General features: G+C 49.2%; 131 protein-coding genes, 5 tRNA genes, 1 other RNA gene, 5 pseudogenes and 1 other annotated feature (1 of these 143 only partly in view). Of the genes and pseudogenes, 94 read left to right on the forward strand and 48 right to left on the reverse strand.

The annotated features are described in order from the left end of the window. Nucleotides 1–31: 31 nt before the first annotated feature. From QUE34_RS07700 to QUE34_RS07720, 5 genes are all read right to left on the reverse strand, one after another. Nucleotides 32–162, reverse strand: a non-coding RNA gene (locus QUE34_RS07700) — RtT sRNA. Between the two features lie 46 nt (nt 163–208). Next, nucleotides 209–293: transfer RNA gene (locus tag QUE34_RS07705), tRNA-Tyr, on the reverse strand. 34 nt (nt 294–327) lie between these two features. Continuing rightward, nucleotides 328–412: transfer RNA gene (locus tag QUE34_RS07710), tRNA-Tyr, on the reverse strand. A gap of 160 nt (nt 413–572) precedes the next feature. Continuing rightward, nucleotides 573–1,415, reverse strand: a complete 843-nt coding sequence (gene purU, locus QUE34_RS07715; protein WP_103253932.1) for a formyltetrahydrofolate deformylase — start codon at nt 1,413–1,415, stop codon at nt 573–575. A gap of 49 nt (nt 1,416–1,464) precedes the next feature. Then, entirely contained in the window at nt 1,465–1,923 is a 459-nt protein-coding gene (locus tag QUE34_RS07720) for a YchJ family protein (RefSeq protein WP_001602321.1), read from the reverse strand. Between the two features lie 112 nt (nt 1,924–2,035). On the opposite strand from QUE34_RS07720, the gene rssA reads away from it, so the two are divergent. From rssA to galU, 3 genes are all read left to right on the forward strand, one after another. Then, the gene (gene rssA / locus QUE34_RS07725) at nt 2,036–2,941 is read left to right on the forward strand and encodes a patatin-like phospholipase RssA (protein ID WP_001226476.1); all 906 of its coding nucleotides are present in this window, start codon (nt 2,036–2,038) and stop codon (nt 2,939–2,941) included. A 91-nt stretch (nt 2,942–3,032) separates the two neighbouring features. After that, complete coding sequence (gene rssB / locus QUE34_RS07730; RefSeq protein ID WP_000193447.1) at nt 3,033–4,046, forward strand: two-component system response regulator RssB; 1,014 nt, start codon at nt 3,033–3,035, stop codon at nt 4,044–4,046. Between the two features lie 201 nt (nt 4,047–4,247). Continuing rightward, a complete protein-coding gene (galU, locus tag QUE34_RS07735) occupies nt 4,248–5,156 on the forward strand; it encodes a UTP--glucose-1-phosphate uridylyltransferase GalU (protein ID WP_000718995.1) in 909 nt (302 codons plus the stop codon). Nucleotides 5,157–5,299: 143 nt separating this feature from the next. Here the strand turns inward: galU and hns are convergent, their stop codons facing one another. Further along, the gene (gene hns, locus QUE34_RS07740) at nt 5,300–5,713 is read right to left on the reverse strand and encodes a histone-like nucleoid-structuring protein H-NS (RefSeq protein ID WP_001287378.1); all 414 of its coding nucleotides are present in this window, start codon (nt 5,711–5,713) and stop codon (nt 5,300–5,302) included. Between the two features lie 603 nt (nt 5,714–6,316). On the opposite strand from hns, the gene tdk reads away from it, so the two are divergent. Beyond that, a complete protein-coding gene (tdk, locus tag QUE34_RS07745) occupies nt 6,317–6,934 on the forward strand; it encodes a thymidine kinase (RefSeq protein WP_103254010.1) in 618 nt (205 codons plus the stop codon). Nucleotides 6,935–7,236: 302 nt separating this feature from the next. Here the strand turns inward: tdk and adhE are convergent, their stop codons facing one another. Beyond that, a complete protein-coding gene (gene adhE / locus QUE34_RS07750) occupies nt 7,237–9,912 on the reverse strand; it encodes a bifunctional acetaldehyde-CoA/alcohol dehydrogenase (RefSeq protein ID WP_103254009.1) in 2,676 nt (891 codons plus the stop codon). Between the two features lie 476 nt (nt 9,913–10,388). Between adhE and ychE the strand changes: the two genes are divergently transcribed. The 6 genes from ychE to oppF all read left to right on the forward strand — a co-directional run bounded on the left by ychE (nt 10,389) and on the right by oppF (nt 17,358). Continuing rightward, entirely contained in the window at nt 10,389–11,036 is a 648-nt protein-coding gene (gene ychE, locus QUE34_RS07755) for an NAAT family transporter YchE (protein WP_000616773.1), read from the forward strand. Nucleotides 11,037–11,771: 735 nt separating this feature from the next. Continuing rightward, the gene (oppA, locus tag QUE34_RS07760; RefSeq protein ID WP_001317786.1) at nt 11,772–13,403 is read left to right on the forward strand and encodes an oligopeptide ABC transporter substrate-binding protein OppA; all 1,632 of its coding nucleotides are present in this window, start codon (nt 11,772–11,774) and stop codon (nt 13,401–13,403) included. Nucleotides 13,404–13,488: 85 nt separating this feature from the next. Further along, nucleotides 13,489–14,409 (forward strand): oligopeptide ABC transporter permease OppB, encoded by a 921-nt coding sequence (oppB, locus tag QUE34_RS07765; RefSeq protein ID WP_000911112.1) that lies wholly within the window; start codon nt 13,489–13,491, stop codon nt 14,407–14,409. A gap of 14 nt (nt 14,410–14,423) precedes the next feature. Beyond that, nucleotides 14,424–15,332: an oligopeptide ABC transporter permease OppC gene (gene oppC / locus QUE34_RS07770; RefSeq protein WP_000979659.1), complete on the forward strand. Its 909-nt coding sequence runs from the start codon at nt 14,424–14,426 to the stop codon at nt 15,330–15,332. Nucleotides 15,333–15,343: 11 nt separating this feature from the next. Further along, nucleotides 15,344–16,357, forward strand: a complete 1,014-nt coding sequence (gene oppD / locus QUE34_RS07775) for a murein tripeptide/oligopeptide ABC transporter ATP-binding protein OppD (protein WP_103254008.1) — start codon at nt 15,344–15,346, stop codon at nt 16,355–16,357. Next, nucleotides 16,354–17,358: a murein tripeptide/oligopeptide ABC transporter ATP-binding protein OppF gene (gene oppF / locus QUE34_RS07780; RefSeq protein ID WP_000994905.1), complete on the forward strand. Its 1,005-nt coding sequence runs from the start codon at nt 16,354–16,356 to the stop codon at nt 17,356–17,358. The genes oppD and oppF overlap by 4 nt, the downstream gene beginning before the upstream one ends. Before the next feature lie 52 nt (nt 17,359–17,410). Here the strand turns inward: oppF and QUE34_RS07785 are convergent, their stop codons facing one another. Further along, nucleotides 17,411–17,740 carry an HI1450 family dsDNA-mimic protein gene (locus QUE34_RS07785; RefSeq protein ID WP_000366959.1) on the reverse strand — a complete coding sequence of 110 codons (330 nt, stop codon included), beginning with the start codon at nt 17,738–17,740 and terminating at the stop codon, nt 17,411–17,413. A gap of 34 nt (nt 17,741–17,774) precedes the next feature. Next, a complete protein-coding gene (gene cls, locus QUE34_RS07790) occupies nt 17,775–19,235 on the reverse strand; it encodes a cardiolipin synthase (RefSeq protein WP_000214516.1) in 1,461 nt (486 codons plus the stop codon). Nucleotides 19,236–19,377: 142 nt separating this feature from the next. Here cls and QUE34_RS07795 point away from each other — a divergent pair, with 142 nt between their 5' ends. Then, entirely contained in the window at nt 19,378–19,551 is a 174-nt protein-coding gene (locus QUE34_RS07795; RefSeq protein WP_001309467.1) for a YciY family protein, read from the forward strand. 54 nt (nt 19,552–19,605) lie between these two features. Here QUE34_RS07795 and kch read toward each other — a convergent pair whose 3' ends face one another. Both kch and QUE34_RS07805 read right to left on the reverse strand, forming a co-directional pair. Beyond that, nucleotides 19,606–20,859, reverse strand: coding sequence for a voltage-gated potassium channel protein (kch, locus tag QUE34_RS07800; protein ID WP_103254007.1), 1,254 nt, complete (start codon nt 20,857–20,859; stop codon nt 19,606–19,608). 300 nt (nt 20,860–21,159) lie between these two features. Beyond that, nucleotides 21,160–21,456 carry a YciI family protein gene (locus QUE34_RS07805; protein ID WP_000967595.1) on the reverse strand — a complete coding sequence of 99 codons (297 nt, stop codon included), beginning with the start codon at nt 21,454–21,456 and terminating at the stop codon, nt 21,160–21,162. A 223-nt stretch (nt 21,457–21,679) separates the two neighbouring features. Between QUE34_RS07805 and tonB the strand changes: the two genes are divergently transcribed. Beyond that, entirely contained in the window at nt 21,680–22,399 is a 720-nt protein-coding gene (gene tonB, locus QUE34_RS07810) for a TonB system transport protein TonB (protein WP_000171276.1), read from the forward strand. Nucleotides 22,400–22,438: 39 nt separating this feature from the next. Here the strand turns inward: tonB and yciA are convergent, their stop codons facing one another. The 4 genes and pseudogenes from yciA to QUE34_RS07830 all read right to left on the reverse strand — a co-directional run. Continuing rightward, nucleotides 22,439–22,837, reverse strand: a complete 399-nt coding sequence (gene yciA, locus QUE34_RS07815; protein WP_000108160.1) for an acyl-CoA thioester hydrolase YciA — start codon at nt 22,835–22,837, stop codon at nt 22,439–22,441. A 104-nt stretch (nt 22,838–22,941) separates the two neighbouring features. Continuing rightward, nucleotides 22,942–23,481: a septation protein A gene (locus tag QUE34_RS07820; RefSeq protein WP_000808667.1), complete on the reverse strand. Its 540-nt coding sequence runs from the start codon at nt 23,479–23,481 to the stop codon at nt 22,942–22,944. Between the two features lie 29 nt (nt 23,482–23,510). Beyond that, nucleotides 23,511–24,254 (reverse strand): YciC family protein, encoded by a 744-nt coding sequence (locus QUE34_RS07825; protein ID WP_000028541.1) that lies wholly within the window; start codon nt 24,252–24,254, stop codon nt 23,511–23,513. A 27-nt stretch (nt 24,255–24,281) separates the two neighbouring features. Beyond that, nucleotides 24,282–24,371: pseudogene (locus tag QUE34_RS07830) on the reverse strand (YkgJ family cysteine cluster protein); the annotation flags it as partial. Nucleotides 24,372–24,610: 239 nt separating this feature from the next. On the opposite strand from QUE34_RS07830, the gene ompW reads away from it, so the two are divergent. Next, entirely contained in the window at nt 24,611–25,249 is a 639-nt protein-coding gene (gene ompW, locus QUE34_RS07835; RefSeq protein WP_000737224.1) for an outer membrane protein OmpW, read from the forward strand. A 45-nt stretch (nt 25,250–25,294) separates the two neighbouring features. Here the strand turns inward: ompW and QUE34_RS07840 are convergent, their stop codons facing one another. From QUE34_RS07840 to dicB, 5 genes are all read right to left on the reverse strand, one after another. After that, a complete protein-coding gene (locus QUE34_RS07840) occupies nt 25,295–26,425 on the reverse strand; it encodes a phage integrase Arm DNA-binding domain-containing protein (RefSeq protein WP_042970836.1) in 1,131 nt (376 codons plus the stop codon). Next, the gene (locus QUE34_RS07845; protein ID WP_000113182.1) at nt 26,403–26,651 is read right to left on the reverse strand and encodes an excisionase; all 249 of its coding nucleotides are present in this window, start codon (nt 26,649–26,651) and stop codon (nt 26,403–26,405) included. The genes QUE34_RS07840 and QUE34_RS07845 overlap by 23 nt, the downstream gene beginning before the upstream one ends. Nucleotides 26,652–26,715: 64 nt before the next feature. After that, nucleotides 26,716–29,187: a 3'-5' exonuclease gene (locus QUE34_RS07850; protein WP_042970837.1), complete on the reverse strand. Its 2,472-nt coding sequence runs from the start codon at nt 29,185–29,187 to the stop codon at nt 26,716–26,718. Between the two features lie 80 nt (nt 29,188–29,267). Continuing rightward, on the reverse strand, nt 29,268–29,471 hold the full coding sequence (locus QUE34_RS07855) for a DUF1482 family protein (protein ID WP_001098749.1): 204 nt from the start codon (nt 29,469–29,471) through the stop codon (nt 29,268–29,270). Between the two features lie 2 nt (nt 29,472–29,473). Continuing rightward, entirely contained in the window at nt 29,474–29,656 is a 183-nt protein-coding gene (dicB, locus tag QUE34_RS07860; protein ID WP_000449182.1) for a cell division inhibition protein DicB, read from the reverse strand. Nucleotides 29,657–30,201: 545 nt separating this feature from the next. Here dicB and QUE34_RS07865 point away from each other — a divergent pair. Together QUE34_RS07865 and QUE34_RS07870 are read left to right on the forward strand one after the other, a co-directional pair. Continuing rightward, the gene (locus QUE34_RS07865) at nt 30,202–30,714 is read left to right on the forward strand and encodes a hypothetical protein (protein WP_042970839.1); all 513 of its coding nucleotides are present in this window, start codon (nt 30,202–30,204) and stop codon (nt 30,712–30,714) included. A gap of 126 nt (nt 30,715–30,840) precedes the next feature. Next, the gene (locus QUE34_RS07870; protein WP_157839757.1) at nt 30,841–31,014 is read left to right on the forward strand and encodes a hypothetical protein; all 174 of its coding nucleotides are present in this window, start codon (nt 30,841–30,843) and stop codon (nt 31,012–31,014) included. Here the strand turns inward: QUE34_RS07870 and QUE34_RS07875 are convergent. From QUE34_RS07875 to QUE34_RS07895, 5 genes are all read right to left on the reverse strand, one after another. Then, nucleotides 30,999–31,157 carry a hypothetical protein gene (locus tag QUE34_RS07875; RefSeq protein WP_021562152.1) on the reverse strand — a complete coding sequence of 53 codons (159 nt, stop codon included), beginning with the start codon at nt 31,155–31,157 and terminating at the stop codon, nt 30,999–31,001. The genes QUE34_RS07870 and QUE34_RS07875 overlap by 16 nt on opposite strands. A gap of 11 nt (nt 31,158–31,168) precedes the next feature. Continuing rightward, nucleotides 31,169–31,321, reverse strand: coding sequence for a DUF1391 family protein (locus tag QUE34_RS07880; RefSeq protein WP_042970855.1), 153 nt, complete (start codon nt 31,319–31,321; stop codon nt 31,169–31,171). Between the two features lie 266 nt (nt 31,322–31,587). Beyond that, nucleotides 31,588–31,878 (reverse strand): type II toxin-antitoxin system RelE/ParE family toxin, encoded by a 291-nt coding sequence (locus QUE34_RS07885; protein ID WP_042966241.1) that lies wholly within the window; start codon nt 31,876–31,878, stop codon nt 31,588–31,590. After that, nucleotides 31,878–32,069, reverse strand: a complete 192-nt coding sequence (gene relB / locus QUE34_RS07890) for a type II toxin-antitoxin system RelB family antitoxin (protein WP_042966240.1) — start codon at nt 32,067–32,069, stop codon at nt 31,878–31,880. The genes QUE34_RS07885 and relB overlap by 1 nt, the downstream gene beginning before the upstream one ends. 17 nt (nt 32,070–32,086) lie before the next feature. Further along, nucleotides 32,087–32,587 carry a helix-turn-helix domain-containing protein gene (locus tag QUE34_RS07895; RefSeq protein WP_033812093.1) on the reverse strand — a complete coding sequence of 167 codons (501 nt, stop codon included), beginning with the start codon at nt 32,585–32,587 and terminating at the stop codon, nt 32,087–32,089. Between the two features lie 107 nt (nt 32,588–32,694). Between QUE34_RS07895 and QUE34_RS07900 the strand changes: the two genes are divergently transcribed. The 11 genes from QUE34_RS07900 to QUE34_RS07950 all read left to right on the forward strand — a co-directional run bounded on the left by QUE34_RS07900 (nt 32,695) and on the right by QUE34_RS07950 (nt 37,608). Continuing rightward, complete coding sequence (locus QUE34_RS07900; protein WP_042966239.1) at nt 32,695–32,970, forward strand: helix-turn-helix domain-containing protein; 276 nt, start codon at nt 32,695–32,697, stop codon at nt 32,968–32,970. Then, the gene (locus tag QUE34_RS07905) at nt 32,954–33,379 is read left to right on the forward strand and encodes a toxin YdaT family protein (RefSeq protein WP_042970841.1); all 426 of its coding nucleotides are present in this window, start codon (nt 32,954–32,956) and stop codon (nt 33,377–33,379) included. Before QUE34_RS07900 ends, QUE34_RS07905 begins: the two co-directional genes overlap by 17 nt. A gap of 24 nt (nt 33,380–33,403) precedes the next feature. Beyond that, complete coding sequence (locus tag QUE34_RS07910; protein ID WP_064753740.1) at nt 33,404–34,351, forward strand: helix-turn-helix domain-containing protein; 948 nt, start codon at nt 33,404–33,406, stop codon at nt 34,349–34,351. Between the two features lie 42 nt (nt 34,352–34,393). After that, entirely contained in the window at nt 34,394–34,795 is a 402-nt protein-coding gene (locus QUE34_RS07915) for a DUF977 family protein (RefSeq protein ID WP_042970844.1), read from the forward strand. Continuing rightward, nucleotides 34,792–35,097, forward strand: a complete 306-nt coding sequence (locus QUE34_RS07920) for a DUF4406 domain-containing protein (protein ID WP_042970846.1) — start codon at nt 34,792–34,794, stop codon at nt 35,095–35,097. The genes QUE34_RS07915 and QUE34_RS07920 overlap by 4 nt, the downstream gene beginning before the upstream one ends. Beyond that, entirely contained in the window at nt 35,084–35,647 is a 564-nt protein-coding gene (locus tag QUE34_RS07925) for an ead/Ea22-like family protein (protein ID WP_042970847.1), read from the forward strand. The genes QUE34_RS07920 and QUE34_RS07925 overlap by 14 nt, the downstream gene beginning before the upstream one ends. Next, nucleotides 35,644–35,901: a hypothetical protein gene (locus QUE34_RS07930; RefSeq protein WP_286338947.1), complete on the forward strand. Its 258-nt coding sequence runs from the start codon at nt 35,644–35,646 to the stop codon at nt 35,899–35,901. The genes QUE34_RS07925 and QUE34_RS07930 overlap by 4 nt, the downstream gene beginning before the upstream one ends. Nucleotides 35,902–36,022: 121 nt before the next feature. Continuing rightward, the gene (locus QUE34_RS07935) at nt 36,023–36,334 is read left to right on the forward strand and encodes a hypothetical protein (protein WP_042970849.1); all 312 of its coding nucleotides are present in this window, start codon (nt 36,023–36,025) and stop codon (nt 36,332–36,334) included. A gap of 128 nt (nt 36,335–36,462) precedes the next feature. Then, entirely contained in the window at nt 36,463–36,681 is a 219-nt protein-coding gene (locus QUE34_RS07940; protein ID WP_042970850.1) for a DUF4014 family protein, read from the forward strand. A 1-nt stretch (nt 36,682) separates the two neighbouring features. Continuing rightward, the gene (locus QUE34_RS07945; RefSeq protein WP_042970851.1) at nt 36,683–37,213 is read left to right on the forward strand and encodes a DUF551 domain-containing protein; all 531 of its coding nucleotides are present in this window, start codon (nt 36,683–36,685) and stop codon (nt 37,211–37,213) included. Further along, nucleotides 37,213–37,608, forward strand: a complete 396-nt coding sequence (locus QUE34_RS07950) for a hypothetical protein (RefSeq protein WP_000787530.1) — start codon at nt 37,213–37,215, stop codon at nt 37,606–37,608. Before QUE34_RS07945 ends, QUE34_RS07950 begins: the two co-directional genes overlap by 1 nt. Nucleotides 37,609–37,812: 204 nt before the next feature. Here the strand turns inward: QUE34_RS07950 and QUE34_RS07955 are convergent, their stop codons facing one another. Next, entirely contained in the window at nt 37,813–38,112 is a 300-nt protein-coding gene (locus QUE34_RS07955; protein WP_000220601.1) for a type II toxin-antitoxin system RelE/ParE family toxin, read from the reverse strand. A gap of 5 nt (nt 38,113–38,117) precedes the next feature. Further along, nucleotides 38,118–38,375, reverse strand: a complete 258-nt coding sequence (locus tag QUE34_RS07960; RefSeq protein WP_001260977.1) for a type II toxin-antitoxin system ParD family antitoxin — start codon at nt 38,373–38,375, stop codon at nt 38,118–38,120. A gap of 135 nt (nt 38,376–38,510) precedes the next feature. Between QUE34_RS07960 and QUE34_RS07965 the strand changes: the two genes are divergently transcribed. From QUE34_RS07965 to QUE34_RS08190, 47 genes are all read left to right on the forward strand, one after another. Then, nucleotides 38,511–38,783 carry a hypothetical protein gene (locus tag QUE34_RS07965; protein WP_042966805.1) on the forward strand — a complete coding sequence of 91 codons (273 nt, stop codon included), beginning with the start codon at nt 38,511–38,513 and terminating at the stop codon, nt 38,781–38,783. A gap of 1 nt (nt 38,784) precedes the next feature. Then, on the forward strand, nt 38,785–39,834 hold the full coding sequence (locus QUE34_RS07970) for a DUF968 domain-containing protein (protein WP_042970853.1): 1,050 nt from the start codon (nt 38,785–38,787) through the stop codon (nt 39,832–39,834). 12 nt (nt 39,835–39,846) lie between these two features. After that, the gene (locus tag QUE34_RS07975; protein WP_042966802.1) at nt 39,847–40,206 is read left to right on the forward strand and encodes a RusA family crossover junction endodeoxyribonuclease; all 360 of its coding nucleotides are present in this window, start codon (nt 39,847–39,849) and stop codon (nt 40,204–40,206) included. 8 nt (nt 40,207–40,214) lie between these two features. After that, on the forward strand, nt 40,215–40,757 hold the full coding sequence (locus QUE34_RS07980) for a DUF1133 family protein (protein WP_042966801.1): 543 nt from the start codon (nt 40,215–40,217) through the stop codon (nt 40,755–40,757). 314 nt (nt 40,758–41,071) lie between these two features. After that, a complete protein-coding gene (locus QUE34_RS07985; protein WP_000917767.1) occupies nt 41,072–41,269 on the forward strand; it encodes a hypothetical protein in 198 nt (65 codons plus the stop codon). A 124-nt stretch (nt 41,270–41,393) separates the two neighbouring features. After that, complete coding sequence (locus tag QUE34_RS07990; protein ID WP_105268780.1) at nt 41,394–42,107, forward strand: helix-turn-helix domain-containing protein; 714 nt, start codon at nt 41,394–41,396, stop codon at nt 42,105–42,107. Between the two features lie 26 nt (nt 42,108–42,133). Continuing rightward, nucleotides 42,134–42,209: transfer RNA gene (locus QUE34_RS07995), tRNA-Ile, on the forward strand. 7 nt (nt 42,210–42,216) lie between these two features. Then, nucleotides 42,217–42,293 (forward strand) — tRNA-Arg (locus QUE34_RS08000). A gap of 13 nt (nt 42,294–42,306) precedes the next feature. Next, a tRNA-Arg gene (locus QUE34_RS08005) sits at nt 42,307–42,380 on the forward strand. A 396-nt stretch (nt 42,381–42,776) separates the two neighbouring features. After that, entirely contained in the window at nt 42,777–43,190 is a 414-nt protein-coding gene (locus QUE34_RS08010; RefSeq protein WP_042966800.1) for a subtilase family AB5 toxin binding subunit, read from the forward strand. A 51-nt stretch (nt 43,191–43,241) separates the two neighbouring features. Further along, nucleotides 43,242–44,273, forward strand: a complete 1,032-nt coding sequence (locus QUE34_RS08015; protein WP_214677083.1) for a S8 family peptidase — start codon at nt 43,242–43,244, stop codon at nt 44,271–44,273. Between the two features lie 20 nt (nt 44,274–44,293). Further along, nucleotides 44,294–44,704, forward strand: coding sequence for a subtilase family AB5 toxin binding subunit (locus QUE34_RS08020; protein WP_072034662.1), 411 nt, complete (start codon nt 44,294–44,296; stop codon nt 44,702–44,704). A 335-nt stretch (nt 44,705–45,039) separates the two neighbouring features. Then, a complete protein-coding gene (locus tag QUE34_RS08025; RefSeq protein WP_042966797.1) occupies nt 45,040–45,432 on the forward strand; it encodes a putative holin in 393 nt (130 codons plus the stop codon). Continuing rightward, the gene (locus tag QUE34_RS08030) at nt 45,422–45,697 is read left to right on the forward strand and encodes a phage holin family protein (protein ID WP_042966796.1); all 276 of its coding nucleotides are present in this window, start codon (nt 45,422–45,424) and stop codon (nt 45,695–45,697) included. The genes QUE34_RS08025 and QUE34_RS08030 overlap by 11 nt, the downstream gene beginning before the upstream one ends. A 2-nt stretch (nt 45,698–45,699) precedes the next feature. Then, the gene (locus QUE34_RS08035) at nt 45,700–46,077 is read left to right on the forward strand and encodes a M15 family metallopeptidase (protein WP_042966794.1); all 378 of its coding nucleotides are present in this window, start codon (nt 45,700–45,702) and stop codon (nt 46,075–46,077) included. A 70-nt stretch (nt 46,078–46,147) separates the two neighbouring features. Next, complete coding sequence (locus QUE34_RS08040) at nt 46,148–46,429, forward strand: hypothetical protein (protein ID WP_000271099.1); 282 nt, start codon at nt 46,148–46,150, stop codon at nt 46,427–46,429. A 220-nt stretch (nt 46,430–46,649) separates the two neighbouring features. Then, complete coding sequence (locus QUE34_RS28565) at nt 46,650–47,009, forward strand: DUF2570 family protein (RefSeq protein ID WP_157839756.1); 360 nt, start codon at nt 46,650–46,652, stop codon at nt 47,007–47,009. Beyond that, nucleotides 46,897–47,169, forward strand: a complete 273-nt coding sequence (lysC, locus tag QUE34_RS08045) for an Rz1-like lysis system protein LysC (RefSeq protein WP_502877177.1) — start codon at nt 46,897–46,899, stop codon at nt 47,167–47,169. The genes QUE34_RS28565 and lysC overlap by 113 nt, the downstream gene beginning before the upstream one ends. A 138-nt stretch (nt 47,170–47,307) precedes the next feature. Further along, nucleotides 47,308–47,604, forward strand: a complete 297-nt coding sequence (locus QUE34_RS08050) for a hypothetical protein (protein ID WP_042966177.1) — start codon at nt 47,308–47,310, stop codon at nt 47,602–47,604. A 156-nt stretch (nt 47,605–47,760) separates the two neighbouring features. Further along, nucleotides 47,761–48,234, forward strand: coding sequence for a hypothetical protein (locus QUE34_RS08055; RefSeq protein WP_042966178.1), 474 nt, complete (start codon nt 47,761–47,763; stop codon nt 48,232–48,234). 695 nt (nt 48,235–48,929) lie between these two features. Continuing rightward, entirely contained in the window at nt 48,930–49,436 is a 507-nt protein-coding gene (locus QUE34_RS08060) for a terminase small subunit (protein ID WP_042970785.1), read from the forward strand. Further along, entirely contained in the window at nt 49,408–51,324 is a 1,917-nt protein-coding gene (locus QUE34_RS08065) for a phage terminase large subunit family protein (RefSeq protein ID WP_040091467.1), read from the forward strand. Before QUE34_RS08060 ends, QUE34_RS08065 begins: the two co-directional genes overlap by 29 nt. Nucleotides 51,325–51,327: 3 nt before the next feature. After that, nucleotides 51,328–51,537, forward strand: a complete 210-nt coding sequence (locus tag QUE34_RS08070) for a phage head-tail joining protein (protein ID WP_040091466.1) — start codon at nt 51,328–51,330, stop codon at nt 51,535–51,537. 44 nt (nt 51,538–51,581) lie between these two features. Then, on the forward strand, nt 51,582–53,105 hold the full coding sequence (locus tag QUE34_RS08075) for a phage portal protein (protein ID WP_052319583.1): 1,524 nt from the start codon (nt 51,582–51,584) through the stop codon (nt 53,103–53,105). After that, nucleotides 53,095–54,702: a S49 family peptidase gene (locus tag QUE34_RS08080; RefSeq protein ID WP_040091464.1), complete on the forward strand. Its 1,608-nt coding sequence runs from the start codon at nt 53,095–53,097 to the stop codon at nt 54,700–54,702. The genes QUE34_RS08075 and QUE34_RS08080 overlap by 11 nt, the downstream gene beginning before the upstream one ends. Nucleotides 54,703–54,740: 38 nt before the next feature. Continuing rightward, nucleotides 54,741–55,076: a head decoration protein gene (locus QUE34_RS08085; protein WP_040091463.1), complete on the forward strand. Its 336-nt coding sequence runs from the start codon at nt 54,741–54,743 to the stop codon at nt 55,074–55,076. Nucleotides 55,077–55,144: 68 nt separating this feature from the next. Further along, a complete protein-coding gene (locus QUE34_RS08090; RefSeq protein ID WP_040091462.1) occupies nt 55,145–56,173 on the forward strand; it encodes a major capsid protein in 1,029 nt (342 codons plus the stop codon). A 51-nt stretch (nt 56,174–56,224) separates the two neighbouring features. Next, entirely contained in the window at nt 56,225–56,590 is a 366-nt protein-coding gene (gene gpFI, locus QUE34_RS08095) for a DNA-packaging protein FI (RefSeq protein ID WP_040091460.1), read from the forward strand. After that, nucleotides 56,590–56,994: a head-tail joining protein gene (locus QUE34_RS08100; protein ID WP_236927362.1), complete on the forward strand. Its 405-nt coding sequence runs from the start codon at nt 56,590–56,592 to the stop codon at nt 56,992–56,994. Before gpFI ends, QUE34_RS08100 begins: the two co-directional genes overlap by 1 nt. Next, entirely contained in the window at nt 56,975–57,697 is a 723-nt protein-coding gene (locus tag QUE34_RS08105; RefSeq protein ID WP_040091458.1) for a hypothetical protein, read from the forward strand. The genes QUE34_RS08100 and QUE34_RS08105 overlap by 20 nt, the downstream gene beginning before the upstream one ends. Nucleotides 57,698–57,708: 11 nt before the next feature. Continuing rightward, the gene (locus QUE34_RS08110; protein ID WP_042970786.1) at nt 57,709–58,260 is read left to right on the forward strand and encodes a hypothetical protein; all 552 of its coding nucleotides are present in this window, start codon (nt 57,709–57,711) and stop codon (nt 58,258–58,260) included. Then, nucleotides 58,244–58,867 carry a phage baseplate assembly protein V gene (locus QUE34_RS08115; RefSeq protein WP_042970780.1) on the forward strand — a complete coding sequence of 208 codons (624 nt, stop codon included), beginning with the start codon at nt 58,244–58,246 and terminating at the stop codon, nt 58,865–58,867. Before QUE34_RS08110 ends, QUE34_RS08115 begins: the two co-directional genes overlap by 17 nt. 31 nt (nt 58,868–58,898) lie before the next feature. Continuing rightward, nucleotides 58,899–59,255 carry a GPW/gp25 family protein gene (locus QUE34_RS08120; protein ID WP_021562190.1) on the forward strand — a complete coding sequence of 119 codons (357 nt, stop codon included), beginning with the start codon at nt 58,899–58,901 and terminating at the stop codon, nt 59,253–59,255. After that, nucleotides 59,230–60,144 (forward strand): baseplate assembly protein, encoded by a 915-nt coding sequence (locus tag QUE34_RS08125; RefSeq protein ID WP_042970779.1) that lies wholly within the window; start codon nt 59,230–59,232, stop codon nt 60,142–60,144. Before QUE34_RS08120 ends, QUE34_RS08125 begins: the two co-directional genes overlap by 26 nt. Further along, nucleotides 60,137–60,727 (forward strand): phage tail protein I, encoded by a 591-nt coding sequence (locus tag QUE34_RS08130; RefSeq protein WP_042970777.1) that lies wholly within the window; start codon nt 60,137–60,139, stop codon nt 60,725–60,727. The genes QUE34_RS08125 and QUE34_RS08130 overlap by 8 nt, the downstream gene beginning before the upstream one ends. Then, entirely contained in the window at nt 60,724–61,983 is a 1,260-nt protein-coding gene (locus QUE34_RS08135) for a phage tail-collar fiber domain-containing protein (RefSeq protein ID WP_047087332.1), read from the forward strand. The genes QUE34_RS08130 and QUE34_RS08135 overlap by 4 nt, the downstream gene beginning before the upstream one ends. Before the next feature lie 26 nt (nt 61,984–62,009). Beyond that, nucleotides 62,010–62,537 carry a tail fiber assembly protein gene (locus QUE34_RS08140; protein ID WP_135564919.1) on the forward strand — a complete coding sequence of 176 codons (528 nt, stop codon included), beginning with the start codon at nt 62,010–62,012 and terminating at the stop codon, nt 62,535–62,537. 54 nt (nt 62,538–62,591) lie between these two features. Then, complete coding sequence (locus tag QUE34_RS08145) at nt 62,592–64,067, forward strand: phage tail sheath C-terminal domain-containing protein (protein WP_042970833.1); 1,476 nt, start codon at nt 62,592–62,594, stop codon at nt 64,065–64,067. Beyond that, a complete protein-coding gene (locus tag QUE34_RS08150) occupies nt 64,064–64,582 on the forward strand; it encodes a phage major tail tube protein (protein WP_042970832.1) in 519 nt (172 codons plus the stop codon). The genes QUE34_RS08145 and QUE34_RS08150 overlap by 4 nt, the downstream gene beginning before the upstream one ends. A gap of 76 nt (nt 64,583–64,658) precedes the next feature. Next, entirely contained in the window at nt 64,659–64,961 is a 303-nt protein-coding gene (locus tag QUE34_RS08155) for a phage tail assembly protein (protein ID WP_001291419.1), read from the forward strand. After that, nucleotides 64,961–65,098, forward strand: coding sequence for a hypothetical protein (locus QUE34_RS08160; RefSeq protein ID WP_156841731.1), 138 nt, complete (start codon nt 64,961–64,963; stop codon nt 65,096–65,098). The genes QUE34_RS08155 and QUE34_RS08160 overlap by 1 nt, the downstream gene beginning before the upstream one ends. Continuing rightward, nucleotides 65,079–66,731: a hypothetical protein gene (locus QUE34_RS08165; protein ID WP_042966834.1), complete on the forward strand. Its 1,653-nt coding sequence runs from the start codon at nt 65,079–65,081 to the stop codon at nt 66,729–66,731. The genes QUE34_RS08160 and QUE34_RS08165 overlap by 20 nt, the downstream gene beginning before the upstream one ends. A 2-nt stretch (nt 66,732–66,733) precedes the next feature. Continuing rightward, a complete protein-coding gene (locus QUE34_RS08170) occupies nt 66,734–67,222 on the forward strand; it encodes a phage tail protein (RefSeq protein ID WP_040091450.1) in 489 nt (162 codons plus the stop codon). Then, nucleotides 67,197–67,415, forward strand: a complete 219-nt coding sequence (locus QUE34_RS08175) for a tail protein X (protein ID WP_040091449.1) — start codon at nt 67,197–67,199, stop codon at nt 67,413–67,415. The genes QUE34_RS08170 and QUE34_RS08175 overlap by 26 nt, the downstream gene beginning before the upstream one ends. Further along, nucleotides 67,406–68,494 carry a phage late control protein gene (locus tag QUE34_RS08180; RefSeq protein WP_042966830.1) on the forward strand — a complete coding sequence of 363 codons (1,089 nt, stop codon included), beginning with the start codon at nt 67,406–67,408 and terminating at the stop codon, nt 68,492–68,494. The genes QUE34_RS08175 and QUE34_RS08180 overlap by 10 nt, the downstream gene beginning before the upstream one ends. Before the next feature lie 24 nt (nt 68,495–68,518). Next, nucleotides 68,519–70,792 (forward strand): prophage tail fiber N-terminal domain-containing protein, encoded by a 2,274-nt coding sequence (locus tag QUE34_RS08185; protein WP_286338948.1) that lies wholly within the window; start codon nt 68,519–68,521, stop codon nt 70,790–70,792. A 14-nt stretch (nt 70,793–70,806) separates the two neighbouring features. Further along, nucleotides 70,807–71,394, forward strand: a complete 588-nt coding sequence (locus tag QUE34_RS08190) for a DUF4376 domain-containing protein (RefSeq protein WP_042970650.1) — start codon at nt 70,807–70,809, stop codon at nt 71,392–71,394. A gap of 36 nt (nt 71,395–71,430) precedes the next feature. Here QUE34_RS08190 and QUE34_RS08195 read toward each other — a convergent pair whose 3' ends face one another. After that, a complete protein-coding gene (locus tag QUE34_RS08195; protein ID WP_042970649.1) occupies nt 71,431–71,994 on the reverse strand; it encodes an ORF6N domain-containing protein in 564 nt (187 codons plus the stop codon). Nucleotides 71,995–72,452: 458 nt separating this feature from the next. Between QUE34_RS08195 and QUE34_RS08200 the strand changes: the two are divergent. After that, nucleotides 72,453–72,581 (forward strand): annotated as a pseudogene (locus tag QUE34_RS08200) (OmpW family outer membrane protein); the annotation flags it as partial. Nucleotides 72,582–72,639: 58 nt separating this feature from the next. Here the strand turns inward: QUE34_RS08200 and QUE34_RS08205 are convergent. The 9 genes from QUE34_RS08205 to trpL all read right to left on the reverse strand — a co-directional run bounded on the left by QUE34_RS08205 (nt 72,640) and on the right by trpL (nt 81,010). Next, nucleotides 72,640–73,146 (reverse strand): ferritin-like domain-containing protein, encoded by a 507-nt coding sequence (locus tag QUE34_RS08205; protein WP_001079499.1) that lies wholly within the window; start codon nt 73,144–73,146, stop codon nt 72,640–72,642. A gap of 45 nt (nt 73,147–73,191) precedes the next feature. After that, the gene (locus QUE34_RS08210; protein WP_032302926.1) at nt 73,192–73,692 is read right to left on the reverse strand and encodes a YciE/YciF ferroxidase family protein; all 501 of its coding nucleotides are present in this window, start codon (nt 73,690–73,692) and stop codon (nt 73,192–73,194) included. Nucleotides 73,693–73,783: 91 nt separating this feature from the next. Next, on the reverse strand, nt 73,784–73,963 hold the full coding sequence (locus QUE34_RS08215) for a con-10 family general stress protein (RefSeq protein WP_000807647.1): 180 nt from the start codon (nt 73,961–73,963) through the stop codon (nt 73,784–73,786). A gap of 380 nt (nt 73,964–74,343) precedes the next feature. Then, a complete protein-coding gene (trpA, locus tag QUE34_RS08220) occupies nt 74,344–75,150 on the reverse strand; it encodes a tryptophan synthase subunit alpha (RefSeq protein ID WP_103253883.1) in 807 nt (268 codons plus the stop codon). Next, nucleotides 75,150–76,343 carry a tryptophan synthase subunit beta gene (gene trpB / locus QUE34_RS08225; RefSeq protein ID WP_000209509.1) on the reverse strand — a complete coding sequence of 398 codons (1,194 nt, stop codon included), beginning with the start codon at nt 76,341–76,343 and terminating at the stop codon, nt 75,150–75,152. The genes trpA and trpB overlap by 1 nt, the downstream gene beginning before the upstream one ends. 11 nt (nt 76,344–76,354) lie before the next feature. Continuing rightward, entirely contained in the window at nt 76,355–77,716 is a 1,362-nt protein-coding gene (gene trpCF / locus QUE34_RS08230; RefSeq protein WP_077756954.1) for a bifunctional indole-3-glycerol-phosphate synthase TrpC/phosphoribosylanthranilate isomerase TrpF, read from the reverse strand. Further along, complete coding sequence (gene trpD / locus QUE34_RS08235; RefSeq protein WP_000763525.1) at nt 77,717–79,312, reverse strand: bifunctional anthranilate synthase glutamate amidotransferase component TrpG/anthranilate phosphoribosyltransferase TrpD; 1,596 nt, start codon at nt 79,310–79,312, stop codon at nt 77,717–77,719. After that, on the reverse strand, nt 79,312–80,874 hold the full coding sequence (gene trpE / locus QUE34_RS08240; protein WP_103253884.1) for an anthranilate synthase component I: 1,563 nt from the start codon (nt 80,872–80,874) through the stop codon (nt 79,312–79,314). The genes trpD and trpE overlap by 1 nt, the downstream gene beginning before the upstream one ends. A gap of 21 nt (nt 80,875–80,895) precedes the next feature. Then, nucleotides 80,896–80,989, reverse strand: a sequence feature (Trp leader region). Then, nucleotides 80,966–81,010: a trp operon leader peptide gene (gene trpL / locus QUE34_RS08245; RefSeq protein WP_001700591.1), complete on the reverse strand. Its 45-nt coding sequence runs from the start codon at nt 81,008–81,010 to the stop codon at nt 80,966–80,968. It overlaps the preceding feature by 24 nt. Before the next feature lie 136 nt (nt 81,011–81,146). On the opposite strand from trpL, the gene rnm reads away from it, so the two are divergent. The 6 genes and pseudogenes from rnm to QUE34_RS08275 all read left to right on the forward strand — a co-directional run bounded on the left by rnm (nt 81,147) and on the right by QUE34_RS08275 (nt 87,164). Further along, nucleotides 81,147–82,028, forward strand: a complete 882-nt coding sequence (rnm, locus tag QUE34_RS08250) for an RNase RNM (RefSeq protein ID WP_032184177.1) — start codon at nt 81,147–81,149, stop codon at nt 82,026–82,028. Then, on the forward strand, nt 82,025–82,645 hold the full coding sequence (locus QUE34_RS08255) for an L-threonylcarbamoyladenylate synthase (protein ID WP_086259649.1): 621 nt from the start codon (nt 82,025–82,027) through the stop codon (nt 82,643–82,645). Before rnm ends, QUE34_RS08255 begins: the two co-directional genes overlap by 4 nt. A gap of 27 nt (nt 82,646–82,672) precedes the next feature. After that, nucleotides 82,673–84,567 (forward strand): annotated as a pseudogene (locus QUE34_RS08260) (DUF2207 domain-containing protein). Between the two features lie 212 nt (nt 84,568–84,779). Further along, entirely contained in the window at nt 84,780–85,655 is an 876-nt protein-coding gene (gene rluB, locus QUE34_RS08265; RefSeq protein WP_001291206.1) for a 23S rRNA pseudouridine(2605) synthase RluB, read from the forward strand. 169 nt (nt 85,656–85,824) lie between these two features. Then, nucleotides 85,825–86,846: pseudogene (locus QUE34_RS08270) on the forward strand (hypothetical protein). A 9-nt stretch (nt 86,847–86,855) separates the two neighbouring features. Beyond that, the gene (locus QUE34_RS08275; protein WP_001000715.1) at nt 86,856–87,164 is read left to right on the forward strand and encodes a hypothetical protein; all 309 of its coding nucleotides are present in this window, start codon (nt 86,856–86,858) and stop codon (nt 87,162–87,164) included. Nucleotides 87,165–87,220: 56 nt separating this feature from the next. Here QUE34_RS08275 and cobO read toward each other — a convergent pair whose 3' ends face one another. Together cobO and QUE34_RS08285 are read right to left on the reverse strand one after the other, a co-directional pair. Further along, complete coding sequence (gene cobO, locus QUE34_RS08280; RefSeq protein WP_001278877.1) at nt 87,221–87,811, reverse strand: cob(I)yrinic acid a,c-diamide adenosyltransferase; 591 nt, start codon at nt 87,809–87,811, stop codon at nt 87,221–87,223. Further along, on the reverse strand, nt 87,808–88,566 hold the full coding sequence (locus tag QUE34_RS08285; protein ID WP_000559303.1) for a YciK family oxidoreductase: 759 nt from the start codon (nt 88,564–88,566) through the stop codon (nt 87,808–87,810). Before QUE34_RS08285 ends, cobO begins: the two co-directional genes overlap by 4 nt. 219 nt (nt 88,567–88,785) lie before the next feature. Here QUE34_RS08285 and sohB point away from each other — a divergent pair, with 219 nt between their 5' ends. Then, nucleotides 88,786–89,835, forward strand: coding sequence for a protease SohB (sohB, locus tag QUE34_RS08290; RefSeq protein WP_000422059.1), 1,050 nt, complete (start codon nt 88,786–88,788; stop codon nt 89,833–89,835). A 35-nt stretch (nt 89,836–89,870) separates the two neighbouring features. On the opposite strand, the gene QUE34_RS08295 is transcribed toward sohB, so the two are convergent. Continuing rightward, on the reverse strand, nt 89,871–90,122 hold the full coding sequence (locus tag QUE34_RS08295) for a YciN family protein (RefSeq protein ID WP_001031527.1): 252 nt from the start codon (nt 90,120–90,122) through the stop codon (nt 89,871–89,873). 379 nt (nt 90,123–90,501) lie between these two features. Between QUE34_RS08295 and topA the strand changes: the two genes are divergently transcribed. The 6 genes from topA (at nt 90,502) to acnA (ending at nt 97,960) form a co-directional block, all read left to right on the forward strand. Continuing rightward, entirely contained in the window at nt 90,502–93,099 is a 2,598-nt protein-coding gene (topA, locus tag QUE34_RS08300) for a type I DNA topoisomerase (protein ID WP_001309471.1), read from the forward strand. Between the two features lie 209 nt (nt 93,100–93,308). Beyond that, the gene (gene cysB, locus QUE34_RS08305) at nt 93,309–94,283 is read left to right on the forward strand and encodes an HTH-type transcriptional regulator CysB (RefSeq protein ID WP_000776253.1); all 975 of its coding nucleotides are present in this window, start codon (nt 93,309–93,311) and stop codon (nt 94,281–94,283) included. A 318-nt stretch (nt 94,284–94,601) separates the two neighbouring features. Then, the gene (locus QUE34_RS08310) at nt 94,602–94,742 is read left to right on the forward strand and encodes a YmiA family putative membrane protein (RefSeq protein ID WP_001300896.1); all 141 of its coding nucleotides are present in this window, start codon (nt 94,602–94,604) and stop codon (nt 94,740–94,742) included. Between the two features lie 2 nt (nt 94,743–94,744). After that, nucleotides 94,745–94,912, forward strand: a complete 168-nt coding sequence (locus tag QUE34_RS08315; protein ID WP_032302929.1) for a YciX family protein — start codon at nt 94,745–94,747, stop codon at nt 94,910–94,912. Between the two features lie 113 nt (nt 94,913–95,025). After that, the gene (gene ymiC, locus QUE34_RS08320) at nt 95,026–95,121 is read left to right on the forward strand and encodes a small membrane protein YmiC (protein WP_001310756.1); all 96 of its coding nucleotides are present in this window, start codon (nt 95,026–95,028) and stop codon (nt 95,119–95,121) included. Between the two features lie 163 nt (nt 95,122–95,284). After that, nucleotides 95,285–97,960, forward strand: a complete 2,676-nt coding sequence (acnA, locus tag QUE34_RS08325) for an aconitate hydratase AcnA (protein WP_032302931.1) — start codon at nt 95,285–95,287, stop codon at nt 97,958–97,960. Between the two features lie 63 nt (nt 97,961–98,023). Here acnA and ribA read toward each other — a convergent pair whose 3' ends face one another. Beyond that, nucleotides 98,024–98,614: a GTP cyclohydrolase II gene (gene ribA, locus QUE34_RS08330; RefSeq protein ID WP_001176293.1), complete on the reverse strand. Its 591-nt coding sequence runs from the start codon at nt 98,612–98,614 to the stop codon at nt 98,024–98,026. A 169-nt stretch (nt 98,615–98,783) separates the two neighbouring features. Between ribA and pgpB the strand changes: the two genes are divergently transcribed. The 5 genes from pgpB (at nt 98,784) to yciH (ending at nt 102,436) form a co-directional block, all read left to right on the forward strand. After that, on the forward strand, nt 98,784–99,548 hold the full coding sequence (pgpB, locus tag QUE34_RS08335; RefSeq protein WP_001256551.1) for a phosphatidylglycerophosphatase B: 765 nt from the start codon (nt 98,784–98,786) through the stop codon (nt 99,546–99,548). A 148-nt stretch (nt 99,549–99,696) separates the two neighbouring features. Further along, the gene (lapA, locus tag QUE34_RS08340; protein ID WP_000876284.1) at nt 99,697–100,005 is read left to right on the forward strand and encodes a lipopolysaccharide assembly protein LapA; all 309 of its coding nucleotides are present in this window, start codon (nt 99,697–99,699) and stop codon (nt 100,003–100,005) included. Between the two features lie 6 nt (nt 100,006–100,011). Next, a complete protein-coding gene (gene lapB / locus QUE34_RS08345; protein ID WP_000891338.1) occupies nt 100,012–101,181 on the forward strand; it encodes a lipopolysaccharide assembly protein LapB in 1,170 nt (389 codons plus the stop codon). A gap of 191 nt (nt 101,182–101,372) precedes the next feature. Next, entirely contained in the window at nt 101,373–102,110 is a 738-nt protein-coding gene (gene pyrF / locus QUE34_RS08350) for an orotidine-5'-phosphate decarboxylase (protein ID WP_024218644.1), read from the forward strand. Then, nucleotides 102,110–102,436 carry a stress response translation initiation inhibitor YciH gene (gene yciH / locus QUE34_RS08355; protein WP_001353236.1) on the forward strand — a complete coding sequence of 109 codons (327 nt, stop codon included), beginning with the start codon at nt 102,110–102,112 and terminating at the stop codon, nt 102,434–102,436. The genes pyrF and yciH overlap by 1 nt, the downstream gene beginning before the upstream one ends. 125 nt (nt 102,437–102,561) lie before the next feature. On the opposite strand, the gene osmB is transcribed toward yciH, so the two are convergent. The 3 genes from osmB to QUE34_RS08370 form a co-directional block, all read right to left on the reverse strand. Then, a complete protein-coding gene (gene osmB, locus QUE34_RS08360; RefSeq protein WP_000498253.1) occupies nt 102,562–102,780 on the reverse strand; it encodes an osmotically-inducible lipoprotein OsmB in 219 nt (72 codons plus the stop codon). 268 nt (nt 102,781–103,048) lie between these two features. Further along, nucleotides 103,049–103,798, reverse strand: coding sequence for a DNA-binding transcriptional regulator YciT (gene yciT, locus QUE34_RS08365; RefSeq protein WP_001088604.1), 750 nt, complete (start codon nt 103,796–103,798; stop codon nt 103,049–103,051). Nucleotides 103,799–103,887: 89 nt separating this feature from the next. Further along, nucleotides 103,888–104,061, reverse strand: a complete 174-nt coding sequence (locus QUE34_RS08370; protein ID WP_001288368.1) for a YciZ family protein — start codon at nt 104,059–104,061, stop codon at nt 103,888–103,890. A gap of 37 nt (nt 104,062–104,098) precedes the next feature. On the opposite strand from QUE34_RS08370, the gene ymiD reads away from it, so the two are divergent. Next, entirely contained in the window at nt 104,099–104,227 is a 129-nt protein-coding gene (gene ymiD / locus QUE34_RS08375) for a protein YmiD (protein ID WP_213054491.1), read from the forward strand. Here ymiD and pdeR read toward each other — a convergent pair. After that, nucleotides 104,209–106,194, reverse strand: a complete 1,986-nt coding sequence (gene pdeR / locus QUE34_RS08380) for a cyclic di-GMP phosphodiesterase (RefSeq protein WP_000859969.1) — start codon at nt 106,192–106,194, stop codon at nt 104,209–104,211. The genes ymiD and pdeR overlap by 19 nt on opposite strands. A gap of 53 nt (nt 106,195–106,247) precedes the next feature. On the opposite strand from pdeR, the pseudogene QUE34_RS08385 reads away from it, so the two are divergent. Further along, nucleotides 106,248–106,351, forward strand: a pseudogene (locus QUE34_RS08385) (hypothetical protein). A gap of 76 nt (nt 106,352–106,427) precedes the next feature. Here QUE34_RS08385 and rnb read toward each other — a convergent pair. From rnb to fabI, 3 genes are all read right to left on the reverse strand, one after another. Beyond that, complete coding sequence (gene rnb, locus QUE34_RS08390) at nt 106,428–108,362, reverse strand: exoribonuclease II (RefSeq protein WP_000484993.1); 1,935 nt, start codon at nt 108,360–108,362, stop codon at nt 106,428–106,430. Nucleotides 108,363–108,429: 67 nt separating this feature from the next. Continuing rightward, nucleotides 108,430–109,557, reverse strand: a complete 1,128-nt coding sequence (locus QUE34_RS08395) for a carboxymuconolactone decarboxylase family protein (RefSeq protein WP_032302932.1) — start codon at nt 109,555–109,557, stop codon at nt 108,430–108,432. 143 nt (nt 109,558–109,700) lie between these two features. Next, nucleotides 109,701–110,439, reverse strand: partial view of an enoyl-ACP reductase FabI gene (fabI, locus tag QUE34_RS08400; RefSeq protein WP_000506490.1) — the 3' portion only. Its footprint extends 50 nt past the window's final position; only the last 739 of its 789 coding nucleotides appear in the window; its start codon lies off the right edge, out of view; its stop codon occupies nt 109,701–109,703.

A 110,439-nucleotide genomic window follows, 5' to 3' on the forward strand; every position in this document is an offset into this window, starting at 1 on the left:
AGTAACAGGTTTTGAGTATTTAAGGGTGTGATGGTGGTGGGGAAGGATTACTCAGCGCTGCGCGCTTCGCCCTACGGGTCGTTGCCTGCGGCAATGCTCTCTCGCTGGCGCTCGAGTCGAACCTTAGTCGAAGCTTCTCATCCTTCCCCGCATGGGCAGAATATTCAGTTACGGATTCGTTGGAGAATACAGGGGTTTTTGAAAGTGATGGTGGTGGGGGAAGGATTCGAACCTTCGAAGTCGATGACGGCAGATTTACAGTCTGCTCCCTTTGGCCGCTCGGGAACCCCACCAGGGATAATTCAAATTTTGATGTAATGCTTGAGATGGTGGTGGGGGAAGGATTCGAACCTTCGAAGTCGATGACGGCAGATTTACAGTCTGCTCCCTTTGGCCGCTCGGGAACCCCACCACGGGGTAATGCTTTTTACTGGCCTGCTCCCTTGTGGGGAAGCGGGGCGCATCATATCAAATGACACGCTGCTGTAAAGGGTTACGTTGAGAAAAATGAACTGGTTGCGTAATTTTCATCCGTAACGGATTAAAGGCAACCAGTTCTATTTTGCTGGCGATTAAAGAATAATCGTCCGGTTACCGTAAACAAATACACGCTGCGCCAGCACTTTGTAAAGCGCGCGGCTTAAGACGTTTTTCTCGACATCACGACCTGCACGCATCATATCTTCAGCCGTGTATGTATGATCGACATGAATAACGTCCTGCATGATGATTGGGCCTTCATCCAGATTGTCATTCACATAGTGAGCGGTTGCACCAATAATCTTCACGCCACGCTCATAGGCCTGGTGATAGGGACGTGCACCGATAAACGCTGGCAGGAATGAATGGTGAATATTGATAATTTTATTCGGGAAGCGTGCTACGAACTCTGGCGTTAATACGCGCATATACTTCGCCAGCACCACGTAGTCAGTCTGATAAGCGTCAATGGCATCCGCCATTTTTTGATCGTGCTCGTTGCGACTTAATCCTTCATGACTTACCAGCTCAAACGGAATATCAAAACGCTCAACCAGAGAACGTAAAGTATCGTGGTTACCAATAACTGCCGCGATTTCGACATCCAGGCCGCCGTAATTGGCTTTCATCAACAAATCGCCAAGGCAATGCGCCTCTTTAGTGACCAGAATCACTATCCGGCGACGACCGGCAGGATTCAGCTCACGTACGGAGCCTTCTGGCAATGCGCTGTCGAGATCCGCCAGCAGGGTGGAATCATTAAAAATGCCTTCCAGTTCCGTGCGCATAAAAAAGCGCCCGGTACGGTGATCAACAAATTCATTGTTCTGCACGATATTTAACTCGTGCTTGTAGCAAATATTGGTAATACGGGCGATCAGACCTTTTTGGTCCGGACAAATAGTACGCAGAACTTTACGTTGGAGTGAATGCATTGCTGGAAAAACCTTGTTGAGAGTGTTTGCTAAACCGTACCGTCAACCATTATTGGCCGCAGCACTTTTTAAATTTTTTACCTGAACCACAAGGGCAGGGATCGTTGCGGCCAAACTGCGGACGTGTACCGTCAATATAGTACCATTGACCGTTTTCTTTCAAAAATCGCGAACGTTCAATTATTGCACCTGTTTTGCCACCTTCGGTAAATCGAGCAACAAAACTGACAAATCCGATATTGTCGCCGTCCTGCCAACAATGTTCAAATACGGTCAATCCCAACCATTCAGTATGCGCAAACCCGGCAATCAATTCGGCACGTAACGCCGCCGCACCACAAGACGGATGCCAAGTCTTTATTAAATAATCTGCGTCTTGCATCACAAAAGCGCAGTAACGCGAACGCATGAGATGTTCTGGATCAGGTGCAACCTTTTCACCAGACACATAAGGGTGGCAACATAGGCTATACTCGACAGCACTACCACAGGGACAAAGCTGAGACACAAATAATCTCCCTGGAAACAATAACGGCGTATTAACCGCCTGAGTAGCACTATGTTAACCGAGCAGTAGCGATGTTGCTACGATTGCATTCCAGGGGAATCTTGCGGGAATAATGAGAAAGATAAAAATAGGGCTGGCGCTGGGATCTGGCGCGGCGAGAGGTTGGTCGCATATTGGCGTTATTAATGCGCTAAAAAAAGTGGGTATTGAAATTGATATCGTTGCAGGATGCTCAATTGGTTCGCTGGTGGGCGCGGCCTATGCATGCGATCGATTATCTGCGCTGGAAGATTGGGTAACCTCTTTCAGTTATTGGGATGTTTTACGCCTGATGGATCTCTCCTGGCAGCGCGGTGGGTTACTGCGCGGCGAGCGTGTCTTCAATCAATATCGCGAAATAATGCCGGAAACAGAGATCGAAAATTGTTCCCGTCGCTTCGCGGCTGTTGCCACCAATTTAAGTACTGGGCGCGAATTATGGTTTACTGAAGGCGATCTCCATCTTGCTATTCGTGCATCATGCAGTATTCCAGGACTAATGGCACCCGTTGCGCATAACGGCTACTGGCTGGTTGATGGGGCAGTAGTTAACCCAATTCCTATTTCGCTCACGCGTGCATTGGGTGCTGATATTGTGATAGCGGTCGACCTGCAGCACGATGCTCATTTGATGCAACAAGATCTGCTCTCCTTTAATGTCAGTGAAGAAAATAGCGAGAATGGTGATTCTCTGCCGTGGCATGCGCGTCTGAAAGAAAGGTTGGGCAGCATAACGACACGTCGGGCGGTGACAGCGCCAACGGCAACAGAGATTATGACCACTTCTATCCAGGTGCTGGAGAACCGCCTTAAAAGGAACCGCATGGCAGGTGATCCGCCCGATATTCTGATTCAACCTGTTTGCCCGCAAATATCTACGCTTGATTTCCATCGCGCGCACGCTGCCATTGCGGCTGGGCAGCTGGCAGTGGAAAAGAAAATGGACGAACTTTTGCCGTTGGTACGCACCAACATTTGACCAGAATTTTTATCTACACTTAAGTTAATTCTGACAGGCGCAGGTGGCAATAGCATGCCACTATTGAGTAAAGCCAGTCAGGGGAGAGAACATGACGCAGCCATTGGTCGGAAAACAGATTCTCATTGTTGAAGATGAGCAGGTATTTCGCTCGCTTCTGGATTCGTGGTTTTCCTCATTGGGAGCGACAACGGTACTGGCGGCTGATGGGGTGGATGCCCTTGAGTTGCTGGGAGGTTTCACTCCAGACCTGATGATATGTGATATCGCGATGCCACGAATGAACGGGCTTAAACTGCTGGAACATATACGCAACAGAGGTGACCAGACACCGGTTCTGGTGATATCTGCCACTGAAAATATGGCAGATATTGCCAAAGCGTTACGTCTGGGCGTTGAAGATGTTTTGCTGAAACCAGTTAAAGATCTGAATCGCTTGCGCGAGATGGTTTTTGCCTGTCTCTATCCCAGCATGTTTAATTCCCGCGTTGAGGAAGAGGAGAGGCTTTTTCGCGACTGGGATGCAATGGTTGATAACCCTGCCGCAGCGGCGAAATTATTACAGGAATTGCAACCGCCGGTTCAGCAGGTGATTTCCCATTGCCGGGTTAATTATCGTCAATTGGTTGCCGCGGACAAACCCGGCCTGGTGCTTGATATTGCCGCACTTTCGGAAAACGATCTTGCATTTTATTGCCTTGATGTCACCAGAGCTGGACATAATGGCGTACTTGCTGCCTTGTTATTACGCGCATTGTTTAACGGATTATTACAGGAACAGCTTGCACATCAAAATCAACGGTTGCCAGAGTTGGGCGCGTTATTGAAGCAGGTAAACCATTTACTCCGTCAGGCCAATCTGCCGGGGCAGTTTCCGCTATTAGTTGGCTATTATCATCGCGAACTGAAAAATCTCATTCTGGTTTCTGCGGGTCTGAATGCGACGTTAAATACTGGCGAACACCAGGTGCAAATCAGTAATGGTGTTCCGTTAGGCACTTTAGGTAACGCTTATTTGAATCAATTGAGCCAGCGATGCGATGCCTGGCAATGCCAAATATGGGGAACCGGTGGTCGGCTTCGCTTGATGTTGTCTGCAGAATGAGCAAACGATAACGCGGGCTAAATTTGCATTACCTGCTAATGTCGGCTGGTGGTACTATCGTCGCCATTCGTATAAGTAATTGTCTTAATTATGCTAACTCGCCTCCTTTTCAGAACTTAGCCCCTTCGGGGTGCTGATATACTGGGATGCGATACAGAAATATGAACACGTTCAAAACACGAACAGTCCAGGAGAATTTAAATGGCTGCCATTAATACGAAAGTCAAAAAAGCCGTTATCCCCGTTGCGGGATTAGGAACCAGGATGTTGCCGGCGACGAAAGCCATCCCGAAAGAGATGCTGCCACTTGTCGATAAGCCATTAATTCAATACGTCGTGAATGAATGTATTGCGGCTGGCATTACTGAAATTGTGCTGGTTACTCACTCATCTAAAAACTCTATTGAAAACCACTTTGATACCAGTTTTGAACTGGAAGCAATGCTGGAAAAACGTGTAAAACGTCAACTGCTTGATGAAGTGCAGTCTATTTGTCCGCCGCACGTGACTATTATGCAAGTTCGTCAGGGGCTGGCGAAAGGCCTGGGACACGCGGTATTGTGTGCTCACCCGGTAGTGGGTGATGAACCTGTGGCTGTTATTTTGCCTGACGTTATTCTGGATGAATATGAATCCGATTTGTCACAGGATAACCTGGCAGAGATGATCCGCCGCTTTGATGAAACGGGTCATAGCCAGATCATGGTTGAACCGGTTGCTGATGTGACCGCATATGGCGTTGTGGATTGCAAAGGCGTTGAATTAGCGCCGGGTGAAAGCGTACCGATGGTTGGCGTGGTTGAAAAACCAAAAGCGGATGTTGCGCCGTCTAATCTCGCTATTGTGGGTCGTTACGTTCTTAGCGCGGATATTTGGCCGTTGCTGGCAAAAACCCCTCCGGGTGCTGGTGATGAAATTCAGCTCACCGACGCAATTGATATGCTGATCGAAAAAGAAACGGTGGAAGCCTATCATATGAAAGGGAAGAGCCATGACTGCGGTAATAAATTAGGTTACATGCAGGCCTTCGTTGAATACGGTATTCGTCATAACACCCTTGGCACGGAATTTAAAGCCTGGCTTGAAGAAGAGATGGGCATTAAGAAGTAACTTCCGTATCGGTGTTATCCACGAAACGGTGTTGAGCAATCGACGCCGTTTTTTTATAGCTTATTCTTATTAAATTGTCTTAAACCGGACAATAAAAAATCCCGCCAATGGCGGGATTTTAAGCAAGTGTCATCTACAAAAGATTATTGCTTGATCAGGAAATCGTCGAGGGATTTACCTTGCTCATCCATTGCTTTTTTGATTACAGCTGGAGTACGACCCTGGCCAGTCCAGGTTTTAGTTTCGCCGTTTTCGTCAACGTAGCTGTATTTTGCCGGACGCTGAGCGCGTTTAGCTTTGGTGCCAGATTTAACGGCAGCAAGGCTATTCAGCAGTTCGTTCGGGTCAATACCGTCAGCGATCAGCATTTCGCGATATTGCTGCAGTTTACGAGTGCGCTCTTCAACTTCAGCAGCAGCCGCGCTTTCTTCTTCGCGACGTTCGTTAACAACAACTTCTAATTTTTCCAGCATTTCTTCCAGCGTTTCAAGTGTACATTCTCTTGCCTGCGCACGAAGAGTACGGATGTTGTTCAGAATTTTAAGTGCTTCGCTCATTGTAGTAATCTCAAACTTATATTGGGGTGGTTTGTTGAGGTAATAATAGAGCCTTAAATTCAGTTGTGCAATAGCCAGGAATGTAAGGAATTCAAAATTGTTCTTTATTTTGTGCCGCCAATAAATATCTTTTCATAAAATTAGCCAGAAAAGACGCGGCATATAGCCCTATTTGCGCCGATGATTTCGCAGCACGTGAGGTTAAAACTTCCTGATTCATGTCACATTTTATGGGGAGATTATCGTAGGCTGACGACCTTTCAGTCTTCTGTATTAGTCGTGTTTACGAGAATTCCCTATTAAGCGAATGATGAAAAGTAGAACAGTCGCAATAAGAGCAGGGACTTAGTATTGCACTATCTCCAGGAGGTCAACAGAGGGCTATTACTTGCGCAACAGGTTAAAGATTGTGAATAGTTACCAGCAGTCATTTACCCGCTTATAACAAGCGAGGCAGTTGTAATGATAGCTCAGAAGGATTATGGAAGGCTTCGTAAGGGAGAACGCATATACCACTTCTATGCATACTGTTGAGCTGAAAAACTGACGAATTATGATAAACTCCAGCCAACTTTAATTCATATCATTGAGGGCCTGTGGCTGATGGCACAGCTATATTTCTACTATTCCGCAATGAATGCGGGTAAGTCTACAGCATTGTTGCAATCTTCATACAATTACCAGGAACGCGGCATGCGCACTGTCGTATATACGGCAGAAATTGATGATCGCTTTGGTGCCGGGAAAGTCAGCTCGCGTATAGGTTTGTCATCGCCTGCAAAATTATTTAACCAAAATTCATCATTATTTGATGAGATTCGTGCGGAACATGAACAGCAGGCAATTCATTGCGTACTGGTTGATGAATGCCAGTTTTTAACCAGACAACAAGTATATGAATTATCGGAGGTTGTAGATCAACTCGATATACCCGTACTTTGTTATGGTTTACGTACCGATTTTCGAGGTGAATTATTTGTTGGCAGCCAATACTTACTGGCATGGTCCGACAAACTGGTTGAATTAAAAACCATCTGTTTTTGTGGCCGTAAAGCAAGCATGGTGCTGCGTCTTGATCAAGCAGGCAGACCTTATAACGAAGGTGAGCAGGTGGTTATTGGTGGTAATGAACGCTACGTTTCTGTATGCCGCAAACACTATAAAGAGGCGTTAGAAGTCGGCTCATTAACGGCTATTCAGGAAAGGCATCGCCACGATTAATAAGAATTTCTTTACTGACAGGGTGAGCAGAGCGCTTTTATCCTGTCAGTTCATTTTACGCACTTCATCCGGTGTATATACCCTTCTCGACAGTTCTTTAACGCCACTATACCCCTCACAGATCGCTTTTACAGTGACGTTGACTTGTGACCCGTAAAGTACAATATCGCTGTGTGTAGGCGTTATACATCGCCGTAAATATGATGAAGGCAAATGCTGTCGGTTTATGGGAAAGTTGCTTTGGGTAAAACAAAAAAACGGCCCCAGAAGGGACCGTTTATGTTGCCAGACAGTGCTACTTATTAAGCGGATTTCTTCGCTTTTTTCTCAGCTTTAGCCGGAGCGGCTTCTTTTTTCGCTACAGTTTCACCTTCTACATAATCACGACCGTAGTAGGTATCCAGCAGAATCTGTTTCAGCTCGGAGATCAGTGGGTAACGCGGGTTAGCGCCGGTGCACTGGTCATCGAATGCATCTTCAGACAGTTTATCCACATTCGCCAGGAAGTCTGCTTCCTGAACGCCAGCTTCACGGATAGATTTCGGAATACCCAGTTCAGCTTTCAGCGTTTCCAGCCATGCCAGCAGTTTCTCGATCTTAGCAGCAGTACGGTCGCCCGGTGCGCTCAGACCCAGGTGGTCAGCAATTTCAGCATAACGACGGCGAGCCTGCGGACGGTCATACTGGCTGAATGCAGTCTGCTTGGTCGGGTTGTCATTCGCGTTGTAGCGAATAACGTTACAAATCAGCAGGGCGTTTGCCAGACCGTGCGGAATATGGAACTGGGAACCCAGTTTGTGCGCCATTGAGTGACATACACCCAGGAAGGCGTTCGCAAACGCGATACCAGCGATAGTTGCTGCACTGTGAACACGTTCACGCGCTACCGGATTTTTAGATCCTTCGTGGTAGGACGCTGGCAGATATTCTTTCAGCAGTTTCAGTGCCTGCAGTGCCTGACCATCAGAGAACTCAGATGCCAGTACAGAAACATAAGCTTCCATGGCGTGAGTTACTGCGTCCAGACCACCGAAAGCACACAGGGACTTCGGCATGTCCATAACCAGGTTGGCATCGACAATCGCCATATCCGGGGTCAGCGCATAGTCTGCCAGCGGATATTTCTGACCAGTAGCGTCGTCAGTTACAACCGCAAACGGAGTGACTTCAGAACCTGTACCAGAAGTGGTGGTGACAGCGATCATTTTCGCTTTCACGCCCATTTTCGGGAACTTGTAGATACGTTTACGGATATCCATAAAGCGCAGCGCCAGTTCTTCGAAGTGAGTTTCTGGATGCTCGTACATGACCCACATGATCTTCGCGGCATCCATCGGGGAACCACCACCCAGCGCGATAATCACGTCTGGTTTGAAGGAGTTTGCCAGTTCTGCACCTTTACGAACGATGCTCAGGGTCGGGTCAGCTTCTACTTCGAAGAAGACTTCAGTTTCAACGCCTGCTGCTTTCAGTACGGAAGTGATCTGATCAGCATAACCATTGTTGAACAGGAAGCGGTCAGTCACGATGAGCGCACGTTTGTGGCCATCAGTAATCACTTCATCCAGCGCGATTGGCAGAGAGCCACGGCGGAAGTAGATAGATTTCGGAAGTTTGTGCCACAACATGTTTTCAGCTCGCTTAGCAACGGTTTTCTTGTTGATCAGGTGTTTCGGACCAACGTTTTCAGAGATGGAGTTACCACCCCAGGAACCACAACCCAGAGTCAGGGAAGGTGCGAGTTTGAAGTTATACAGGTCACCGATACCACCCTGAGACGCCGGGGTGTTGATCAGAATACGGGCCGTTTTCATTTTCTGACCGAAGTAGGCAACGCGAGCCGGTTGGTTATCCTGGTCAGTGTACAGGCAAGAGGTATGACCGATGCCGCCCATAGCAACCAGTTTCTCTGCTTTTTCTACCGCGTCTTCGAAATCTTTAGCACGGTACATTGCCAGAGTCGGGGACAGTTTTTCATGTGCGAACGGTTCGCTTTCATCAACAACGGTCACTTCACCGATCAGAATCTTGGTATTTTCTGGTACAGAGAAGCCTGCCAGTTCAGCAATTTTATAGGCTGGCTGACCAACGATAGCTGCGTTCAGTGCGCCGTTTTTCAGGATAACGTCCTGAACTGCTTTCAGCTCTTTGCCCTGCAGTATGTAACCGCCGTGGGTAGCGAAACGCTCACGTACCGCGTCATAAACAGAGTCAACTACAACAACAGATTGTTCAGAAGCACAGATTACGCCGTTGTCGAAGGTTTTAGACATCAGTACAGATGCAACTGCACGTTTGATATCAGCAGTTTCATCGATAACGACTGGAGTGTTACCCGCGCCTACGCCGATAGCTGGTTTACCGGAGCTGTATGCGGCTTTAACCATACCCGGACCACCGGTCGCGAGGATCAGGTTGATGTCTGGGTGGTGCATCAGCGCGTTAGACAGTTCAACAGAAGGTTGATCGATCCAGCCAATCAGGTCTTTCGGCGCACCAGCAGCGATAGCAGCCTGCAGAACAATATCTGCAGCTTTGTTGGTTGCATCTTTTGCACGCGGGTGCGGGGAGAAGATAATGGCGTTACGGGTCTTCAGGCTGATCAGCGATTTGAAGATAGCCGTTGAAGTCGGGTTAGTAGTCGGAACGATACCGCAAATAATACCGATTGGTTCAGCGATAGTGATGGTACCAAAAGTGTCGTCTTCAGACAGAACACCACAGGTTTTTTCATCTTTATAGGCGTTGTAGATATATTCAGAAGCAAAGTGGTTTTTGATTACTTTATCTTCGACGATACCCATGCCGGATTCGGCAACGGCCATTTTCGCGAGTGGGATTCGAGCATCTGCAGCTGCCAGGGCGGCGGCGCGGAAGATTTTGTCTACTTGCTCTTGAGTGAAACTGGCATATTCACGCTGGGCTTTTTTTACACGCTCTACGAGTGCGTTAAGTTCAGCGACATTAGTAACAGCCATAATGCTCTCCTGATAATGTTAAACTTTTTTAGTAAATCATCTGCTCGAATACGAGAGTATAGTCAGTGCGGTGATGATTTGCTTAACCGATGAAAATCAAAAGCTTACTCGCGCTCACACTCACTGTGATTTACTAAAAGAGTTTAAACATTAGAGCTATTTATCTCTAATGCGTCACTTCCAGGTGGCGTAAGCAAGATTACTCACTTCTGGGTACTGATTACGTGATCCAAATCAAATTTTTGCGAAGCTGACACCTTTCAGCATCGCTTTTCGCCATTATAGCTAACAGTTAATAAATTGTAGTATGGTTTGTTGGTTACATTAGCATGTTTTGTACAACTAGATAACAATAACGAATGATAGCAATTTTAAGTAGTTAGGAGGTGAAAAATGCGGTTAAAAGGCGTATTGTCAGCGCGTCTTTTTAACCTTTTTATGGCTAACATTATCCGGCTTTTGCTTCGGAGCTAACCGTGATTCAGACCCTTTTTGATTTTCCCGTTTACTTCAAATTTTTCATCGGGTTATTTGCGCTGGTCAACCCGGTTGGGATTATTCCCGTCTTTATCAGCATGACCAGTTATCAGACAGCGGCAGCGCGAAACAAAACGAACCTTACAGCCAACCTGTCTGTGGCCATTATCTTGTGGATCTCGCTTTTTCTCGGCGACACGATTCTACAGCTTTTTGGTATATCAATTGATTCGTTCCGTATCGCCGGTGGCATCCTGGTGGTGACGATTGCGATGTCGATGATCAGCGGCAAGCTCGGCGAGGATAAACAGAACAAGCAAGAAAAATCAGAAACCGCGGTACGTGAAAGCATTGGTGTAGTGCCATTGGCGTTGCCGTTGATGGCGGGGCCAGGGGCGATTAGTTCCACCATCGTCTGGGGTACGCGTTATCACAGTATTAGCTATCTGTTTGGTTTCTTTGTGGCTATTGCATTGTTTGCTTTATGCTGCTGGGGATTGTTCCGCATGGCACCGTGGCTGGTACGGGTTTTACGCCAGACCGGCATCAACGTGATTACGCGTATTATGGGGCTATTGCTGATGGCGTTGGGGATTGAATTTATCGTTACTGGTATTAAGGGGATTTTCCCCGGCCTGCTTAATTAATTCCTTTCAAATGAAACGGAGCTGACATGCTCCGTTTTATCGTCATTATTTTTACTTTGTTCCCGCGCAGTTATCAAAAGCAAAAGGAATAGGTCAGAATATTCCTCTGAAATTACAGTTATTTATAAGGATTTCCTTAACTGCTTCGCCTCACCATCATGTTATTTTCGCCACATCATAATCCTGGGCTTGCTGAAGAATAATTGAAATGATATTAGTAATTCCACTGCCTTTGGTAGAGGAAAGTGCTAAATAACAATCAATTGTTAAATTATTGTGCATTTCACTACTGGAACTGTAATCAGAAAAGATAGACATGCTTAACCAATCTCTATTTGATTGAATTGAAAGATGTTTGTTAAGACATGGATACAAGCTATAGATTCTGATACGGTCAATAAAAGAGAATTGCTTAACAATTTTGCAAAATGTATTGGCGAGTAAGAAGCGCATTTGGTACTTTCCGACCAACCGCCAGGCGATTTTTATTGGTAATGAGAATAATTAACAATTAAAGAGCGTCGCAAAAGAATAATGTGTCTCGACAGGGGAGACACAGTACGAATCGACATAAGGTGATCGTCTGAATCACCAGAATAAATAAAGTCGGTGATAGCAATCCGTAACGATAAAGTAACCTGACAGCAGAAAGTCTCCGAGCCTGTGCAGGGTCCCAATCCGGGATTACACATGCTGGTTAATACCAGTAATTATAATGAGGGAGTCCAAAAAACAATGACCAACATCACCAAGAGAAGTTTAGTAGCAGCTGGCGTTCTGGCTGCGCTTATGGCAGGGAATGTCGCGCTGGCAGCTGATGTACCCGCAGGCGTCACACTGGCGGAAAAACAAACGCTGGTACGTAACAATGGTTCAGAAGTTCAGTCATTAGATCCGCATAAAATTGAAGGTGTTCCGGAGTCTAATATCAGCCGAGACCTGTTTGAAGGCTTACTGGTCAGCGATCTTGACGGTCATCCGGCACCTGGCGTCGCTGAATCCTGGGATAATAAAGACGCGAAAGTCTGGACCTTCCATTTGCGTAAAGATGCGAAATGGTCTGATGGCACGCCAGTCACAGCACAAGACTTTGTGTATAGCTGGCAACGTTCTGTTGATCCAAACACCGCTTCTCCGTATGCCAGTTATCTGCAATATGGGCATATCGCCGGTATTGATGAAATTCTTGAAGGGAAAAAACCGATTACCGATCTCGGCGTGAAAGCTATTGATGATCACACATTAGAAGTCACCTTAAGTGAACCTGTTCCGTACTTCTATAAATTACTTGTTCACCCATCAACTTCACCGGTGCCAAAAGCCGCTATCGAGAAATTCGGCGAAAAATGGACCCAGCCTGGTAATATCATCACCAACGGTGCCTATACCTTAAAAGATTGGGTCGTAAACGAACGAATCGTTCTTGAACGCAGCCCAACCTACTGGAACAACGCGAAAACCGTTATTAACCAGGTAACCTATTTGCCTATTGCTTCTGAAGTTACCGATGTCAACCGCTACCGTAGTGGTGAAATCGACATGACTTATAACAACATGCCGATCGAATTGTTCCAGAAGCTGAAAAAAGAGATCCCGGACGAAGTTCACGTTGATCCATACCTGTGCACTTATTATTACGAAATTAACAACCAGAAACCGCCATTCAACGATGTACGTGTGCGTACCGCACTGAAACTGGGTATGGACCGCGATATCATTGTTAATAAAGTGAAAGCGCAGGGCGACATGCCCGCCTATGGTTACACTCCACCGTATACTGATGGCGCAAAATTGACTCAGCCGGAATGGTTTGGCTGGAGCCAGGAAAAACGTAACGAAGAAGCGAAAAAACTGCTGGCTGAAGCGGGTTATACCGCAGACAAACCGTTGACCATCAACCTGTTGTATAACACCTCCGATCTGCATAAAAAGCTGGCGATTGCTGCCTCTTCATTGTGGAAGAAAAACATTGGTGTAAACGTCAAACTGGTTAACCAGGAGTGGAAAACGTTCCTCGACACCCGTCACCAGGGCACTTTTGATGTGGCCCGTGCAGGCTGGTGCGCAGACTACAACGAACCAACTTCCTTCCTGAACACCATGCTGTCGAACAGCTCGATGAATACCGCGCATTATAAGAGCCCGGCCTTTGACAGCATTATGGCGGAAACGCTGAAAGCGACTGACGAGGCGCAGCGCACAGCTCTGTACACTAAAGCAGAACAACAGCTGGATAAGGATTCGGCCATTGTTCCTGTTTATTACTACGTGAATGCGCGTCTGGTGAAACCGTGGGTTGGTGGCTATACCGGCAAAGATCCGCTGGATAATACCTACACCCGGAATATGTACATTGTGAAGCACTAATGGCAATACGTGGGGCAGGAGTGTCCTGCTCCACGGTGTCTGATTTTTATCGCATTACAGAAGGCACAGGCCAGAAGGTAGGGCAATGTTAAAATTTATTCTACGTCGCTGTCTGGAAGCGATTCCGACGCTATTTATTCTTATTACTATTTCGTTCTTCATGATGCGCCTCGCGCCGGGAAGCCCTTTTACCGGCGAACGTACTTTACCGCCAGAAGTGATGGCCAATATCGAAGCGAAATATCATCTTAATGATCCGATCATGACACAGTATTTCAGCTACCTGAAACAACTGGCGCATGGCGATTTCGGTCCATCGTTTAAATATAAAGATTATTCGGTCAACGACCTGGTTGCATCCAGTTTTCCCGTTTCTGCCAAACTGGGAGCCGCAGCATTTTTCCTTGCGGTAATACTGGGTGTTAGTGCTGGCGTTATTGCCGCATTAAAACAAAACACCAAATGGGACTATACCGTGATGGGGCTGGCAATGACCGGGGTTGTTATCCCCAGTTTTGTGGTTGCGCCATTATTAGTCATGATATTTGCGATCATTTTGCATTGGCTGCCGGGCGGTGGCTGGAATGGTGGTGCGCTTAAATTCATGATACTGCCAATGGTGGCGTTGTCACTCGCCTATATCGCCAGTATTGCGCGTATTACCCGTGGCTCTATGATTGAAGTATTACACTCCAACTTTATTCGTACTGCCCGGGCGAAAGGGTTACCTATGCGGCGGATCATTTTACGCCACGCATTAAAACCTGCTCTGTTACCCGTGCTCTCCTATATGGGCCCTGCATTTGTCGGCATTATTACCGGTTCTATGGTCATCGAAACCATTTATGGTTTACCGGGGATTGGGCAATTGTTCGTTAATGGCGCATTGAATCGTGACTATTCCTTAGTGTTAAGTCTGACCATTCTGGTTGGCGCGTTAACCATTTTGTTTAATGCCATTGTCGATGTGCTATATGCGGTTATCGACCCGAAAATCCGTTACTGATACTGGAGCTCGCGATGATGTTAAGTAAGAAAAACAGCGAGACGCTGGAAAATTTCAGTGAAAAGCTGGAGGTCGAAGGGCGCAGCTTGTGGCAGGACGCACGTCGACGTTTTATGCATAACCGTGCGGCGGTTGCCAGTCTGATAGTGCTGGTGCTAATCGCGTTATTTGTAATCCTGGCACCGATGCTTTCGCAGTTTGCCTATGACGATACTGACTGGGCGATGATGTCCAGCGCCCCAGATATGGAGTCCGGTCACTACTTTGGTACTGACTCATCCGGTCGCGACCTGCTTGTGCGTGTTGCGATTGGCGGGCGTATCTCACTCATGGTCGGTGTTGCTGCGGCACTGGTGGCAGTGGTCGTGGGGACACTTTATGGTTCGCTTTCCGGTTATCTGGGCGGTAAAGTGGATTCGGTAATGATGCGTCTGCTGGAAATCCTCAACTCCTTCCCATTCATGTTCTTCGTCATTTTGCTGGTGACCTTTTTCGGTCAAAACATCCTGCTGATTTTCGTGGCGATTGGCATGGTTTCCTGGCTGGATATGGCTCGTATTGTGCGTGGGCAAACCCTGAGTCTGAAGCGTAAAGAGTTTATTGAGGCGGCACAAGTTGGCGGTGTATCGACGCCGGGCATTGTTATTCGCCACATTGTACCGAACGTACTCGGTGTGGTGGTGGTCTACGCATCGCTACTGGTGCCCAGCATGATCCTCTTTGAATCTTTCCTTAGCTTCCTGGGGTTGGGGACGCAAGAGCCGTTAAGCAGCTGGGGCGCATTGCTGAGTGATGGCGCGAACTCGATGGAAGTCTCTCCATGGTTACTGTTGTTCCCAGCGGGATTCCTCGTGGTGACGCTATTTTGTTTCAACTTTATCGGCGATGGCTTGCGTGATGCCCTCGACCCGAAAGATCGTTAAGGAGTGCAGCCATGAGCGTAATTGAAACTGCAACTGTGCCGCTCGCACAACAACAGGCTGACGCACTGCTGAACGTGAAAGATTTGCGTGTCACCTTTAGTACCCCGGACGGCGACGTCACGGCGGTCAATGATTTGAATTTTTCTCTACGTGCCGGGGAAACGCTGGGCATTGTCGGTGAGTCTGGTTCGGGTAAATCGCAAACTGCATTTGCGTTGATGGGCCTGCTGGCTGCCAATGGGCGTATTGGCGGCTCGGCAACCTTCAATGGGCGTGAAATCCTCAATTTGCCAGAGCGTGAACTCAATAAACTGCGTGCTGAACAAATCTCAATGATTTTTCAGGATCCGATGACTTCGTTGAATCCCTATATGCGCGTCGGTGAGCAGTTGATGGAAGTGCTGATGTTGCATAAGAACATGAGCAAATCTGAGGCGTTTGAAGAGTCGGTGCGGATGCTCGATGCGGTAAAAATGCCGGAAGCGCGTAAACGCATGAAGATGTTTCCGCATGAATTTTCTGGCGGCATGCGTCAAAGAGTCATGATTGCGATGGCATTGCTATGTCGACCTAAGCTGCTGATTGCTGATGAACCCACTACTGCGCTGGACGTCACCGTACAGGCGCAGATCATGACGCTATTGAATGAACTGAAGCGGGAATTTAATACCGCCATCATTATGATCACCCACGATCTTGGCGTGGTGGCAGGGATCTGCGACAAAGTGCTGGTAATGTACGCCGGGCGCACGATGGAATATGGCAACGCGCGCGATGTCTTTTATCAACCCGTTCATCCTTATTCTATCGGTTTACTCAACGCGGTGCCGCGTCTCGATGCTGAAGGTGAAACAATGTTGACCATCCCGGGTAATCCGCCAAACCTGTTGCGATTACCGAAAGGTTGCCCGTTCCAGCCACGTTGTCCGCATGCGATGGAAATTTGTAGTAGCGCACCGCCGCTGGAAGAGTTTACGCTTGGCCGTCTGCGTGCTTGCTTTAAACCGGTGGAGGAACTGTTATGAATGCTGTAACCGAAGGAAGAAAAGTCCTCCTCGAAATCGCCGATTTGAAAGTGCACTTTGAAATCAAAGATGGCAAACAGTGGTTCTGGCAACCGCCGAAAACGCTCAAAGCCGTAGATGGTGTAACTCTTCGCCTGTATGAAGGGGAAACATTAGGTGTGGTAGGGGAGTCGGGATGCGGTAAGTCCACCTTTGCTCGCGCCATCATTGGCCTGGTTAAAGCGACCGACGGTCATGTTGCCTGGTTAGGTAAAGAGTTGCTGGGCATGAAGCCCGATGAATGGCGTGCCGTTCGCAGTGATATTCAGATGATTTTCCAGGATCCATTGGCATCGCTTAACCCGCGTATGACCATCGGCGAGATCATCGCTGAACCACTGCGTACTTATCATCCGAAAATGTCACGCCAGGAAGTTCGCGAGCGCGTGAAGGCGATGATGCTGAAAGTCGGGTTATTGCCTAACCTGATTAACCGCTATCCGCATGAGTTCTCTGGTGGGCAGTGCCAGCGTATCGGGATTGCTCGTGCTCTTATTCTTGAACCGAAGCTGATTATCTGTGATGAGCCGGTGTCGGCGCTGGACGTGTCAATTCAGGCGCAGGTGGTCAACCTGCTCCAGCAGCTGCAACGCGAGATGGGATTGTCATTAATTTTTATCGCTCACGACCTGGCCGTGGTAAAACACATTTCCGATCGTGTGCTGGTGATGTATCTCGGCCATGCGGTAGAACTGGGGACCTATGATGAGGTCTATCACAATCCACTACATCCTTACACCAGGGCATTGATGTCGGCAGTCCCCATACCTGATCCGGATCTGGAGAAGAACAAAACCATCCAGTTACTGGAAGGGGAATTACCGTCGCCGATCAACCCGCCTTCCGGTTGTGTTTTCCGTACCCGTTGCCCGATTGCCGGTCCAGAGTGTGCCAAAACACGTCCTGTGCTGGAGGGGAGTTTCAGACACGCCGTGTCTTGCCTGAAAGTCGATCCGCTTTAAACAAAATAAGGGCTGACAATTGTCAGCCCTTTTTCACGCCGAAAGCGATTATTTATTCCCGCCAGATGATATGGCACAGTTTGTGATCTTTTTCGCGGCATAACAGAATGCGGGCGAAAACATCGTTGATTTCACCATCTTCACTGTCCGCCAGACCAATCACCACTTCGGCAAAAAAGTCCGGGTTCAAATCGAAATCAACATGTTCCTGCCAGTCTTCTGCCGGATCGAATAACTCCGCGCCGCCGCGCTCTTCAAACTGAAGATTGAACAGCAGAACATCAGCTGGATCGAGATTGTCGGCAGCCAGTTCGAGAAAAATATCGTAGGCCTGCTCAAGCGTTTCATCTTCAGTCAGGCGATTGTTTAGATCCATATCCATAGTCACTACCTGTTTAACCTCTGTTGGCGACGTTTTACAGCAACGGGCTGAAGAAGTAAAACAGTCGCTCGGCGACACGTTGCCATAATGGGCGTTTTAGCCATAAACGGGCATCGAGCAGACGAGAACGCGAAATATAATCGTCCTGAACGGCGGCGAGGTCAGCACCAAACCCTTTATCGTCGATTGCCAGGGTAATCTCGAAATTCAGCCACAGACTACGCATATCAAGGTTAACGGTACCAACCAGACTTAATTCGCCATCGACCAGCACGCTCTTGGTATGCAATAACCCGCCTTCAAACTGATAAATTTTAACCCCAGCAGCCAGCAGTTCCGTAAAGAACGCGCGACTGGCCCAGCCAACCAGCATTGAATCATTTTTTCGCGGAAGGATAATACTGACATCCACCCCGCGCTGCGCCGCCGTGCAAATCGCATGAAGTAAATCATCGCTGGGCACAAAGTAGGGCGTTGTCATGATCAAATATTCACGTGCCGAATAAGCCGCAGTCAGTAATGCCTGGTGAATGAGATCTTCCGGAAAGCCGGGGCCAGAAGCAATTGTGTGAATGGTGTGACCGCTGGCCTGCTCAAACGGCATAATATTGACATCTGGTGGTGGCGGCAGAATACGTTTCCCGGTTTCAATCTCCCAGTCGCAGGAATATATAATCCCCATCGCGGTGGCGATGGGACCTTCCATACGCGCCATCAGATCAATCCATTGCCCTACACCCGCATCCTGTTTGAAGTAGCGAGGGTCGACCATATTCATGCTGCCGGTGTACGCGATGTAATTATCGATCATGATCATCTTGCGATGTTGGCGCAGATCCATACGGCGTAAAAACACACGCATCAGATTGACCTTTAAGGCTTCGACCACTTCAATACCGGCATTACGCATTAGCTCGGGCCACGGGCTGCGGAAAAAAGCCACACTTCCGGCGGAGTCGAGCATTAGTCGGCAATGAATACCACGACGTGCAGCGGCCATTAATGATTCTGCCACCTGGTCCGCCATGCCGCCGGGTTGCCAGATATAAAACACCATCTCAATATTATGGCGAGCGAGCTGGATGTCGCGGATTAACGCCTGCATCACATCATCTGACTCGGTCATCAGTTGCAGCTGATTCCCTTTGACCCCAGCGATCCCCTGACGACGCTCACAAAGCTTGAATAATGGCGCTGCGACACTGCTGTTTTCTTCGGCGAAGATATGCTTACAGGCTTTAAGGTCGTTAAGCCATTTTGCGGTGGAAGGCCACATCGCTCTGGCGCGCTCAGCGCGGCGTTTGCCTAAATGGAGCTCGCCAACGGCAAGATAGGCAATAATTCCGACTAAGGGCAGAATGTAAATGATCAACAGCCAGGCCATCGCGGAGGGAACTGCGCGTCGTTTCATTAGAATGCGTAAAGTTACGCCTGCAATGAGCAACCAGTATCCCAGAATGGCCAACCAACTCACCAACGTATAAACGGTTGTCATAGATTAGAAATCCTTTTGAAAGCGCATTGTTATGAGTTTACGCATATGGATTCATCTGGCAAATAAAAACGCGGGAAAAGCACTGGTCAGCGTCGGGGTCGGGGGTATAATGACCATTCTGTTATTGCATAGAGTAGTTAACATGAAGCGGAGTAGAACGGAAGTGGGGCGCTGGCGCATGCAGCGTCAGGCTAGCCGACGTAAATCGCGTTGGCTTGAGGGGCAGTCGCGCCGAAATATGCGTATCCACAGCATCAGGAAGTGCATTCTAAACAAACAGCGTAACTCGTTATTGTTTGCGATCTACAATATCTAAATGTTCTGGGCACCATTGCGGTGCCCAATAAGTTTGCCCTTTCGTCTTCAAACTCTATTTTTGCGCCGATTCTTTGCTGTCAGTTTTCGTTTCTTGTTCATCGTTATCGCTGAAAATGCCATGACCGGAGTTCAACAACATTGAAACGAGCATATCATTATTAATCTCTTCACCATTTAAGACCCGCGCCAGAATTTCGCTGCCAAACAGTTGCGGCGAGAGAATAATATCCGGATGTACCATCTTAATCTTATTAAGGTTTTTGCTATCACTGACGGCGAGAACTGTTTTGACATCACTGCTCATATCTTTTGCCGATAGTACAACAAACGCGTTATCAGCATCGTTATCACTCAGCGCCAGAATGGCCCGGCATCGATCGATTCCTGCTTTCTTTAATACTGAACTGTCATTACTGTCACCGGGGATAACATCAGCGTTATCACCTAAGCGTTGCTCAAGTTGCTTAATATCATCTTCAGGCAAGTTGCTGATAACCGTTACATTTTGTCCGCGTTGATTCAGTTGCAGAATCGTATTGATGGCGAGAATCGAATGCCCGCAAACAATAAAATGATCTTTACGATGCATTGTATGATTGTTTCCTTTTACAAGTTTGTTGAATCCCCCGCGGATAAGCGGACCAAAAATTGAAGTCATGGAGGTGGCAAAAACGGTAATGCCGGAAATAATGACCGAAATAGTGAACAATCGTGCTGATTCAGAAACAGGGACAACATCGCCATAGCCGACGGTTGACATGGTTTCTATCGAAAAATAGAACGCGGTCATCAAACTTTCTATTCGCGGATTAAAACCTTCGCTTAAATAAAGCGCACCGTAGGTGGAGTAAAACAGTAACGTCGTGAAACTAATAAATGCGAAAATTGTCCCGGCTGCGGCGCTACTGTGGGAGAAGTCTTTGCGCAGTATCAGCAAAAACACCAGCGTAAAAATGCAAAATCCAATACTAAATTTCAGCCAGGGATAAAAATGCAGGGTGTAAATTAGCGCTATCAACAACAAAATGATACTGATTGCCCATGCGAGCTTTGCCCGGAACAGTAAGCCAATGGAGTTGAGGACAAGAAAGACGCCGAGCATAAAGAGTGGGGCATTTGCCAGCAAGGAGAGATCTAACTCTGAAAAGGCTTTGATATGGAAAATATCAAGCAAATTGACCGACATACCATAGATTGTTTTAAAAATGAGCAATCCATTTAAAAAGACGGCCAGCGCGAGAATGTCGTGCCGTAGGGTCACCCATAAATTTGTTGCTGTTTGTTTGAATGTAGTCCAGTGACTCACTGATACCTCTGTAACCACAATTTTGTTTAATTATCTCAACGTGCACATTTTCTGAACATACATGCAGCGCGTGAATGTGTTAAACAATAGTAGATGACTTTATCTGAAGTAATCAAAGGTTTTGAGTGAGCAACTCTGCGTCAGGAAAGGGCATTTTTCCTGAATATGCTCACATCATATAAAGAAATACAGATAAAGTTATTATCTGCTTGTGGGGGTGAATGCACTGACCGACCTATAAGGAAAGGCCAAACTAGAACACGGTTGCTAAAACCGTGCCCTTAAATATTGAATCTCTATTCAGAACACTTTCTTAAATGGTTTCACTGAAACGTGTTCATAGACTCCTGCCGCTACGTACGGGTCAGCATCGGCCCAGGCCTGAGCTGCTTCCAGCGATTCAAATTCAGCAATAACGGTTGAGCCAGTAAATCCCGCAGCCCCTGGATCGTTACTGTCTACTGCTGGCATTGGACCGGCGGTCAACAATCGACCTTCATCATGCAGTAACTGTAAACGTGCTAAATGTGCCGGACGAACGGAAAGGCGTTTTTCGAGGCTATCAGCTTTGTCTTGAGCGTAAATAACATACAACACGGGCACAACTCCTTGTTCGGGAAAGTTGTAAAGTACGTTATTTGAAAGGGCGAAGATCTGCAACGGAAAGATGATGTCTTTGTTAAGACCATGCATAAAGTAAGGTCAATTACGCCAAAAATGACATTTTCACTGATCCTGATCGTCTTGCCTTATTGAATATGATTGCTATTTGCATTTAAAATCGAGGCCTGGTTTTTCTACTGAAATGATTATGACTTCAATGACCCTTGATTTACCTCGCCGCTTCCCCTGGCCGACGTTACTTTCGGTCTGCATTCATGGTGCTGTTGTGGCGGGTCTGCTCTATACCTCGGTACATCAGGTTATTGAACTACCTGCGCCTGCGCAGCCAATTTCTGTCACGATGGTTGCGCCTGCGGATCTCGAACCGCCACAAGCCGTTCAGCCGCCACCGGAGCCGGTGGTAGAGCCAGAACCGGAACCTGAGCCGATCCCTGAACCGCCAAAAGAAGCACCGGTGGTCATTGAAAAGCCTAAGCCGAAACCTAAGCCAAAACCGAAGCCGGTGAAAAAGGTACAGGAGCAGCCAAAACGCGATGTCAAACCCGTAGAATCGCGTCCGGCATCACCGTTTGAAAATACGGCACCCGCGCGCCCGACATCAAGTACGGCGACGGCTGCAACCAGCAAGCCGGTTACAAGTGTGGCTTCAGGACCACGCGCATTAAGTCGCAATCAGCCGCAGTATCCGGCACGAGCACAGGCATTGCGCATTGAAGGGCAGGTTAAAGTTAAATTTGATGTCACGCCGGATGGTCGCGTGGATAACGTGCAAATCCTCTCAGCCAAGCCTGCGAACATGTTTGAGCGTGAGGTGAAAAATGCGATGCGCAGATGGCGTTATGAGCCGGGTAAGCCAGGCAGTGGGATTGTGGTGAATATCCTGTTTAAAATTAACGGCACCACCGAAATTCAGTAAGCAGAAAGTCAAAAGCCTCCGACCGGAGGCTTTTGACTATTACTCAACAGGTAAGGCGCGAGGTTTTCCTTCAGGATCAACCGCGACATACTTAAATAATGCTTCTGTCGCTTTATAGCGTTGCCCGATGGGTTCAGACGCGACTTTTTTCACCCACACTTCAATATTAATGCTGACCGATGTCGTCCCTTTCTGGACACAGCGTGCATAGCAGCACACCACATCGCCGACCGCAACCGGTCGTAAGAAAGTCATTCCTTCAACCCGCACGGTCACTACGCGACCGTGCGCAATTTCTTTCGCCAGAATAGCGCCGCCAATATCCATTTGTGACATTAACCAACCACCAAAGATGTCACCATTGGCATTGGTATCGGCGGGCATGGCTAAAGTACGTAAAACAAGATCGCCCTGAGGGACGTTATGTGTTGTAGACATGGTAAAACCGACTTAAAAGGAAAATCACAGGCGCGATGCTACTATGATTTTCCTGAGGAGAACAGAGGAGATACAGTGCCAGCCCCGAAGGACTGGCAGTCTGGTTAGGATTTATCTTCCTGCGGCATGTGGCGGTAGATATAGATACCGCTTAACAATGTGAAGATTAAGGTAAGAGCGGTCAGGCCAAACACTTTAAAGTTGACCCAAATATTTTGCGGCAGCCAGAATGCGATGTAGATGTTTGCCAGACCGCAAAGGATAAAGAAAACAGCCCAGGCCAGATTCAGCTTCGACCATACCGGTTGCGGCAGCGTGAGTTCTTTACCCAGCATCCGCTGAATTAGCGGCTTTTTCATCACCCATTGGCTGACTAACAGGGCACCTGCAAACAGGGCATAAATGACAGTAACCTTCCATTTAATAAACTCATCATTGTGGAAGAACAGCGTCAAGCCACCGAAGACGACCACCAGAACAAAAGTGATCAGGGCCATCTTCTCAACCTTACGAAAGCGAACCCAGCTATATATAAGCACAATCGCCGTGGCGACGATCAGCGCCGCAGTAGCCGCATAGATGTCATAAATCTTGTAAAACGCGAAAAAAACAACCAGCGGTAAAAAATCAAGAAACTGCTTCATTTTACGATTCCGTAATCAAATGCTTAAGGTTATTGGCGAATCAACATATACAGGCGGAACAGATAGATGAGCAGTACGGCTGAAATCAGATTGCTCAAGGTGTTCGCCAGTACGGCACCAATTTCCGGGGTTAATGCGGCAAAAGAAGAGGCAAAAAGTAGCAATAGTGTTTTTGCCAGCAACCAGCTCAGTACCGCGGGTGCCACCAGACGCATATTCGCCCATGTCAGCCGCATACTGCTGCGCATCGAGGCAAAAATGCCCATTTTGTCCTGTACCAACATCACCGGTGCCAGAGCCAGTAAAATGGCCATGATAATTCCCGGAACGACCACCAGCATGATGCCAATCTGTACTAAAAGGGTAGTCAGAAAAATCAGAATAAATAACTTTGGCAATATCGGCGCACTGGCACCAATAGCTCGAAGCGCACTGACTCTCTGACCCGCAGACACCAGCTGGATAATTAATATTACGCCTCCGGCGAGAATGGCGTTACCGATTAATCCTGAAAAAGTGGACGCCGCTGAAGCCTGCAGCAAAATTTGTTGCTGTTCCGGTGACATATTCTGCACCAGGTCGAACAACCCACTACTGCCGCTAACGGGCACGCCGTCATTGAGCTGTGCAAGCTGTGCATCACTGGGTGAGAAAACATGCCCTAACACCACTGTGATAAACGCACATAGCAACGATACCAACAGAATGGTCATAAATTGATTACGGAAGAAATTTCCGGTGTCACGGTATACGGACTGCGCCGTGATAGACATGCACTCTCCTTGAGTTTTATGCAGGTGTTAATTAGCGGGCAATTGTACCCTGGTTAAGCCTCGGGTGGCAGCATCAGGTCTTGTATGGAAAAGCATATCTTTGTAAAGCGGAGGTAATTGCTGGCCTTCAGGCGTGGGCAAACCGCTGCAAGTGGCGAGCGAGTTAATATTTGCGTAGCGAAAATATTTAAAAATTGATTTAAATCACATTAACCAGGATTTCCAGTGCAACTTCTAAATTAATCCAGATCAATAAAGGGTGAATTATCATATGTAATGTGATCTATGTAGGATCATTTGTTACTCCAATGTGGGTATATTCGTCACGTTTTTATAACCATAACGACGGAGCGGATATGAAAAAGTTAACAGTGGCGGCTTTGGCAGTAACAACTCTTCTCTCTGGCAGTGCCTTTGCGCATGAAGCAGGCGAATTTTTTATGCGTGCAGGTTCTGCAACCGTACGTCCAACAGAAGGTGCTGGTGGTACGTTAGGAAGTCTGGGTGGATTCAGCGTGACCAATAACACGCAACTGGGCCTGACGTTTACTTATATGGCGACCGATAACATTGGTGTGGAATTGCTGGCAGCGACGCCGTTCCGCCATAAAATCGGCACCCGGGCGACCGGCGATATTGCAACCGTTCATCATCTGCCGCCAACACTGATGGCGCAGTGGTATTTTGGTGATGCCAGCAGCAAATTCCGTCCTTACGTTGGGGCAGGTATTAACTACACCACCTTCTTTGATAATGGATTCAACGATCATGGCAAAGAGGCGGGACTTTCCGATCTCAGTCTGAAAGACTCCTGGGGAGCTGCCGGGCAGGTGGGGGTTGATTATCTGATTAACCGTGACTGGTTGGTGAACATGTCAGTGTGGTACATGGATATCGATACCACGGCTAAGTATAAATCTGGTGTTACTACCGTGAAAGACTCGGTACGACTGGATCCGTGGGTGTTTATGTTCTCTGCCGGGTACCGCTTTTAATTTTCTCTGCAAAACCTCTGCAAAACTCCTCTGCAAAACTGGTCATCAAATGACCAGTTTTTTCCACTCCTTACCGCGTGCATCGTTGTAAATATCGGTCATTTTTTGATTCGAATGACCCAGCAAAATTTGGGTATCAATTCCCTGCTCTCTGAACAATCGCTCCGATAAAGATCTCTGCTCATGGAAAGAGGGTGGGGTGCCATTAGCACGCCAGTTGTAATCCACAGAATCCCGCGCTTTTTTAAATGCAACGGTTAACGTTGCTGGCTTAACCATCCCGCCGCGCTTAGCTGTCCCTTTCGCGTGATGATGGTGCAATAGCCACGGACTAAGAACGCAATCGCGACAGGATGACACCACATCATCCAGGGTGAGATTTAATTTATCGCAACGCAGAGCCAGAGGGATGGCAATCCGGGTTCCTGTTTTTTGCTGTTCGACATGAAGATAACCATCCCGGATATCCGAAAATTGCATTTTGCAAATATCTGAAAGGCGCTGGCCTGTCACCAGTGCCAGCAGCATGCCGCGCTGTAAAAAGTAACCATCCTTTTCCGCTGCGTTATAAATCATCATCCACTCATCAAAAGTCAGTCGCTGTCTTGATATCCGCACCTGCGGTTTTTTTGCCGATTCTGCAGGGTTAAAGCCTGGCGGTACATCGCCCGTTTGCTGAGCTTCCCGGAAAACATCGATCAGAACCTTCCTGAAAATTTGTCCCATTCTGTTATGTCCTCTGGCCTTGTACTCTTCCAGCACCGATACCACATCTTTTACGGTTATGGCATCTAACGGTCTGGTGCCAAAACGTTCATCAAATACCCTGAGAGGGGCCGCTTTTTGTTTCAGCGTGTTGAGTTTGATCTCTCCGTTTTCATATCTTTCCTGTTGAATTTTTCTGTAATTATTCAGAAAAATGGAAACAGTTGATGAACCGCCGGTATCATTAATAATTTTCTCCTGCAGACTGAGCATTTGTTCCATTTGCTGCCTGGCAAGACGGCTGTTCGCTTCTGCTGCAATAGTTTCTGCCAGTTTCTGGTCAATACTGCCGAGACCGTGATTTTTGCCTGTTATGGGATGCCTGTAACGCCAGTAAACTTTGTTATTTCTTTTGTCAAAATATGGAGATAATCCCGGAACATCGGTTTTATATTTTCGCGGGCGCGCCATCTTCCAGTATCCTCTTCAAAGCAGGATGATCTGTGGCGATCACCTCCGGCTTGTTTACCATTCCGACAAAGCGAGCTCGCGGATCCACTCGCCAGTGTCTTCCAACTTTTTTGGGGAGAGGAAATATCATTCCGGCTTTAGCGTATTTACTTAACGTGCCCGGAGTAGGGACCGGATCGCTGAATTCCTCTTTTGCCCACTCAGTGAGCAGAATAAGTCTTGCCATGAGCGTCGTTCGCTAATCATGGTCGCCGCCACTATAGCTGGTGGGCGACGACCGGGGTTGAACATTAAAAATCAGCCTGACTCGGGATCAGTTTTTGCCAGATAGCTGAAACGTATTTTGCCTGGTAACGAGCGTCATCAAGTGCATTATGGCGCTCACCTTCGAATGGGATAGCAGTTCTGGCATCGAAGTCTATGGCTTTCCCCAGCTCAACGATTGTGCGTACATCGCGATCGTTGTAGTAACGCCACGGGCAGGGGATCCCCTGCCGTTCGTATGAACGGCGCAAAATCGTGTTGTCGAAGTTGGCTCCATTTCCCCAGACCTGAACAAAAAATTCACCGGAGTTTTCGTCGATAAATTCCCGCAATTGTAACAGTGCATCATCTAACGGGATTTCATCGGTCATAATGGCAGATTGCGCTTCGCGTGATTGCTTAAGCCACCATTTAATGGTGTCCCGATCAATGACTCCGCCAGCAGTTTCCAGATCGATAGTCTTACTAAATTCCGGTCCCATATCTCCGGTTTGCGGATCGAAAAATATTGCACCTATTGAGATGATCGGGGCATCAGGATTTTTTCCCATGGTTTCAAGGTCGATCATTAGATGGTCACACGTCCTGCTGGTGGATGTGATTTCTTGATGACCGTTCACCTTAATTGAGTGATCTGCCGTCTCGCCAGTTTCATTATCGCTATCGTGATGCTGATTGCCGCCAGTGTTCTCCTTGTGTGGATGTTCAGCGCCTTCCATTTTCTCCGGATCATCTTCCTGAACTTCAACCTGATACTCTTCATCGAATGTTTCCTGGTATGTTGCGTCGCCCATCACCGCGCCACAATCAGGGCAGTTGCCGCCGCCGGTCTGACCGCAGGCGGTGCAGACTTTTTCCACTTCCTGTTGCGCCACTGGTTCAGGCTGTTTCGTTTCTGGCTCGTTTTGTAACGCATTTGGGCTGTTTTGTTCCGCTTTTTGGTAGTTCCGTTCCGATTCATGCTGGTTCTGGTTTACAGAATCGCGGGTCTGGATCCCCTTAACCCATTTCGGATCATTAGGGTCGCTAATCCCTGCAACAAATTCTCCGCGAGAGGCAGCAAGCAACTTATCGGCGTCAGGCTGGCTGATATTGGCTGCCTGCATAATTTTGTTTACTTCGTCAGCGGTAACTTTTACCGGCTCTGGTTGTGCGGTCGTGTCAGATGCACCAGTATTTTGTTGTGAACCTGAGTATGTACTGTTTTTGCGGGCGAAATATTCTTCTTTCGTGATTTCAGTAGCCCCGGCAGCCAGTGCCTTATCCAGACCAGAAAGTTTGTTTGCGCGACCGTATTTTTCGCCATCCTTGTCGGTGAAGAGGAAGTAGAACGGCCCCTCACGCTCTACAGATGGTTCGACTTCCACTTTGCATTCGGTTTTTTCGTTGTCCGGAATTGCCGTTTCCACTGCATCAGTTTCTGGTACTGGCGACGAGAGAGTATCAGTTGCGCTCTGATTTCTTCCTTCATCTTCAAACACGCCCTTTGTAGTCAGGTATTCAGTAATGTATTTGTTCAGTGCCACAGGGTCTTTGTGAATGTCGATCGGACGTTCACGGACAAGGCCAAAAATAGTCTGGCGGTCGTAGCGAAGGGCATCAGGCTGTTTGCGCATTGATGCCGAGATACGCTTCCAGTCTTCGCGGTCGTTGTCGATAACTTCATTTTTTGCCCAGCGATGGATGCTGCCGTCAATGTTTCCGGCATCCACATCACCAGGCCAGAGAGCGTAGGCCAGTTCGTCATCCAGTGTTTTCCATGTCTGCTTGTATTCGCGATGAATGGCAGCAATGACCAGGCTGATTTTTCCTGTTGAATTTTCAGTGTGCTGTTGATTGACTCTGGCGCGGGCGAGATCAACAACAGACGTGTATTTTCCGGTTTCCTTGCGTTCACCTTCGCGACGTTTTTTCCAGATGCGCATCTCTGCCTGAATTTCGGGCCATTTGGCACCAGGCTTACATTTATGCTTAACCCACCCGATGGCATGCAGCTTAAGCTCCGGATACATGGCGTTAACTTCTGGCATTTTCATCAACGCTTCAACGATATGTCCGTCGAATGTTGCCATGTCTTCCTGCAACAATTCCTGTGCGCTAATAACCATATCAACGGTGATGTTTTCACATGTGTCGAACTTAACCAGGACCGCGTTCTGTACTTCAGGGGACAGCTTGTCAAAATTGACGTTCATCGGATCGGATTCTGGTTCGACCGGGACAAAGGAAGCGCCTTCCTCATCCCAGCGGTTTTCCAGCATATATTCGGTATCCCAGGAGTCGATGGCTGGGCGGGGCATGCCGGGTTTATCCTCGCAGACAAGAAATTTATAAGCGCAGTCCTGAGCAGCCGGATATTGCTCCAGGAATTGCCAGGTAAATTTGGCTCGGGCGCGACGTTCGTCGCCGGCTTCAATGGCAGTGGCTACAGCGACTGCACCTTCTTCCTTTATTGCCTGTTCGTCCGGAATGGCGGCGCAAATAAAGACTTTACTCATTTTGTTTTAACCTCATTACAGATTTAAGGGTGAACAAATCCCTGCCATTGCTGGCATATAAAAATGAAACCGGATATTAATTACGGTGCTGTTTTAAGTCCTGCCGGGATTTCGTTATTGTCCATGCGAATAACTTTATCAACCGGATAACAGTTGCCGGGAATTTTCTGTTCCGCTGCGGCAGCCATGCATTCTTTCATTGAGTCATGTATACCAATAACAAGATCGACTGGCTCGCCTGTATTAAGAAAAACTGTCAGAACGAGTGCAAATACTGTATTCATTGTCAGCGTCCTTTTTGCATCAGGCGTAAACGGGCCAGCATTGAAACAATGCATATTTGATTTAATAGCTCCCGTTCGTGTTTTCTCTTATTAATGGCATCTTCAGTAAATACAGGGTTACTGATTCTGACACCAATTTCAAAACAACCTTCAGACGTATTAACGTTTGGTAATAACGTTTCCATTATCGCGTCCTCAACAATGAATTTTGTGATACGGTGCCTGGTGCCTCCAGGTGACGTTAACCAGTTAACAATTAACGCCGGATACAGAGAACCCACCCATAAGAACCAATACGGAAGTCAACTGGCCTTTTTAACTGTTCCGCGTGCGCTGAGCCGCATTCACCGCATCACAAAATTCACTTTAAAAAGGGCGGGTATCACAAGGGAAAACAAAAAACGGATACCCGCCAAAAGGTAATCAACATGGGTTGTTGCAGCGGGTTTGTCACTTAAGCGTATGGTCAACCTGACAACCCGGTGCCACTAATGGGGTAAGGATAACCCCGCCATACTTACCGCCGCGCCATTTCGCGGATTGCCACAACCGGAAGCGCACGGTCGACGAAAATTTAACGACAGGCTATCTATAAACCAGCTACCTCGCCGTACGCTTTCGCGTTGTGTGCCTGCTTTTAACCACGTCAGGCGAGGTGGTTCCTGTTATTCCCCAACAACAAGAAATTTGTATAATCCGGATATCCCCAACAACGAGAAGAGTACTCAACGTGATAGCAGAACTGTCAGCGGCTATGGCTGCGATAAAGGAGACAGCTGGTCTCGCTAAGGTTATTAATGACGCAAAAACGGATGCAGAAGTTAAAGCCGCAACTATTGAACTTCAGAACAAACTAATCACGCTTCAGGCGGAGTGCTTCTCTCTTGGCGATGCGATCCGTCTTCGTAACGAAGAGATAATGCTTCTCAAAGCAAAAATTGCAGAATTCGAAAACTTTCAGATTCAGACTGAAGGTTATGTTCTTAACCAACTCGAATCGGGTGCTTTTGTATACTCGCAGGAGGAAACGGTGAATGGAGGCACTGTTACTATGCATCTTTGTCCAAAATGTTTTGGACAAAAGACAGTATCTATACTCCAGCCATTCCCGGTTAGCGAAGATGCGCCTTTTCATGAAAGTAAGTGTCTCCACTGTGAAAACAAGTTTCTGATGAACAAAAATCCGGATTACATACCGCTGTCTTTTGATGAGATAGCGAGAACACTGGGCAGTAATCCGTAGGTTATTGCTGTTGTGGATATCCAGATTGTTAAAGAACATGCCGGATTCTTATCCGTGTCCGGTGCACGACCACACGCTGTCACGTGTGGTCTCCATTCTCAACCAGTAACCTCAATGGAGGATAAAATGTCAGACAAGTTAATTAACCCATTTACCTATCCATCTGTTGCAGCTTTGAACTTAACAGTTGAGTTAATTCGGGTTGGCAAAATGTCATCCCCCTTCAGAGGCGGCCAATTCAGTTATTACAATTCGCAATATATTGAAAGAAGAAAAACAAGCCGCTATGGAGAAGACTGATAAAGAGCAATAAAGGCTTCTCTGATTTCTTGAGCCAGTTTTTTAGCTGGCTCTACCTTTTCTGTCCCCCCGTCCAAAATGAGAGATTTCAGTGTTTCTGCGGCGATTTTCTGAGTGTCTGGAGGTAAATCTTTAAATTCCATCGTCAACCTCATCAGTCAGTGTTTCTGGCTAACCAGCGACGGGCACCATTTTCGGTTTTAAACGTTTTGCTTTTGGTATACGTCATCGCGGTGAACGTGCCGTCCTGGTTGGGAAACACGCCGTATACCAGAGATTCGTTGTTGCCAAGATCGATAGTATCCATGTTGACCTCATTTCCCCTTAACGCCGGGGTAGCGGAACAAAAACCTGCTGCATAGTTAAAGTTGAACCCTGCCGTCATGTTCTTACGCCTCGGGCTGGCTACTTACCCCCTGACCACTGCCTGGTAACTCGAAGTATTGCCCTGCGTTCTGTGGGACGGGGTGGGCTGATGCATAAACAATACCACTGCTATTTAATCATGTAAATAGCAATGCTATTATTGCAGCAAGAAAAAAACCACCCGAAGGTGGTTTTTGACAGAAATGATTAACAGCTTTTGTTTGGATACTGCCTTCGTGAGTGAACTACATTTACGATCTCGATGTTAGATGTTGTTACTCGGTAAAGTATTATGTAGTTAGGATGAGTCACTATTTCTCGAAGACTTGGAACTCTTTCGCTCGGTGGGTACAGATAAGGGTGTTCAGTAAGTGACAAAACTGATGTTTCAATGCGTATTTTTAGTCTACGTGCAGCGGGAGGGTTTTCTTTAGCAATATAGGCTACTATCTGACGTAAATCCTCACGTGCAGAAGGTAGCCATAAAATGGGCAGCATTACTCACTCCTGTTCGTTGCAGCTAATTGAGCAATAAGGTTTTCCATTTCAGCCATTACTTCATCATGCGGAATTGCAGGACGGGGATCTGCGAGGCTTGCTGCCACTTTGGCTCGCAACCATTCGTTATAGCTGTTTTCTTGTTCGACCGTTTCAAATTCAGAAATTATCGGGGAAAGGGCTGTACTCATGTTTTGACCTCCTCAGATTAGGCGCGACGACTTTTTTGCGCAGCTAGCCATCGCGCAACGATTTCTTCAATTGATTCTTTTTTCTCCTTCATTTCCTTAAGCATTTTCTCTTTATCTTCTTTGGGGAAAGCCCTGAACGTCTGGAGCAAATCCCGCTCCATGGGGTCTATATTAAACGGAAGTTCGTTTTCCGATTGTTCCATATCGGCAGATATAGTGACAACATTGTCCTCCCCAGATTCTTGGGGATACATCCTTACAATTTGTAACAACTCGGCCATATCTGGTCTGATTGACTCGGGAGGAACTTGCAGTAACCCTGCGAACTTGATAACAGCCTCAAGATTTAAAGGTGTCTGACCATTTAGATAATGGCTTACAGCTCCCTGTGTCGAAAATCCCAGAATTTCTGCCGCACGCTCTTGGGTTAACCCTAGTTGATTTTTTTTCGCCGTCCAGATTTCTTTTAGTCTCTGGGCGGCTTGCAGGTCGATCTCTGACAGGGATTTTCTTTTCATACCTTCAATTCTAATAAGATTATTAATCTCTTTGAAATAGTAGTGCTATTTACTTTCAAAAATAACAATGCTATTAATGATCGTAATGACATCACATGAGGTGAACAATGAATCTTGGAGAATATTTGCGTTATTCCGGTATAACTCAGAAACATTTTGCTGAAATTGTTGGGGTAACCCAGGGGATGGTAAGCCATGTCATTACCGGGCGGGCGAAACTTACGGGGGAAAAAATTTTACGTTGGTGTGAAGCAACTGGCTGGATAGTAACTCCGCACGAGATTGATAGCACTTCTTATCCCAACCCAACCGACGGCTTACCTGTCGAGTGTCAGGCTAACACACAACCAGAGACGGGGGTGATTCATGAAAATCAAGCATGAACACATCCGCATGGCGATGAATACCTGGGCGCGTTCTGATGGCGAAAAAGTTCCAGCAGCTGGAATAACCCAGGCTTATTTCGAACTGGGAATGACGTTCCCGGAACTGTACGACGACAGCCATCCGGAAGCCCTGGCTCGTAATACCCAGAAAATTTTCCGCTGGGTGGAGAAAGACACCACTGATGCGGTTGAAAAAATTCAGGCGTTGTTACCAGCGATCGAAAAAGCAATGCCTCCTCTGCTGGTGGCCCGAATGCGCAGCCACAGTTCAGCCTGGTTTCGGGAGCTGGTGGAGACGCGGGAACGACTGGTGAGAGACGCTGATGATTTTGTTGCAGTGGCGATCGCTGGTTTCAATCAGATGAATCGTGGTGGTCCGGCGGGAAATGCCCTGGTGATGCACTAAAAGCACGGTGTTCGGAGTTTTTTTATGAGCAGCAAGCTTCATGGTCTTGTCTGGGAAGGGTGCGCCTTCACCGGCATGATCTTATCCAGGGTGGCAGTAATGGCTCGCCTTGCAGATTACAGCAATGACGAAGGTGTGTCATGGCCTGCAGTGGAGACCATTCGTCGTCAGATTGGGGCAAAGAGTGAATCAACGGTTAAAGCTGCGATAGCAGAACTGGAAAAGAACGGCTGGCTGACGAAGGAAGAACGTAAGGTCGGTGGGCGTAATGAAAGCAATATCTACCGTCTTAATGTGGAAAAACTCGAAGCAGCAGCAGCGGCGGCGCGTGAGGCATATAAACCGAAAAGAAAAATCAACCCGGTAAAAAATGACCCGTCAAATATTGGCCCCTCAACGGTTGACCCGTCAAATTTTGATGGATCAACAGTTGATAAAAAACAGCCGGTTAGGGGGGCGATGGTTGGCCCCGATCCGTCAGTATTAAAACCTGAGCCGTCAGATAAAAGATCTTCTTGTCCGGACGCTTCGCAACCGGACCCGCAGATGGCTGAACAGGATTTTTTAACCCGACACCCTGACGCGGTTGTGTTCAGTGCGAAAAAACGCCAGTGGGGTAGCCAGGAAGATTTAGCGTGTGCGCAGTGGATCTGGGGACGAATCGTGAGTCTTTACGAGCAGGCTGCCAGCGATGATGGCGAAATCATGCGACCGAAAGAACCCAACTGGACTGCATGGGCCAATGATGTGCGCACAATGCGGATGCTGGATGGCAGAACTCACAGACAAATTTGCGAAATGTTTGGTCGGGTACAGCGGGATCCATTCTGGGTAAAAAACGTCATGAGCCCGTCAAAGCTTCGCGAAAAATGGGATGAGCTGGTTATTCGTCTGGGGCGTTCGCCTGTACAGCGTTGCGTGAATCACATTTCTGAACCGGATACCGAAATTCCGCCGGGCTTCAGGGGGTAAGTGTTGATTTGAGGTTATGAAGTTATTTTCTCAGGAGAGTTTATGGGGACTATTTATACCGAAGAACAGCGGGAAAGATTACAGCGTCATATCGTTGACCTTGTGCGTAAAAACGGGCGTATGACAATGCCACAACTGGCATCGGCAACATATGCTTCACATGATTCCATTCGCCGGTACCTGAAGATGCTGGTGAGCCAGGGCGAAGTGTATGTTGTTAGCGGAAAAGGGGTATTCCTTTCAGAGAGGGTTTACCGTGAATGGCTGGCAAGTTCGGCAAGAAAAGCAAGGGTTATCCGCAAACCAGCACAAAAACAGGGTAAGGCAGGAGCACAACCCTATGACCGGCACCAGAACATAATTTGCCGTGAGTGCCGGAAGAGTGAAGTTATGCAGCGTGTGCTGGCGTTTTATCAGGGTAATTTTCAGGAGGTGATGGCGTGAGGGTGAGGGTTTATATCGCTGGTCCGATGACCGGGTATAAAAATTTCAACCGTGAGGCGTTCCACAAGGCGGAAGAGGAACTGAAACGGGAAGGGCATACCGTCTTAAGTCCGGCAGTACTTCCGGACGGACTGACACAGCCACACTACATGGATATTTGCATGGCAATGATTCGTTGTGTGGATGCGATTTACATGCTGAAAGGCTGGCAGCGGTCAGCAGGCGCTAAGGCAGAACTGGCACTGGCGGAGAAGCTGGGGCATGCAGTTATTTTTCAGGAGGCAACCAGTGAGCAACATTAATTACCAGGCACTGCGAATGGCGGCAGAAAATGCAACCCCTGGCGAATGGTGTTCTGATGATTACTATGGGGTAATTGCCGATGCCGGACTGAACGCAAATTACTACATAGCATCATGCTCAGGACCAGATAATCGCCCCAATAAGCGATTCATAGCAGCAGCCAATCCGGCTACCGTGCTGGCACTGTTGGATGAACGGGAAGCACAAAGCAAACGCATTGCAGAGCTGGAGACTAATCTTGCTGCGCTGGCGGCGGAGAATGCGGGGCTGAATAAATTTATCGCACAGAGTTGCTACGTGTTTGATGGCGAGCAGGATGAACTATCTGATGCGTATATCTGCGCAACAGACGGAGGTATGCCGCAAACCCCGGCTACAGATGCTTTCCTGGCTGATGTACGGGCGGTGGCGTTTAACGAGCTTCGCGCGGCGTTTGTCAGGCACGCAAAAGTTGCAGGACTGGATGATGGCGATACCGTAACGCTTAAGGAAGCGACAGATGCGCTGATGCATTGTGCGGAACAGCTTCGGGAAGGAGTCAAGCAGTGAGCAAAATTAATTATCAGGCGCTATTGTTGCAGGCGCTCGCATCAAAGGAGGGGGGGGGGGAGAAAGTGAATCGAACAATAATTGTGACAACTGTTATTTCAGTCCCAGCTAATGCTCCGCATCAGGATATTGATGATTTTGTCGAGAGTAAATTCGGGCAAGACAAGGATATGAAACCGGATAACTTATGTTATGGAGATGCTACTGAAATAGTTAGCCATCATTGGGAGTATGGCTCGCATTACATGAATTAATTGCCATCATTTTATTAACTCAATCTTTAACTGGAGGTATTACTATGCAACATACACAGAAAAACTGATGAATTCGAAATGGCCCATTCTGCAATCAACAAAGCATTAGGAGTGATAAGTGATGCACGCAATTAAAGAAGTACCGGTAGAACGTGATGAATATGGCTGCTGGACACATCCGGAGTATGAAAAGTTTTGCGCAGGTCGTGAATATATTTCCACAGAGGAATTTAACGCGTGGATGGAGGAAAATAATCTTCAATGGACCATCAGAACTATGGATGAAGATGATTTTAATCTGGACGCAGATGGTCCCGATATTGCCTCCTGGAAACCGGAGCGCCCGGAAGGTGAAGGCTGGTTCATTGGTTCCATTCATGACACTGAAGATGGTCCTGTTTGTGTATGGCTGAGAAATAAGGCTGAAGCATAAAGGCGATAAACCACCTGACAACAAAACACTGAAAAATTTAAATCAGAAGTGAATTTTATTAAATCCTTAACCGGAGGGATTTCTGCACCCTAAAAACATCAGGAGGCCGCCCGAAAGGGCGGTAATAAATGACTACATTATTCAGAAAAGAATATCCGCGAAAGAGCAGAGCAACGGAATTCCTGTTTCTCATTCTGTTTATCGTGTTGATGATACCGATATCCCCGCTATTACTGGTCTGGTTTATCGGGAAAATAATTGAGCCAGTTATTGAATTGTATAACGACGTGGTATGGGCGTCGTTCAACACACTGCACAACAAAATCAACCCATATAAGGAAAGCTGATATGACCACTATTACCAGAGAAAACGCGGAGATTAAATCATTCATCACTGGTTTCCTGAGCGACTCGGCGCACGATAACCAATCTTCAGACAGCCTGCTTGCCAATGTGTTTCGTATCGCACTGGCATCACTGGAAGCAGAGCCAGTGGCGTGGAAGGCGACCTTCACGCAAATTGACCATGAATATAATACGTTCACCGCTATGTATTCTGACAAAGCAGAAGCCGAACGCTGGGTGCGACTGCATGAAATAGGTGATTTTCGGGCAGAAATAACACCGCTTTACGCAGCGCCGTCAGCGCCGGTAATTCCGGATGGTTGGATAAGCTGTAGTGAGCGGATGCCTGAAAAGAACCAGAACGTGCTTATTTCGGTGAATTTCGATAGCTCTCTGGTTGAACCGCTAATATGCTCCGCACGCTATACAGGAAGCACATTCCGGCGAGGAGAAGCAACGATTAAGCCGGGTAATGGTATTGAGCAGGCAACTCACTGGATGCCGCTACCGGAGCCACCGCAGGAGGTGAACTGATGAAAAATGAAGTCGACAATGTTATCACCCTCGTACAGCCAAAATCAGAGGAGGAAGGACTCCTCAACGTTGTGATAACCGACAGAAAAAGCGGCGAGCAAAAATGCTGTCAGCATATCCGTACAACAATTTCAGAAGTGAATCGTACGATTACCTGTAACCGATGCGGATTGGCTTTAGATCCGTTCGAGCTTGTTCTCGACCGTGCGAGAAACGGTGAAAACATAGTGTCTGAGATTAAATCACTCTATGCAAAGCGGGATGCTCTTCGTGAAGCTGTGGCAAAACTTGAACGTGAAGAGAAAAACGCCAAAGCCCGGTTACGAGCAGCCAGGACAGCAATACTGTATGCGGAAAATGACCTTAAAAATATTGAGCAGGAGGTGAATCGATGACCTGGCCTGAAGCATTCACAACGGTAGGAATTGCGATGGCGGTGGCGCTGGTGGTGTATTCGATTTGCCGCTGGGGATAAATCGCCGAAAAAAGATCCCGACACAAACATGAGCCGGGATCTTTGATTTATATAGCCTACGAATCCGCCAGTAAGAGAGGGGGCGGACGGTTAATTCTAACACCGGAATGATGTGGGTAAAAGTTTATAAGAAATCGGTTTCATAACTTTGCCCACCATGATAGATACCGACAATAAAGACTTTTCTGCTATCAACGGCAAAAGCAATAATCGTTCTGTGGCGGAAATGAGTTACCCGCATCCCCTGGCGAATATCATCGCGTTTATTGCCCCGATGCGGGAATGTAGAAAACCCATCAAGATAATCAAGAAGCGCATTGGCATAATTGTCAGCAATGACGTTCCCTGCTTTCTCCGTTATATACCTGTGCAGGTTGATTATTTGTTGTTCGGCCTCAGGAGTAATGATGACTTCATATGTCATGCAGATTACTTCCCGGATCGAATCGCGGCGCGAACCTGTGAAATGGAGCGTCCGTTGTTTGGGTTTTCGCGGATAGAATCAAGAGAGGGGGCGGCTGAATGCGTTAACCACGCTTCGATTGCTTTATCGCGCTCATTCAGTGCGCGAAGCCCTTCACGAATGACCTCGCTTTCTGAAGCATAGGCACCGGAAGCCACACGGGCGCGCACCATGTCAGCCATTTCGTTAGTTAATGTAATGCTGAATTGTTGGGTTGTACGCATGGTAAACCTCACGGAGTAGGATAGAACACCATTCGATGATAGCACGTTGCCTGTTGACGACAACAGAAATCAGAGACAATATTGCCGCACGCCAGCTTGAACAACTGGCACCTGCTGCGCCAGCAGAGAAAACCGATGGCGCACAATACCAAACATCACAATTCTGATACCGCCCCTGCCAGCAGGCAAGGGCGGTGTTCTCACACATTCAAATATGACTGGTATCAGCACGATCCCTGCACTGAAGAACAGGCCGAATGGCTGATTCATAACTACCGCAGACGTGGGTATGAGTTTAAGAAAGCCCTTAGCCTCGACTACCGTCACTGGATAATCTACGTCAGGCTCCCTTATTCCGAACGCCCGCCGCGTCCGTCCCGCACATTCCAGCAACGCATCTGGAGGTAACGTGCGGGTATTACTTCGACCTGTTCCGGTACCGGAACTCGGGCTGGTGGTCCTTAAGCCGGGGCGTGAATCCATGCAGGTATTCCATAACGGCAGGGTGCTGGTGGAGCCGGAACCGAAAAACATGCGCGGTATGCCGTCCGGAGTCGTTCCTGCCGTTCGCCAGCCGCTGGCGGAAGATAAAACATTGCTGCCGTTTTTCAGCGATGAGCGTGTGATTCGTGCTGCTGGCGGCGCTGGCGCACTGTCTGACTGGCTCCTGCGTCATGTTAAATCCTGCCAGTGGCCTCATGGAGACTATCACCACAGTGAAACCGTCATACATCGTTACGGTACCGGCGCAATGTTGTTGTGCTGGCACTGCGACAACCAGCTGCGCGACCAGACATCCGAATCACTCGGGCAGCTTGCTCAACAAAATCTGACAGCCTGGATGATTGACGTCATACGTCACGCAATAAGCGGTACACAGGAACGGGAATTATCGCTGGCTGAATTATCCTGGTGGGCGGTCTGCAATCAGGTGGCGGACGCGCTACCGGAGGCAGTATTACGTCGTTCTCTGGGATTACGTGCGGAAAAAATCCGCACGGTTTACCGCGAAAGCGACATCGTACCGGGAGAGCAGACCGCCACCAGCATACTGAAGCAGCGCACAAAAAATCTTGCGCCGTTGCCTCACGTCCACCAGCAACAAATCTCGCCACAGGAAAAGACGGTGGTCAGCATTGCCGTTGATCCGGAGTCTCCGGAATCTTTCATGAAGCGACCTAAACGTCGCCGTTGGGTAAATGAGAAATACACACGCTGGGTGAAGACACAGCCGTGTGCGTGTTGTGGTAAGCCAGCCGACGATCCCCATCACCTGATTGGTCACGGTCAGGGAGGGATGGGAACAAAGGCCCACGATATTTTTACGTTGCCGCTGTGTCGGGAGCATCACAACGAGCTTCATGCGGATCCGCAGGCGTTCGAAGAAAAGCATGGTTCCCAGATTGATTTAATTTTTCGTTTTCTTGATCGCGCCTTTGCAACCGGCGTGCTCGGGTAAAAGAGGTTACTGATGCGTATAGAGTTTGTTTTGCCTTATCCGCCGACGGTGAATACTTACTGGCGACGCCGTGGCAGCACATATTTTATATCGGAAGCTGGTAAGCGTTATCGCCGTGATGTGGCACTTATTGTCCGCCAGCAGCGGCTGAAATTAAATCTGCCCGGAAGGCTGGCGATAAAGGTTATCGCCGAGCCACCGGATAAGCGTCGTCGTGACCTGGACAATATCCTGAAAGCGCCACTGGATGCACTGACACATGCGGGACTGCTCATAGACGACGAGCAGTTTGATGAAATCAATATTGTGCGCGGTCAGCTCGTTCCTGGTGGGCGGCTGGGCGTGAAGATTTACAAAATTGAAAGTGAGTGAGCGTAAATATGATATACCCGGAAATTACAGGCAAAAGCGGTGAGCATTTACGCCTGAAAACGCTGGAAAGTGTCTGGCTCCAGGGGAAACTGCGTATGTGGGGGCGTTGGTCGTATATAGGTGGTGGCAAAACAGGAAATATGTTCAATCAGTTGCTGGCATCCAAAAAACTGACAAAAACCGCGATCAATGAAGCCATGCGCAAAATCAGGGAATCAGGGATTGATAAACCTGAACTGGAAGCATTCTTGCGAGAGATGATCGCTGGCAGACAGAAGAGCTGGCTGTCTCACTGTACTGATGCAGAGGCGTTACGCATTGATGGGGTGATAAGTAAAGCGCTCGCAAGTTATCCTGGATTGATTGATATCCTGCGGCAACGGTACGAAGGACGGGGGATGAGTAAACGAAAAATGGCTGAATTGTTGAATGAGGTTCACCCTGAGTGGTGCTATGCAACATGCCGCAATCGTATAGATATGTGGCTGAGAATAGCTGAGTTTATTCTATATCCACTGATGCGGGATGCATTTTCTTTTACTGACGCTTAGAGTCTGGAGGGCGTTTGTTGTTGCACGAAGAGAATTTCTGGTTGGTGGTAAGGCTTATGCAGTTTTAGAAAAAAATCTTGTATTTTTAGCCATAAACTGTTTCAATTCAGCTACGCTTCGCAAAGCTGCACCGCGAGGCGAATAGCAGACATGGACATTTGAAAGAGCCCGCTTTATGCGGGTTTTTTTTTATACCTGAAAAACGGCGCAGGACGTTAAACGCGCTGGTGGTTGCGAATACCGGTCTTTCAGCTTGCTGGCTTTTTCGACAAGAGTTATTTGTATGTCACGTAAACCAGAAAAGGGAAAAAGGCATGCTAAAACAGCAGGATATGACCGAAACTGCCAGAGTGGTGTTTAATGAATTAAGTGTCACCGAACCGGCGACCGTCGGGGAAATTGCGCAGAATACTTACCTTTCACGCGAACGCTGCCAGTTAATACTGACTCAGCTTGTTATGGCGGGTCTGGCAGATTATCAGTTCGGTTGTTACAGACGCCTTCCGCAGTGATGGTTTTTTTCATTTGCGGTAATGGGAGGCTGGTGGGTGTTAGCGGCACCTGTCAGTCCTTTGCTCATGTGTTGATGTGGGGCTATAATTAAACTAACCAATTGCTAATCAAAGTAAAATTATAATGGCTGTTGTCTGTTCAGTTATCATGGTTTGCTCCCCAATTAATATTTTTCTTGAAAAGGATACGTTGTCACTTAAGCCCGGCTCAGTCGTTCTGGCCACCAAATGCATCAGGGCGCTTTTCCTCATGCATTATGGCAAAGTTAAAATTGTCGATATAAGTGAATCCGTCGTAAGTCAATATCTGGAAAGTCAGCATAAGCTGACGAGGACTCGTCTGACTGACATTCCGCTTTACCTGTGGCTGGAACCCAACAATCCTGCGTTGGCTGCGGCTTTAATTACTGGCCAGAGATTTTCCGGAGAGACCACAGATATGTTTCTTATGATGGCGTGCCTGTCGCTGTTTGAATCAGATGAACGGATGTCATTATTTTTAAGTGGATGTTTATCCAGTATAAGCACCAAAGTCAGAGCGATAATTCAAACAGATATATCATCAAGCTGGACGCTTGGTGCGATTGCTCTACAGCTGCATATGAGTGAGAGTTTGTTAAAGAAAAAACTCAAGGGTGAAGGTCTCAGCTTCAGTGGTTTATTACTTGAAGAACGGATGCGGGTTGCTGTAAATATGCTATGTTCCCGATATGGATATGGACAGGCTGTAGCAGAAAAGTGCGGTTATTCAAGTAGGTCCTACTTTATATCTGTATTTCACCGCTATTATGGCCTCCCGCCAGACAGATATGTATCTATGCAAGGGCTTGATTTTTGATTTCATCTGATTATTATTTTCGATTCGGCCCTTTAGCTCAGTGGTGAGAGCGAGCGACTCATAATCGCCAGGTCGCTGGTTCAAATCCAGCAAGGGCCACCAGCACATACCGCCATTAGCTCATCAGGAAAGAGCACCAGCCTTCGAAGCTGGTTGCGCGGGGAGCGGGTCCTCGATGGCGGTCCATTATCGTTATTCAGCGTTGTTAGCTCAGCCGGACAGAGCAATTGCCTTCTAAGCAATCGGTCACTGGTTCGAATCCAGTACAACGCATTACACTTATTTTTTCAGGCTCGCTTTTGCGAGCTTTTTTGTATCCGCGCTACGCCTGGCGCATATCAACTAAATAGCCTTTCAGAGGGGCGGAGTGGTCAGCGTGACTTTCTCTGTGGGCATATCGCCCCCGGGAGTTTGCTCCCCCCGAAGGAACGTTACGATGTTTGGTATTTTTGGTAAAAAGCCCGCAGAGCGGTAACGGAAATTAAAGATAGAAAGCTATTTCTGAAAGCTTAAGGCGTAGTTGAAATCATGCTGATAATGCTATTGCCAATGGATGGATTTTAGAAAATTTACCATCGAAAATGTACGGGTACATGTTAAGCATAGTTAATTAACATGAACCAACTGGTGAGGTCTCTCATATATTTGTGAATATATTATGGAGTAACTATGAAGGTTTGGTCTGCACTCTTCTTGTCTATGTTAGTTTTTACCAGCCCAGCAAAAGCTGAATGGACTGGTGATAAAACTGAAGGAATGTATTCTGAAGTGATGATTAATAAGATCCACACAGGGCAATTTAATTCTTCTCCATATTTCTGTTTAGAGGCTGAACAGAGTGAAGACAAAACAATAAAAGCTTGTTTGTTAAGGAATGATTCTAAATGGCATCCGTCATTTGATACTCTGTATTTACAGACTATGTATTTTTATACGACTGGCGAACGAATTCGTTTATATTATGAGCCAAATGTATGGAATAATGAAGACTTTAAAAAATCTCTTACAAGTAATGCTTTAGTGGGATACTCTACTTGTAAAGAAGAAGCGTGCTTTGGGCCAATAAGAGAAAAAGATAAATAATTTCAATGACAATTTTTATGCTGTGCTGTTAATAGGTGGTGAGGTTTTATTATGAGGGTGCTTATTTTTTTAATATTGTCTTTATTATCAATAGATAATGTGATTGCTGTGCCTCAATGGTATTTTGATGTAATAGGTATAAATGACAAAGTGATGCATTATACTAATAAGAACTCTCCGGTTGCTGTTACAGTCGTTGATTCTGGAGTGGCTTTTGTAGGAGGATTAAGTGATGCAGAGTTCGCTAAATATAGTTACACTAAAGATGGCTCACCTTATCCAGTCAAAGGCGATGAAGCATTATATATCCATGGTACGGCAATGGCGTCAATTATCGCATCAAGATATGGAATTCTTGGAGTGTATCAGGATGCAATGATATCAAATAGACGTGTAATACCAAATGGTGTGACAGATTCTTGGATAAAAGCAATTGAAGCAGTATCTTTAAATAATAATTTATCACCCGGACAGGAAAAAATAATAAATGTATCTGGAGGGCAGAAAGGCAGTCATTCTGCTACTGCATGGACTGATCTATTAAGTAGGTTGGGAAAGGAAAATGATAAGCTTATAGTTGCAGCAGTTGGAAACGATGGAGCAGATATTCGAACAATAACTCCCGAACAGAGAATATGGCCGGCAGCATATCATCCATCCAGTAAAATCAATAAAAAGTTTGATCCAGTCATTCGGGTTGCGGCATTAGCTCAGTATACTAAATCTCAGACTCCATCATTACATAGTGGCGGCATTACTGGAAGTCGTTATGGTAATGGTTGGGTGGACATTGCTGCACCAGGGCAAAATATAAATTATTTGAAACCTGATAATACAATAGGTGTTGGTAGTGGGACTTCAGAAGCTACCGCGATAGTTTCAGGTGTTTTAGCTGCCATGTCATCATGCAACCCAAGAGCTACAGCTCAGGAGCTTAAAAAAACATTGCTAGATACTGCCGATCAATATTCTAGCCTCGCAGATAAGGTTACTGATGGAAGAGTTCTGAATGCAGGGAAAGCCATTGAGTCATTTTGTAAAAAAAACCGAGTTAATATATTAAGTTCGTCTGGGGAGTTGTGATTTTAATTATGGGGTACTCTATGTGTGTTAAAAGTATATTATTGGTGGTTGCTTTTTTTATTTCAAGTATAGCCAGAGCAGAATGGACCGGAGATAAAAAGGATGGAATGAACTCTGGGTTTGTTATCAATAAATTTCACGTGGGACAGATAGATCAGCGTCCATATTTTTGTATTGAGGCATCTAATAAGTATGGAAATACAACACGCGGTTGTTCTATAAAAGGGTTGTCAGTATGGGGGGCATCATATTCATTATTCTATAACCAAGCTTTGTACTATTATACCACTGGACAATTTGTAAGGATTTATTTTAGCCCTAACGAGTGGACTTATCAGCCTTTTAAGGATGCACTAACAGCCTCAGTTATTGTAGGTTTTTCAACGTGTATAACACGTGAACAGTGTTTTGGTCCTGACAGAAAAAAATAAAACCAATTTGCTTTTGGTTTATTTTATATCAAGTGTTTTCTGGAACGTGAGTGTTTTTTTATATTAGGTCATTTAATATGGCTAAGTGGTTAGTAAGTGAAAATGGATTAATTGGTGGGGGGGTGTAATAAACTTGAAGAATAAGTTGTGTTTAATGTCTTACGAATTGAATATCCATCGTTTGTATAATTATGACGTTTCCCCACAGACAAAGAATTCCAATACCTGATAAGCACATGTAGTTAATCTGGTTATCATATGATGATATATACAAATATTAAAATTTATAGTTTTCACATGCTATAAATTCCAAATATAGATATTGAGAGGTATTTATGTCTGAACCCTTATCCGGTTCCGGCACGGCTGCGGCGCTCGGCGGGGCGACGGTGTACGGGCTGTTTACCGGAACGGATTTCGGGATTGTGTTTGGTGCGTTCGCCGGGGCGTTATTTGTGGCAACGATGCCGCAGGCGCTTTCAGCCTGGCGTGTGGCGGCGCATTTTCTGGTGTCGTTCATTGTCGGCGTGCTGGGAGCGCGCGTGCTGTCAGCCTGGATAGCGGCAAAAACAGGTTATGACGGCACATCGGCAGATGCGCTGTGTGCGGTGCTGGTATCCGTGGTGTCGGTGAAGATTCTGTCGTTCATCCACCAGCAGGATATCGCATCACTGGTGTCCGGCTTGTTCTCCCGCCTGCGGGGTGGAGGAGGCGGCAATGTTAAGTAACCTTCCCGGATTGCTGAATGTGGCGTTATGCACGGTTATCGTGCTGACGCTCTTTTTTTATCGTCGCTGTGATTCCAGACATAAACCGCTGATGTCATGGCTGGCCTGGCTGCTGATGCTGCTTTATGCCTTTGCGCCACTCAGCTATCTGTGTGGTCGTCCGTTAGCGGCGAACTGGCTGGCGGTGGGGCTTAATCTGCTGTTCTGCGTGCTGGTGATTCGTGCACGTGGGAACGTTTCAAAAATCCTTTCATTCCGGAGGTGAGTATGTCGGGTAAATTCAGATTCAGCCGTCGGAGCGAGAAAAATCTGGAGGGCGTAAAACCACAGCTGGTTGCTGTCGTTCGCCGTGCGCTGGAGCTGACGGAGGTTGATTTCGGTATTACGGAAGGTCTGCGCACGAAAGAGCGCCAGAAACAACTGGTTGCAGAAGGCAAGAGCCAGACCATGAACAGCCGCCACCTGACCGGTGATGCGGTGGATGTTGTTGCCTGGGGTGGCAGCCAGGTGTCATGGGACTGGCCTCTGTACGAGAAAATCGCGCAGGCATTTAAGCAGGCAGCGAAAGAGCTGAATACCCCCATCGAATGGGGCGGGGACTGGCGGACGCTTAAAGACGGCCCACATTTTCAATTGAAGCGATAGCTTGCAAAACATACAGGGCCGCCATGAGCGGCTTTTTTATTGCTCAAAAAACGAAAGAACGGAGGTACGTATGTACGCACTGAAAAAAATTACCGTCACTGAAGATGGTCGCCAGGTTGAGGAAGTGCATGTCCTGGGGGATATGTATCGTCTGGAGTTCTATCCGCGTGACACTCACTTGGTAGCAAAAATTGAGTATTGCCGGGGCGGGGATATTCCATGTATTCCGGTAGAAAAAGAGGATGAGGCTTACATTACCACGCTGACCGGAGATACGGTGCGTTGTATCTGTCGCGGTGACAGTAAAGCCAGGAATGAAATAGCCAGATGCCGCACCCAGGGCAGTAAATAAAAAAACAAAACCCCGGCTGGGGGAACAGTCCGGGGTTTTTAGTTTTCACGCCTTGAAAGGAGCAAGGGAGAACCTGTGGTCGATTTTAGCAAATTGATTCGGGAGTTGCGACTAATGATTAAGCAATTACCAAACTGGAAATTCATCATGCTCTGGCTGGTGATGTTTATCGCCTCTGTTGGCTACCTGATTGGGCAGATTCGCTGGTGGTGATATGCCCATGAACTCTAAATTTAACTTTTTTGCAGTGTCTTCGTTGCTGGTGGTTGTAGCTGCTGGCCTGTATTACCGGGACGCATACCTTACAGAAAAGGCGCGGAGTGTCAGTAACGAGCTGGTGGTCTCAAACGTCCTTAAAACGCTTTCAATACAAAACTCAATCGCCGAGGCTAATCGCAATGCTCGTGAACAGATCACACAGGATGCACAGAGAGTCGCGCACGATGTCGCGGTGGCTGTTGCGGCTGATGATTGCGCTAACCAGCCTGTGCCTGCTGGTGCTGCTGACAGGCTGCGTGACTACGCGGACAGTTTACGTTCCCGTTCCTCACGTGCAGGTGCCGGACAGTCTGACCGCTGAAACACCTCAGCCGGAAATACCGCCCGGCAAAATACTCTGGAAGGAAAGCCTGACGCTTAACGCAAAACTGTTGGCAGCCCTGGAAATGTGCAACCAGGACAAGCGGGACATTCGACATTTTGATCAACAGCGTAACGCAGAATATCTTGCTGAAAAATGACGTTGGACACGCAGTCCGGAAAGAATGAAATTCTGCTTTTGTGGTTATTCAATAAGATAAATTCTTTCTTTTACCGAAAGTAATCAAATGTTGATCATCGCCCGGTGCGGCGACGGGCTTCGATATCGGGAGACGATGATGGAAAAAACAGAAAATAAACAGATTGTAATTGGTGCTGATGCTGCTCCGTTTAAGTTTGAGTTGTCTCAACTGGTGGAGATGCGCATCAGTGATGAATGGGGTGAGGTTAAAGCCCGCGCGCAGTATGCGGATGGCGAAAACCAGTACTTGATCCACTACAAAGCAGCTGATGGTCGCGCCACGACGGAGTGGTTTGGTGAGTCAATGCTGGAAGCAACGGAAGATGATCGCCATCCTGGCTGTCCGGTATTTGCTGGTATGAAATTGCCGGAAGGAGCGGTTGTTACTGAGTAACGGGCATTACAGCAGCCCTTCTGTGTGAGGGGCTGCGATAATGCCTGTTTTAAGGGGATTGCAACGTAATTACTGATTCCATACTAACTATTAAAATTGAGTGTCAATAGAGGTATTATTATGTCTCGTTTATGTTTTTCTGAGAGAATCAGTATTATGATTACATACGATGATATCAAGGCCAAACGAGATACTTTAAAAAAAACACAAAGAGAATATGTTCAAACAATCAGGCAGGCAGCGAAGCAGTTAATAGATAATTATAAAGCCTCACTGGATGTTTCTGGTAAGTTTTGGATAAATATTCTTGGTGAACAACAGGAATATGTGTATATAACACAAGGTGGAAATTATTGTGAGCCAGAAGATCTGATAGTAGAGCTTCATGGAGGGGGTCGTTTTTCCTTAGTGACAGTAATTGACGATGATCCAAGAGCATTTGTTTCAGTAAATAGCGATATTTCAATATATATCGAAAAAGAACATTTGACAGTATTTGTAGATGGATATGGAAGAAAAACATTCGATTATGTAGATTCTGAAAAGAAATTTAATGAAATAAGTGATTTCATCAAAGACAGTGTTCTCTTGTCTTTAGATAGATTAGATTTTATCAGTACTACTGAGTAATATGTTTATTTCATGTAAAACCCCGCTTTGCGGGGTTTTTATTGTTATCCCTAAACCACCTCCCTAGGAGGTGGTGATTGATTATCCGCAAAAAAATTTGTGGGAACTAAAGGTGGCAGGTTAATCACCGCACTGATTGACTGCAAGCCACAATACTCACGTATTAAAATTAGCGATCAGCATGTTCGCCTGATTCGTGAGAAACAGGCATTACAGCGATCCTTCAGTGAGGGGCTGCGATAATGCAACACAGGAATAAAAATCGGCAGGGAAATCCGTTAAAGATATGCCGGTGGCGAAAGGATGCCAATGGCTCTTAACCTAACTCGATGTTTCGTTGAAAGCAATAAATCATGTTGCTGGAATGTGAATGAATGTTGTTTCCATGATGCGTGTCATGTTATGCGCATCCGATATGCGAACCATTCCCATTTTCACGGGTCCTTTCCAGAACCTGAAATACCGGGGGTCGGTAGACGCGCAAAAACGCGCTATTTATGAGATTTTTTGAGGGGGTGGTTGTTGTTTAATTGTTTTCTCTATCTCTTTGATAAGTAATAAAAAACAGGGTTTGATACAACAACCTGATGGCGTTTTTTGATGCTATCAATGCGAAAAATGCCAATTAAATCAAATGGTTTTGCAAAAACACATGGTTGTTATATCGCTTTTTATCGATGACTTATGGAGAGGAGATGGCCTTTTTATTGAATAAAAGCGATATGGCCTCCTCCATCGGTATATCCGTTCAGGCATTTGATAAATGGGGCGTTCCTCCTGTTGAGCGTCGGGGGAGGGAAGTTTTTTATGACGTTAAAACCGTACTGGAGATAGATCGCGAGCGGCGACAACACAATCAGAGAACACCTGATGACGGGAGCGATCTGGAGGAAAGATTACTCCGGGCCAGGGTTGAACTGACTGAAGAGCAGGCTGTAGCGCAAAAACTTAAGAATCAGGTAACTGAAGGCAAACTCATTGATTCAGAGTTCTGTATTTTCGCTCTCAGCAAACTGGCGATGGCATTGTCCAGTACGCTTGATTCCATTCCTTTATCCATGCAGCGACAGTTTCCGGATTTAACGCCGCGTCATATTGATCATCTGAAAACCCTTATCGCAAAAGGCGCGAATCAGTGCGCGCGGGCAGGGGATAAATTACCTGAGTTACTCGATGAATATATCCAGACTACAGCTGAATAATATGATGGCTGCCGTTTCAGTTGCGTTGCAACCTCTGGTCAGGGTTGTTCCGATGACGGCAGTTGAATGGGCTGATCAAAATTATTATCTGCCTAAAGAGTCGTCATATGGTGATGGAGAGTGGAAGACCCTGCCGTTTCAGGTTGCCATCATGAACAGTATGGGTAATGACCGGATCCGCACTGTTAATCTGATTAAATCAGCGCGTGTGGGTTATACCAAAATGCTGTTGGGCGTGATCGGGTATTTTATTGAGCATAAATCCCGTAACAGTTTGCTTTTTCAGCCAACAGATTCTGCAGCTGAAGATTTTATGAAAGCGCATGTGGAAGCAACATTGCGGGATGTTCCCTGCCTTAAAGCGTTGTCTCCATGGCTGGGCAGAAAACATCGTGACAACACGCTCACTCTGAAGCGTTTTTCCTCCGGAGTGGGGTTCTGGTGCCTGGGCGGTGCCGCTGCTAAAAACTACCGTGAAAAATCTGTGGATGTGGTCTGCTATGACGAACTCTCCTCGTTTGAACCGGATGTGGAAAAAGAAGGTTCACCAACACTGCTTGGCGATAAACGTATCGAAGGTTCGGTATGGCCTAAATCCATACGCGGCTCAACGCCAAAAATTAAAGGCTCCTGTCAGATTGAAAAAGCAGCGAATGAATCTGCGCATTTCATGCGGTTTTATGTCCCTTGCCCTCATTGCGGGGAGGTCCAGTATCTGAAGTTTGGCGATGATGCGACGCCGTCTGGCCTGAAATGGGAGAAGGGTAAACCGGAAACGGTGTATTACCTGTGTGAACGTAATGGCTGTGTGATCCGCCAGTCGGAACTTGACCAGACAGACGGGCGCTGGATTTGTGACAACACCGGGATGTGGACGCAAGACGGCCTGGCATTTTACAGCGCCGGTGATGAGGAGATGCCGCCACCGCGCTCCGTCACTTTCCATATATGGACGGCGTACAGTCCGTTCACCACCTGGGTACAGATTGTTTATGACTGGCTGGATGCACTGAAGGATCCGAACGGCGTCAAGACGTTTATTAACACCACGCTCGGGGAGCCCTATGAAGAGGCCGTGGCAGAAAAACTGAGCTTTGAGTTGTTGCTGGAAAAAGTCTGCCACTATGGCGCGCAGGTTCCCCTGAGGGTGGTTTACCTGACCGCCGGGATCGACTCCCAGAAAGATCGCTATGAAATTTATGTCTGGGGCTGGGCTCCCGGCGAAGAAGCCTTTCTGATTGATAAGCAAATTATCATGGGGCGACCGGAAGACGAGGACACCCTTAAACGTGTTGATACGGTGATCCGGAAAAAATATCGTCATGCTGACGGTACTGAAATTTCCATTTCCCGTGTCTGCTGGGATACCGGTGGTATCGACCAGGACATTGTGTATCAGCGTTCCAGGAAACACGGCACTTTTTTTGTGCTTCCCATAAAAGGGGCATCGGTGTACGGCAAGCCGGTGATCACCATGCCCAAAAAGCGCAACCAGCGTGGTGTGTTTTTGTGTGAGGTGGGCTCCGATACCGTCAAGGAAATGCTGTACGCCCGTTTTGCCCTGCCAGTGGTCTCTGCCAGTGAAGCCGCCCCGTATACCTTCCGTTTTCCGGATAACCCTGACATTTTTTCGGAAGAAGAGGCGCGTCAGATCGTGGCGGAAGAGCTGGTGGAGAAGGTGGTTAATGGCAGGGTGAAACTGCTGTGGGATAAAAAAGGGCGACGCAACGAAGCCCTCGACTGCCTGGTATATGCCTATGCTGCCCTGCGCGTTTCGGTACAGCGGTGGCAACTGGACCTTGAAGCGCTGGCGAGAGCACGAAGAGATGAACAGGATGAGGATGATATGAGCATGGAAGAGATCGCGGCTGCACTGAGTGGAGGATAAGTGATGATTTATACGCATGAGATGCTTTGTGATGCCCGCCGGGCATTACATGAACTGATGATCGGACGTGCTGTGGTTTCTGTCGGCAGGAACGGACGGCAGGTTCAGTATTCGCGGGCGACGATTGGTGAACTGCGGCAATACATTGAAGAGCTGGAGAGTGCGCTGGGTGTGTCCGGACGGCGTCGCGGTCCGGTGGGAGTGAGGCTGTGAATGTGGAGTTGATAGATGTTCACGGACAGCCCCTGCGACAGAGTATGGGATATTCCGGTGGCGGCTCCGGATTTGGTGGGCAACTTGCGGAATGGTTACCTGCGCCGGAAAGTGCCGATGTGGCGCTGTTGCCTTCCATTCAGCTGGGTAATGCCCGTGCGGATGATCTGGTCCGTAATAATGGCATTGCCGCGAATGCTGTGGAAATCCATAAAGACCATATCGTCGGACATATGTTTCGCCTGAGCTACCGACCCAACTGGCGCTGGCTGGGGATGTCAGAAGCTGATTCGCATGCCTTTATTGAAGATGTGGAGGCGGCGTGGATGGAATACTGCGATCCGGTGTTTGGCTCGATGGATGTGGAAGGACGTCGCTCGTTTACCGAATTTATTCGTGAAGGGGTGGGGGTCCATACTTTTAACGGTGAAATTTTTGTCCAGCCTGTATGGGATGCGGAATCCACGTCATTATTCAGAACAAAATTCAAGACCATCAGTCCGAAGCGCGTCAGTACGCCCGGTTATGGCATCGGCGATCGTTTTATGCGTGCCGGAGTGGAAATCAGCCGGCACGGAAAGGCGATAGCCTACCATGTTCAGGATGATGACTGGCCGGGTTACAGTGTCAGTAACTGGACACGGATTACGGCGACTCTGCCCTCCGGAAGACCGGGCATGATCCATGTGTTTCAGCCGCAGGAGGACGGGCAGACGCGCGGGGCAAACCAGTTTTACTCTGTCATGGAGCGCCTCAAGATGCTCGACACACTGCAGGCCACGCAACTGCAGTCGGCGATGGTGCGGGCGATGTATGCCGCGACGATTGAATCCACACTGGATTCGGAAAAAGCATTTGAATATATCGCCGGGGTGGGGGATGACAGTAAAAACCCGCTGAAAGCCATCATGAAAGGCTATGCGCACTATTACGCCATCAATGGGGTAAAGATGGGAGGGGTTCGTATTCCGCATCTTTATCCGGGGGATTCACTGAATCTGCAGACAGCACAGAATGCGGATAATGGTTTCTCTGAACTGGAAAAGGCGCTGTTACGTTACATCGCTGCCGGGCTGGGGGTGTCCTATGAGCAGCTTTCCCGTGATTATTCACAGGTCAGTTATTCCAGTGCCCGGGCATCCGCCAATGAGTCGTGGCGGTATTTTATGGGGAAACGAAAATTTGTGGCCAGCCGACTGGCGTCACAGATGTTTGCCTGCTGGCTGGAAGAAGCCCTTATTCGTGGTGTGATCCGCCCACCGAAATCCCGTTTCTCATTCTGGGAGGCCCGTTCCGGGTGGTGCCGTGCCGAGTGGATTGGTGCCGGTCGCATGGCGATTGATGGCCTTAAGGAAGTGCAGGAAGCGGTGATGCGTATTGAAGGTGGTTTAAGCACGTACGAGAAAGAACTGGCCCTGATGGGCGATGACTATCAGGAGATTTTCCGCCAGCAACTGCGTGAAAGCCAGGAGCGACAGGCGGCTGGTCTTCCCCGCCCCATCTGGATAAAGGACACGTTTCAGCAGCAGATCCGACAGACAACGGGAGAGAAAGGCGATGCGTCGTAATTTATCGCATATTGCCGCCATGGCATTTAATGAGCCGCTTTTACTGGAACCCGCCTATGCGCGGGTTTTCTTTTGCGCGCTGGGTAAAGAGATGGGGGCCGGCAGCCTTGCAGTTCCTCAGCAGGCTGTTCAGCTTGATGCTGATGGTATGCAACTGGCTGTGACTGACTATATGGCGGGCGGTCAGCGTCCGGCAAAGAGTTACCAGGTGAAGAATGGCATCGCCATTCTGCCGGTGAGCGGCACGCTGGTGCATAAACTGGGTACCCTGCGGCCTTACTCTGGCATGACAGGCTATGACGGTCTGACTGCTCGTCTTCAGATGGCGGTGAATGATCCGGATGTGCGCGGCATTTTGCTGGATATCGACAGCCCGGGCGGTCAGGCAGCCGGGGCGTTTGACTGTGCTGACATGATTTACCGCCTGCGGGAACAGAAGCCCGTGTGGGCGCTGTGTAATGACATGGCCTGTTCAGCCGCCATGTTGCTGGCGGCAGCCTGTACGCGTCGGCTGGTCACGCAGACGGCAAAAATTGGTTCGATTGGCGTGATGATGGCGCACACCAGTTACGAGAAACAACTGGCACAGGAAGGGGTGGACATCACGCTGATTTACTCCGGGCAGCACAAGGTTGACGGCAACAGTATTCAGGCATTGCCGGCAGGTGTGCGTGCAGATTTTCAGCGCCGTATTGATGAGGCCCGCCGGATGTTTGTCGACAAGGTGTCGCTTTATACGGGGCTGAGTTCAGAGGCGGTGATGAATACCGAGGCTGCCGTTTATGACGGTCAGGCAGGGATTGATGCAGGCCTGGCTGATCAACTGATTAATGCTGCAGATGCCGTTGAAGTGATGGTTTCTGCAATAAATAAAGAAATTAATAGAGAGGTAAATATGTCGCAAACGAATGTTTCGATCATTGAGGCTGTGGCCCAGGAAAATCAGCGCGTGATGGAGATCCTGAATTGTCAGGAGGCGAAAGGGCGCGAGCAACTTGCGCAAATGCTGGCAGGTCAGCCTGGAATGACGGTAGAGCAGGCGAAAGCGTTCCTGGCTGCTGTGCCTGCTGCCAGTGTGGCAAATACAGGTGATCAGATTATGGGGCTGCCGGAAGCAAAGGGGCGTGAGCAACTGGCACAGATGCTGGCAGGTCAACCGGGGATGACGGTGGAGCAGGCGAAAGCGTTTCTGGCGGCAGCCCCTGCTGCCGGCACAGGCGATCAGATTATGGCGTTACCAGAAGCAAAAGGGCGTGAACAACTCGCGCAGACGCTGGCTGAACAGCCGGGAATGACCGTTGACCAGGCCAAAACGTTACTGGCGGCGGCACCGGTTGCTGGTTCTGCAAGTGTCGGCGATCAGATTATGGCGCTGCCGGAGGCGAAAGGGCGCGAGCAACTTGCACAGGCACTGACAGAACAACCTGGAATGACGGTGGCGCAGGCGAAAACGCTGCTGGCAGCCGCGCCGGTGGCATCGCAACCGTCACAGGAAACACTTTTTGATCGCTTTATGGCACAGCATGCTGCCAGTGCGGTTTCCGGTGGCGGAACTGCCGGGCGCGGGGAGGAAGACCTGCTGATGAGTATGCCGTAAGCGATATCCGGAATTCAGATAAATCAGGAGACTGAAAAATGATTAAAACCACCACGGAAAAGCGCGCGGATGTGAACATTTTTGCCGGAAGCGATCCGGCGCATACCGCAAAAGCCACCAGTGGTATCAGTGCCGCCACGCCTGCACTGACGCCACTGATGCTGGATGACGCCACCGGTAAACTGGTGGCATGGGATGGTCAGAAAGCCGGAACGGCCGTGGGGGTGCTGACTCTGGCGCTTGCCGGAACAGAACCCACGCTGACGTACTACAAAAGCGGTACGTTTGCCAGTGAGTCGCTGGTCTGGCCTGACTCTGTGGATGCGGTGAAAAAAGCCAACGCGTTTGTGGGAAGTGCCATCAGCCACGCCTGATGGTGAAGTGATTAACTGAAAAACGGGTCGCGATGCGGCCCGTTTGTGTTTCTGAAGGAAAATAAATTATGGGGTTATTTACCACGCGTCAGTTACTCGGGTACACCGAGCAGAAAGTGAAATTTCGTGCGCTGTTTCTGGAGCTGTTCTTTCGTCGCACGATCACTTTCCATACTCAGGAAGTCATGCTGGATAAAATTACCGGCAAAACACCGGTTGCGGCGTATGTGTCTCCGGTGGTGTCAGGCAAAGTGCTGCGCAGCCGTGGTGGTGAAACCCGCGTGTTACGTCCCGGTTATGTAAAACCAAAACACCGCTTTGATTATCAGCAGGCAGTGGAACGTCTTCCAGGGGAAGATCCGGCCCGCCTTAATGACCCGGCTTACCGCCGTCTGCGTATTCTGACGGATAACCTGAAACAGGAAGAGCAGGCGATTGTACAGGTGGAAGAAATGCAGGCAGTCAGTGCCGTTCTGCAGGGTAAATACACCATGAGCGGCGAGCAGTTTGAGACGATGGAAGTGGATTTTGGGCGTTCTGCCGCCAATAACATTACGCAGGCTGGCGGACGCGAATGGTCACAGCAGAATGCTGACACCTTCGATCCGACGCATGATCTGGATGCGTACTGTGATTTCGCTTCCGGCACCATCAATATCGCGATTATGGACGGCACGGTCTGGCGTATGCTGAACGGTTTTAAACTGTTCCGTGAAAAACTGGATACCAGTCGTGGCTCCAAATCTGAGCTGGAAACGGCACTGAAAGACCTGGGCTCCGTGGTTTCCTTTAAAGGTCATTACGGCGATCTGGCAATTGTGGTGGCGAAGACAACGTATGTTGACGAAAACGGGGATGAACAGCGTTATCTGCCGGAAGGAACACTGATTCTGGGGAACACTCAGGCGGAAGGCGTCCGTTGTTATGGTGCCATTCAGGATAATCAGGCACTGAGTGAAGGGATTACCTCTGCGATTCGTTATCCGAAACACTGGGATGAAGTGGGGGATCCTGGTTGCGAATATACCATGACGCAGTCTGCGCCGTTGATGGTGCTGCCGGATCCGGATGCGTTTGTGGTGGTTCAGGTGAAATAAGACGGGGGCGGGATATTCCCGCCTTTTTCTTTAGCGTACGGGAGAGATGTGATGACAAAAGAGCAGATGACTGAACGTTTGCAGGAACTGGCAGTGATTCTGGGGCGTGAAGCAGATATTTCAGGTTCAAAAGCCGATCTTGAGCAGCGCCTGGCGGAATTGGAAGAGGAGGCCGCCGGATTCGATGGGGAGGAGACAGGGAAGGAAGAGGTGGGCAACGATGCATCCGGCGACGGAATGCATTCTGAGCGGGGACTCGCCCGGGTGCGTATGCTGAAAACGGCGCATATGCCAGCCTGTGATGCTGTGACGGGAAAAATGTTGATGTTTGCCCGGGCCTCCAGTGTTGTGCTGGTTAATGAAGCCGCAGTTCCTGCGTTGCTGGCGGACGGTCTGGCAGAAAAAATCCGGGAGTGATGATGTTCGATAATCTGTTCGATCAGGCCATGAGTGATGCGGATGACATCATCCTGGATACGATGGGGACGGAAATCAGCATATATCCGGGCGGCACGGAAAGAAGAATCCGTGCCGTTTTTGATGCCCCGGCAGATAACACCGGGATGAACACTGGCAGCGGCGAAATTCGTGATACTGCGCCCGTGTTATTTACCCGGAGCGCATGGGCCGCCGGTCTGAAAAAATATGACAGGGTCATGATCCACGGCGAACCCTATCAGGTAGTCGATCCCGGCTGGGATGAGTCAGGCACTGCGGGTCAGGGGGTGATTACCATCACCCTTGCGCGTGGAGAGCCGGGGAGAAATACACCTGCTGCACCGGAACGACCGAGTAAACGTTATGGCAGTCAGAGAGCATGAACGAAGCAGTGCCCGGCAGCGACGGCTGGCACGAAACCTCGTCGTCGATATTGATGAAGATGAGGTGCTGAAAATTATCGCTAAACTGGGTGGGTCAAAAAGTCAGATCCGTAAAGCCTGGGGCGTGGCGCTGAAAAGAGCCGCGTCTGCACTGCGGATGAAGGCCATGGCAGAGTTTAAAAAACAGGTTGCCCCACGCAGTCAGAAAATGATCGGAAGGCGTGTGCTGCGTGATTTGGTCATTCGTAGAAACGGCGATGAGTTTGACGAGGCAAAGGTATGGTTCGGCCTGAACGCCATCAAAGTACGCGATCTGCGGGGACGCATCAATGGTGGACGACGCGGCGAACGCCATCAGTTGCGTGATGAGCGGGGACGTTTTGCTCCAGCTTCACGCAGCAGGAAGGCGAGGGAGATCCGTTTTAAACCTGCCGGTGAGGCAATACCGGTCACCACCTGGTCAGGTGATGAGGCCTTCATTAATGAATTTGAGTCTGAAAACCGACGCGGACGCATTTCACGGCGTAAGACTGTCCTGGTCCGGCAGGTATCAGGACGACGAAGGGTACGTGAAGCGGAAATTGATATTTACGAAGCCATGCTGAACCGTATAGAGGATTTTGTTTTTCCGGATGCGGAAGCACTGATCCTGAAAAATTTTGAGCATGAACTGAAATTCCGGGTATTTAAGGGGCTGGAGTGATGGAGCCATTAATGATGGGAGCCTGGCATCAGGCGGTGATTGACAGTCTGAAACAAATTCCCTGGGTGGAAGATGCCGATGAGTACCCGGAAAAAGTCACTCAACTGGTGACGCCTGCCGTGTTTGTTGATGTGCCCGGCTGGGACAAGGCCCGGTTTGCCGACGGGCAGACACGGGTCACGCTGAAATGCGATCTGTTTGTGGTGACAGACCGGGCCGGGAAGACGGAGAACGTGCCAAAACCGCAGATTTTTGCCCGTTGTCTGGCGATGGATTTGTCTGACTGGATTGAGGGAGCTACGTTCGGGCTGGATAACGTTGATCCGGCTGTTTTTATTGATGCTGAGGTGGATACCTTCGACCGGCTTCTGGATGACTACATCGTTTTCCGTGTTTCTTTTGAACAGGATATCCCTGTCGGGGAAGATCCGTTTGCGGTTCCGGCAGGTGCGCCGTTACAGGAAGTCTGGCTGGGGAAAGTACCGGAAACCGGCAAAAAACATGTGCAGGATTATCGTCTTATCTGGAAAGCGGAGGGCACCGGCGATGAGTCTGGCGGATGAAGTGGCAGAGTTACGCCGCAGGGTGGCGAATATAGTCCTGCGCGGCGTGGTGGAGGAGGTGATCCCGGGGAGTCCGGTGATGGTCCGGGTGGATATCGGGGATGTGCTTTCGCCGCCGTTGCCCTGGATTCAGGTGCAGTCCGGGCGTTACATGCAGGTCAGTAATTACCCGGCTCCCGGAGATGCGGTCACGGTGATATCGGAAGCGGGCGATCTGCGTAACGGTCGTGTGTATCCGGGGGCGAATATTGACGCCATTCCTGTACCGGCGGGCAGCGAATATGAGCATGTTATTTTGTTTGATACCGGCACGGAGATCCGTTACGACCGTCAGGCTAATGCCCTGTCCATCACGCTGGCTGAAGGTGGCAGCTATAAAATTACCGGCAGGGGAACGCTGGACGGTCCGGTGAAAATCACGGACACCCTGACCGTACAGGGTAAAGCAACCATGAATGCTGAGGCGGTGGTTAAGGCGGATCTGATGGTCGGCGGTGAGGTTTCTGATCATTACGGAACGATGAGTCAAATCCGGCTTGTCTATAACGGTCACAATCACCGGGGCGACAGTGGTGGCAGCACCGGACAGCCTGGCCAGCTAATGTAATTTCCTTTCAGTTTTTTCCGGAATAAACAACATGATTGGTATTGATTCAGCCACCGGCAGATATCTGCACGGTAATGAACATCTGCGCCAGTCCGTTACCGATATTCTGTCAACGCCGGTCGGCAGCCGGGTACTTCTCAGGGAATACGGCAGCAGGCTGTTCAGTCTGCTTGATAACCCGCAGGATGATTTCACGCGGGTGAGGATTGTTCGTGAAACGGCAACCGCCCTTGAACGCTGGGAACCCCGCCTGACTCTCCGGCGGGTGGAAGTGACGTGGACAGGAGAAGGAAGCGCCTGGCTGACGCTTGTCGGGGTGAATAACGAAACACAGGAAACGATTCGACTTGAGGAGATAAAAATTGGCAACGTCTCAGGCAATCATTGATCTGTCCGCGATACCGGTACCGGATGCGGTGGAGGTACCGGACACCGCTGTGCTGGTCACTCAGATAGTGGCGAAGTATCAGGAGCTGGACACGTTATTTTCGGCCCTGGTGGAATCCGATCCGGCGTATAAATGGGCGGAGGCGCTGGCTTTTCGGGTGGCGCTGATGCGCCAGCAGGTCAATGATGCCGTCCGGGCCGTACTGCTTGCCAGTGCCCGTGGGAACGATCTGGATCAGGTTGGGGCGAATTTTCAGGTACAGCGTCTGGTGATTACCCCGGCAGATGACAGCACCATCCCGCCCACGCCGGCGGTGTATGAAGATGATGACGCTTTTCGCGAACGCATCCAGTTGTCATGGGCACGACTCAGCACTGCAGGCGCGAAAAACGCATACCACTATTTTGCCCGGAGTGCCGATCCTGATGTGCTGGATGTGAAAGCCTACGGGCCGGAAACACATTCACAGGAAGGGCGTGTATTTCTTTATGTGTTATCACGAACCGGAAACGGTACGGCATCACAACCCCTGCTGGATAAGGTGGCAGCGTCAGTTAATGATGATGAAACCCGTCCCCTGACGGATTTTGTCAGTGTCCGTGCGGCAGAAATTATTCCCTACGATGTGGTGGCGGATATTCATATTCCCTACGGACTGGATGGTGAACTGGTAATGGCAAATGCCCGCAAGGCGCTGCAGTCATACACTGACAGCGTCCACCGGATTGGCTCGGTTGCATCCCGTTCTGGCATGGATGGTGCCCTTCACCAGACCGGGGTGATTACGGTGAATCTGACCTCTCCGGGCAGTGATATCGTTCCTGCGATGGGGCAGGCACCGTGGTGCCGTAAGGTGACGCTGAACAAGGTGGAGACAACCGATGAATGACGATATCAGGAGCATACTGCCGGTCAGTGCCAGCCGGGCAGAGCGGGTGGTGGACTGTGTCGCCGGAGATATGCTGTCAGACATAGCGGTCTGCCTGATCCGCTATGTTAAAAATCCCGATTTATGTCCTGCTGAATTGCTGCCATGGCTGGCCTGGGAAATGGCGGTGGACACCTGGAATGAACACTGGACGGAGGCGGAAAAACGGTCTGCGATAAAACGTGCTGCTTACATCCACCGCCACAGAGGGACTAAAGCGGCGCTGATAGCATCGCTGGCTGACAGTCCCTTCCGGTCGAAGATTGTTGAGTGGTATGAGCAGACCCCACCCGGGGAGCCGTATACCTTTCGTCTGAACGTGGAGCAGAAGGATTTACCGGTGCTGATGAATGATCATCAGGATCTGAAGCATGCGGTACTCCGTGCCAAAAATCTGCGCAGCTGGTTCAGTATTCACGTTTACGGGAACAGCACAGGGCGGGTATTTGGTTACGGCTATGTGATGGCGACAGAAAAAATCAGAAGTACTGGTGTGATAACAAAGACAGTGCCCACTGGCGGGCAGAGTGAGGCAGGAGTATGAATGGACTGATTCTGACAACGTCCGGCGCTGCAGAAATTGAAGCAGCATATCAGAACGGGCAAACCGTGACCGTCCGGCATGTTCTGCTTGGTGACGGGGGCGGGCGGGCATTGCCTTCCACGCCGGATGAAATGGCAGCAATGACATCGTTGTACGGCGAATTCGGGCAGGAACCCTTTTCCGACGGTGCGGTGGAGGAGGGCTTCATCAGCGGGGATATTGTGATTGACTGTAAATCATACCCCGGTAAAACCCTTCGTGAACTGGGGATGATCAGCGACAGAGGTACGCTTATCGCGTACGGACGTTATCCGGACACCTTTTTACCAGACCAGACGGATTCCGTTATTAAGGAAGTTATTCTGACGCTGGTTCTTGGACTGACGCACGCGCAAAGCGTGGTGCTGGAGGTTGATCCGGACAGAGCCATTATTACTCAGGAAATCGGAGACAGACGCTATCTGCAACGAAAAAATAATCTTTCGGATGTGGAAGACAAGGATGAGTCTGTTGAAAACCTCGGATTAAAACCCACGGTGGATAAGGCAAAAAATGCCGTTCAGCGTGATGGTGACACCATGAGCGGGGAACTGAAAATCCGTGGTGTTAATGCGCTGAGGATTTTCAACGAAGCCTTTGGTCTGATTTTTCGCCGTTCGGAAGAGTGCCTGCACCTTATTCCTACCAGTGAAGGTCAGGGTGAAAATGGTGATATTGGCTCATTGCGCCCGTTCAGTATTGACTTGCGGACGGGGGAGATATCCATGTCGCACAAAGTGTCTGTTGGCGGTGGCTCTCAGGTGAATGGTGCGCTGGGTATCGGTGTTCAGAATGCGCTGGGTGGTAACTCAATTGCAATTGGTGACAGTGATACTGGCTTTAAACAGAATGGTGACGGCCTGCTGGATGTTTATGCCAATGGTCAGCACGTATTCCGTTTTCAGAATGGCGAGTTACAAAGTAACCGGGCAGTGAATGTTTCAGGGCGGGTGACACCGTCAGACTACGGAAACTTCGATGCACGTTACGCAAAAACAGGGGCCAGTATCACTTCTGTAAGGCTGGGGTCAAGACAAAGCTACTCCCCCGCAGGTAACTGGTATACCTGGACGCAGGACCTTGGTAGCGGAAACGTCATGACCGGGATAATCGTTCAGGATACTGGCGACAATTCTGCAGATAACATTGGTGGTATTTATTACCGGACCATTCAGTATTGTGTGAATGGTACCTGGATGAATGTATCGTCGATATGAATTCGCGTAAAAGAACGGTAAACACCATGATAAACATTAAAAACTTCAGAGAATACACACCGGAAAATCCACCAGTAGCGTGGGCGTTATATCTCATCAGTGAGGATGGTCAGGACTGGTACGAATGCCAGAAACAGTTTGCGACGAATACATACAAAATCATGTATGACAGTAATAACATTGTCCGCAGCATTACAACCGATGTTTCTGCGCTCTGTCCACTTAATGCAAGTGTTACCGAACTGGATGTACTTCCTGATGGTGTGAATATTGATGGTGGATGGTATTACCAGGACGGCGAAGTGCTGCCTGTGCCAGTGGATTATGTGGCCAAAGCAGAGGCAGAACGTCAGCGTCTGCTGATGACGGCACAGGATATCACATCCGGTTGGGCTACCGACCTGGCGCTGGGCATTCTCAGTGATGAAGAAAAAGAAAAACTGAAAGTCTGGCGTATTTACGCAAAGGAATTGCAGTCGATGGATTTCAGTACAATTGCAGACAAGACTGCTTACGACAATATTGACTGGCCGGAGCAGCCACAAAATACCTGAAAAAGAAATGAATCATCTGACCGCCTGAGGGCGGTTTTTTTATGGGAGAAATGTATGTCCGGACTACATGGTGTTGAAACCATTGAACTGACGACAGGCACGGTTGCCGTGCAGACCATCTCCACTGCAGTGATTGGCCTGGTGGGGACAGCGCCGGGCGCCTCTGGTGGCGTGTGCGCTTCCGGCACCGCCGGCTCCTGGCTGCTGGGAACGGCGCTGGATTTCACGGCGAAACTGGAAGGTCGGGCCGGTAATAAGATTTCGGTGGTTGCCGTCGCTGCCACAGAACAAAACGCGCAGACAGTGGCATCGCTGGAAGGCACAACCCTGACGATAACGCTGGGGACGGACGAACACAGCCAGGTTAACGCCACGGTGGACTGTGTGACTGAAGCGGTGAATGCGCTGGGGGATTCGCCTGTGACGGCGGCTGTCAGCTCCCTGAATGCAGGAGGCGCTGAAAATAATGTGGTGTCGCCGTTCAGCCTGACGTTATCCGGCGGGGAAGATGAGGCGTTCCCGGTCAATACACCGGTGGTGGTGGCAGGGGCCATTACTCAGGCAGGGAAACTGGGTACAGCCGGAACATTATACCCGGCCCTGCGAGATATTTTTGACCAGACTGGTGCGCTGGTGATTGTGGTGCGCGCAGAAAGTAAAACAAAGGAGAAAGAGGCCGAACAGCGTGCGGCGGTGATTCAGGCCATGGAGGCGCTGACAGAAAGTAAGGGCGTGACAGGCTATCAACCGCGCATCCTCATTGCCACGGGGTACAGTGAGGATGATGGCGTGGCAAAGGCGCTGGAAACGTATGCCGTGAAGCTGCGGGCTGTGGCCTATATTGACTCGCCTTCAATGGCAACGCCGCAGGATGTGGTTCAGCGGCGCGCGTCATTTGGCGGGCGTGTGGAGCTGCTGCGTCCGCGCGTGTCTGTGACGGATGACAGCGGGCAGACGATATTTCGTCCATATTCGGCCCGTGCTGCCGGGCTGCGGGCCCGTATTGATTACGAAAAAGGGTGGTGGTGGTCCAAATCAAACCAGGATGTGATGAATATCACCGGTCTGGAGCAGGTGGACACATTTATTCTCGGAGAGCAGAACTGCACGGCAAACCTGCTGAACATGGAAAATATCTCCACCATTATTCGCCATGACGGTTTTAAACACTGGGGTAACCGTCTGTGCACATCCCACAGTCAGTGGCGTTTTGAGCCGGTACGCCGCACTGCAGATGTGATTGAGGACAGCATCCAGGAGGCCATGCTGCCTTATGTCGATCGCCCGCTTGATCGGGATGTGGCAGACGACATTCTTGGCAGCATTAATGCCTATATGCGTCAGCTTAAAAATCTGGGCGCGATCCACGGTGGCAGTGCATGGCTGAACGATGAACTGAACACTGCAGAAACCCTGGCAGCAGGGCAGTTGTATATTGATTATGACTTTGGGCCGAAGTCACCACTGGAGCGCCTGACACTGCGGGCAATGATTAACAATAAACTGGCGCTGGAGGAACTGACAGTATGATGACGGGTGAAAAAAAACTGTTGCGCGCATGGGCGTTATTTCTTCCTGGCGGGATCCGCCTTCAGGGTGCGCATGAATACACGCCGCCTGCCATTAATATCACGACAGTGGATATCAAAACCGGCGCAATGGATGCACCGGTGGCAGTGGATGACGGCATGGAAGCGCTGACCTGTTCGTTTAAGATTTATGGCTATGATGTTGCCATGCTGACGCTGCTGGGATTACAGGCCGGGCTTTATTCGCCGGAGATTGTTGTGCGCCAGGGCTATCAGGTGGGGAATGCGACCAGCGGACAGGTGGAAACCCTGCAGGGGATGATCACCAGCATCACGCCGGATGCACGTCCGGCAACATCGCAGGCAGACGCCTCGGTGACGGTGGAAATATCGCTGAGTTATTACCGCCAGGCTGTCGACGGTGTGGAAACCATCTGCATTATTCCGGAGGAGTTTGTACGTCGTATTAATGGCGTTAATGTTCTGGCGGATCTGAAAAAAATCATCCGGGTTTAATCCGGGATCCTGTCATTCAGGCGGCTCAGGTATGAGACGACAATAACTCAGTCCGCCTTTTTTTTAGGAGATGCTTATGTCGGAAAAAAACAGTGTTCCTGCCAGCTGCGTGGAAATTGTGTTATCCGTGCCGTATGTCACCGCATCAGGACAGACGATCACGCACGTCACCATGCGTGCGCCCACCGTCCGCGATCGTCTGTTGCATCGCCGGAGTACCAAACCGGAAGCAGAGGCTGATCTGGATATGATTGCCGGTCTGTGCGGGATGGACGCGGCAGACATGATGAACATGGAAGCGTGTGATTACCTGGCCCTGGAGCGGCAGTTTAATGTTTTTTTGCTGCCGCCGGTCCGGCGGAAGAAGAAAACATCCTGATGGCGATACGGCGTGCCGGAGTATGGTTCGGGTGGTCACCCGGAGATGTGATGGCACTGCCGTATGAGGATTTTGTGGCAATAATGCTGGCAGAGGCGGAAGAGAGGAAGCAGTGTTATGGCAACGGTGGGCGATAACCTCAGAGCGAATATCCGGATCGGCGGCACGATAGATCCGTCGTGGAAAAATTCTGTTAATGGCCTGAAAAAGGGCCTTTCCGGAGCCACGCGTGAAGTGGCTCGTCTGACACGCCAGCAGGACGTACTGAAACGAAAAATCCAGGCTGGCGTACTGGCAGGACAGGATATTACCGATCTGCGAAAGCAGTATGAAAAGCTGGGTAAAAAAATCCATGATGCCACCGCTGAGCAGGACAGATTTAACCGTGAACTGGCGCGTGCGGAACGTCTGGCTCGCTGGAAAGGGCGTGGAATGACTGCCCTGAAAGTGGGGGGCGGGCTTTCAGTCGGGGCAGGACTGACACTGGCAGGCGCTGCAGGTGCAGCACTTAGCCGGAACAGTGAAACGGCGGAGCGGGCAGGGATCGCCCGCAGTTACGGAGTGGATTATGAAACCTATGCGGCGTGGGATTCTCTGGCCCGACTGATGGGGCTGAACGGTGAAAACATCGGTGATCTGTTTGAGGAGTACCGGAACAAGGTTTTTGACGATGGTAATGGTGCCACGGATAAAGGGGCCATTCAGGAGGTCTTTGGCAAACTGGGACTGAAAGCCGGGGTGATGGCAGGGAAAAGTAACCAGGAGCAGGTCGAATTTTTATTTGATCGCTTACTGCAGGTAGAGAATGAACAGGTGGCAGCCGGGATGGCAGATGCGTTGTTTGGTGGTGAGGCCAATAAAATTCTGACCTGGATGCGTCTGTCAGGAAAAACTTACCGGGAGCTTATCAGTGAGCAGAAACGCTATAACCTGGTGACAAAGGCAGGGGCAGATGGCGCAGTTCAGGGGCATATGGCGCTGTCAAATCTCAGTAATGTTCTGAGTTCGTCCATTGATGAAATCAGCGGGCAACTGGGTAAGGAGCTGGCACCACATATTCAACAGGTGACGGATGACCTTGCGGCCTGGTTTAAGAATGGTGGACTGGAAAAAATCCGGGCATTTATTCGTGATGATGCCCTGCCGGCGCTGATCGACTTGGCTGCCTGGATGTGGAAATTTGGAAAAGTTCTTGCCGGAATTACACAAAAAGCCATTGAGTGGGGGCTGGCGGATGATCCGCGAGAGGACCGACGGGAAGTGCTGGAGTATCTGGCAAAAATGGGGTCGCCGGAGCTGGCGAGAGTAGTGGCGCAGAAAAACGGTCAGGGTGAATGGTTTGATGAACTGCTCAGGCAAAATCCTGACCTGACAAAACAGGTTGTACAGGCCTATAAAGACACCCGCGGTTATCTCCCCTGGAATCATGACGATAAAAAGTTTGATGCATTTCTCGACCCTTTGCTGGGACCGAAGGAAGAACCTGATTTTAAGGCGATAAAAGAGAAATCCCGCACCTACATTGACGGACTTCCTGCGGCTGGTCAGGGACAGGAAAATCCTGATCGCCTTTCAGCTCTCCAGTATACACCCGGCAGTATCAGCCAGGTGGAAGTAAAACCCACGTATCAGATACGGGCGGAATTCAACATTACCCAGAAACCTGGCGAGGATGCCGGACAACTTGCAGACAGGGTGATGAAAAATCTGGGGGATATTAATTTTGGCCAGCGTTCCCGTATGACTGATGGTTATGAATCCTGGGGGTGAAGATGGTGGATTTACTGGGCTGGGGCGTAAACCGGCTTGAGCGCGAAGCATGGGACGCAGTGGGCTCATTAACGGAGGTGGCTTCCCGCGTCATGCTGTCGTTTGGTGAGTTTGAATTCAGTATCGATACGGCAGCGTATAACGCCATGAAGCGCACCATGGAATGGCGGTGGGATGAACAACAGCTTATCGGAAAAAACGATCTGCTGCAGTATACCGGTAAGGGGGCCAGAACGATAACCTTTGAAGGTATGTTGCATGCGGGATTTCGTGACGGTGTGGGAATGGATGCCCTTGATACACTGGTTCAGATGGTGGATGACAATCCGGCCCCGCATCTTCTGGTCTCGGGCACAGGTGATGTGATGGGGTATTTCGTGGCAACAGCCTATTCAGATAACACCACCTCCTTTCTTCCCGGCGGTGCGCCAAAGAATAAAACGTTCACTCTGGAGCTGAAATACTATGGCGAAAAACTGGCGGACCACTGACGGCGATATGCTGGATGACATCTGTCAGAGGCACTATGGCAGTGCCGGGCTTAACCAGTCACTGGCGGCGGTACTGGAGGCTAATCCGGGGCTGGCTGACCTTGGTCCGGTCTGTCCGGCGGGAGTGGAAATCGTGTTGCCGGACTGGGTATATGAACCGGAAGTGAAGGAGACGTTTCAGTTATGGGAGTGAATGAGTATCAGCCGGATTTCAGTCTGACAGCGGAAGGTCAGGATATCACGAAGGAAATAAAACGAGGTCTGGCTGAGCTGCGATATACCGATAATGGTGCTGGCACAAAGCGGTCCGATGAACTGATGATAACGCTGTTCAGTGAGACGCTGGCGTTGCCCCCGAAAGGCGCGGTGCTAACGCTGGGACTGGGGTTCAACGGAAATCTGGTAAATAAAGGCAGCTTTACCGTCTGTCAGGTGGCAAGTGGTGGCCCTCCCCGCCGGATCACCATTTATGCCACCGCAGCCCCCATGAATGCGTCAAAACATGGCGCGGACGTGACCGCACTGAAAACCCGCGCTTTCAGTGATATCTCGCTGGGAGACCTGGTAAAAACCATCGCCACTGAAAATAATCTGGTGGCGCAGGTATCACCGGCGCTGGCTGGTATTCATATCCCATGGGTGATGCAGTCATCAGAATCTGATGCAGCCCTCCTGTCCCGCATTGCAGGTATGTACGGTGCCACCAGTAAACCGACCAGTGGCTACTGGTTGTTTCTGGAATACGGGGCATCACGGAGTGCAGGGGGCAGAAATGCCCCTGAGATAACCATTACGCCGGGTATGGTATCAGACTGGGATTATCGTGAAGGTGAGCGACAGGGCGCTGCGGGTGGCGGGAAAGATGGGAAAGTGGGTGTCCGGTATTTTGATGCCCGTGACGGACGCACACGTGAAGTTAAAGTTGACGTGGAGTCAACAGATAAGCGGCATCCCTTTACCCAGCCTGACCAGGGCACCGCAAAACACTGTGCAGAGTCGAAGGTTAAACGTGTGCAGAAAGCCGGACGCCAGATGACGATAACGTTGCCCTGCAGACCGGAACTGCTGAAAGCGGGGGCGGAGGTGCGTTTTATCACGCAGGGATTTGGTGTGCGTGAGGACCATTACTGGCAGGCTGAATCGGTGGAGTTTTCACTGGCACCGGGGCAGGGATTTTCGCTGAATCTGTCGCTGACCACGGATATTTCCGCGAAAGGACAGGCATCAGGGAAGAAGAACGCGGATAAAAAAGGTGTCAATTATTACGGTTAATTTTTTTAAATCAGGAAATTAAAAATGTCTGTATTAATTTCGGGTGTGCTGACGGATGGTGCGGGGCTCCCCTTGTCCGGATACCATATTATTCTGAAAGCCCGGCAAAATACATCCGCAGTGGTCATGAGAACGGTGGCAACAGTGGTGACAGGGCCGGCAGGAGAATATGCATTTGAAGCCCAGACCGGAAGATATGATGTTTATCTTCGTTCGTGTATTGAAAGAGAATATTGCGTCGGTGATATTTCGGTTTACGACGACTCAAAGCCCGGCACACTGAACGACTTTCTGACCGCCCTCGATGAAGGCGATTTAAAACCGGATGTAGTGAAACGCTTTGAGGAAATGGTGGCGCAGGCGCAGCAGAGCGCGGAAGCAGCAGCGGAAAGCGAGCGACAGGCCGGGCAACATGTCGCTGATGCGCAGAAGATAAAGGAAGACTGCGAGACGCTGGCGGATAACGTACAGCAGAATGCAGAAGCCGTTGCCGAAGACAAAAATCAGGTGGCGTTGCTGGCGTCATCTGCCACACAGGATGCGGCCCGCGCAGAGCAGGCTGTCAAGGATGCCGACACGATAGTCCGGAAAGCGGTCGATAAACTTGCTGATGCCGCAACGCTGACCGGCGAGGCAAAGGCCAGTGCCGAAGCTGCCGCACAAAGCGAACAGAATGCGGAAAATCACGCTGATAATGCAGCACAAAGCGCACAGCAGACCGCGCAGGATGTGGAGGCAACGGTCACCGCACGTGATGATGCGGAACGTTTTGCGGGTGAGGCAGAAAACAGCGCACAGACATCAGGCACAGCGCGGGACGAATCAGTCGATGCCGCCGAACGTGCCCGCCTTTATCATAATGCCGCATCATCAGCTGCAACCAGCGCGGAAAATGCAGCAAATGCTGCACTCGGGCATGAAAACAGCGCCGCTGAATACGCCCGACAGGCTAAAGCCAGCCAGGATGCAGGTGCAGACAATGCGCAGGAAGCGAAACAGTACAGGGATGAGGCGCAGCAGATAGTTGATGACCTGAATGCAACAAATGCCTCCACGACAGAAAAAGGTCTGGTGCAACTGTGTAGTGATACGGACAACGACAGCGAGGAACTGGCTGCCACGCCAAAGGCTGTCAAAACCGTCATGGACGAGACGAAAACAAAAGCGCCACTGGACAGCCCGGCCTTCACCGGCACCCCAACCACCCCAACCCCACCGGATGATGCAGCCGGTCTGGAAGCAGCGAACGCAGCGTTTGTGCGCAAACTGCTTGCTGCGCTGGTTGGCTCATCACCGGAAGTTCTGGACACCCTGAACGAACTGGCAGCGGCGCTGGGCAATGACCCGAACTTTGCGACGACAATCACAAACGCGCTGGCAGGCAAACAACCGCTTAATGACGTCTTAACGGCAATCAGCGCACTGACGCAACGGGCAGATAATCTTCTGTACTTCAATACGGACGGGAATGCCTCACTGTCTCTGCTGTCAGAGAAGGGCCGCGCATTGCTGGCGCATGACACGGCTGAAGCCATGCGCACGGAGCTTGAGCTGAGCGCGGCTGCGACGATGGAACCCCAGAGTGATATCCGTGACCGCACACCGGGCAGGCTGGCCCTGTCCGGGATGTATGGGTTTGGACAGGCATTCACCAGCGCCGAAGCTCTGTCATTTAACGGACAGGCTGATTTCGTTATATGGCTGCAGACAGTCACCCCGGGGCGTTATGCGGTCAGTATTGCGGACTCCTCCACGCTGCTGGTGGGCACCACGAAATTTAACGGTATCATTGATGTGATGTGGTCACCCTCTGATAACGATGGTTCAGACTCAGCGCGTAAATTCAAAATGCTGCTGTACTACAACCAGTATTACGAGGATGAGCACAGCATACATTGTATGCGTTATCGCTACAGTGGTAACAGCTGGAATGCAACATCAAGCCTTATTGTGTATGACGGTAGCTCACTGGCGTACTTGTTGTCCAGGACGGCGGGGTCAGGCTCATATTACAAATACCCGGCCGTCGGTGTGCCGATAATGGCGGTATATCAGGGAGAAAGTTTTGGTGAAAATGCTTCTCTGGGACTCGGTGATACTGTGCCGGGTTCCCGTCTTGGTCCTCTGGCCATGAGTGCACAGGTTAGTGATACAGGGACATACGCATCCTCACCGCAGGTTGTGATTGGCGGTGCCGGTGAATACAACTTCCCCGGTCGTTACACGGCGCTTTCGGGCCTGGGTAACAATTATGGTACTCAGCGTGGCTTTATCGGTCTTTTTGTACGCATTGAGTAATGAGGAAATCAGACATGAAAATCAGAGCGGTGAAAGGCATCAGAAACGCACATTATCTTGAAAATGGTGCGATTGACTGCGAGGTGTTATTTGAAGGTGAAACGGAGTTTGTCCTGTATACCGCCATACAGGATGATACGGCCCCGACAGGCCAGCACATCTGGCAGGAGCTGCAAAGCGGGAAATGGGGCGAAATCGCTCCGTTCACTGTCACGCCTGAACTTATCGCCGCGGCAAAGGATGCCAAAAAGCGGGAAATTGAGGCATGGCGCGACAGTCAGGAAAACGTTGAGTTTATTTTCACGTTTGATGGCCGTCGTTTTGATGGCGGAAAAACCTCGCAGTCACGCCTTGCCCCCGTGGTTGCAGCAGCGCAGGCCGGACTGCTTCCGGAGGGGTTTTTCTGGACTGATGCGGATAATAACAATGTCATACTGACCAGGGAGAAACTTATTGCGCTGAACGATGCCATGATGGTGGCCATGGTGACGGAGGGCTTTAAAATCCACGAACGCCAGCGCGAGATGAAGGAACAACTGAATAATCTGGATGATTTACGCTCAATCAGAGAGATGGCGATTAGCGGCAATCACGCTCGATAAAATTAACCCCGGTGATCATCCGGGGTTTTGCATTCATTAAAACCGCATCAACCGTTCCACCAGTTGTTCTTTACGGGCAACGATCCAGCCGTGTTGCTCCAGATAAAATTTATACCGCTCCAGAGTGCATACCATCGCATCGGCGGGGACTTTTTCCGTGAAGTCGACCTGACCGTGTTTATCGAAGTGGATCAGTAATGCGCATCCATCATTTTCGTTGAGGGAGTTTTGTGCTGCTGGTGGTTGTTTTTGGCTGAAATAACAGTCTTCCAGTTTTTCGAATACTTCCCACGCCTGATCGGTTTCGAGCATTTTTGCGTGGCGGGCTGCGCCACGTTCTGTCCATAGGATGAGGGAGCGGGCTTTGGGAGATATGGGGTTTTGTGACTTACTTAAAGTAAGTCGCAAATTTTTTAATTCTTCACCCGATGCTTTAAAAAAGTGCTTTCCTTCGACAAAACGCTCTTTGTTTCTGGTGAAGTTAACCTGGATATTCAGAATTTCGGTGCCATAAAGCTGCGCCAAAAGTTCGGTGGTAATAACAGGGATCTGGTTATGGGTGATCGGGGAGAGAGTTTCAACAGAGATTTGAGTGGCCATAACGATAACTCCGTACATTTAGAAATTATCGCCACCGACGACGCCAATCGAACTGGTGGCGAACTGTGCAGGGTTGGCGTAACCGGGTACGGAAACCGGCGAGCCTTTCGGCTCCCCCACACAGCCCGCCATAAATCGCGAATGTGACTGTGCAAACGATATGAAAAAAGACGAGGGCGCGTCTCATATCGCTCCGTAAACATCCGGGACGCCAATCCCGACAACCGATTTTGCGGTTGCGTGGGAAATATAGCCCCGGGGGACAAAAACTGTCAATGGGTAAAAAATTTTTCGTTATCAGGAATGTATAAAATTAAATCAATTGAGCAAAAAATCCTTTCTGCAAAACTAAAAAAGATTTCAATAAAATCAGGCAGTTAAAAACGCTGAAAAACGGTATAAAAAAGCATCTCAAAATCCTGTTTTTTCTTTCAGATACAATATTTTATTTGATTTTTTTAAACCTGCCAGTGTGGTACATGGATATTGACACCACCGCAAATTATAAGCTGGGTGGTGCACAGCAACACGATAGCGTACGTCTTGATCCGTGGGTGTTTATGTTCTCAGCAGGATATCGTTTTTAATTCCGCACAAAAATGACCCCGTAATTACGGGGTCAATAAGGACATGGTATAAAGGGTATTATTTCTTCGCTTCTACGCCATCAGTTTCAGAGCGAATTAAAAATTTCTCCGTTGTTTGCGGAATATGCTGAATCAGCCAGTCGGCCATTTGCTTTTCCTCATTTAAAATCGCTTCGATAATCGGAATTGAGGCTGTATCACCGGCATTTTTTGCTGCTGCTAAGAGTGAGGTATAACAGGCGATTTCAAATTGCTCGAAGACATATCCGCTAATAGAGCCTTTGACTATTTCATCAGAAGGGAATATACCACCGATTGACTGCCCAAGTGCAGCCATTTTACTCATAGAATCTTTAATGACTGAGCGTGAAATGTCATTACGATCAAGAATAGTTTCCAGTTGTACAATCTGGTTTTTGGTTTCACTAAGATGTTGTTCAATACGAGCGCGTAGCTCAGGATAATTATCTATGCGGCTGGCCATGGATTCAAGCATAGATTCGGCTTGCTTTTCCATTGCGTGGGCGTCACGTAACCAGTCATGATAATGTTCAATACGATTCATGAAAATGTCCTCTTTATAAAATGACTAAAAGTTAAAGTTCATATTTCAGGCTTTATTTTCGGCTTTCTTATTTACGTTATTAAGGGCCAGATCAGTCAATTTGATGTCGGTGGCCTTTTCTTCTTCCAGGGTTTCTTTCAGAAGCTTCGCTGCTTTACGATAACCTAATTGTTCAGCCAGCGTCGCTAAGGTCCCGTAACTGGCGATCTCATAGTGCTCGACTTTCTGTGCAGCGGCAATCAGTGCGGCATCACGCACTTCGTTTTTCTCGGTGCTTTCGATGACCTCATTAGCTTCTTCAATGAGACCTTCCATTGCCACACATTTCATGCGCTTAATTTTCAGGTTCGATTCGGACTCCACAACTTGATCAATACGTTCAATCTGTCCATGAGTTTCCTCGAGGTGTGCATGAAAAGCCTGACTTAATTTTTCGTTTGATGTTGCTCTGGCGAGTTTTGCTAGTGCCCGTGTTAATTGTTTTTCTGCACTGTAGGTGTCTGAAAGCAGGTGAATAAATACATCTTCAATGGACTTCATATTCATATTTTTCTCCAGTGAAATCACTGCGAGCCATACGGCCCGCAGATGCAATTATCTTTATCAACGTCAGCTGATATTAATAATTAACGGCGGATCAGGATTTTCCTGATTTATTTCCACCGCTGTGCTGACCGCCTTTTTTACCCGCTTCGGATGCGCGTTGCGGATCATTTTTAAAATTACCGCCGCTGTGTTGACCGCCTTTACGGCCTGCGTCTGATGCCTTCTCACGATCTTCGGCGAAATTTCCTGAACCACCACGATGTTCGGCCATGTTATTTCTCCCGTTGCGTTGTATTGTTTCATAAATATGAGTGTTGTGTGTCGACACTCATTAAAATTAGTCGGTAATGAGGATTAGTCAAATTGAGCAAAGTGAGAAGGAATGTGAAAAATATATTTTGAAAAAAACTTTCGATATATTCATAAATACCCAAGAAATAAGTGGGTTAGAGAAAATTATTGATTTTAGTAGTGTTTTGTTGCGGGATTAATTTGTTTGATTATATTACTTTTGGGCGGAAAAATGACGTAAGTTGACGTACGTCAGGGGTAAGCGAAACGGTAAAAAGATAAATAATAAATGAATTTAGGATTTTTCCTGCTTCATTAAAGATAGTTAAAATGCCGCCAGCGGAACTGGCGGCTGTGGGATTAACTGCGCGTCGCTGTTTTCATCGGTTGTACAAAAGCTTTCAGTACCGCCAGCATTTTCTCTGGCTCATTAATATGTTGCTCGATGATTTTAACAATTGCCGAACCAGAAATCGCGCCCGCAGCTCCTGCATCAATCGCTGCTTTTACCTGATCCGGGGCGGAAATACCAAATCCTTGCAATGGAGGCGCAGCGTTGTACTCTTTCAGCTTCGCAACCAGATGATTGAGAGGTAACGCGGCGCGGTTTTCAGCTCCGGTCACGCCCGCACGCGACAATAAATAGGTGTAACCACGGCCATAAGAGGCAATCTGGCGCAGCAAATCCTCGTCGGCATTCGGCGGGCAAATAAAGATAGGTGCGACATTATGGCGCAACGCGGCCTGGCGGAAGGGCGCAGACTCTTCCACGGGCACATCGGCAACCAGCACCGAATCGACGCCGACTTTTTCGCACTGGGCATAAAACTCATCAATGCCTTTGTTAAACACCAGGTTGGCATACATCAAAAGGCCGATCGGAATGGTCGGGTACTTCTGGCGAATGAGTGCCAGCATCTCAAAGCACTGCGCCGGGGTTACTCCCGCCGCAAAAGCACGCAGTGTGGCGTTTTGAATCGTCGGACCATCTGCCAGTGGGTCGGAGAAGGGGATACCTAACTCCAGCGCGTCAGCACCGGCTTCAATTAGCGTATCGATAATTTTCAGCGACTGCTCAATGCCCGGATCACCGAGGGTGACGAAAGGAACGAATGCGCCTTCTTTGCGCTCCTTCAGTTGGGCAAACAGAGATTCATAGCGTTCCATCAGATTTCCCCTCGTGCTTTCAAAATATCGTGAACGGTGAAGATGTCTTTATCGCCGCGACCGGAAAGGTTAACCACCAGTAGCTGCTCTTTTTCCGGGTTTTCGCGCATCATTTTCAGTGCGTGGGCCAGCGCGTGGGAGGATTCCAGCGCCGGGATAATCCCTTCGTGCAGGCACAGCGTTTTGAAGGCTTCCAGAGCTTCATCATCGGTGATTGACACATAATCAGCGCGTCCAATGCTGTTGAGATAAGCGTGTTGCGGGCCGACTGACGGGAAATCCAGTCCGGCAGAAATCGAGTAAGATTCTTCAATCTGCCCGTCTTCGGTTTGCATCATTGGCGCTTTCATACCGAAATAGATGCCCACGCGACCATGTTTTAACGGTGCGCCGTGCTCGCCAGTTTCGATACCGTGACCACCAGGCTCCACGCCGATCAGCCCGACGTCGGTTTCGTTGATGAAATCAGCAAACATGCCGATGGCATTCGAACCGCCGCCAACACAAGCAATAACGGCATCCGGCAGACGACCTTCTCTTTCCAGAATCTGCGCTTTCGTTTCTTCGCCAATCATCCGCTGAAACTCACGCACAATGGTCGGGTAAGGATGCGGGCCAGCTGCAGTGCCCAGCATATAGTGCGCGGTTTCATAACTGCCGGACCAGTCGCGTAGCGCCTCGTTACAGGCATCTTTCAGCGTCGCGGAACCGCTATGCACCGGGATCACTTCCGCACCCATCAAGCGCATACGAAAAACGTTAGGCGACTGGCGTTCAACGTCTTTGGCACCCATATAAATACGGCATTTCAGGCCGAGCAGGGCGCTGGCAAGCGCAGAAGCCACGCCATGCTGACCTGCACCGGTTTCGGCAATGATTTCAGTTTTACCCATCCGCTTCGCCAGTAAAGCTTGACCGAGCACCTGGTTAGTTTTATGCGCGCCACCGTGCAGTAAATCTTCACGCTTCAGATACAGCGTAGTGTTAGTGCCGGCTGTAATGTTCTGACATTTGGTCAGCGCGGTTGGGCGCCCGGCATAGTTTTTCAGCAGGTCGTTGAACTGGGCCTGAAATTCAGGATCTTTTTGCGCGCTGACAAAAGCTTCTTCCAGCTGGCGCAGAGCAGGCATCAGGATTTGTGGCACGTACATGCCGCCAAACTCACCAAAATACGGGTTAAGTAATGTTGTCATTGTTCCTTTCCTTAATATGCGCGCAGCGTCTGGAAAACCGAGGCCAAAAGACGTGCGTCTTTGATGCCCGGTTGCGACTCTACAGCAGAATTAAAATCAAGCCCGGCGCAGCCGGTTTGTGCCGCTTCCACGCAGTTATCTGCGCCTAAGCCACCCGCCAGCAGAACGTTGCCAAGCGATTGACCGTTTAACAGTGACCAGTCGAAACGTTGTCCGCTCCCGCCCTGACCGTTGTCGAATACATATTTATCGATGTGCTGAAAATCGCGCGCGGGAAGAGTTTCACCGACACTTAAAGCCTTCCAGATGGCGACGTTTGCTGGCAGAGCCTCACGCAGAGTGTCGATATACAGCTGATCTTCATTACCATGCAGTTGCACTGCCGCCAGCGATAACACCTTAGCTTTGTCCACCACATCGGCAATATCGTGATTGCGGAACACGCCAACGTATTGCAACGGTGCCGCAGCCATCACTTCCTGCGCCTGTTCAACGCTGACGCAACGGGGTGACGTTGTAACAAATATCAATCCACCGTAAATCGCGCCCGCGTCATGAGTTGCTTTAGCATCTTGCCCACGCGTCAGACCACACACTTTATTCTCACCCAGCAACACCCGGCGCACGGCGGCGTTCAAATCATCATGGGCCATTAGCGCCGAACCAATCAGAAAGCCGTTAGCGAAGTGGCTTAACTCACGCACCTGGGCGTAAGTATTGATGCCGGATTCGCTGATTACCGTCACGTTGTGCCCCAGTTTCGGCGCAAGCTCGCGGGTACGGTTAAGATCAATCGACAAATCACGCAGATCGCGGTTGTTAATGCCAACGACTTTTGCTCCCAATGCAATGGCGCGCTCCAGCTCCTCTTCATTACTGACTTCGGTCAGCACGCCCATCTCCAGACTGTGGGCTACAGCAGCGAGCTGGCGATACTGATCGTCGTCCAGCACCGACAGCATTAATAAACAGGCATCGGCCTGGTAATAGCGCGCCAGATAGATCTGGTAAGGGTCGATAATAAAGTCTTTACATAAAATCGGTTGCGGGGCGATTTGGCTGACGATGGGGAGGAAATCAAAGCTCCCCTGGAAATATTTCTCATCAGTCAGTACAGAAATTGCCGAAGCGTAATGCTTATAAATGGCGGCAATGCGTGCCGGATCGAAATCATCACGTATCACGCCTTTTGACGGCGACGCTTTCTTGCACTCCAGAATAAACGCCGTGCGTGCACCCTGTAGCGCATCATAAAAATGTCGCGTGCTCGGCTGAACCTTATTCTGAAAACTGGCCAGCGGTTGCTGCTGTTTGCGGGCTTCTACCCAAATCGCCTTGTCTGCGACGATTTTCGCTAAAACGGTTTGCATCATTTACCCTCGTGCCGCCAGTGCGGTGACTCTGTCGTAAGCGGAACCACTGCGCAGTACCTCAAGAACGGTTTGCGCATTGGTTTGCAGATCTTCCTGGCCATGCAGGCGCATTAACATGGCGACATTCGCCGCGACAGCTGCTTCATGGGCTGCGTCGCCTTTACCTTGTAACAAGCGTGTTAAAATGTCACGGTTTTCTTCCGGTGTTCCGCCTGCCAGTTGCTCCTGATGGTAGGGTGTCAGGCCAAAATCTTCAGCGGTCAACTGATAGCTCTTAATTTCGCCGTCATGCAGTTCGGCAACGATTGTCGGCGCGTGTAATGAAACTTCATCCATCCCCCCGCTGTGCACCACCGCTGCGCGTTGATACCCCAGCACGCGCAAGGTTTCGGCAATTGGCAGCACCAGTTCCGGGCTGTAGACACCAATTAGCGCCAGCGGCGGATGCGCCGGGTTAATCAGTGGCCCCAGCACGTTGAACAGGGTGCGGGTTTTCAGTTGCTGGCGAACCGGCATCGCATGGCGAAATCCGGTGTGATATTTCGGCGCAAAGAGGAAACAGACGCCTAACTCATCCAGCGCCTGGCGCGATTTATCGGCGTTCATATCAAGATTAATACCGAATGCCGCCAGCAGATCCGACGAGCCGGATTTACTGGAGACGCTGCGGTTACCGTGTTTCGCCACTTTCAGCCCACAGGCAGCGGCGACAAACGCACTGGCGGTAGAAATATTGATACTGTTGCTGCCGTCACCGCCGGTGCCGACGATATCGGCAAACAGATAATCAGGGCGTGGGAACGGCGCAGCATTTTCCAGAAGGGCAGTTGCTGCCCCGGCGATTTCGTTCGGGTGCTCGCCGCGAATTTTCATGCTGACCAATGCAGCCGCCAGTTGTTCCGGTTTCAGCTCGCCACGCACCACCGCTGAAAACAGCTGGTGGCTTTCTTGTTGGCTAAGCGTCTGCGCCTGATACAGTTTTTCCAGAATTGGTTGCAGTGTGTTGGTCGGCTCCAGCTTCTGTTGTGCCCAGGCCAGCGTTTGTTCCAGCAGGCGAGCGCCCTGGGTGGTGAGAATGGATTCCGGATGGAACTGGAATCCACAAACGCGATCCGCATCATGACGCACCGCCATCACCATGCCATTAAAATGGGCGTTGATGGTTAAACCGGCCGGAATATTACTGCCAACCAGCGAGTGATAACGCGCCACTGGCAGCGGGTTTGTTAATCCGGCAAACATCGCCTGACCATCATGTTCAATGCTCGACGCTTTACCGTGAAGAATTTCGCCCGCCTGACCGACATAGCCCCCGTAAGCTTCGACAATCGCCTGATGACCGAGGCAAATGCCGATAATTGGCAGCTTGCCGCGCAAGCGGGTGAGGAGTTCCGGCATACAACCGGCTTCGCTCGGCACTCCGGGGCCAGGAGAAAGCATCAGCACCGGATTGCTCATGGTCGCCAGACGTTCAATTAATGTTTGCGCTGGGATATGGTTGCGGTAAATCACCACGTTATGTCCATTGCTGCGCAACTGATCTGCCAGGTTATAAGTAAAAGAGTCGATATTATCGAGCAGCAGAATGTCAGCCATCAGAAAGTCTCCTGTGCATGATGCGCGGTGGCGATAGCGCGCAGTACAGCGCGGGCTTTATTACGGGTTTCGTCGGCTTCCGACTGCGGAACAGAATCAAGGACTACGCCAGCACCGGCTTGCACGGTGGCGATACCGTTTTCCACCAGCGCCGAACGGATGACAATGCAGGTGTCCAGATCGCCATGTGCGGTGAAATAACCTACCGCACCGCCGTAGCTGCCGCGTCGACGACCTTCCGCTTCGGCAATTAACTGCATGGCGCGCACTTTCGGGGCACCGCTTAACGTACCCATGTTCATACAGGCGCGGTAAGCGTGCAGGGCGTCAAGATCGTGGCGCAGCTCACCGACCACGCGGGAGACGAGATGCATCACGTAAGAGTAACGGTCAACTTTGGTCAGATCGGCAACGTAGCGGCTGCCAGGAGTGCAAATGCGCGCAAGGTCATTTCGGGCGAGATCCACCAGCATCAGATGTTCAGAAAGCTCTTTATGGTCGGTACGCATCTCCAGTTCAATGCGGCTGTCGAGGTCTTTGTCCAGTGAACCATCGGCGCGACGTCCTCGTGGACGTGTTCCGGCAATCGGGTAGATCTCAATCTGGCGGCTGGTGGCGTCATACTTGAGCGAACTTTCCGGCGACGCACCAAACAGGGTGAAATCATTATCCTGCATAAAAAACATGTATGGGCTGGGATTACTCTTTTTCAGCACGTAATAGGCCGCCAGCGGTGACGGGCAGGGCAGCGAGAAACGGCGAGATGGCACGACCTGGAAAATTTCTCCGGCGCGAATCGCTTTTTGCAACGAACGCACTACGCCACCGAACTCTTCATCGCTCTGATTACATTCACAATGCATATGCGGCACGGAAACTACCGGCAGCGGTGGCGCGGTTTCGGTCAGTTGCTGGCGAAGTTCGTTCAGGCGAGCAGTGAGACGTTGTTTTTCTTCTTCATTTTGACCAAACAGGCTGGCCTGAATACGGGTACTTTTTTTCTGATGATCGATAACCATCAGCGTTTCAGCGAGATAAAAACAGAAATCAGGGCAGTTATTTTCCGCTGCCAGTTGCGGTAAATCTTCAAACCCCGCCACAAGGTCATAAGAGAACAGGCCGCCAAAGAACATCGCTTCCCGTTCTTCCTTCGGTACATTCAACAGATTCTGCAATAAGCGGAAAGCGTCAAAAACCGAAAGGGAGCATAAGCGGGCGTCTTCATCCAGCAATGGACTGACAGGAGGGAAGCGCAGCACGCGGCAGTTTGGTGATTGTTCATTTTCCACACCCGCAGGCAGGGCGTTATCCAGTAATGCCAGCAGAGCTTCGCCATTGCCGGAAAGTGCCTGAATAGTGACAGTGTCACCTAATGCTGTAATGCGCAGCGCACTGTCCACCAGCAGCAGGCTTTTTAAATCATCCTTGCTGTCGATATCTGCGGATTCCAGCAGCAGCGTTGCCGGACGATCCCCACACAACTGATGAAAAAGCGCGGTCGGATTATCGCGATAAGCACCTTCGCAGGTTAACAGTTCGAGAGTCGGTTTTTGTGTTTGCATTGTTATTCTCTAATTTTGTTCAAAAAAAAGCCCGCTCATTAGGCGGGCTGGGTATCTGGTTGCTTTACGCATGGTGAATACACTGCCCGTTTCAGGAAGTGCGCCACCAACCTTTCAGTACGAAAATCGCTTTCATTGTCGATACCCTTTTTACGTGAACTTGCGTACTAGTTAACTAGTTCGATGATTAATTGTCAACAGCTCATTTCAGAATATTTGCCAGAACCGTTATGATGTCGGCGCAAAAACATTATCCAAAACGGGAGTGCGCCTTGAGCGACACGAATTACGCAGTGATTTATGACCTGCACAGCCATACCACAGCTTCCGATGGCTGCCTGACGCCAGAAGCATTGGTGCACCGTGCAGTCGAGATGCGCGTCGGCACCCTGGCGATCACCGACCATGACACCACAGCGGCAATCGCGCCAGCAAGAGAAGAAATTTCACGTTCAGGACTGGCACTGAATCTTATTCCTGGCGTGGAAATATCCACCGTCTGGGAAAATCATGAAATTCATATTGTCGGGCTGAATATTGATATTACTCATCCGCTAATGTGTGAGTTCCTCGCGCAGCAGACAGAACGGCGCAATCAGCGGGCGAAGTTAATTGCTGAAAGACTGGAAAAAGCGCAAATACCTGGGGCGCTGGAAGGCGCGCAACGACTGGCGCAGGGCGGTGCGGTGACGCGCGGTCATTTTGCTCGTTTCTTGGTTGAATGTGGCAAAGCCAGTTCAATGGCGGATATCTTTAAAAAATATCTGGCGCGCGGGAAAACCGGATACGTTCCGCCACAGTGGTGTACAATAGAACAAGCTATTGATGTCATTCATCATTCTGGCGGTAAGGCGGTGCTAGCTCATCCTGGGCGGTACAATCTTAGTGCTAAATGGCTGAAAAGATTGGTTGCGCATTTTGCCGAACACCACGGCGACGCGATGGAAGTCGCGCAGTGCCAGCAATCGCCCAATGAACGCACCCAGCTGGCGACACTTGCGCGTCAGCATCATTTATGGGCATCACAAGGATCTGATTTTCATCAGCCATGTCCGTGGATCGAACTGGGTCGTAAACTCTGGCTGCCCGCAGGCGTTGAAGGCGTCTGGCAGCTATGGGAACAGCCGCAGAACACCACAGAGAGGGAATTATGAGCCAGTTTTTTTATATTCATCCTGATAACCCGCAGCAACGTCTGATCAACCAGGCGGTGGAGATCGTGCGTAAAGGCGGGGTGATTGTTTATCCAACTGATTCCGGCTATGCGCTCGGCTGTAAAATTGAAGATAAAAACGCCATGGAGCGTATTTGTCGTATTCGCCAGCTGCCGGACGGTCACAACTTTACCCTGATGTGTCGCGATCTTTCTGAACTCTCGACCTATTCATTTGTCGATAACGTTGCGTTTCGTTTGATGAAAAACAACACGCCGGGTAACTACACCTTCATTCTGAAAGGGACGAAAGAAGTGCCGCGCCGTCTGCTACAGGAAAAACGCAAAACCATCGGTATGCGTGTGCCTTCTAACCCGATTGCGCAGGCGTTGCTTGAAGCATTGGGCGAACCGATGCTTTCCACATCACTGATGCTGCCGGGCAGCGAATTTACCGAATCTGATCCGGAAGAGATTAAAGACCGTCTGGAAAAACAGGTGGATTTGATTATTCACGGTGGCTATCTCGGACAGAAACCGACAACAGTTATCGATCTTACCGATGATACGCCAGTCGTGATACGTGAAGGCGTAGGTGATGTAAAGCCTTTCTTATAACAAATTGCGTTCCACGGATGGAAGACTATGGCAGGGAAGTTTCGCTGCATTTTGCTGTTGATAGTTGGGCTTTTTTTCTCTTCGTTGAGTTATGCGAAAAACACGGAGATCCCTTTTTATGAAGAAGGGATCTCGCTCTTTGATGTTGAAGCCACCCTGCAACTGGATGGGGTGCTCGACATCAAAGAGAACATTCATTTTCAGGCGCGAAATCAGCAGATTAAGCACGGATTTTATCGTGATTTACCACGACTCTGGATGCAGCCTGATGGGGACGCAGCAGTGCTGAACTATCGTATTGTTGGCGTCACCCGTGACGGCGTTCCTGAACCCTGGCATCTTGACTGGCATATCGGGTTAATGAGCATTGTCGTGGGCGATAAACAACGTTTCTTGCCTCAGGGCGACTATCATTATCAAATTCATTATCAGGTTAAAAATGCTTTCCTGCGTGAGGGGGATTCTGATCTGCTAATCTGGAACGTGACCGGTAACAACTGGCCGTTTGAAATTTATAAGACCCGATTTTCTCTCCAGTTCTCTAAAATTGCGGGTAATCCATTTAGCGAAATCGATCTCTTTACCGGAGAAGAGGGCGACACATATCGAAATGGCCGCATCCTTGAGGACGGAAGAATTGAATCCCGCGATCCGTTTTATCGTGAAGATTTCACGGTCCTCTACCGCTGGCCTCACGCTTTACTTGGTAATGCCCCGGCACCACAAACGACGAATATTTTCAGCCATCTTCTTTTACCCTCTACGTCATCGTTGTTAATTTGGTTTCCGTGTCTGTTCCTGGCGTGTGGATGGTTATATCTCTGGAAGCGCAGGCCGCAATTTACGCCGGTAGATGTGATTGAAACCGATGTCATTCCGCCAGATTACACGCCCGGAATGTTACGTCTCGATGCGAAGCTGGTTTACGACGATAAAGGTTTTTGTGCCGATATCGTAAATCTGATTGTGAAAGGAAAAATTCATCTGGAAGATCAGTATGACAAAAATCAGCAAACCCTGATCCGTGTTAATGAAGGTGCGACCAGGAATAATGCGGTATTACTGCCCGCAGAGCAGATATTACTGGAAACGTTATTTCGTAAAGGCGACAAGGTCGTTCTTACGGGGGGCGTAACAGAGTCTTACGCAGGGCATTTTTACGGATGCAGAAATTTTATCTGCCGCGTAAAAAGTCTTCGTTTTACCGACCTGATGCGTTTTTGCAATGGGGCGGAATGGCAATATTGGCGGTCATTCTCTACGGTAACCTGAGTCCCGTAGGCTGGGCAGGAATGAGTCTGGTAGGCGATATGTTTATTATGATCTGCTGGCTTCTTCCTTTTTTATTTTGTTCCCTTGATCTTTTGTTTGCACGCGATGATGACAAGCCTTGCGTTAATCGTGTAATCATCACTTTGTTTTTACCACTGATTTGTTCAGGTGTGGCTTTTTACTCTCTCTACATCAATGTCGGAGATGTATTCTTTTACTGGTATATGCCTGCGGGTTATTTTAGCGCTGTTTTCCTGACCGGTTATCTCACTGGCATGGGGTATATTTTTCTGCCAAAGTTTACCCAAACTGGGCAGCAACGTTATGCCCACGGTGAAGCTATCGTTAACTATCTTGCGCGTAAAGAGGCAGCAACACACAGTGGGCGTCGGCGGAAAGGGGAAACACGGAAACTGGATTACGCGTTGCTAGGTTGGGCAGTCTCGGCAAACCTTGGAAAAGAATGGGCAGCACGTATCACGCCGTCACTCACAGCGGCTGTTCACGCCCCGGAAATTGCCCGTAGTGGCGTTTTGTTTTCATTACAGATGCACCTGAGTCTGGGGGCCAATACCAGTTTGTTGGGGCGAAGCTATTCCGGTGGTGGTGCTGGCGGCGGTGCGGGTGGCGGAGGCGGTGGTGGCTGGTAATAAAGCTTATGTTAATCGAAACAAGCTTTAACCATAAAGATAGTGTAGTATGTTGCGCCTCAAAGCCAGGCCAGTTAAAACGTCGAGTCGTTTACTTAAGGCCAGGAGAGTTCAAACAGACTTTACTATCAGTGAGTCAGATGTAAGTTCTGACTCATTGTTGCACAAAAGCATATCAGACGCCTGGGAAGGCGACACCAAAAGGAAGCTCTATGAGCGAAAAGCTACAGAAAGTGCTGGCGCGTGCCGGCCACGGTTCTCGCCGTGAAATCGAATCTATTATTGAAGCCGGTCGTGTGAGTGTTGATGGCAAAATTGCTAAACTCGGCGATCGTGTTGAAATTACCCCTGGATTGAAAATCCGTATCGATGGTCACCTGATTTCGGTACGTGAGTCCGCTGAACAAATTTGTCGCGTTCTGGCCTATTACAAACCGGAAGGTGAGTTGTGTACCCGTAACGATCCGGAAGGGCGTCCAACGGTATTTGACCGTCTGCCAAAGCTGCGTGGCGCACGCTGGATTGCCGTAGGTCGTCTGGACGTTAACACCTGTGGTCTGCTGCTGTTCACCACCGACGGTGAGCTGGCAAACCGTTTAATGCACCCAAGCCGTGAAGTTGAACGTGAATATGCCGTGCGTGTATTTGGTCAGGTTGACGACGCGAAACTGCGTGATTTGAGTCGTGGCGTGCAGCTGGAAGATGGTCCGGCAGCCTTTAAAACCATTAAGTTCAGCGGCGGCGAAGGGATCAACCAGTGGTACAACGTTACTCTGACCGAAGGCCGTAACCGTGAAGTTCGTCGTCTTTGGGAAGCTGTTGGTGTGCAGGTGAGCCGTCTGATCCGCGTGCGTTACGGTGATATCCCACTGCCGAAAGGTCTGCCACGCGGTGGCTGGACTGAGCTGGATCTTGCCCAGACTAACTATCTGCGTGAGCTGGTGGAACTACCGCCAGAAACCAGCTCTAAAGTTGCTGTAGAAAAAGACCGTCGTCGTATGAAGGCGAATCAAATTCGTCGTGCGGTGAAACGTCACAGCCAGGTCAGCGGCGGTCGTCGTTCTGGTGGACGTAATAATAACGGTTAATTTAAGTTAAGTATTAAATAAAGGCCCTGCGGGGCCTTTTCTTCATTTGAAGCATGATAAATAGTCGCAGTATTTTAATTTAATTTCATACTTGCTTATGAATAATGCCAGGGAATAGCCACATTACTATTTAATTATCTGAGATAAACTCAACGTCAAGAGGTGGGTTATGATTAGATATAGTGGATTATTTCTATCGCTGTTAATGCTTTCAGGTTGTGCAACTGAAACATTGAAAAATGAACAAGCTGAAACTGTTATTACTGCGGGTAACAAGGCGGTTGCGGCGAATGCAAGTTTCTTTAAACAATACTATGCTTCTCGTGAAAACTTCCTTGTTAATTTTTATGCGACTAATCCGGATTGTGCATTGCGACCTGATTATGAAACGATTATGGAAAATAATACTAATAAAGAGTCCTTATGTATGCAATCAGAGAAAGGGGACAAAACATCGTATAAAGACGTTACTAAAGTTCAATTGGCAACCACAGAAAAACAAAAGCTACTGGCTTCACTTGAGGTCGTTAACAGTATGAGCTCCTATGTGGAGTTGTTGACGGTGGATATGGATGTTGACGATAGTAAACAAATTATATTACTTAATCAGGCGCTCGATCATGCAAACAACGCCCAAAAACTACTTGGCCTTTCAGAAGGTGAAGAACTGACTAAGTCAGCTGTAGCTGTTAAAGATTTAGTTCAATATTTCAATGGATTATATAAAGAGAAGATTAAATCAGAAAATGTTGGTAAAACGGTAGGTAGTACTGGCCACGACTTCAAAGAAATTTACAAGATTTACTCGATGATATAGCAACGAAACAGCAGCAAATGGATTGGAATAATTTTGCGAACATCAGCAATAATTTTTATTACTATAATAAGGCCCGAGCAAATACTAAAAACATAGAATTTAAAACATTAAAGAGTAGACAGGAATTTTTGAGTGCAGTAATTAATCTTAATGAAAGCAGATTGCGTTCATCTGATCCGGCGGCTCCAGCAATACAAGCTATTAATGCCTTCATGGATAAAGGAAATCATCTACAAGATTTATACTCTAATAAATCTCTTTCTAAAGCGGATTTAGAGCGTAGGAATGAGATCCTGCGTTCTCAAGTTATTAGTGGTCTACAGGCGTCAGAGGAGCTGGCAAAACTTCTTATTGCCAGCGGAGTTATGTTATAGGAGGTCATTATGAACGATGTGCAAAATCGACGAATACTGGCATTGCTCAATATGCTGTACTATGCCTTAGGAAACCGAACAACTTGCGATATATGTCACAAATATTTTATTCTGGTTTTGTCGGTAATGAATAATCTGACAATTAATTATGGCTCGCAAACGTCACCAGAACTGACTGGTATTAGTTATGAAGATGCTAATGATTTGATCACTGAATTAATACTGTTTATTGAAGACGTCAATGCGGATAATGACATGGAATATCCCGCACACTTGAATAAAATTCAAGCTCTTCTTAATTTTGCCGTGGCTAATTAAGCCATTCAGTATCTAAAATTAGCACCTCAAGAGGCGAACTTTTGAGGTGCTTTCCCTTAATAATCAATCCCGATTTGCGCCTTAACACCGGCATCAAACGCATGTTTGACGGGGCGTAATTCACTTACCGTATCCGCCAGTTCAAGAATATCCCGATGACAACCACGACCCGTGATAATCACCGTCTGTTGATGTGGACGTTCATTTAACGCCTGCACCACTTCTTCCAGTGGCAAATAGTCATACGCCACCATATAAGTCAGCTCATCGAGCAAAACCATATCCAGTGAAGGATCGGCCAGCATTCGTTTGGCATGTTGCCAGACTTCACGGCAGGCCGCGGTATCAGATTCGCGGTTTTGCGTATCCCAGGTAAAGCCCGTTGCCATCACCTGAAATTCAACGCCGTGTGGTTCCAGCAGATTTCGTTCGCCATTAGGCCAGGTGCCTTTAATAAACTGCACGACGCCCACTTTTTTTCCGTGACCAACTGCGCGTGTTGCCGTACCAAATGCTGCGGTGGTTTTGCCTTTTCCATTGCCGGTAAAGACGATGATAATACCGCGTTCATCCTGGGCCTGGGCCACACGGGCATCCACTTTATCTTTTACACGCTGCTGACGCTGTTGGTAGCGTTCATCACTCATTGGGATATTCCTGGTTTACGGCCCGGTTGGGCGTCAAAGGTCATGCCGGTTTTACGGCGGCTGTCATCGCCCATCAGCCAGAGGTAGAGCGGCATGATATCAGCGGGTGTTTTAAGTTTCTGTGGATCTTCGGTCGGGAAGGCGCTTGCGCGCATTGCGGTGCGCGTACCACCTGGGTTAATGCAGTTGACGCGCAGGCGCTGCTGATATTCATCGGCCAGTACCTGCATCATCCCTTCGGTGGCAAATTTCGACGCTGCATAAGCGCCCCAGTTTGCACGCCCCTGACGTCCAACGCTTGATGAAGTAAAGACCAGTGAACCGGCGTCCGATTTGAGTAATAAAGGAAGCAGTGCCTGGGTGAGCATAAAGGTGGCATTAACGTTGACCTGCATGACGTCCTGCCAGACCTGCGGATTTTGTTCGCTCATTGGGCAAACATCGCCGAGCAATCCGGCATTATGCAAAACACCATCCAGACGCGGATAATTAACGGCAATGCGCTGTGCCAGTTGTTGGCAATCTTCGGACGTGCAGGTCAGCAAATCGAGAATAAACCACTGTGGCTGACGCCCAGTTTCTTCGTTTATGTGGCTGGCTACCTGACGTAATTTTTCTTCATTACGGCCCAACAGAATCACTGTCGCACCATAGCGTGCATACGTCATCGCGGCTTCACGACCAATACCATTGCTGGCTCCCGTCACCAGGATAATGCGATCATTGAGTAAATCTTGTTTTGGCTGGTAATGCATGGCTACTCCTCAACGACGTTGTCTGTCGCGCTGCCAGTGTACTTTAAGACTTTGGGGCTTTATGCCTGAAACAGAAGGGCATTTCAATCAGCCTGGGGCGATAACACCGCAAAATGGATACTTTGTCATACTTTCGCTGCAATAACATCTCTGCGAGACGGCTTAACATGCCTGTTGTAAACTGTGAGCCAAAGCGTTGTTTAACCAAGGTGGGGACTCGTGGAATTGTTGTCTGAATATGGTTTGTTTTTGGCGAAAATCGTTACCGTTGTGCTAGCGATTGCGGCGATTGCCGCCATTATTGTCAATGTTGCTCAACGTAATAAACGCCAGCGTGGCGAATTACGGGTCAACAATCTCAGCGAACAGTATAAGGAGATGAAAGAAGAACTGGCCGCGGCGCTGATGGACACTCATCAGCAAAAACAGTGGCATAAAGCGCAGAAGAAAAAGCACAAGCAAGAAGCGAAAGCCGCAAAAGCGAAAGCCAAACTGGGCGAGGTGGCAACTGACAGTAAACCTCGCGTCTGGGTGCTGGATTTTAAAGGCAGCATGGACGCCCATGAAGTGAACTCGCTACGTGAAGAGATAACGGCGGTACTCGCAGCATTTAAACCGCAGGATCAGGTTGTGCTACGTCTGGAAAGCCCTGGTGGCATGGTGCATGGTTACGGGCTGGCGGCTTCGCAGCTGCAGCGTCTGCGTGATAAAAACATTCCTTTAACTGTTACGGTAGACAAAGTTGCTGCCAGCGGCGGTTACATGATGGCCTGTGTGGCGGACAAAATTGTTTCCGCACCGTTTGCTATTGTGGGTTCCATTGGGGTGGTGGCGCAAATGCCCAACTTTAACCGCTTCCTGAAAAGCAAAGATATTGATATCGAACTGCACACCGCCGGGCAGTATAAGCGCACGCTGACCTTGCTGGGTGAAAACACCGAAGAAGGGCGGGAGAAATTCCGCGAAGAGCTGAACGAAACGCATCAGTTATTTAAAGATTTTGTGAAGCGTATGCGTCCGTCTCTGGATATTGAACAGGTGGCAACGGGTGAACACTGGTACGGACAACAGGCGGTAGAGAAAGGCCTGGTTGATGAAATCAACACCAGTGATGAAGTTATTCTTAGCCTGATGGAAGGCCGTGAAGTGGTCAATGTACGCTATATGCAGCGTAAAAGACTCATTGACCGATTCACCGGCAGCGCGGCAGAGAGCGCCGATCGATTGTTGCTACGCTGGTGGCAGCGGGGGCAAAAGCCATTGATGTAAAAGACAAACGCGAGGGTAAGACCTCGCGTTTTGCTTTAATCAACCAGGTGATATTTTTCTGAAAGCACATGGGCCAGGTGTTTGAACATATTAAACACCGCGGTGCTTTTGGCTGTTGGCAATCCTTGTTCATCTAAAAAGTAGTCGCCGGTAAAGACCAGCACGCCATTACGCTGCGAGACGCCGGTGGCTTCAATCCCTGCGAGCGTATCCTCATGCTCACGAATGATTTTATTGGCCTCTTTCAACAGCGTTTCGCGGTCGATGGGTTGTGTCTCTTTGTTCATTATTTACTCCTTAAACAAGGACATTAGTCTACGCCAGGCATGGCTTGCAGACAAATATACCACGCTGGTGGCAAGAGCGCCTTACTGGCAACTTTGGATTTTGCATGCTAATAAAGTTGCGTATCGGATTTTATCAGGTACAGTGTGACGCTTTCGTCAATCTGGCAATAGATTTGCTTGACATTCGACCAAAATTCCGTCGTGCTATAGCGCCTGTAGGCCAAGACCTGTTAACTCAGTCACCTGAATTTTCGTGAACAGAGTCACGACAAGGGGTTGATATCCGCAGAGAACGAGTCCATATCGGTAACTCGTTGCCAGTGGAAGGTTTATCAACGTGCGACGCATTCCTGGAAGAATCAAATTAGGTAAGGTGAATATGGGTAAAGCTCTTGTCATCGTTGAGTCCCCGGCAAAAGCCAAAACGATCAACAAGTATCTGGGTAGTGACTACGTGGTGAAATCCAGCGTCGGTCACATCCGCGATTTGCCGACCAGTGGCTCAGCTGCCAAAAAGAGTGCCGACTCTACCTCCACCAAGACGGCTAAAAAGCCTAAAAAGGATGAACGTGGCGCTCTCGTCAACCGTATGGGGGTTGACCCGTGGCACAATTGGGAGGCGCACTATGAAGTGTTGCCTGGTAAAGAGAAGGTCGTCTCTGAACTGAAACAACTGGCTGAAAAAGCCGACCACATCTATCTCGCAACCGACCTTGACCGCGAAGGGGAAGCCATTGCATGGCACCTGCGGGAAGTGATTGGTGGTGATGATGCGCGCTATAGCCGAGTGGTGTTTAACGAAATTACTAAAAACGCGATCCGCCAGGCATTTAACAAACCGGGTGAGCTGAATATTGATCGTGTTAATGCCCAGCAGGCGCGTCGTTTTATGGACCGCGTGGTGGGATATATGGTTTCGCCGCTGCTGTGGAAAAAGATCGCTCGTGGTCTGTCTGCAGGTCGTGTGCAGTCGGTGGCGGTCCGCCTGGTGGTCGAGCGTGAGCGTGAAATTAAAGCGTTCGTACCGGAAGAGTTCTGGGAAGTCGATGCCAGCACGACCACGCCATCTGGTGATGCGTTGGCGTTGCAGGTGACTCATCAGAACGACAAACCGTTCCGCCCGGTCAACAAAGAACAAACTCAGGCTGCGGTAAGTCTGCTGGAAAAAGCGCGCTACAGCGTGCTGGAACGTGAAGACAAACCGACAACCAGTAAACCTGGCGCTCCTTTTATTACCTCTACGCTGCAACAAGCTGCCAGCACCCGTCTTGGTTTTGGCGTGAAAAAAACCATGATGATGGCGCAGCGTTTGTATGAAGCAGGCTATATCACTTACATGCGTACCGACTCCACCAACCTGAGTCAGGACGCAGTAAATATGGTTCGCGGTTATATCAGCGATAATTTTGGTAAGAAATATCTGCCGGAAAGTCCGAATCAGTACGCCAGCAAAGAAAACTCACAGGAAGCGCACGAAGCGATTCGTCCTTCTGACGTCAATGTGATGGCGGAATCGCTGAAGGATATGGAAGCAGATGCGCAGAAACTGTACCAGTTAATCTGGCGTCAGTTCGTTGCCTGCCAGATGACCCCAGCGAAATATGACTCCACGACGCTGACCGTTGGTGCGGGCGATTTCCGCCTGAAAGCACGCGGTCGTATTTTGCGCTTTGATGGCTGGACGAAAGTGATGCCTGCGCTGCGTAAAGGCGATGAAGATCGTATCTTACCGGCAGTCGATAAAGGCGATGCTCTGACGCTCGTTGAACTGACACCAGCCCAGCACTTTACCAAGCCGCCAGCCCGTTTCAGTGAAGCATCGCTGGTTAAAGAGCTGGAAAAACGCGGTATCGGTCGTCCGTCTACCTACGCGTCGATCATTTCGACCATTCAGGATCGTGGCTATGTGCGAGTAGAAAATCGTCGTTTCTATGCGGAAAAAATGGGCGAAATCGTCACCGATCGCCTGGAAGAGAATTTCCGTGAGTTAATGAACTACGACTTCACCGCACAGATGGAAAACAGCCTCGACCAGGTGGCAAATCACGAAGCAGAGTGGAAAGCTGTACTGGATCACTTCTTCTCGGATTTCACCCAGCAGTTAGATAAAGCTGAAAAAGATCCCGAAGAGGGGGGTATGCGCCCGAACCAGATGGTTCTGACCAGCATCGACTGCCCGACCTGTGGTCGCAAAATGGGTATTCGCACAGCGAGCACCGGGGTATTCCTTGGCTGTTCCGGCTACGCTCTGCCACCGAAAGAGCGTTGCAAAACCACCATCAACCTGGTGCCGGAAAACGAAGTGCTGAACGTGCTGGAAGGTGAAGACGCTGAAACCAACGCGCTGCGCGCAAAACGTCGTTGCCCGAAATGCGGCACGGCGATGGACAGCTATCTCATCGATCCGAAACGTAAGTTGCATGTCTGTGGTAATAACCCAACCTGCGACGGTTACGAGATCGAAGAGGGCGAATTCCGCATTAAGGGTTATGACGGCCCGATCGTTGAGTGTGAAAAATGTGGATCTGAAATGCACCTGAAAATGGGGCGTTTCGGTAAATACATGGCCTGCACTAACGAAGAGTGTAAAAACACACGTAAGATTTTACGTAACGGCGAAGTGGCACCACCGAAGGAAGATCCGGTGCCATTACCGGAGCTGCCGTGCGAAAAATCAGATGCTTATTTCGTGCTGCGTGACGGTGCTGCCGGTGTGTTCCTGGCGGCCAATACCTTCCCGAAATCGCGTGAAACACGTGCGCCACTGGTGGAAGAGCTTTATCGCTTCCGCGACCGTCTGCCGGAAAAACTGCGTTATCTGGCCGATGCGCCACAGCAGGATCCGGAAGGTAATAAGACCATGGTTCGCTTTAGCCGTAAAACCAAACAGCAATATGTCTCTTCGGAAAAAGACGGAAAGGCGACTGGCTGGTCAGCATTTTATGTTGATGGCAAATGGGTTGAAGGGAAAAAATAACCTTTAATTCTGTCAGGTTATTATAAACAAAGGGTCGCGAAAGCGGCCCTTTTTTATTGCATATTATTTTTTCTTCACACCTATACACTAAGGCTATAAATGATATAGTGGTTATAGTTAGCACCTTTTTTATTATTAAATCGTATTAGTCACCCGCCAGGTGTGACGAAAAAACGATGTTCTGATGGCGTCTAAGTGGATGGTTTAACATGAAATTACAACAACTTCGCTATATTGTTGAGGTGGTCAATCATAACCTGAATGTCTCATCAACGGCGGAAGGACTTTACACATCACAACCCGGGATCAGTAAACAAGTCAGAATGCTGGAAGACGAGTTAGGCATTCAAATTTTTTCCCGAAGCGGCAAGCACCTGACGCAGGTAACGCCAGCAGGACAAGAAATAATTCGTATCGCTCGTGAAGTCCTGTCGAAAGTCGATGCCATAAAATCGGTCGCCGGAGAGCACACCTGGCCGGATAAAGGCTCGCTGTATATCGCCACCACGCATACCCAGGCACGCTATGCGTTACCAAACGTCATCAAAGGCTTTATTGAGCGTTATCCTCGCGTTTCTTTGCATATGCACCAGGGCTCGCCGACACAAATTGCTGATGCTGTCTCTAAAGGCAATGCCGATTTCGCTATCGCCACAGAAGCGCTGCATCTGTATGAAGATTTAGTGATGTTACCGTGCTACCACTGGAACCGGGCTATTGTGGTAACCCCGGATCATCCTCTGGCAGGCAAAAAAGCCATTACCATTGAAGAACTGGCGCAATATCCGTTGGTGACATATACCTTCGGCTTTACCGGACGCTCAGAACTGGATACTGCCTTTAACCGCGCAGGGTTAACGCCGCGTATCGTCTTCACGGCAACGGATGCTGACGTCATTAAAACTTACGTCCGGTTAGGGTTGGGGGTAGGGGTTATTGCCAGCATGGCGGTGGATCCGGTCGCCGATCCCGACCTGGTGCGCGTTGATGCTCACGATATCTTCAGCCACAGTACAACCAAAATTGGTTTTCGCCGTAGTACTTTTTTGCGCAGTTATATGTATGATTTCATTCAGCGTTTTGCACCGCATTTAACGCGTGATGTCGTTGATGCGGCTGTCGCATTGCGCTCTAATGAAGAAATAGAGGTCATGTTTAAAGATATAAAACTGCCGGAAAAATAATTTCTTGCGTTATTTTCGGCACCTTTTATGTAGCGAAGGTGCCGGAATATATTCTCTTTTGTTGCTTATTTGTATACCGTGCACAATATTTTTATCCCTCATATTTATAGGGTAAATTACCTGTAAAGTAGTGTCTAATTACCCGCCTCGCAAACTCCAGTTTTCAAATATCTATTTCAGGTCAAAAGATTGAATTATTCACTGGAGACGATTCGTAAATTCGCTGGATTTTTGACTAAAGTTTCTTTAGGATTTGTCTCATCGCATGATTAATTACACCAATCGTTCAACGTCTTGCTGATAAGTGATGGCGATTATATGAGGTTAGCAATGCCTTCTGGAAATCAGGAACCCCGCCGGGACCCTGAATTAAAACGCAAAGCCTGGCTAGCGGTATTTCTTGGTTCTGCACTTTTCTGGGTGGTTGTCGCACTGCTGATTTGGAAAGTGTGGGGATAACTATGGTCGGTCAGGAGCAACTGGAGTCGTCACCATTATGTCAGCATAGTGACAATGAACCAGTAACGAAACGGGAATGTTCCGTCGTTATTCCAGACGACTGGCAACTAACAACGCAGCAGCAAGCCTTTATAGAACTGTTTGCTGTAGATGATCAGCCGAAACAATAATTATCATCATTCTTATTACCCATTTTTAATGAATTAAAGGGCTTTTAATACACCGCAGCAATAACAGGTTGAGTTATCTCAACACAAAGTAATAACCGTTAAGGGTGTAGCCTATGATCAACACAAATATGAAATATTGGTCCTGGATGGGCGCATTTTCTCTGTCGATGCTCTTCTGGGCCGAACTCCTCTGGATCATTACTCACTGATCCCTGACCCCGCTGCGGCGGGGTTTTCATTTGCTTTGCCACAAGGTTTCTCCTCTTTTATCAATTTGGGTTGTTATCAAATCGTTACGCAATGTTTGTGTTATCTTTAATATTCACCCTGAAGAGAATCAGGGCTTCGCAACCCTGTCATTAAGGAGGAGCTATGTCGTCAACCCTACGAGAAGCCAGTAAGGACACGTTGCAGGCCAAAGATAAAACTTACCACTACTACAGCCTGCCGCTTGCTGCCAAATCACTGGGCGATATCACCCGTCTGCCTAAGTCACTCAAAGTTTTGCTCGAAAACCTGCTGCGCTGGCAGGATGGTAACTCGGTTACCGAAGAGGATATCTACGCGCTGGTGGGATGGCTGAAAAATGCCCATGCTGACCGTGAAATTGCCTACCGCCCGGCAAGGGTGCTGATGCAGGACTTTACCGGCGTACCTGCCGTTGTTGATCTGGCGGCAATGCGCGAAGCGGTTAAACGCCTCGGCGGCGATACTGCAAAGGTTAACCCGCTCTCACCGGTCGACCTGGTCATTGACCACTCGGTGACCGTCGATCGTTTTGGTGATGATGAGGCATTTGAAGAAAACGTGCGCCTGGAAATGGAGCGCAACCACGAACGTTATGTGTTCCTGAAATGGGGAAAGCAGGCGTTCAGTCGTTTTAGCGTCGTGCCGCCAGGCACAGGCATTTGCCATCAGGTTAACCTCGAATATCTCGGCAAAGCAGTGTGGAGCGAATTGCAGGACGGTGAATGGATTGCTTATCCGGATACACTCGTTGGTACTGACTCGCACACCACCATGATCAACGGCCTTGGCGTGCTGGGGTGGGGCGTTGGTGGGATCGAAGCCGAAGCCGCAATGTTAGGCCAGCCGGTTTCCATGCTTATCCCGGACGTAGTGGGCTTTAAACTCACCGGAAAATTACGTGAAGGTATTACCGCCACAGACCTGGTTCTCACCGTTACCCAAATGCTGCGCAAACATGGCGTGGTGGGGAAATTCGTCGAATTTTATGGTGATGGGCTGGATTCACTACCGCTGGCGGATCGCGCCACCATTGCCAATATGTCGCCAGAATATGGTGCCACCTGTGGTTTCTTCCCAATCGATGCTGTCACCCTCGATTACATGCGTTTAAGCGGGCGCAGCGAAGATCAGGTCGAGTTGGTCGAAAAATATGCCAAAGCGCAGGGCATGTGGCGTAACCCGGGCGATGAACCGATTTTTACCAGTACGTTAGAACTGGATATGAATGACGTTGAAGCGAGCCTGGCAGGGCCAAAACGCCCACAGGATCGCGTTGCACTGCCCGATGTACCAAAAGCATTTGCCGCCAGTAACGAACTGGAAGTAAATGCCACGCATAAAGATCGCCAGCCGGTCGATTATGTTATGAACGGACATCAGTATCAGTTACCTGATGGCGCGGTGGTCATTGCTGCGATAACGTCGTGCACCAACACCTCTAACCCAAGTGTGCTGATGGCCGCAGGTTTGCTGGCGAAAAAAGCTGTAACTCTGGGCCTCAAGCGGCAACCGTGGGTCAAAGCGTCGCTGGCACCAGGCTCGAAAGTCGTTTCTGATTATCTGGCAAAAGCGAAACTGACACCGTATCTGGATGAACTGGGATTTAACCTTGTGGGATACGGTTGTACCACCTGTATTGGTAACTCTGGTCCATTGCCCGATCCTATCGAAACGGCAATCAAAAAAGGCGATTTAACCGTCGGTGCGGTGCTGTCCGGCAACCGTAACTTTGAAGGCCGTATCCATCCGCTGGTTAAAACTAACTGGCTGGCCTCGCCGCCGCTGGTGGTTGCCTATGCGCTGGCGGGAAATATGAATATTAACCTCGCTTCTGAGCCTATTGGTCACGATCGTAAAGGCGATCCGGTATATCTGAAAGATATCTGGCCATCGGCACAAGAAATTGCCCGTGCGGTAGAACAAGTCTCCACAGAAATGTTCCGCAAAGAGTACGCAGAAGTTTTTGAAGGCACAGCAGAGTGGAAGGAAATTAACGTCACACGATCCGATACCTACGGTTGGCAGGAAGATTCAACCTATATTCGCTTATCGCCTTTCTTTGATGAAATGCAGGCAACACCAGCACCTGTGGAAGATATTCACGGTGCGCGGATCCTCGCAATGCTGGGGGATTCGGTTACCACTGACCACATTTCTCCGGCGGGCAGTATTAAGCCCGATAGCCCGGCGGGGCGATATCTACAAGGTCGGGGTGTTGAGCGCAAAGACTTTAACTCCTACGGTTCGCGGCGTGGTAACCATGAAGTGATGATGCGCGGCACCTTCGCCAATATTCGCATCCGTAATGAAATGGTGCCTGGCGTTGAAGGGGGGATGACGCGGCATTTACCTGACAGCGAGGTCATCTCTATTTATGATGCCGCGATGCGCTATAAGCAGGAACAAACGCCGCTGGCGGTGATTGCCGGGAAAGAGTATGGTTCAGGCTCCAGCCGTGACTGGGCGGCAAAAGGTCCGCGTCTGCTTGGCATTCGTGTTGTGATTGCCGAATCGTTTGAACGAATTCACCGCTCGAATTTAATTGGCATGGGCATCCTGCCGCTGGAATTTCCGCAAGGCGTGACGCGTAAAACGTTAGGGCTAATCGGGGAAGAGAAGATTGATATTGTCGATCTGCAAAGTCTACAACCCGGTGCGACGGTTCCGGTGACGTTTACGCGCGCGGATGGTAGCCAGGAAGTCGTACCCTGCCGTTGTCGTATCGACACCGCGACGGAGTTGACCTACTACCAGAACGACGGCATTTTGCATTATGTCATTCGTAATATGTTGAAGTAACGAGTATTTGCTTGCCGGTTATTTTGCTTCCGGCAAGCAAATGAATTACACAATGCAAGAGGGTTATTTGTTCAGCAAATGACCCATTTTCTCGGCTTTGGTATCGAGATAATGTTCGTTATTGGGGTTACGACCTACAATCAACGGTACGCGTTCAACAATATTAATCCCTGCTTCGCTCAGAATTTCGACTTTTTTCGGGTTGTTGGTTAACAAGCGGACTTCATTGACGCCAAGGAGTTTGAACATATCAGCGCAAAGAGTGAAGTCGCGCTCATCAGCGGCGAAGCCTAACTGGTGGTTAGCCTCTACAGTATCGTAACCTTGATCCTGCAGTGCATAAGCGCGGATTTTATTCAGCAGACCAATGTTACGACCTTCCTGACGGTGATACAGCAAAATACCACGGCCTTCTTCGGCAATTTGCGTCAGTGCCGCTTCGAGCTGGAAGCCACAATCGCAGCGCAAGCTGAACAGGGCGTCACCGGTCAGACATTCGGAATGGACGCGCGCAAGTACCGGGGTATGCCCGGAAATATCGCCATAGACTAGCGCGACATGATCGTGTCCGGTTGCCAGTTCTTCAAATCCCACCATCAGGAAATCGCCCCATGGGGTTGGCAGTTTGGCTTCTGCCACACGTTTAAGCTGCATGAAATTCTCCAGATAATGCTGGTTCTGTATTGGCTTATTTTGCCATAACGAGAAGGGGTTCACCTAATCACGACGCGTCGATCGTTCACGGAATGGCACAAATCTGTCAATTTTTCCCGGAACTGGCATTTTCAGTTATGATTGTGGGACTTATCAAAAAGGAGATGCCATGCGTTCGATTGCCAGACGTACCGCAGTGGGAGCTGCACTATTGCTTGTTATGCCGGTAGCCGTATGGATTTCTGGCTGGCGTTGGCAACCTGGAGAACAAAGTTGGCTACTAAAAGCGGCTTTTTGGGTTACTGAAACTGTCACTCAGCCCTGGGGCGTCATTACACATTTGATTTTATTCGGCTGGTTTCTCTGGTGTCTGCGTTTTCGCATTAAGGCTGCCATTATGTTATTTGCCATTCTGGCGGCGGCAATCCTTGTGGGACAAGGCGTTAAATCCTGGATCAAAGACAAAGTCCAGGAACCACGACCTTTTGTAATCTGGCTGGAAAAAACACATCATATTCCGGTTGATGAGTTCTACACTTTAAAGCGAGCAGAACGCGGAAATTTAGTGAAAGAACAGTTGGCTGAAGAGAATAATATCCCACAATATTTGCGTTCACACTGGCAGAAAGAGACGGGGTTTGCCTTTCCTTCCGGTCACACGATGTTTGCTGCCAGTTGGGCGCTGTTGGCCGTTGGGTTGCTGTGGCCGCGTCGGCGAACGTTAACCATTGCTATCTTGCTGGTCTGGGCAACAGGAGTCATGGGAAGCCGCCTGCTACTCGGGATGCATTGGCCGCGCGATCTGGTGGTAGCTACGTTGATTTCGTGGGCGCTGGTGGCGGTGGCAACGTGGCTTGCACAACGAATTTGTGGGCCATTAACACCACCTGCGGAAGAAAATCGCGAAATTGCGCAACGAGAACAAGAAAGTTAACGCTGGTTGATTTTCCGAATTTAGCCCTTAAATCATCAACAATGCGCGTGGTTGCCATTTCGCAGACGGCGCGAAAATGGTACTTTAAAGGGCTATTGCGGTAAGTTGACCATAATTTATTCGCTCTAACCACATAACGGGAAGTAATGTGAAATATTTACTCATTTTCTTACTGGTGTTAGCGATCTTCGTGATTTCGGTCACGTTGGGTGCGCAGAACGATCAACAGGTGACGTTTAATTATCTGTTAGCGCAAGGGGAGTACCGTATTTCCACATTGCTGGCGGTATTGTTTGCTGCGGGGTTTGCTATCGGTTGGCTGATTTGCGGCCTGTTCTGGCTGCGAGTTCGTGTTTCCCTGGCGCGCGCTGAACGTAAAATAAAGCGACTGGAAAACCAGCTTTCACCCGCGACTGACGTGGCTGTAGCGCCGCATTCGTCAGCGGCGAAGGAATAACTTTCTATGCTGGAGTTGTTGTTTCTGCTTTTGCCTGTAGCCGCTGCCTATGGCTGGTATATGGGCCGCAGAAGTGCGCAACAAAACAAGCAAGATGAAGCCAACCGCTTGTCGCGTGATTACGTAGCGGGGGTTAACTTTCTGCTTAGTAATCAACAGGATAAAGCGGTAGACCTGTTTCTCGATATGCTTAAAGAGGATACGGGTACCGTTGAAGCCCACCTTACGCTCGGAAACCTGTTTCGTTCGCGTGGCGAAGTTGATCGCGCTATTCGCATCCATCAGACCCTAATGGAAAGCGCCTCGCTGACCTATGAACAGCGTCTGTTGGCGATTCAACAACTGGGGCGTGATTACATGGCCGCCGGGTTATACGACCGCGCGGAAGACATGTTCAATCAACTGACCGATGAAACTGACTTCCGCATTGGCGCGCTGCAACAGTTGCTACAAATCTACCAGGCTACCAGCGAGTGGCAGAAAGCAATTGATGTTGCCGAACGCCTGGTGAAGCTGGGTAAAGATAAGCAGCGCGTCGAAATTGCTCATTTCTACTGCGAGTTAGCCCTACAGCATATGGCCAGCGACGATCTCGATCGTGCCATGGCCTTGTTAAAAAAAGGTGCGGCGGCAGATAAAAACAGCGCCCGCGTATCCATCATGATGGGACGCGTATTTATGGCGAAAGGAGAATACGCCAAAGCCGTCGAAAGTTTGCAACGCGTGATATCCCAGGACAGAGAACTGGTCAGCGAAACGCTGGAAATGCTGCAAACCTGCTACCAGCAGTTGGGTAAAACTGCCGAATGGGCAGAGTTCCTGCAGCGCGCGGTGGAAGAGAACACCGGTGCCGATGCTGAACTAATGCTTGCGGACATCATCGAAGCGCGCGACGGTAGTGAGGCCGCACAGGTCTATATTACCCGTCAGCTTCAGCGTCATCCGACCATGCGTGTGTTCCATAAGCTAATGGATTACCACTTAAATGAAGCGGAAGAAGGGCGTGCCAAAGAGAGTCTGATGGTGCTGCGTGACATGGTTGGCGAGAAGGTGCGTAGTAAGCCTCGTTATCGCTGCCAGAAATGTGGTTTTACCGCATACACCCTCTACTGGCATTGTCCATCTTGTCGGGCCTGGTCAACCATTAAACCGATTCGCGGTCTTGATGGCCTGTAATTTTTAAAAAAATCCGACTTTAGTTACAACATACTAATTATTGATGTTCCATTGTGCTTCGGTAACTCGGGCGCAGAAAAGCCTGCCAGGGGGGAAATCGCAACTGTTAATTTTTTATTTCCACGGGTAGAATGCTCGCCGTTTACCTGTTTCGCGCCACTTCCGGTGCCCATCATCAAGAAGGTCTGGTCATGACGTTAACTGCTTCATCTTCTTCCCGCGCTGTTACGAATTCTCCTGTGGTTGTTGCCCTTGATTATCATAATCGTGATGCCGCGCTGGCCTTTGTCGACAAGATCGACCCACGCGATTGTCGTCTGAAAGTCGGCAAAGAGATGTTTACGCTGTTTGGACCTCAATTTGTACGCGAACTTCAACAGCGTGGTTTTGATATCTTCCTCGACCTGAAATTTCACGATATTCCCAACACTGCAGCGCACGCTGTCGCTGCTGCAGCTGACTTAGGCGTGTGGATGGTGAATGTTCACGCCTCCGGTGGGGTGCGTATGATGACCGCAGCGCGTGAGGCACTCGTCCCGTTTGGCAAAGATGCACCGCTTTTGATTGCTGTGACGGTGTTGACCAGCATGGAAGCCAGCGACCTGGCCGATCTTGGCGTGACGCTGTCACCTGCAGATTATGCAGAACGTCTGGCGGCACTGACGCAAAAATGTGGCCTTGATGGTGTGGTGTGTTCTGCTCAGGAAGCTGTGCGCTTTAAACAGGTATTCGGTCAGGAGTTCAAACTGGTTACGCCGGGCATTCGTCCGCAGGGCAGTGAAGCTGGTGACCAGCGCCGCATTATGACGCCAGAACAGGCGTTGGCGGCTGGTGTTGATTATATGGTGATTGGTCGCCCGGTAACGCAATCGGTAGATCCAGCGCAAACGCTGAAAGCGATCAATGCCTCTTTACAGCGGAGTGCATGATGAGTGATTCCAACAGCCGTCTGGTCTACTCAACGGAAACCGGACGTATTGATGAGCCAAAAGCGGCCCCTGTACGCCCTAAAGGCGACGGTGTGGTGCGTATTCAGCGTCAGACCAGTGGACGTAAAGGTAAGGGCGTTTGCTTGATTACCGGTGTCGATCTCGATGATGCCGAACTGACAAAACTGGCAGCGGAACTGAAGAAAAAATGCGGCTGCGGCGGGGCAGTTAAAGATGGAATTATTGAAATCCAGGGTGATAAGCGCGATTTATTAAAATCACTGCTTGAAGCGAAAGGGATGAAGGTAAAACTCGCCGGCGGTTAACATAAAAAGCCACGGATATATCCGTGGCTTTAGAATATTTTACTGTGTGTATTATTCAGTTATTTCGTACTGAACAGAATCAAGCGTATTATAATTGCGAGTCGATAATCGACATTTATTTACGATTATTTACCGACCTGGTGACCAATAACACCACCGACGGCTGCACCACCTAATGTACCCAGCGTACTGCCATCGGTCAGTACTGCACCGCCTAATGCACCTGCGCCCGCGCCAATTGCGGTGTTACGGTCTCGTTTAGACCAGTTAGAACAGGCACTCAGAGACATTGCCAGGGTAATTGCCAGAACAGCCGCGGTCATTTTTTTGCTCGTTACAAACATAATACTCTCTCCTGAATTTATGATTCACGGAAGTAAGCTCTCTATAACTATAATAGCTAAGAATAAGCCTGGTGAAATTATTCCGTGAAATCTGCTCGCGCGCAGGGTTATATCACGCAGGTGATAATGACTTCCTGTTATATCGCTGATAATAATTTTATATCTTGAGAGTGTTAATAACAGGTAAATAGTCTTAATTATCAACCAGGAATCATCTTAGAGCGGATGATTTGCAAAACAGCAAATCATCCGTAGAGAAGGGAAATGGTTAAATGTCAACGACGTGAACGGTGAGTTTACTGTGCTCAAGATGCATCAGATCGCTGGCGCGTATTTTCGAATCGGTAATCACGCGATTGAATCGCTCAACGGGGCCGATGGAGTATGAATGTACAGCACCAAATTTCGAGCTGTCAGTCAGGACTATCGCTTCGCACTCTTTTTCCAGCACGGCATTGACCACATCGGTACGCATCATATCGCGACCGGTAAACCCAGTTTCAGGTTGCCAGCCATCAATACCAATAAATGCTTTGCTGAAATGCACCTGTTGGATGCACTGGCGTGTCAAAGGACCAACCATACTTTCGCTTTTTTTCTGGTACACGCCACCGAGCAAAATGACTTCACAAGGCGCGTCTTTCAGCAAATGCGCGATGTAGCTGCTGACCGTGATGATCGTGACATTTTTCTTCTGCTCGCCCAGAGTCCGGGCGAGCAGGGCATTGCTGCTGCCATTTTCGATAAAGATGGTTTCGCCCGGTTGAACCAGTGACGCGGCAAACTCGGCGAGTTCACGCTTCAGCGTATAGTTGTTCATCATACGGGTTTCGACGTCATCACTATCAAGCGAAACTGCAAAACCATGTGCACGGCGGAGGTAACTCAGTTTTTCGAGGGTGTTGAGATCCTGGCGAATGGTAACTTCAGAAACTCCAGTGGCTTTTGCCAGATCGGTTACGCTAACCTGACCCTGGTCAATGACCATCTGTAGAATAGTTTGTTGTCGGGAATTCATCGCTGTAATTCTTATAACGTTATAATACTTAATAAAAAAATACTGACGCGCCGGGCATCCTCAAATAGGAAAACCTGAAGGCACGATTGTTAAATCTCCCACGGTGCCTTCGGGATGTCTGGCGTAGATTCAGCAACCTGGCGCAAGAGTTCTGCTTTAAGTATCTCGAGATTATGGATCGCAGAGTGGTAATCGCCTGCCACAAGGATATCTAACACAATATCAATACGTTCGGCAACGCGCTGGGCATCAAATTCAGACATCAAGGACATCCTTATAGCAAAAGGGAGAAAATGAATAATGCAAAAATTGCCGCTAAAAGAGAAGTGTTTAACGGCAACGGCTAATTATCATCCGGGAATACGATATATAATGACGGAATACATCGCTAAGTATATATATTCATCTACTTATGAGCGCTTCAGATAGCGTTTATACCAGCGTTCGAAGGCGACGGCGGGCATTGGTTTGGCAAACAAAAATCCTTGCCGCTCATTGATCCCGTTCTTGGTTAAAAAAGCATCTTCCTTTTTACTCTCCACTCCTTCAGCAATCACCTGAAGATTCAATGCCTGGGCCACAGCGACGATCGCCCGGACCAGCGACTGCGATACAGGTTGTTTGTGAATATCTCGAACAAAAACCTGGTCAAGTTTAATCGCATCGATCGGAAAGCGCGCCAGTTGCGAAAGTGAAGAGTAGCCGGTACCAAAATCGTCCAGATGCACTTGCGCACCTAGTTGGCTAAATTGTTGAATAACAGACAGTGCCAGTTCATCATTCTCAATCAGGCAGCTCTCCGTCAGTTCAACATCAATAGGGCAGTATTCAAAATTGAGTTCCTGGAGAACCTGTTTCAGGGCGGTGAAAATGGTTTGATCGGCGAGCTGACGTGCAGAAATGTTTACCGCCACTCGCAGGTTAATGCCTTTATCCCGCCACTTCGCCACCTGGCGTACGACATCGAGAATCACCCAACGGCCTAAAGGCACAATTAGCCCTGACTCTTCGGCGTAGGAAATAAAGTCCAACGGTGGAATCAACCCACGTTCAGGTGACTGCCAACGTACTAAAGCTTCCAGACTGCGTACTTCGCCACGCCAGGTGATTTTCGGTTGATAGTGAATAACCAACTGATCGTTTTCCAGTGCTTTACGCAAGTTGGTATCCAGCCAGAGATATTCAAATACCCGCTGATTCATTTCTGGGGTAAAAACGCAAAATTGTCCTCGTCCGCCTTCCTTCGCTGTGTACATTGCTGTGTCGGCGTGACGAATAATAGCCGCGCTGTCCGAACCATGTTCGGGAGAGAGTGAAATACCCACTGAACAGCTGGTATAAACTTCAATTAAACCAATGCGGAAGGGGAGTCGTAAGCGGGTCAAAATTCGTGATGCCATTGCTTCCAGCGCGCTTTGTGAGGTATTGGATGCCAGTACCAGAAACTCATCGCCACCTGGACGCGCCAACACCTGATCATGTTCGAGACAGCTTAAAATGGCCAATGACACTTCGCGTAATAGCTGGTCACCAAACAAATGCCCATAAGCGTCGTTGACCTTTTTAAAATTATCCAAATCAAGATACACAACCCCAACTTTATTGTTATCTGCCTGATTAATGGCGTGATCGATTAACTCTTGCATTGCGTTACGATTCGGCAGTCCGGTGATACTGTCGGTATTTGCCAGAATACGCAGTCGCTCCTGAGCGCGGCGCTCTTCGGTAATGTCGGTGCCGGAACAGATTAAAAAAATCTCGTTCTTGCCACTGCCGCTGTGGACAAATTTATTGCGAAACAGAAACAGCCGCTGGCCTTTACGTGTTGGTATCCACAGTTCGACTTCATATGCATTGCCGCTTCGAAAAAATACACGGTTATTGCGCCTGGATGCCGCAGCTTCACGACGGCTCATAAACAGTTTAAACACGCTTTGCCCAATGACGTCGTGTTCTTTCAACCCTGTGTAATCTTCACATAACCGATTGAAGCGTTGGATATTCCCCCGACTGTCGAGAATCACTATTGCGGAATGTGCTTCAGAAACTACCTGCTCAGCAAAGGAAAGCCCGTGTGATAAATCACGAGCAACCGCCGGTGTGTCATGCCATGCCGACGCGTTGCCAGCCCATTCCCGTTTATTGATTTTTCGTCCTACCAGATGCACAGAAAGATCGCTTTCATCGACGGTCAGACTCATCATCAGGCTGGAAGTGATGACCGTCATTTCCCTGATGCGAGCAGCCTGTTCGGCAGATAACTGCAACGTACGTTCAGGTTCTGTGGTTTCGGTGGTAGAAAAGCGCAAAACATCGCTGCTTTCCGTCAACCGCCAGTATGGATTGTGCGATCCGAGAAAGTTGTACAACGTTGTGGACTCCCTAACGGTTTTCATGATGCATATCCTCCGGTTAACAGCGGAGTCCGCGGTTAAATAAAAGGAACAACATGACTTACATGAAATTAACGGCGGCTAAACGCATTGTTTTTTTATCTATTTATTTGTAATCCAGTTTTGGAAAAACGCCAGTTTTCAAACGAAAGTCAGTTAAAAATCTGCCGGGATATGGCGAAGGTGGAGCGGGGAAATAAACGGCCCATTCATGAGGAATGGGCCGTGAAAGGAGATTACGCGACCGGGCGTGCAATAATGCTGCGGGTTTCCATGCGGACTTCGGCAATGGTGACGTCAATAACGTCGGTCACTTTGTAAGCCGTTTCACCTTTAATTTGTACAGTGCCGTTTTCCTGGCTGCAAACCAGTTCATCGCGCACAGCGTGTAAGAAAGGTGCTGGAATAAAGGCGATAGCGCCGTTATCAACCAAACGCACACGCATGCCGCCACGGCTGATATCGACAATTTCCGCCGCGAAACGGGTGTCGGTCCCGGCTTTGTCTTTCAGGAAGCGTGCGTATAACCAGTCGCCAACATCACGTTCTGCCATTCGGTTGAGACGGCGACGCTCGGCCATTTGGACAGTGATTTCATCCTGCGGACGCGTCGCAGTTTCGCCTTTGATAACCGCTTTCAGCAGACGGTGGTTGATCATGTCGCCATATTTACGGATTGGCGAAGTCCAGGTGGCGTATGCTTCCAGACCGAGGCCAAAGTGAGGACCGGGTTCAGTGCTAATTTCAGCAAATGACTGGAAGCGACGAATGCGGCTGTCGAGGAAACCAGTTGGTTGCGCATCCAGTTCACGACGCAGTTTGCAGAAACCGTCCAGCGTGAGCACTTCTTCGGCATCGACATGCAGACCGTGGGTTTTCAGCAACGCCGCCAGCGCGTCGGCATTCGCCGGATCAAAGCCCATATGCACGTTATAGATGCCAAAACCGAGCTTATCGCGCAGTACGCGGGCCGCACAAATGTTAGCGGCAATCATCGCTTCTTCGACGATACGATTGGCAATGCGACGAGGCTCGGCGACGATATCCAGCACTTCACCTTTTTCACCGAGAATAAAGCGGTAATCCGGGCGATCTTTAAATACCAGTGCGTGGTTATTACGCCACTCGCCACGGCGTTGGCAAATTTGCGCTAACAAACGGACTTGTTCGGCAATTGCTTCACTTTCAGGCTGCCAGTCACCGGTATTTTCCAGCCAGTCAGAGACCTGGTCATACACCAGCTTCGCTTTGGATTCGATGGTGGCGGCAAAGAATTCGATATTATCTTCAATGGTGCCATCAGCGGAGAGCGTCATGCGGCATGCCAGTACCGGGCGGACTTCATTGGCGCGCAGTGAGCAGAGATCGTCAGAAAGCTCGCGAGGCAGCATAGGGATGTTGAAGCCAGGCAGATAGTTGGTGAATGCGCGAATTTTCGCGGCTTTGTCCAGCTTGCTGCCTTCTGCGATCCACGCGGTTGGATCGGCAATCGCCACAATCAGCTGCAGTTTGTCATCCGGCAACGCCTTAGCGAAAAGGGCATCATCCATATCTTCCGTGCTGGCACTGTCGATGGTGACAAAATCCAGTGCAGTCAGATCTTCACGAACCAGACCTTCATCAAGCATTTCTGTAGCGACGCCGTCTGGTGCTTCTTTTTCCAGGTTATGGCGCGCCAGGGTAACCCACCACGGTACAAAGTGGTCGTCACCAAAAGTGATGTATTGTGTCAGTTCAGCATAGAAAGAACGATCGCCTTTCAGCGGATGACGGCGCATTTCGGCAACCGCCCAGTCGCCTTCTTTAAACTCGTGGTTCAGACCACGGGCTGCGCGGCAAGGAATGGCGTCTTTTAACAGTGGATGATCAGGAACGATGGCCAGACGGTCATTTTTGCCCTGAACTTTACCCACGAAACGAGTCAGAAACGGTTCAACCAGTTCTTCTGGCTCTGCGGATTCACGTTCTTTTTCACTGTGGATCACCGCGATAATTCGGTCGCCATGCATGACTTTTTTCATCTGCGGCGGCGGAATGAAATAACTTTTTTGCGCGTCGACTTCCAGGAAGCCAAAGCCTTTTTCTGTGGCTTTTACCACCCCTTCAGCGCGTGGCGTCTGGGAATGCAGTTGCTGTTTAAGCTGCGCTAGCAGCGGGTTGTCCTGAAACATAATTGTCTATTTTGGTGGCCATTAGAGCGGCTGACAGTTTTACGCGAATCTGTCTGACGCAGCAAGGTTAATATGTCTCACCCAATGCGATTTTTAAGCGATTTATCCAGCCACACATCCCGCTCCATACCAGCAGATTAATAATCTGCGTTGATGATTTTTCGTGTTCGAGTAATGGACTGAATTGGGCTGCGCTAAAGCGATCGGGTGCTCGGGTCAGCCATTGTATCGCCTGAACGGTAGCGCGCTCAACAGAATGACGGTCAGCCCATTGGTTAATTTCATTTTCGCCCTTGCGCAGAAGGGGGCTGATTTTTTTATATTCATTTGATGAATTCATACAGGCAGCAAAACAAGCAGGACTGCCATTAATACGCGCGCATAACAACGCCGCAAGCTTATTATCCGGCTGTGTATTGACCCGTGTGCTGTTTAACAACTTTTCGAGAAGGGAAAGTGAAATAGGGTGGAGAGAGAGTGTTTCGGTCAGTTGGCAAAGTTCTGCATTAGAACTTTTTGTGTGCTCTTCAGGTAGTTTTTCCACCTCATAGCTGCTTCGCCAGCGTATTGATTCATCAGCAAACAGTGACGCGTCGGCGTAGTTTTGTATCTCCAGACCGGGTAACCAGCGTACCGAATGCCCGAGATAAGCCTGAAATGTCGCAATTGTCCGCGCCTGAAAGCCAATAAAACCAATTATTTGGTTGATTATCACACAGTCCCAGGCAGTAAGACCGACGTCATTCAGATGTTGGCGCGATCGGTTGTCGATAATAGAAGGCGAGCTGGCCAGTTGGCGGGCATATTGCGTGATTTGTGCCAACCGATGATTACTTTCCCTGGAGGAATCAGGCCCGGGGAGCGGCGTAAGTCGCGCCGAATAGTAGTTACATAACCGCTGGACGCCGCAAACCTGAGCAACCGTCAGAGCCGTCGACAAGCGTTCATAAGCGGTGAAGGTCTGTGAACGGGTCACAGTAAGCTGGTCAGGGAACAACTCCGCTGCAAGAATGCGCGCCGGGACCATCCATGAAAGGAAGGGGGCCAGCGTTTCTTCATCAAGGATCACGTCGAGCAGAAAGGGATCGCGAACCTTTGCGGCTTCCGGGACCAGAGGCAGAACGTCATTCTCCGCAGTACTGGATTGCGTTTCATGATACCAGTGGCTTTTGCCGGTGATGTGGCGTTGTTCCATGGGCGCTCCTTGGTCGTAAAGGAAATCGTTATCCTGACGCAAGGCGGAAAGGGGAGAAAGACGGATCGGCGATAACAAATATCAGAAAGGTATAACAGAGATAACGGGCGGCAGAACGCCGCCCATCTTGACCAACAGAACGATTATTTCAGTTCGAGTTCGTTCATTGCAGCGATGCTGAAACCGCCGTCAACGTGGACCACTTCACCGGAGATACCGGCAGAGAGATCGGAGCACAGGAATGCCGCAGAGTTACCCACATCTTCAATAGTAACGGTACGGCGAATCGGGGTAACGGCTTCGCAATGAGCCAGCATTTTGCGGAAGTCTTTGATACCGGAAGCCGCCAGAGTACGGATCGGACCAGCAGAGATGGCGTTAACACGCACACCTTCCGGACCCATCGCGTTCGCCATATAGCGCACGTTCGCTTCCAGAGACGCTTTTGCCAGACCCATAACGTTGTAGTTCGGGATAGCGCGCTCAGCGCCAAGGTAGGAAAGGGTCAGCAGGGCAGAACCCGGATTCAGCATGGAGCGGCAAGCTTTTGCCATTGCAACGAAGCTGTAGGAGCTGATGTCGTGGGCAATTTTGAAGCCTTCACGAGTAACGGCGTTAACATAGTCACCATCCAGCTGATCGCCCGGTGCAAAACCAATGGAATGTACAAAGCCGTCAAATTTCGGCCAAACTTTACCCAGTTCAGCGAACATGGTGTCGATGCTGGCATCTTCTGCAACATCGCACTGCAGAACGATGTCAGAACCCAATTGAGCGGCAAATTCTTCTACGCGGCCTTTCAGTTTGTCGTTCTGGTAGGTGAATGCCAGTTCAGCTCCTTCGCGGTGCATCGCCTGAGCGATACCGTAGGCGATGGACAGT

The sequence above is a fragment of the Escherichia sp. KS167_9B genome (genome assembly GCF_030295215.1).
GTDB lineage: Bacteria > Pseudomonadota > Gammaproteobacteria > Enterobacterales > Enterobacteriaceae > Escherichia > Escherichia coli_F.

Bases quoted from the DNA above. Each gene is read 5' to 3' on its own strand.
- purU (WP_103253932.1), bottom strand. From the start codon at position 1,415: ATGCATTCACTCCAACGTAAAGTTCTGCGTACTATTTGTCCGGACCAA.
- rssA (WP_001226476.1), top strand. From the start codon at position 2,036: ATGAGAAAGATAAAAATAGGGCTGGCGCTGGGATCTGGCGCGGCGAGA.
- rssB (WP_000193447.1), top strand. From the start codon at position 3,033: ATGACGCAGCCATTGGTCGGAAAACAGATTCTCATTGTTGAAGATGAG.
- galU (WP_000718995.1), top strand. From the start codon at position 4,248: ATGGCTGCCATTAATACGAAAGTCAAAAAAGCCGTTATCCCCGTTGCG.
- hns (WP_001287378.1), bottom strand. From the start codon at position 5,713: ATGAGCGAAGCACTTAAAATTCTGAACAACATCCGTACTCTTCGTGCG.
- tdk (WP_103254010.1), top strand. From the start codon at position 6,317: ATGGCACAGCTATATTTCTACTATTCCGCAATGAATGCGGGTAAGTCT.
- adhE (WP_103254009.1), bottom strand. From the start codon at position 9,912: ATGGCTGTTACTAATGTCGCTGAACTTAACGCACTCGTAGAGCGTGTA.
- oppA (WP_001317786.1), top strand. From the start codon at position 11,772: ATGACCAACATCACCAAGAGAAGTTTAGTAGCAGCTGGCGTTCTGGCT.
- oppB (WP_000911112.1), top strand. From the start codon at position 13,489: ATGTTAAAATTTATTCTACGTCGCTGTCTGGAAGCGATTCCGACGCTA.
- oppC (WP_000979659.1), top strand. From the start codon at position 14,424: ATGATGTTAAGTAAGAAAAACAGCGAGACGCTGGAAAATTTCAGTGAA.
- oppD (WP_103254008.1), top strand. From the start codon at position 15,344: ATGAGCGTAATTGAAACTGCAACTGTGCCGCTCGCACAACAACAGGCT.
- oppF (WP_000994905.1), top strand. From the start codon at position 16,354: ATGAATGCTGTAACCGAAGGAAGAAAAGTCCTCCTCGAAATCGCCGAT.
- QUE34_RS07785 (WP_000366959.1), bottom strand. From the start codon at position 17,740: ATGGATATGGATCTAAACAATCGCCTGACTGAAGATGAAACGCTTGAG.
- cls (WP_000214516.1), bottom strand. From the start codon at position 19,235: ATGACAACCGTTTATACGTTGGTGAGTTGGTTGGCCATTCTGGGATAC.
- QUE34_RS07795 (WP_001309467.1), top strand. From the start codon at position 19,378: ATGAAGCGGAGTAGAACGGAAGTGGGGCGCTGGCGCATGCAGCGTCAG.
- tonB (WP_000171276.1), top strand. From the start codon at position 21,680: ATGACCCTTGATTTACCTCGCCGCTTCCCCTGGCCGACGTTACTTTCG.
- yciA (WP_000108160.1), bottom strand. From the start codon at position 22,837: ATGTCTACAACACATAACGTCCCTCAGGGCGATCTTGTTTTACGTACT.
- QUE34_RS07820 (WP_000808667.1), bottom strand. From the start codon at position 23,481: ATGAAGCAGTTTCTTGATTTTTTACCGCTGGTTGTTTTTTTCGCGTTT.
- QUE34_RS07825 (WP_000028541.1), bottom strand. From the start codon at position 24,254: ATGTCTATCACGGCGCAGTCCGTATACCGTGACACCGGAAATTTCTTC.
- ompW (WP_000737224.1), top strand. From the start codon at position 24,611: ATGAAAAAGTTAACAGTGGCGGCTTTGGCAGTAACAACTCTTCTCTCT.
- QUE34_RS07840 (WP_042970836.1), bottom strand. From the start codon at position 26,425: ATGGCGCGCCCGCGAAAATATAAAACCGATGTTCCGGGATTATCTCCA.
- QUE34_RS07845 (WP_000113182.1), bottom strand. From the start codon at position 26,651: ATGGCAAGACTTATTCTGCTCACTGAGTGGGCAAAAGAGGAATTCAGC.
- QUE34_RS07850 (WP_042970837.1), bottom strand. From the start codon at position 29,187: ATGAGTAAAGTCTTTATTTGCGCCGCCATTCCGGACGAACAGGCAATA.
- QUE34_RS07855 (WP_001098749.1), bottom strand. From the start codon at position 29,471: ATGAATACAGTATTTGCACTCGTTCTGACAGTTTTTCTTAATACAGGC.
- dicB (WP_000449182.1), bottom strand. From the start codon at position 29,656: ATGGAAACGTTATTACCAAACGTTAATACGTCTGAAGGTTGTTTTGAA.
- QUE34_RS07870 (WP_157839757.1), top strand. From the start codon at position 30,841: ATGTCAGACAAGTTAATTAACCCATTTACCTATCCATCTGTTGCAGCT.
- QUE34_RS07875 (WP_021562152.1), bottom strand. From the start codon at position 31,157: ATGGAATTTAAAGATTTACCTCCAGACACTCAGAAAATCGCCGCAGAA.
- QUE34_RS07880 (WP_042970855.1), bottom strand. From the start codon at position 31,321: ATGGATACTATCGATCTTGGCAACAACGAATCTCTGGTATACGGCGTG.
- QUE34_RS07885 (WP_042966241.1), bottom strand. From the start codon at position 31,878: ATGCTGCCCATTTTATGGCTACCTTCTGCACGTGAGGATTTACGTCAG.
- relB (WP_042966240.1), bottom strand. From the start codon at position 32,069: ATGAGTACAGCCCTTTCCCCGATAATTTCTGAATTTGAAACGGTCGAA.
- QUE34_RS07895 (WP_033812093.1), bottom strand. From the start codon at position 32,587: ATGAAAAGAAAATCCCTGTCAGAGATCGACCTGCAAGCCGCCCAGAGA.
- QUE34_RS07900 (WP_042966239.1), top strand. From the start codon at position 32,695: ATGAATCTTGGAGAATATTTGCGTTATTCCGGTATAACTCAGAAACAT.
- QUE34_RS07905 (WP_042970841.1), top strand. From the start codon at position 32,954: ATGAAAATCAAGCATGAACACATCCGCATGGCGATGAATACCTGGGCG.
- QUE34_RS07910 (WP_064753740.1), top strand. From the start codon at position 33,404: ATGAGCAGCAAGCTTCATGGTCTTGTCTGGGAAGGGTGCGCCTTCACC.
- QUE34_RS07915 (WP_042970844.1), top strand. From the start codon at position 34,394: ATGGGGACTATTTATACCGAAGAACAGCGGGAAAGATTACAGCGTCAT.
- QUE34_RS07935 (WP_042970849.1), top strand. From the start codon at position 36,023: ATGCACGCAATTAAAGAAGTACCGGTAGAACGTGATGAATATGGCTGC.
- QUE34_RS07940 (WP_042970850.1), top strand. From the start codon at position 36,463: ATGACTACATTATTCAGAAAAGAATATCCGCGAAAGAGCAGAGCAACG.
- QUE34_RS07945 (WP_042970851.1), top strand. From the start codon at position 36,683: ATGACCACTATTACCAGAGAAAACGCGGAGATTAAATCATTCATCACT.
- QUE34_RS07950 (WP_000787530.1), top strand. From the start codon at position 37,213: ATGAAAAATGAAGTCGACAATGTTATCACCCTCGTACAGCCAAAATCA.
- QUE34_RS07955 (WP_000220601.1), bottom strand. From the start codon at position 38,112: ATGACATATGAAGTCATCATTACTCCTGAGGCCGAACAACAAATAATC.
- QUE34_RS07960 (WP_001260977.1), bottom strand. From the start codon at position 38,375: ATGCGTACAACCCAACAATTCAGCATTACATTAACTAACGAAATGGCT.
- QUE34_RS07965 (WP_042966805.1), top strand. From the start codon at position 38,511: ATGGCGCACAATACCAAACATCACAATTCTGATACCGCCCCTGCCAGC.
- QUE34_RS07975 (WP_042966802.1), top strand. From the start codon at position 39,847: ATGCGTATAGAGTTTGTTTTGCCTTATCCGCCGACGGTGAATACTTAC.
- QUE34_RS07980 (WP_042966801.1), top strand. From the start codon at position 40,215: ATGATATACCCGGAAATTACAGGCAAAAGCGGTGAGCATTTACGCCTG.
- QUE34_RS07985 (WP_000917767.1), top strand. From the start codon at position 41,072: ATGCTAAAACAGCAGGATATGACCGAAACTGCCAGAGTGGTGTTTAAT.
- QUE34_RS07990 (WP_105268780.1), top strand. From the start codon at position 41,394: ATGGCTGTTGTCTGTTCAGTTATCATGGTTTGCTCCCCAATTAATATT.
- QUE34_RS08010 (WP_042966800.1), top strand. From the start codon at position 42,777: ATGAAGGTTTGGTCTGCACTCTTCTTGTCTATGTTAGTTTTTACCAGC.
- QUE34_RS08015 (WP_214677083.1), top strand. From the start codon at position 43,242: ATGAGGGTGCTTATTTTTTTAATATTGTCTTTATTATCAATAGATAAT.
- QUE34_RS08020 (WP_072034662.1), top strand. From the start codon at position 44,294: ATGTGTGTTAAAAGTATATTATTGGTGGTTGCTTTTTTTATTTCAAGT.
- QUE34_RS08025 (WP_042966797.1), top strand. From the start codon at position 45,040: ATGTCTGAACCCTTATCCGGTTCCGGCACGGCTGCGGCGCTCGGCGGG.
- QUE34_RS08030 (WP_042966796.1), top strand. From the start codon at position 45,422: ATGTTAAGTAACCTTCCCGGATTGCTGAATGTGGCGTTATGCACGGTT.
- QUE34_RS08035 (WP_042966794.1), top strand. From the start codon at position 45,700: ATGTCGGGTAAATTCAGATTCAGCCGTCGGAGCGAGAAAAATCTGGAG.
- QUE34_RS08040 (WP_000271099.1), top strand. From the start codon at position 46,148: ATGTACGCACTGAAAAAAATTACCGTCACTGAAGATGGTCGCCAGGTT.
- QUE34_RS28565 (WP_157839756.1), top strand. From the start codon at position 46,650: ATGAACTCTAAATTTAACTTTTTTGCAGTGTCTTCGTTGCTGGTGGTT.
- lysC (WP_502877177.1), top strand. From the start codon at position 46,897: ATGATTGCGCTAACCAGCCTGTGCCTGCTGGTGCTGCTGACAGGCTGC.
- QUE34_RS08050 (WP_042966177.1), top strand. From the start codon at position 47,308: ATGGAAAAAACAGAAAATAAACAGATTGTAATTGGTGCTGATGCTGCT.
- QUE34_RS08055 (WP_042966178.1), top strand. From the start codon at position 47,761: ATGATTACATACGATGATATCAAGGCCAAACGAGATACTTTAAAAAAA.
- QUE34_RS08060 (WP_042970785.1), top strand. From the start codon at position 48,930: ATGGCCTTTTTATTGAATAAAAGCGATATGGCCTCCTCCATCGGTATA.
- QUE34_RS08065 (WP_040091467.1), top strand. From the start codon at position 49,408: ATGAATATATCCAGACTACAGCTGAATAATATGATGGCTGCCGTTTCA.
- QUE34_RS08070 (WP_040091466.1), top strand. From the start codon at position 51,328: ATGATTTATACGCATGAGATGCTTTGTGATGCCCGCCGGGCATTACAT.
- QUE34_RS08075 (WP_052319583.1), top strand. From the start codon at position 51,582: ATGGGATATTCCGGTGGCGGCTCCGGATTTGGTGGGCAACTTGCGGAA.
- QUE34_RS08080 (WP_040091464.1), top strand. From the start codon at position 53,095: ATGCGTCGTAATTTATCGCATATTGCCGCCATGGCATTTAATGAGCCG.
- QUE34_RS08085 (WP_040091463.1), top strand. From the start codon at position 54,741: ATGATTAAAACCACCACGGAAAAGCGCGCGGATGTGAACATTTTTGCC.
- QUE34_RS08090 (WP_040091462.1), top strand. From the start codon at position 55,145: ATGGGGTTATTTACCACGCGTCAGTTACTCGGGTACACCGAGCAGAAA.
- gpFI (WP_040091460.1), top strand. From the start codon at position 56,225: ATGACAAAAGAGCAGATGACTGAACGTTTGCAGGAACTGGCAGTGATT.
- QUE34_RS08100 (WP_236927362.1), top strand. From the start codon at position 56,590: ATGATGTTCGATAATCTGTTCGATCAGGCCATGAGTGATGCGGATGAC.
- QUE34_RS08105 (WP_040091458.1), top strand. From the start codon at position 56,975: ATGGCAGTCAGAGAGCATGAACGAAGCAGTGCCCGGCAGCGACGGCTG.
- QUE34_RS08110 (WP_042970786.1), top strand. From the start codon at position 57,709: ATGATGGGAGCCTGGCATCAGGCGGTGATTGACAGTCTGAAACAAATT.
- QUE34_RS08115 (WP_042970780.1), top strand. From the start codon at position 58,244: ATGAGTCTGGCGGATGAAGTGGCAGAGTTACGCCGCAGGGTGGCGAAT.
- QUE34_RS08120 (WP_021562190.1), top strand. From the start codon at position 58,899: ATGATTGGTATTGATTCAGCCACCGGCAGATATCTGCACGGTAATGAA.
- QUE34_RS08130 (WP_042970777.1), top strand. From the start codon at position 60,137: ATGAATGACGATATCAGGAGCATACTGCCGGTCAGTGCCAGCCGGGCA.
- QUE34_RS08135 (WP_047087332.1), top strand. From the start codon at position 60,724: ATGAATGGACTGATTCTGACAACGTCCGGCGCTGCAGAAATTGAAGCA.
- QUE34_RS08140 (WP_135564919.1), top strand. From the start codon at position 62,010: ATGATAAACATTAAAAACTTCAGAGAATACACACCGGAAAATCCACCA.
- QUE34_RS08145 (WP_042970833.1), top strand. From the start codon at position 62,592: ATGTCCGGACTACATGGTGTTGAAACCATTGAACTGACGACAGGCACG.
- QUE34_RS08150 (WP_042970832.1), top strand. From the start codon at position 64,064: ATGATGACGGGTGAAAAAAAACTGTTGCGCGCATGGGCGTTATTTCTT.
- QUE34_RS08155 (WP_001291419.1), top strand. From the start codon at position 64,659: ATGTCGGAAAAAAACAGTGTTCCTGCCAGCTGCGTGGAAATTGTGTTA.
- QUE34_RS08160 (WP_156841731.1), top strand. From the start codon at position 64,961: ATGGCGATACGGCGTGCCGGAGTATGGTTCGGGTGGTCACCCGGAGAT.
- QUE34_RS08165 (WP_042966834.1), top strand. From the start codon at position 65,079: ATGGCAACGGTGGGCGATAACCTCAGAGCGAATATCCGGATCGGCGGC.
- QUE34_RS08170 (WP_040091450.1), top strand. From the start codon at position 66,734: ATGGTGGATTTACTGGGCTGGGGCGTAAACCGGCTTGAGCGCGAAGCA.
- QUE34_RS08175 (WP_040091449.1), top strand. From the start codon at position 67,197: ATGGCGAAAAACTGGCGGACCACTGACGGCGATATGCTGGATGACATC.
- QUE34_RS08180 (WP_042966830.1), top strand. From the start codon at position 67,406: ATGGGAGTGAATGAGTATCAGCCGGATTTCAGTCTGACAGCGGAAGGT.
- QUE34_RS08185 (WP_286338948.1), top strand. From the start codon at position 68,519: ATGTCTGTATTAATTTCGGGTGTGCTGACGGATGGTGCGGGGCTCCCC.
- QUE34_RS08190 (WP_042970650.1), top strand. From the start codon at position 70,807: ATGAAAATCAGAGCGGTGAAAGGCATCAGAAACGCACATTATCTTGAA.
- QUE34_RS08195 (WP_042970649.1), bottom strand. From the start codon at position 71,994: ATGGCCACTCAAATCTCTGTTGAAACTCTCTCCCCGATCACCCATAAC.
- QUE34_RS08205 (WP_001079499.1), bottom strand. From the start codon at position 73,146: ATGAATCGTATTGAACATTATCATGACTGGTTACGTGACGCCCACGCA.
- QUE34_RS08210 (WP_032302926.1), bottom strand. From the start codon at position 73,692: ATGAATATGAAGTCCATTGAAGATGTATTTATTCACCTGCTTTCAGAC.
- QUE34_RS08215 (WP_000807647.1), bottom strand. From the start codon at position 73,963: ATGGCCGAACATCGTGGTGGTTCAGGAAATTTCGCCGAAGATCGTGAG.
- trpA (WP_103253883.1), bottom strand. From the start codon at position 75,150: ATGGAACGCTATGAATCTCTGTTTGCCCAACTGAAGGAGCGCAAAGAA.
- trpB (WP_000209509.1), bottom strand. From the start codon at position 76,343: ATGACAACATTACTTAACCCGTATTTTGGTGAGTTTGGCGGCATGTAC.
- trpCF (WP_077756954.1), bottom strand. From the start codon at position 77,716: ATGATGCAAACCGTTTTAGCGAAAATCGTCGCAGACAAGGCGATTTGG.
- trpD (WP_000763525.1), bottom strand. From the start codon at position 79,312: ATGGCTGACATTCTGCTGCTCGATAATATCGACTCTTTTACTTATAAC.
- trpE (WP_103253884.1), bottom strand. From the start codon at position 80,874: ATGCAAACACAAAAACCGACTCTCGAACTGTTAACCTGCGAAGGTGCT.
- QUE34_RS08255 (WP_086259649.1), top strand. From the start codon at position 82,025: ATGAGCCAGTTTTTTTATATTCATCCTGATAACCCGCAGCAACGTCTG.
- rluB (WP_001291206.1), top strand. From the start codon at position 84,780: ATGAGCGAAAAGCTACAGAAAGTGCTGGCGCGTGCCGGCCACGGTTCT.
- QUE34_RS08275 (WP_001000715.1), top strand. From the start codon at position 86,856: ATGAACGATGTGCAAAATCGACGAATACTGGCATTGCTCAATATGCTG.
- cobO (WP_001278877.1), bottom strand. From the start codon at position 87,811: ATGAGTGATGAACGCTACCAACAGCGTCAGCAGCGTGTAAAAGATAAA.
- QUE34_RS08285 (WP_000559303.1), bottom strand. From the start codon at position 88,566: ATGCATTACCAGCCAAAACAAGATTTACTCAATGATCGCATTATCCTG.
- QUE34_RS08295 (WP_001031527.1), bottom strand. From the start codon at position 90,122: ATGAACAAAGAGACACAACCCATCGACCGCGAAACGCTGTTGAAAGAG.
- topA (WP_001309471.1), top strand. From the start codon at position 90,502: ATGGGTAAAGCTCTTGTCATCGTTGAGTCCCCGGCAAAAGCCAAAACG.
- cysB (WP_000776253.1), top strand. From the start codon at position 93,309: ATGAAATTACAACAACTTCGCTATATTGTTGAGGTGGTCAATCATAAC.
- QUE34_RS08310 (WP_001300896.1), top strand. From the start codon at position 94,602: ATGAGGTTAGCAATGCCTTCTGGAAATCAGGAACCCCGCCGGGACCCT.
- QUE34_RS08315 (WP_032302929.1), top strand. From the start codon at position 94,745: ATGGTCGGTCAGGAGCAACTGGAGTCGTCACCATTATGTCAGCATAGT.
- ymiC (WP_001310756.1), top strand. From the start codon at position 95,026: ATGATCAACACAAATATGAAATATTGGTCCTGGATGGGCGCATTTTCT.
- acnA (WP_032302931.1), top strand. From the start codon at position 95,285: ATGTCGTCAACCCTACGAGAAGCCAGTAAGGACACGTTGCAGGCCAAA.
- ribA (WP_001176293.1), bottom strand. From the start codon at position 98,614: ATGCAGCTTAAACGTGTGGCAGAAGCCAAACTGCCAACCCCATGGGGC.
- pgpB (WP_001256551.1), top strand. From the start codon at position 98,784: ATGCGTTCGATTGCCAGACGTACCGCAGTGGGAGCTGCACTATTGCTT.
- lapB (WP_000891338.1), top strand. From the start codon at position 100,012: ATGCTGGAGTTGTTGTTTCTGCTTTTGCCTGTAGCCGCTGCCTATGGC.
- pyrF (WP_024218644.1), top strand. From the start codon at position 101,373: ATGACGTTAACTGCTTCATCTTCTTCCCGCGCTGTTACGAATTCTCCT.
- yciH (WP_001353236.1), top strand. From the start codon at position 102,110: ATGAGTGATTCCAACAGCCGTCTGGTCTACTCAACGGAAACCGGACGT.
- osmB (WP_000498253.1), bottom strand. From the start codon at position 102,780: ATGTTTGTAACGAGCAAAAAAATGACCGCGGCTGTTCTGGCAATTACC.
- yciT (WP_001088604.1), bottom strand. From the start codon at position 103,798: ATGAATTCCCGACAACAAACTATTCTACAGATGGTCATTGACCAGGGT.
- QUE34_RS08370 (WP_001288368.1), bottom strand. From the start codon at position 104,061: ATGTCTGAATTTGATGCCCAGCGCGTTGCCGAACGTATTGATATTGTG.
- ymiD (WP_213054491.1), top strand. From the start codon at position 104,099: ATGCAAAAATTGCCGCTAAAAGAGAAGTGTTTAACGGCAACGGCTAAT.
- pdeR (WP_000859969.1), bottom strand. From the start codon at position 106,194: ATGAAAACCGTTAGGGAGTCCACAACGTTGTACAACTTTCTCGGATCG.
- rnb (WP_000484993.1), bottom strand. From the start codon at position 108,362: ATGTTTCAGGACAACCCGCTGCTAGCGCAGCTTAAACAGCAACTGCAT.
- QUE34_RS08395 (WP_032302932.1), bottom strand. From the start codon at position 109,557: ATGGAACAACGCCACATCACCGGCAAAAGCCACTGGTATCATGAAACG.